Annotated in this window: 112 protein-coding genes, 1 pseudogene and 2 riboswitches (1 of these 115 running past the window's edge); of the genes and pseudogenes, 54 read left to right on the top strand and 59 right to left on the bottom strand. The window is 26.4% G+C overall.

Annotation, left to right across the window (positions count from 1 at the left end; all coding sequences use genetic code 11):
* Nucleotides 1-101 precede the first annotated feature (101 nt).
* Together D9T19_RS02665 and D9T19_RS02670 are read right to left on the bottom strand one after the other, a co-directional pair.
* On the bottom strand, nt 102-299 hold the full coding sequence (locus D9T19_RS02665; RefSeq protein ID WP_121626671.1) for a hypothetical protein: 198 nt from the start codon (nt 297-299) through the stop codon (nt 102-104).
* A gap of 1 nt (nt 300) precedes the next feature.
* The gene (locus D9T19_RS02670) at nt 301-642 is read right to left on the bottom strand and encodes a hypothetical protein (RefSeq protein ID WP_121626672.1); all 342 of its coding nucleotides are present in this window, start codon (nt 640-642) and stop codon (nt 301-303) included.
* Nucleotides 643-866: 224 nt separating this feature from the next.
* Here D9T19_RS02670 and D9T19_RS02675 point away from each other — a divergent pair, with 224 nt between their 5' ends.
* Nucleotides 867-1196, top strand: coding sequence for a hypothetical protein (locus D9T19_RS02675; RefSeq protein WP_121626673.1), 330 nt, complete (start codon nt 867-869; stop codon nt 1194-1196).
* Nucleotides 1197-1200: 4 nt separating this feature from the next.
* Here D9T19_RS02675 and D9T19_RS02680 read toward each other — a convergent pair whose 3' ends face one another.
* Nucleotides 1201-1557, bottom strand: coding sequence for a winged helix-turn-helix transcriptional regulator (locus tag D9T19_RS02680; RefSeq protein ID WP_121626674.1), 357 nt, complete (start codon nt 1555-1557; stop codon nt 1201-1203).
* A gap of 128 nt (nt 1558-1685) precedes the next feature.
* Between D9T19_RS02680 and D9T19_RS02685 the strand changes: the two genes are divergently transcribed.
* The gene (locus tag D9T19_RS02685; protein ID WP_121626675.1) at nt 1686-2660 is read left to right on the top strand and encodes a YhdH/YhfP family quinone oxidoreductase; all 975 of its coding nucleotides are present in this window, start codon (nt 1686-1688) and stop codon (nt 2658-2660) included.
* A gap of 73 nt (nt 2661-2733) precedes the next feature.
* Here the strand turns inward: D9T19_RS02685 and ribA (D9T19_RS14790) are convergent, their stop codons facing one another.
* Both ribA (D9T19_RS14790) and hisI read right to left on the bottom strand, forming a co-directional pair.
* Nucleotides 2734-3303, bottom strand: coding sequence for a GTP cyclohydrolase II (gene ribA, locus D9T19_RS14790; RefSeq protein WP_228197964.1), 570 nt, complete (start codon nt 3301-3303; stop codon nt 2734-2736).
* Between the two features lie 30 nt (nt 3304-3333).
* Nucleotides 3334-3633: pseudogene (hisI, locus tag D9T19_RS14795) on the bottom strand (phosphoribosyl-AMP cyclohydrolase); the annotation flags it as partial.
* Between the two features lie 104 nt (nt 3634-3737).
* Here hisI and pyrC point away from each other — a divergent pair.
* From pyrC to D9T19_RS02705, 3 genes are read left to right on the top strand one after another with little or no spacing between them, the layout of a single operon-like run.
* Nucleotides 3738-4754 (top strand): dihydroorotase, encoded by a 1017-nt coding sequence (gene pyrC, locus D9T19_RS02695; RefSeq protein WP_121626676.1) that lies wholly within the window; start codon nt 3738-3740, stop codon nt 4752-4754.
* A gap of 19 nt (nt 4755-4773) precedes the next feature.
* A complete protein-coding gene (locus D9T19_RS02700) occupies nt 4774-5328 on the top strand; it encodes a 6-pyruvoyl trahydropterin synthase family protein (RefSeq protein WP_121626677.1) in 555 nt (184 codons plus the stop codon).
* A gap of 30 nt (nt 5329-5358) precedes the next feature.
* Complete coding sequence (locus D9T19_RS02705) at nt 5359-5745, top strand: nuclear transport factor 2 family protein (protein ID WP_121626678.1); 387 nt, start codon at nt 5359-5361, stop codon at nt 5743-5745.
* 61 nt (nt 5746-5806) lie between these two features.
* Here the strand turns inward: D9T19_RS02705 and glyS are convergent, their stop codons facing one another.
* The 6 genes from glyS to ribA (D9T19_RS02730) all read right to left on the bottom strand — a co-directional run bounded on the left by glyS (nt 5807) and on the right by ribA (D9T19_RS02730) (nt 9799).
* Entirely contained in the window at nt 5807-7822 is a 2016-nt protein-coding gene (gene glyS, locus D9T19_RS02710) for a glycine--tRNA ligase subunit beta (RefSeq protein WP_121626679.1), read from the bottom strand.
* Nucleotides 7815-7970 carry a hypothetical protein gene (locus tag D9T19_RS14490; RefSeq protein WP_162984527.1) on the bottom strand — a complete coding sequence of 52 codons (156 nt, stop codon included), beginning with the start codon at nt 7968-7970 and terminating at the stop codon, nt 7815-7817. The genes glyS and D9T19_RS14490 overlap by 8 nt, the downstream gene beginning before the upstream one ends.
* A gap of 68 nt (nt 7971-8038) precedes the next feature.
* Nucleotides 8039-8410 carry a hypothetical protein gene (locus tag D9T19_RS02715; RefSeq protein WP_121626680.1) on the bottom strand — a complete coding sequence of 124 codons (372 nt, stop codon included), beginning with the start codon at nt 8408-8410 and terminating at the stop codon, nt 8039-8041.
* Between the two features lie 8 nt (nt 8411-8418).
* Nucleotides 8419-8637, bottom strand: coding sequence for a PP0621 family protein (locus tag D9T19_RS02720; RefSeq protein ID WP_121626681.1), 219 nt, complete (start codon nt 8635-8637; stop codon nt 8419-8421).
* Complete coding sequence (gene rsmG, locus D9T19_RS02725) at nt 8637-9224, bottom strand: 16S rRNA (guanine(527)-N(7))-methyltransferase RsmG (protein WP_121626682.1); 588 nt, start codon at nt 9222-9224, stop codon at nt 8637-8639. The genes D9T19_RS02720 and rsmG overlap by 1 nt, the downstream gene beginning before the upstream one ends.
* Nucleotides 9224-9799, bottom strand: a complete 576-nt coding sequence (gene ribA, locus D9T19_RS02730) for a GTP cyclohydrolase II (RefSeq protein ID WP_121626683.1) — start codon at nt 9797-9799, stop codon at nt 9224-9226. The genes rsmG and ribA (D9T19_RS02730) overlap by 1 nt, the downstream gene beginning before the upstream one ends.
* Nucleotides 9800-9859: 60 nt before the next feature.
* Here ribA (D9T19_RS02730) and hemB point away from each other — a divergent pair, with 60 nt between their 5' ends.
* From hemB to lgt, 5 genes are all read left to right on the top strand, one after another.
* On the top strand, nt 9860-10834 hold the full coding sequence (gene hemB / locus D9T19_RS02735) for a porphobilinogen synthase (protein WP_121626684.1): 975 nt from the start codon (nt 9860-9862) through the stop codon (nt 10832-10834).
* Between the two features lie 217 nt (nt 10835-11051).
* A complete protein-coding gene (gene argF / locus D9T19_RS02740; RefSeq protein ID WP_121626685.1) occupies nt 11052-11978 on the top strand; it encodes an ornithine carbamoyltransferase in 927 nt (308 codons plus the stop codon).
* Nucleotides 11979-11980: 2 nt separating this feature from the next.
* Nucleotides 11981-13348, top strand: coding sequence for an oxygen-independent coproporphyrinogen III oxidase (hemN, locus tag D9T19_RS02745; protein WP_121626686.1), 1368 nt, complete (start codon nt 11981-11983; stop codon nt 13346-13348).
* A gap of 132 nt (nt 13349-13480) precedes the next feature.
* Nucleotides 13481-14776, top strand: a complete 1296-nt coding sequence (locus D9T19_RS02750) for a (Fe-S)-binding protein (RefSeq protein WP_121626687.1) — start codon at nt 13481-13483, stop codon at nt 14774-14776.
* 1 nt (nt 14777) lies between these two features.
* Nucleotides 14778-15611 (top strand): prolipoprotein diacylglyceryl transferase, encoded by an 834-nt coding sequence (gene lgt, locus D9T19_RS02755; protein WP_121626688.1) that lies wholly within the window; start codon nt 14778-14780, stop codon nt 15609-15611.
* Nucleotides 15612-15619: 8 nt separating this feature from the next.
* Here the strand turns inward: lgt and D9T19_RS02760 are convergent, their stop codons facing one another.
* The 4 genes from D9T19_RS02760 to polA all read right to left on the bottom strand — a co-directional run bounded on the left by D9T19_RS02760 (nt 15620) and on the right by polA (nt 19603).
* The gene (locus D9T19_RS02760) at nt 15620-15847 is read right to left on the bottom strand and encodes a hypothetical protein (protein WP_438942773.1); all 228 of its coding nucleotides are present in this window, start codon (nt 15845-15847) and stop codon (nt 15620-15622) included.
* A 35-nt stretch (nt 15848-15882) separates the two neighbouring features.
* Entirely contained in the window at nt 15883-16077 is a 195-nt protein-coding gene (locus D9T19_RS02765; RefSeq protein WP_121626690.1) for a hypothetical protein, read from the bottom strand.
* 39 nt (nt 16078-16116) lie between these two features.
* Nucleotides 16117-16821 (bottom strand): response regulator transcription factor, encoded by a 705-nt coding sequence (locus D9T19_RS02770; protein ID WP_121626691.1) that lies wholly within the window; start codon nt 16819-16821, stop codon nt 16117-16119.
* A 103-nt stretch (nt 16822-16924) separates the two neighbouring features.
* Nucleotides 16925-19603 carry a DNA polymerase I gene (gene polA, locus D9T19_RS02775; RefSeq protein ID WP_121626692.1) on the bottom strand — a complete coding sequence of 893 codons (2679 nt, stop codon included), beginning with the start codon at nt 19601-19603 and terminating at the stop codon, nt 16925-16927.
* A gap of 88 nt (nt 19604-19691) precedes the next feature.
* On the opposite strand from polA, the gene kdsB reads away from it, so the two are divergent.
* From kdsB to D9T19_RS02790, 3 genes are all read left to right on the top strand, one after another.
* A complete protein-coding gene (gene kdsB / locus D9T19_RS02780) occupies nt 19692-20417 on the top strand; it encodes a 3-deoxy-manno-octulosonate cytidylyltransferase (RefSeq protein ID WP_121626693.1) in 726 nt (241 codons plus the stop codon).
* Nucleotides 20418-20481: 64 nt separating this feature from the next.
* On the top strand, nt 20482-22464 hold the full coding sequence (locus D9T19_RS02785; protein ID WP_121626694.1) for a bifunctional diguanylate cyclase/phosphodiesterase: 1983 nt from the start codon (nt 20482-20484) through the stop codon (nt 22462-22464).
* Nucleotides 22457-23776, top strand: a complete 1320-nt coding sequence (locus D9T19_RS02790) for a GGDEF domain-containing response regulator (RefSeq protein ID WP_162984528.1) — start codon at nt 22457-22459, stop codon at nt 23774-23776. Before D9T19_RS02785 ends, D9T19_RS02790 begins: the two co-directional genes overlap by 8 nt.
* A 24-nt stretch (nt 23777-23800) precedes the next feature.
* On the opposite strand, the gene lptB is transcribed toward D9T19_RS02790, so the two are convergent.
* Genes lptB through D9T19_RS02810 form a run of 4 tightly spaced genes read right to left on the bottom strand, consistent with a single transcriptional unit; the run spans nt 23801 to nt 26171 of the window.
* On the bottom strand, nt 23801-24523 hold the full coding sequence (gene lptB / locus D9T19_RS02795; RefSeq protein WP_121626696.1) for an LPS export ABC transporter ATP-binding protein: 723 nt from the start codon (nt 24521-24523) through the stop codon (nt 23801-23803).
* Nucleotides 24516-24932 (bottom strand): tRNA (adenosine(37)-N6)-threonylcarbamoyltransferase complex ATPase subunit type 1 TsaE, encoded by a 417-nt coding sequence (gene tsaE, locus D9T19_RS02800; RefSeq protein ID WP_121626697.1) that lies wholly within the window; start codon nt 24930-24932, stop codon nt 24516-24518. The genes lptB and tsaE overlap by 8 nt, the downstream gene beginning before the upstream one ends.
* 8 nt (nt 24933-24940) lie before the next feature.
* Nucleotides 24941-25924 (bottom strand): anthranilate phosphoribosyltransferase, encoded by a 984-nt coding sequence (gene trpD, locus D9T19_RS02805; RefSeq protein ID WP_121626698.1) that lies wholly within the window; start codon nt 25922-25924, stop codon nt 24941-24943.
* Nucleotides 25917-26171, bottom strand: coding sequence for a S4 domain-containing protein (locus D9T19_RS02810; protein ID WP_121626699.1), 255 nt, complete (start codon nt 26169-26171; stop codon nt 25917-25919). Before D9T19_RS02810 ends, trpD begins: the two co-directional genes overlap by 8 nt.
* Before the next feature lie 68 nt (nt 26172-26239).
* On the opposite strand from D9T19_RS02810, the gene D9T19_RS02815 reads away from it, so the two are divergent.
* The 6 genes from D9T19_RS02815 (at nt 26240) to D9T19_RS02840 (ending at nt 34306) form a co-directional block, all read left to right on the top strand.
* Nucleotides 26240-27481, top strand: a complete 1242-nt coding sequence (locus D9T19_RS02815) for an argininosuccinate synthase (protein WP_121626700.1) — start codon at nt 26240-26242, stop codon at nt 27479-27481.
* A gap of 166 nt (nt 27482-27647) precedes the next feature.
* Nucleotides 27648-28745, top strand: coding sequence for a M20 family metallopeptidase (locus D9T19_RS02820; protein WP_121626701.1), 1098 nt, complete (start codon nt 27648-27650; stop codon nt 28743-28745).
* Nucleotides 28746-28762: 17 nt separating this feature from the next.
* On the top strand, nt 28763-29671 hold the full coding sequence (locus D9T19_RS02825; protein ID WP_121626702.1) for an ATP-grasp domain-containing protein: 909 nt from the start codon (nt 28763-28765) through the stop codon (nt 29669-29671).
* 26 nt (nt 29672-29697) lie between these two features.
* Nucleotides 29698-31209: a helix-hairpin-helix domain-containing protein gene (locus D9T19_RS02830; RefSeq protein WP_121626703.1), complete on the top strand. Its 1512-nt coding sequence runs from the start codon at nt 29698-29700 to the stop codon at nt 31207-31209.
* Nucleotides 31210-31212: 3 nt separating this feature from the next.
* Nucleotides 31213-33798, top strand: coding sequence for a M14 family zinc carboxypeptidase (locus tag D9T19_RS02835; RefSeq protein WP_121626704.1), 2586 nt, complete (start codon nt 31213-31215; stop codon nt 33796-33798).
* A gap of 7 nt (nt 33799-33805) precedes the next feature.
* Nucleotides 33806-34306, top strand: a complete 501-nt coding sequence (locus D9T19_RS02840; protein ID WP_121626705.1) for a gamma carbonic anhydrase family protein — start codon at nt 33806-33808, stop codon at nt 34304-34306.
* 57 nt (nt 34307-34363) lie between these two features.
* Here the strand turns inward: D9T19_RS02840 and D9T19_RS02845 are convergent, their stop codons facing one another.
* Genes D9T19_RS02845 through recR form a run of 4 tightly spaced genes read right to left on the bottom strand, consistent with a single transcriptional unit; the run spans nt 34364 to nt 37543 of the window.
* On the bottom strand, nt 34364-35287 hold the full coding sequence (locus tag D9T19_RS02845; RefSeq protein WP_121626706.1) for a dUTP diphosphatase: 924 nt from the start codon (nt 35285-35287) through the stop codon (nt 34364-34366).
* Nucleotides 35288-35298: 11 nt separating this feature from the next.
* A complete protein-coding gene (locus tag D9T19_RS02850; RefSeq protein WP_121626707.1) occupies nt 35299-36786 on the bottom strand; it encodes a PAS domain-containing sensor histidine kinase in 1488 nt (495 codons plus the stop codon).
* A 9-nt stretch (nt 36787-36795) separates the two neighbouring features.
* Entirely contained in the window at nt 36796-36969 is a 174-nt protein-coding gene (locus tag D9T19_RS02855) for a uracil-DNA glycosylase (RefSeq protein ID WP_228197956.1), read from the bottom strand.
* 1 nt (nt 36970) lies between these two features.
* Nucleotides 36971-37543 (bottom strand): recombination mediator RecR, encoded by a 573-nt coding sequence (gene recR, locus D9T19_RS02860; protein ID WP_121627104.1) that lies wholly within the window; start codon nt 37541-37543, stop codon nt 36971-36973.
* A gap of 100 nt (nt 37544-37643) precedes the next feature.
* Between recR and dnaJ the strand changes: the two genes are divergently transcribed.
* Nucleotides 37644-38771 carry a molecular chaperone DnaJ gene (dnaJ, locus tag D9T19_RS02865; protein ID WP_121626708.1) on the top strand — a complete coding sequence of 376 codons (1128 nt, stop codon included), beginning with the start codon at nt 37644-37646 and terminating at the stop codon, nt 38769-38771.
* Between the two features lie 209 nt (nt 38772-38980).
* Here the strand turns inward: dnaJ and D9T19_RS02870 are convergent, their stop codons facing one another.
* A complete protein-coding gene (locus D9T19_RS02870; protein WP_121626709.1) occupies nt 38981-39799 on the bottom strand; it encodes a ferritin-like domain-containing protein in 819 nt (272 codons plus the stop codon).
* A gap of 53 nt (nt 39800-39852) precedes the next feature.
* On the opposite strand from D9T19_RS02870, the gene D9T19_RS02875 reads away from it, so the two are divergent.
* Genes D9T19_RS02875 through D9T19_RS02885 form a run of 3 tightly spaced genes read left to right on the top strand, consistent with a single transcriptional unit; the run spans nt 39853 to nt 42350 of the window.
* Entirely contained in the window at nt 39853-40446 is a 594-nt protein-coding gene (locus tag D9T19_RS02875) for an MBL fold metallo-hydrolase (protein ID WP_121626710.1), read from the top strand.
* An 11-nt stretch (nt 40447-40457) separates the two neighbouring features.
* Nucleotides 40458-41363: a GGDEF domain-containing protein gene (locus tag D9T19_RS02880; RefSeq protein WP_121626711.1), complete on the top strand. Its 906-nt coding sequence runs from the start codon at nt 40458-40460 to the stop codon at nt 41361-41363.
* 9 nt (nt 41364-41372) lie between these two features.
* The gene (locus D9T19_RS02885) at nt 41373-42350 is read left to right on the top strand and encodes a GGDEF domain-containing protein (RefSeq protein WP_121626712.1); all 978 of its coding nucleotides are present in this window, start codon (nt 41373-41375) and stop codon (nt 42348-42350) included.
* Nucleotides 42351-42352: 2 nt separating this feature from the next.
* Here the strand turns inward: D9T19_RS02885 and cmoB are convergent, their stop codons facing one another.
* Nucleotides 42353-43285 (bottom strand): tRNA 5-methoxyuridine(34)/uridine 5-oxyacetic acid(34) synthase CmoB, encoded by a 933-nt coding sequence (gene cmoB / locus D9T19_RS02890; protein WP_121626713.1) that lies wholly within the window; start codon nt 43283-43285, stop codon nt 42353-42355.
* Between the two features lie 190 nt (nt 43286-43475).
* Here cmoB and ccsA point away from each other — a divergent pair, with 190 nt between their 5' ends.
* Nucleotides 43476-46250, top strand: a complete 2775-nt coding sequence (ccsA, locus tag D9T19_RS02895; protein WP_121626714.1) for a cytochrome c biogenesis protein CcsA — start codon at nt 43476-43478, stop codon at nt 46248-46250.
* Nucleotides 46251-46329: 79 nt separating this feature from the next.
* Nucleotides 46330-47619: a zinc-binding metallopeptidase family protein gene (locus D9T19_RS02900; RefSeq protein ID WP_121626715.1), complete on the top strand. Its 1290-nt coding sequence runs from the start codon at nt 46330-46332 to the stop codon at nt 47617-47619.
* 16 nt (nt 47620-47635) lie between these two features.
* Here D9T19_RS02900 and D9T19_RS02905 read toward each other — a convergent pair whose 3' ends face one another.
* A complete protein-coding gene (locus D9T19_RS02905) occupies nt 47636-48472 on the bottom strand; it encodes a DUF1853 family protein (protein ID WP_162984529.1) in 837 nt (278 codons plus the stop codon).
* Nucleotides 48473-48589: 117 nt separating this feature from the next.
* Between D9T19_RS02905 and D9T19_RS02910 the strand changes: the two genes are divergently transcribed.
* Nucleotides 48590-49447 carry a prephenate dehydratase gene (locus D9T19_RS02910; protein WP_121626717.1) on the top strand — a complete coding sequence of 286 codons (858 nt, stop codon included), beginning with the start codon at nt 48590-48592 and terminating at the stop codon, nt 49445-49447.
* Between the two features lie 39 nt (nt 49448-49486).
* Here D9T19_RS02910 and D9T19_RS02915 read toward each other — a convergent pair whose 3' ends face one another.
* Both D9T19_RS02915 and D9T19_RS02920 read right to left on the bottom strand, forming a co-directional pair.
* The gene (locus D9T19_RS02915) at nt 49487-50128 is read right to left on the bottom strand and encodes a restriction endonuclease (RefSeq protein ID WP_121626718.1); all 642 of its coding nucleotides are present in this window, start codon (nt 50126-50128) and stop codon (nt 49487-49489) included.
* 192 nt (nt 50129-50320) lie between these two features.
* The gene (locus tag D9T19_RS02920; RefSeq protein ID WP_121626719.1) at nt 50321-50668 is read right to left on the bottom strand and encodes a hypothetical protein; all 348 of its coding nucleotides are present in this window, start codon (nt 50666-50668) and stop codon (nt 50321-50323) included.
* A gap of 80 nt (nt 50669-50748) precedes the next feature.
* Here D9T19_RS02920 and D9T19_RS02925 point away from each other — a divergent pair, with 80 nt between their 5' ends.
* The 4 genes from D9T19_RS02925 (at nt 50749) to D9T19_RS02940 (ending at nt 54761) form a co-directional block, all read left to right on the top strand.
* On the top strand, nt 50749-51441 hold the full coding sequence (locus D9T19_RS02925; RefSeq protein ID WP_121626720.1) for a TIGR02453 family protein: 693 nt from the start codon (nt 50749-50751) through the stop codon (nt 51439-51441).
* 36 nt (nt 51442-51477) lie between these two features.
* On the top strand, nt 51478-52179 hold the full coding sequence (locus D9T19_RS02930) for a class I SAM-dependent methyltransferase (protein ID WP_121626721.1): 702 nt from the start codon (nt 51478-51480) through the stop codon (nt 52177-52179).
* A 25-nt stretch (nt 52180-52204) separates the two neighbouring features.
* Nucleotides 52205-54154 (top strand): NAD-dependent DNA ligase LigA, encoded by a 1950-nt coding sequence (gene ligA, locus D9T19_RS02935; RefSeq protein ID WP_121626722.1) that lies wholly within the window; start codon nt 52205-52207, stop codon nt 54152-54154.
* Between the two features lie 127 nt (nt 54155-54281).
* Nucleotides 54282-54761 (top strand): acyl-CoA thioesterase, encoded by a 480-nt coding sequence (locus tag D9T19_RS02940; RefSeq protein WP_121626723.1) that lies wholly within the window; start codon nt 54282-54284, stop codon nt 54759-54761.
* An 80-nt stretch (nt 54762-54841) separates the two neighbouring features.
* Here D9T19_RS02940 and D9T19_RS02945 read toward each other — a convergent pair whose 3' ends face one another.
* Together D9T19_RS02945 and D9T19_RS02950 are read right to left on the bottom strand one after the other, a co-directional pair.
* Complete coding sequence (locus D9T19_RS02945) at nt 54842-56431, bottom strand: ABC-F family ATP-binding cassette domain-containing protein (protein WP_121626724.1); 1590 nt, start codon at nt 56429-56431, stop codon at nt 54842-54844.
* 73 nt (nt 56432-56504) lie between these two features.
* Nucleotides 56505-58001, bottom strand: a complete 1497-nt coding sequence (locus tag D9T19_RS02950) for a hypothetical protein (RefSeq protein ID WP_121626725.1) — start codon at nt 57999-58001, stop codon at nt 56505-56507.
* A 142-nt stretch (nt 58002-58143) separates the two neighbouring features.
* On the opposite strand from D9T19_RS02950, the gene D9T19_RS02955 reads away from it, so the two are divergent.
* The 6 genes from D9T19_RS02955 to D9T19_RS02980 are packed head-to-tail and all read left to right on the top strand — an operon-like array spanning nt 58144 to nt 61984.
* The gene (locus D9T19_RS02955) at nt 58144-58926 is read left to right on the top strand and encodes a TOBE domain-containing protein (RefSeq protein ID WP_121626726.1); all 783 of its coding nucleotides are present in this window, start codon (nt 58144-58146) and stop codon (nt 58924-58926) included.
* 17 nt (nt 58927-58943) lie between these two features.
* A complete protein-coding gene (modA, locus tag D9T19_RS02960) occupies nt 58944-59693 on the top strand; it encodes a molybdate ABC transporter substrate-binding protein (protein WP_205588684.1) in 750 nt (249 codons plus the stop codon).
* Nucleotides 59690-60085 carry a TOBE domain-containing protein gene (locus tag D9T19_RS02965; RefSeq protein ID WP_121626728.1) on the top strand — a complete coding sequence of 132 codons (396 nt, stop codon included), beginning with the start codon at nt 59690-59692 and terminating at the stop codon, nt 60083-60085. Before modA ends, D9T19_RS02965 begins: the two co-directional genes overlap by 4 nt.
* Nucleotides 60085-60771 (top strand): molybdate ABC transporter permease subunit, encoded by a 687-nt coding sequence (gene modB, locus D9T19_RS02970; RefSeq protein ID WP_205588671.1) that lies wholly within the window; start codon nt 60085-60087, stop codon nt 60769-60771. The genes D9T19_RS02965 and modB overlap by 1 nt, the downstream gene beginning before the upstream one ends.
* Before the next feature lie 9 nt (nt 60772-60780).
* Nucleotides 60781-61128 (top strand): DsrE family protein, encoded by a 348-nt coding sequence (locus D9T19_RS02975; RefSeq protein WP_121626730.1) that lies wholly within the window; start codon nt 60781-60783, stop codon nt 61126-61128.
* A 1-nt stretch (nt 61129) separates the two neighbouring features.
* Nucleotides 61130-61984 (top strand): ABC transporter ATP-binding protein, encoded by an 855-nt coding sequence (locus D9T19_RS02980; protein WP_121626731.1) that lies wholly within the window; start codon nt 61130-61132, stop codon nt 61982-61984.
* A gap of 4 nt (nt 61985-61988) precedes the next feature.
* Here the strand turns inward: D9T19_RS02980 and D9T19_RS02985 are convergent, their stop codons facing one another.
* The 4 genes from D9T19_RS02985 to D9T19_RS03000 are packed head-to-tail and all read right to left on the bottom strand — an operon-like array spanning nt 61989 to nt 64306.
* A complete protein-coding gene (locus tag D9T19_RS02985) occupies nt 61989-62618 on the bottom strand; it encodes an NAD(P)H-dependent oxidoreductase (protein ID WP_121626732.1) in 630 nt (209 codons plus the stop codon).
* Between the two features lie 12 nt (nt 62619-62630).
* The gene (locus D9T19_RS02990) at nt 62631-62927 is read right to left on the bottom strand and encodes a putative quinol monooxygenase (RefSeq protein ID WP_121626733.1); all 297 of its coding nucleotides are present in this window, start codon (nt 62925-62927) and stop codon (nt 62631-62633) included.
* Between the two features lie 33 nt (nt 62928-62960).
* Complete coding sequence (locus D9T19_RS02995) at nt 62961-63710, bottom strand: nitroreductase family protein (protein ID WP_121626734.1); 750 nt, start codon at nt 63708-63710, stop codon at nt 62961-62963.
* 8 nt (nt 63711-63718) lie between these two features.
* Entirely contained in the window at nt 63719-64306 is a 588-nt protein-coding gene (locus tag D9T19_RS03000; RefSeq protein ID WP_121626735.1) for an NAD(P)H-dependent oxidoreductase, read from the bottom strand.
* Nucleotides 64307-64441: 135 nt separating this feature from the next.
* Between D9T19_RS03000 and D9T19_RS03005 the strand changes: the two genes are divergently transcribed.
* Both D9T19_RS03005 and D9T19_RS03010 read left to right on the top strand, forming a co-directional pair.
* Nucleotides 64442-65341 carry an AEC family transporter gene (locus D9T19_RS03005; protein ID WP_121626736.1) on the top strand — a complete coding sequence of 300 codons (900 nt, stop codon included), beginning with the start codon at nt 64442-64444 and terminating at the stop codon, nt 65339-65341.
* A 72-nt stretch (nt 65342-65413) separates the two neighbouring features.
* Entirely contained in the window at nt 65414-66142 is a 729-nt protein-coding gene (locus D9T19_RS03010) for a thioredoxin fold domain-containing protein (RefSeq protein ID WP_121626737.1), read from the top strand.
* 29 nt (nt 66143-66171) lie between these two features.
* On the opposite strand, the gene D9T19_RS03015 is transcribed toward D9T19_RS03010, so the two are convergent.
* The 4 genes from D9T19_RS03015 to D9T19_RS03030 form a co-directional block, all read right to left on the bottom strand.
* Entirely contained in the window at nt 66172-66621 is a 450-nt protein-coding gene (locus D9T19_RS03015) for a GyrI-like domain-containing protein (protein WP_121626738.1), read from the bottom strand.
* Nucleotides 66621-66968, bottom strand: coding sequence for a zinc ribbon domain-containing protein YjdM (locus D9T19_RS03020; RefSeq protein WP_121626739.1), 348 nt, complete (start codon nt 66966-66968; stop codon nt 66621-66623). The genes D9T19_RS03015 and D9T19_RS03020 overlap by 1 nt, the downstream gene beginning before the upstream one ends.
* A gap of 65 nt (nt 66969-67033) precedes the next feature.
* Complete coding sequence (locus D9T19_RS03025; RefSeq protein WP_121626740.1) at nt 67034-67915, bottom strand: DMT family transporter; 882 nt, start codon at nt 67913-67915, stop codon at nt 67034-67036.
* Nucleotides 67916-68722: an aldo/keto reductase family protein gene (locus tag D9T19_RS03030; RefSeq protein ID WP_121626741.1), complete on the bottom strand. Its 807-nt coding sequence runs from the start codon at nt 68720-68722 to the stop codon at nt 67916-67918.
* A gap of 320 nt (nt 68723-69042) precedes the next feature.
* Here D9T19_RS03030 and D9T19_RS03035 point away from each other — a divergent pair, with 320 nt between their 5' ends.
* Nucleotides 69043-69393: a YnfA family protein gene (locus D9T19_RS03035; protein WP_121626742.1), complete on the top strand. Its 351-nt coding sequence runs from the start codon at nt 69043-69045 to the stop codon at nt 69391-69393.
* A 14-nt stretch (nt 69394-69407) separates the two neighbouring features.
* Here the strand turns inward: D9T19_RS03035 and D9T19_RS03040 are convergent, their stop codons facing one another.
* The 4 genes from D9T19_RS03040 to dapE all read right to left on the bottom strand — a co-directional run bounded on the left by D9T19_RS03040 (nt 69408) and on the right by dapE (nt 74382).
* Nucleotides 69408-69644, bottom strand: a complete 237-nt coding sequence (locus D9T19_RS03040) for a helix-turn-helix domain-containing protein (protein ID WP_121626743.1) — start codon at nt 69642-69644, stop codon at nt 69408-69410.
* Nucleotides 69645-69727: 83 nt separating this feature from the next.
* Entirely contained in the window at nt 69728-70786 is a 1059-nt protein-coding gene (locus D9T19_RS03045; RefSeq protein ID WP_162984530.1) for a hypothetical protein, read from the bottom strand.
* Nucleotides 70773-73277, bottom strand: coding sequence for an OLD family protein (locus D9T19_RS03050; RefSeq protein WP_121626745.1), 2505 nt, complete (start codon nt 73275-73277; stop codon nt 70773-70775). The genes D9T19_RS03045 and D9T19_RS03050 overlap by 14 nt, the downstream gene beginning before the upstream one ends.
* 4 nt (nt 73278-73281) lie before the next feature.
* The gene (gene dapE / locus D9T19_RS03055; protein ID WP_121626746.1) at nt 73282-74382 is read right to left on the bottom strand and encodes a succinyl-diaminopimelate desuccinylase; all 1101 of its coding nucleotides are present in this window, start codon (nt 74380-74382) and stop codon (nt 73282-73284) included.
* Between the two features lie 101 nt (nt 74383-74483).
* Here dapE and D9T19_RS03060 point away from each other — a divergent pair, with 101 nt between their 5' ends.
* From D9T19_RS03060 to D9T19_RS03070, 3 genes are all read left to right on the top strand, one after another.
* Complete coding sequence (locus D9T19_RS03060) at nt 74484-77693, top strand: DUF748 domain-containing protein (RefSeq protein WP_121626747.1); 3210 nt, start codon at nt 74484-74486, stop codon at nt 77691-77693.
* A 151-nt stretch (nt 77694-77844) separates the two neighbouring features.
* Nucleotides 77845-78387 carry a hypothetical protein gene (locus D9T19_RS03065; protein ID WP_205588672.1) on the top strand — a complete coding sequence of 181 codons (543 nt, stop codon included), beginning with the start codon at nt 77845-77847 and terminating at the stop codon, nt 78385-78387.
* Entirely contained in the window at nt 78388-78786 is a 399-nt protein-coding gene (locus D9T19_RS03070; RefSeq protein WP_121626748.1) for a DUF6858 family protein, read from the top strand.
* A gap of 15 nt (nt 78787-78801) precedes the next feature.
* Here D9T19_RS03070 and D9T19_RS03075 read toward each other — a convergent pair whose 3' ends face one another.
* Nucleotides 78802-81006 carry an endonuclease MutS2 gene (locus tag D9T19_RS03075; protein ID WP_121626749.1) on the bottom strand — a complete coding sequence of 735 codons (2205 nt, stop codon included), beginning with the start codon at nt 81004-81006 and terminating at the stop codon, nt 78802-78804.
* A 104-nt stretch (nt 81007-81110) separates the two neighbouring features.
* Between D9T19_RS03075 and D9T19_RS03080 the strand changes: the two genes are divergently transcribed.
* Nucleotides 81111-81764 carry a LysE family translocator gene (locus D9T19_RS03080; RefSeq protein WP_121626750.1) on the top strand — a complete coding sequence of 218 codons (654 nt, stop codon included), beginning with the start codon at nt 81111-81113 and terminating at the stop codon, nt 81762-81764.
* 36 nt (nt 81765-81800) lie between these two features.
* Here D9T19_RS03080 and D9T19_RS03085 read toward each other — a convergent pair whose 3' ends face one another.
* The 13 genes from D9T19_RS03085 to D9T19_RS03145 all read right to left on the bottom strand — a co-directional run bounded on the left by D9T19_RS03085 (nt 81801) and on the right by D9T19_RS03145 (nt 99257).
* Nucleotides 81801-83135 (bottom strand): SLC13 family permease, encoded by a 1335-nt coding sequence (locus D9T19_RS03085; RefSeq protein WP_121626751.1) that lies wholly within the window; start codon nt 83133-83135, stop codon nt 81801-81803.
* 9 nt (nt 83136-83144) lie between these two features.
* Complete coding sequence (mog, locus tag D9T19_RS03090) at nt 83145-83684, bottom strand: molybdopterin adenylyltransferase (protein ID WP_121626752.1); 540 nt, start codon at nt 83682-83684, stop codon at nt 83145-83147.
* A gap of 24 nt (nt 83685-83708) precedes the next feature.
* Entirely contained in the window at nt 83709-84230 is a 522-nt protein-coding gene (gene bioV, locus D9T19_RS03095; RefSeq protein WP_205588673.1) for a pimelyl-ACP methyl ester esterase BioV, read from the bottom strand.
* Nucleotides 84220-85686 carry an AAA family ATPase gene (locus D9T19_RS03100; protein WP_121626753.1) on the bottom strand — a complete coding sequence of 489 codons (1467 nt, stop codon included), beginning with the start codon at nt 85684-85686 and terminating at the stop codon, nt 84220-84222. Before D9T19_RS03100 ends, bioV begins: the two co-directional genes overlap by 11 nt.
* Nucleotides 85667-86935: a tRNA (N(6)-L-threonylcarbamoyladenosine(37)-C(2))-methylthiotransferase MtaB gene (mtaB, locus tag D9T19_RS03105; protein WP_121626754.1), complete on the bottom strand. Its 1269-nt coding sequence runs from the start codon at nt 86933-86935 to the stop codon at nt 85667-85669. Before mtaB ends, D9T19_RS03100 begins: the two co-directional genes overlap by 20 nt.
* Nucleotides 86936-86943: 8 nt before the next feature.
* A complete protein-coding gene (locus D9T19_RS03110; protein ID WP_121626755.1) occupies nt 86944-88674 on the bottom strand; it encodes a mechanosensitive ion channel family protein in 1731 nt (576 codons plus the stop codon).
* Entirely contained in the window at nt 88667-89710 is a 1044-nt protein-coding gene (gene aroB / locus D9T19_RS03115; protein WP_121626756.1) for a 3-dehydroquinate synthase, read from the bottom strand. The genes D9T19_RS03110 and aroB overlap by 8 nt, the downstream gene beginning before the upstream one ends.
* Before the next feature lie 164 nt (nt 89711-89874).
* A complete protein-coding gene (gene ppk2 / locus D9T19_RS03120) occupies nt 89875-90762 on the bottom strand; it encodes a polyphosphate kinase 2 (RefSeq protein WP_121626757.1) in 888 nt (295 codons plus the stop codon).
* Nucleotides 90763-90965: 203 nt separating this feature from the next.
* Entirely contained in the window at nt 90966-92414 is a 1449-nt protein-coding gene (gene dgt, locus D9T19_RS03125) for a dGTPase (RefSeq protein ID WP_121626758.1), read from the bottom strand.
* A gap of 92 nt (nt 92415-92506) precedes the next feature.
* Nucleotides 92507-93538 carry an ABC transporter substrate-binding protein gene (locus D9T19_RS03130; RefSeq protein ID WP_121626759.1) on the bottom strand — a complete coding sequence of 344 codons (1032 nt, stop codon included), beginning with the start codon at nt 93536-93538 and terminating at the stop codon, nt 92507-92509.
* Between the two features lie 45 nt (nt 93539-93583).
* Nucleotides 93584-93684: riboswitch (guanidine-I (ykkC/yxkD leader) on the bottom strand.
* A 120-nt stretch (nt 93685-93804) separates the two neighbouring features.
* Nucleotides 93805-97521 carry an ATP-binding protein gene (locus tag D9T19_RS03135; protein WP_121626760.1) on the bottom strand — a complete coding sequence of 1239 codons (3717 nt, stop codon included), beginning with the start codon at nt 97519-97521 and terminating at the stop codon, nt 93805-93807.
* Nucleotides 97511-98077, bottom strand: a complete 567-nt coding sequence (locus tag D9T19_RS03140; protein WP_121626761.1) for a condensin complex protein MksE — start codon at nt 98075-98077, stop codon at nt 97511-97513. Before D9T19_RS03140 ends, D9T19_RS03135 begins: the two co-directional genes overlap by 11 nt.
* 1 nt (nt 98078) lies before the next feature.
* Nucleotides 98079-99257: a hypothetical protein gene (locus D9T19_RS03145; protein WP_121626762.1), complete on the bottom strand. Its 1179-nt coding sequence runs from the start codon at nt 99255-99257 to the stop codon at nt 98079-98081.
* A 185-nt stretch (nt 99258-99442) separates the two neighbouring features.
* Here D9T19_RS03145 and D9T19_RS03150 point away from each other — a divergent pair, with 185 nt between their 5' ends.
* From D9T19_RS03150 to D9T19_RS03170, 5 genes are read left to right on the top strand one after another with little or no spacing between them, the layout of a single operon-like run.
* On the top strand, nt 99443-100315 hold the full coding sequence (locus D9T19_RS03150; RefSeq protein ID WP_121626763.1) for a transporter substrate-binding domain-containing protein: 873 nt from the start codon (nt 99443-99445) through the stop codon (nt 100313-100315).
* Nucleotides 100316-100323: 8 nt separating this feature from the next.
* Nucleotides 100324-101733, top strand: coding sequence for a sensor histidine kinase (locus D9T19_RS03155; RefSeq protein WP_121626764.1), 1410 nt, complete (start codon nt 100324-100326; stop codon nt 101731-101733).
* Between the two features lie 34 nt (nt 101734-101767).
* A complete protein-coding gene (locus D9T19_RS03160; protein ID WP_121626765.1) occupies nt 101768-102376 on the top strand; it encodes an arylesterase in 609 nt (202 codons plus the stop codon).
* Nucleotides 102376-103038, top strand: a complete 663-nt coding sequence (locus tag D9T19_RS03165; protein WP_205588674.1) for an ABC transporter ATP-binding protein — start codon at nt 102376-102378, stop codon at nt 103036-103038. The genes D9T19_RS03160 and D9T19_RS03165 overlap by 1 nt, the downstream gene beginning before the upstream one ends.
* Complete coding sequence (locus D9T19_RS03170) at nt 103032-105536, top strand: ABC transporter permease (RefSeq protein ID WP_121626767.1); 2505 nt, start codon at nt 103032-103034, stop codon at nt 105534-105536. The genes D9T19_RS03165 and D9T19_RS03170 overlap by 7 nt, the downstream gene beginning before the upstream one ends.
* Before the next feature lie 36 nt (nt 105537-105572).
* Here the strand turns inward: D9T19_RS03170 and D9T19_RS03175 are convergent, their stop codons facing one another.
* From D9T19_RS03175 to D9T19_RS03185, 3 genes are all read right to left on the bottom strand, one after another.
* Nucleotides 105573-106118, bottom strand: a complete 546-nt coding sequence (locus D9T19_RS03175; protein ID WP_121626768.1) for an HdeD family acid-resistance protein — start codon at nt 106116-106118, stop codon at nt 105573-105575.
* Between the two features lie 17 nt (nt 106119-106135).
* Nucleotides 106136-107356 (bottom strand): NAD(P)/FAD-dependent oxidoreductase, encoded by a 1221-nt coding sequence (locus tag D9T19_RS03180; RefSeq protein ID WP_121626769.1) that lies wholly within the window; start codon nt 107354-107356, stop codon nt 106136-106138.
* Nucleotides 107357-107550: 194 nt separating this feature from the next.
* Nucleotides 107551-109269: a protein adenylyltransferase SelO family protein gene (locus D9T19_RS03185; protein ID WP_121626770.1), complete on the bottom strand. Its 1719-nt coding sequence runs from the start codon at nt 109267-109269 to the stop codon at nt 107551-107553.
* A gap of 114 nt (nt 109270-109383) precedes the next feature.
* Between D9T19_RS03185 and D9T19_RS03190 the strand changes: the two genes are divergently transcribed.
* From D9T19_RS03190 to D9T19_RS03215, 6 genes are all read left to right on the top strand, one after another.
* Nucleotides 109384-110865, top strand: a complete 1482-nt coding sequence (locus D9T19_RS03190; protein ID WP_121626771.1) for a carboxypeptidase M32 — start codon at nt 109384-109386, stop codon at nt 110863-110865.
* Entirely contained in the window at nt 110843-111607 is a 765-nt protein-coding gene (locus tag D9T19_RS03195; RefSeq protein WP_205588675.1) for an ABC transporter ATP-binding protein, read from the top strand. The genes D9T19_RS03190 and D9T19_RS03195 overlap by 23 nt, the downstream gene beginning before the upstream one ends.
* Entirely contained in the window at nt 111604-112350 is a 747-nt protein-coding gene (locus tag D9T19_RS03200; RefSeq protein WP_121626772.1) for an ABC transporter permease, read from the top strand. Before D9T19_RS03195 ends, D9T19_RS03200 begins: the two co-directional genes overlap by 4 nt.
* 35 nt (nt 112351-112385) lie before the next feature.
* A riboswitch (TPP riboswitch) is annotated at nt 112386-112492 on the top strand.
* Nucleotides 112493-112622: 130 nt separating this feature from the next.
* Nucleotides 112623-113570 carry an ABC transporter substrate-binding protein gene (locus D9T19_RS03205; protein WP_121626773.1) on the top strand — a complete coding sequence of 316 codons (948 nt, stop codon included), beginning with the start codon at nt 112623-112625 and terminating at the stop codon, nt 113568-113570.
* A gap of 9 nt (nt 113571-113579) precedes the next feature.
* Entirely contained in the window at nt 113580-114374 is a 795-nt protein-coding gene (thiM, locus tag D9T19_RS03210; protein WP_121626774.1) for a hydroxyethylthiazole kinase, read from the top strand.
* 11 nt (nt 114375-114385) lie between these two features.
* Nucleotides 114386-115343, top strand: the 5' portion of a protein-coding gene (locus D9T19_RS03215; protein ID WP_121626775.1) for an NRAMP family divalent metal transporter. 248 nt of this gene lie beyond the right edge of the window; 958 of the gene's 1206 nt are visible here — the first part of the coding sequence; the start codon lies at nt 114386-114388; its stop codon lies off the right edge, out of view.

A 115343-nucleotide genomic window follows, 5' to 3' on the forward strand; every position in this document is an offset into this window, starting at 1 on the left:
CTGGTGTAGCTCAGCTTGGCTAGAGCAGCTGATTTGTAATCAGCAGGTCGGGGGTTCAAGTCCCTTCACCAGCTCCACTTTCTTAAAAATTAATTATGCTATTATTTAACAACTTCATCAATTTTTTCTTTTGTTCCATTATAAACTTCTGAGGAAGTATCTTTTGTTGTTTCCCAACCTTCTGAAGATAAATTAGTTATAACTTCCCATCCTGTTGACGCATCTTGTTTTATTCCTGTCCATGTTGCACAAGCTGTAAAAAAGAAAGAACATATAATTAAAAGAATATTTTTTTTCATTTTATTGTCCTGGATTTTCAAAAAATACATATGTTGAATAATCAGAAATTTCGAAATATACTTTCTTTTCATTAACATCTTTTTTAAAGTTTAAATTTTCATCTAATATACCATATCCATATCTATACGTTCTAGATAGTTTTCCTTCTGTTGAAGTAGCAGTTGAAAGTTTATCTATTTTGATAAATCTTTTTACAAGTTTTTCACCAGCATAAACTTCAAGGACACCATTAACTCCTGTCCAGTTTTGTATATATCTATTTATTTTATTTTGTTTTTCTTCACAACCACTTATAAATAACGTTGCTGTTATTAATGATATTGTTAATAAACTTTTTTTCACTCTATATTTCCTTTATATGACGTTTTACGTATAAAAGTGTACAACAAAAGTACTTTAAGGCTTATTTCGAGCTTTCCTTAATTAGTATTACATCATTATATCTTTTATTATGAATTCTATCTTAAGATATTTTTATAAAATTTCATTACATAATGTAATTTTTTTATAAAATATATCATAATTAGGGTATTATAATAAAAATAAGTTAAAAAAAGGGACCCTAAATGGATGGTAAAATAATGGTAACTTACAAAATAGTGTGTAAAAATGATTTTAATCTTGAACTTACAATCGAAAAATTACTTTCAAATGAGAAGATTTCTAAAGCTATAAAAAATGAATTTGCAAAGGGTATTAGAAATCTTGAACTTTTTACAAAAGATAATGATTGTAAAATAAAAATAGAGACAGTTAAAGAATTATATCAGTTTGAAGTAAATAAAGATGATTTTGCAGATTTAATAACATTAGCAGAAGAAGATGCTAATTCAAGAAAACTCATAAAAAAGGATTGCTCATTTATTGAACTTGTAAATATTGAAACAATTAACTAATTAATCACTCGTCATTCTTAGAATTTATTTTTATTTTTTTATGAATTTCTCCCCATAAATAAAGTTGTTTTAAAATAGGCTTCAAAGTTATACCATATTCTGTCATCGAATATTCAACTTTAGGGGGTACTACAGGATAAACTTCACGATGTACTATTCCATCTTCTTCTAATTCTCTTAGTTTTTGAATTAGCATTTTTTGTGTTGTATGAGGAAGCATTTTTTGAAGCTCATTGAATCTTTTAGTTTCACTCCTTAAATACCAAAGTATTAATATTTTCCACTTTCCTGCTAATGCATCAAGAGAAGTTTCCACTGGGCATTTTTCATATACTTCTTTTGTATTGATCTTTTTAGTCATTATAAGCCTTTATTCTAAGATAGTATACTTTTAGATAGTATATATCTTTTTAGTTAGTTCTTGTTATTAGATTGTATTTTAGCTAAAATTTCAGCATAAGTAAATAAAACAAAATCAAAAGGATTAATATGAAAGCATATATAGTAGAAAAAATAGAAGATAAAAAATTTGAATCAGGAATTCAAGATATTGAAACTCCAATAATTGAAGAAAATGAAGTATTAATAAAAGTAGAGTATTCATCATTAAATTTTAAAGATGCACTTAGTTCAGTTGGAAATCCAGGAGTTACAAGAGTTTTTCCTCATGTAACAGGAATTGATGTTGCTGGAATTATTCAAGAGTCAAATTCAGATGAGTTTACAATTGGAGAAAAAGTTTTAGTAACTGGTTATGATATGGGAATGAATACAAACGGTGGTCATGCTGAATTTGTAAAAGTTCCAGCTTCATGGGTAGTAAAGATGCCAAAGAATATCACTGAAAAAGAAATTATGACATACGGAACAGCAGGATTAACTGCAGCATTATCTGTAAATGAACTTTTAAACAATGGTGTTACAGAAGGTGAAGTATTAGTTACAGGAGCAACAGGTGGTGTTGGTTCAATTGCTGTTTCAATTTTGAGCAAGTTAGGATTTGAAGTTACTGCAATTTCTGGAAAAGAAGAAAAAATTCCATTCTTAAAAGAACTTGGAGCTAAAGAAGTAATCTTACGAAAAGATTTTGATGTAGAAAACAAAAGACCAATGGGAAAAGAAAAATACTCAGGAGTAATTGACACTGTTGGTGGAAATATATTAGCAGAAGCACTAAAAGTGATAAAATATGATGGTGTTGCAACTTGTTGTGGATTAACATCTTCTCATGAATTATCTACAAATGTATTTCCTTTTATTTTAAGAGGTGTTAGATTAATAGGTATTGATTCAGTTGAAGCTAAAAGAGAAAAGAAAATCGCTGCATGGGAAAAAGTTGCAGGTGATTTTAAAATTGATACACTTGAAAATCTTACAAATGAAATTTCTTTGGATGGAATAAAAGAAGCTTATGAAGCATTACTTGCAGGAAAAGCTGTTGGAAGATATTTAGTTAAAATTTAATAACTTTCTAAAAATATACTATAAGCTAGTAAAGATTAATTAATTTAAACTTTATTAGCTTAGAATAAGAATTTTATAAAATATGTCCCATAAAATCTTTTTTAGTTTGTAAATAATTTTTATTAAATTTATTTATTTCTGTAATCGCAGGTATTCTTTCTGCTATTTTTATACCACAATCTTCAATAAATTTTATTTTTGTAGGATTATTAGTAATTAATTTTATTTCTTTAATATTTAAATCTTTTAGTATAAACCCAACCGCACCATAATCTCTTTCATCTTCTTTAAACCCTAATTTTAGATTTGCATCTATTGTATTAAATCCTTCATCTTGAAGTTTATATGCATTTACTTTATTTACTAATCCAATATTTCGTCCTTCTTGTCTATGATAGACAACTAAACCACCTTCTTTTGAAATAAGTTCTAATGCTAAATTAAGTTGATTATTACAATCACATTTTAAACTACCCATTGTATCACCTGTTAAACACTCAGAATGTATTCTAACTATAGGTGTATTTATATCAGAAAAATTTTTACTCATAATAGCAAGATGCTCTTGTGATCCGTCTTTATATGCTTTAATATCAAAATTACCATATCTTGTAGGTAATTTTGCAACTTCTGATTTAATAATATTACTAGTATTGTCTGGGAAATAAGATCTAAAAAAGCAAGATTTTGCTCCTGTATGACAAGCAGAATTACCAATTTGTTCTACAATTACTAAAAGTGTATCTTCATCACAATCAACTCTTAAATCAATTACTTTTTGAATATGTCCACTACTCTCCCCTTTTTTCCATATTCTGTTTTTACTTCTTGAAAAATAGTGAACAATTTTAGTTTCAACAGTTAGATTTAAAGCCTCTTCATTCATATATGCTAGCATTAATATTTCATTTGTACCGTATTCTTGTGTAATAACAGGTACTAAACCATTAGATTTATCAAAATCAATTTTCATATTTTACCTTTTTAATTTCTGGTATTTTAGCAAAGAATATTTAAATGCGACTTAGTTGCATTTAAATATTCTTTAGTTAGAATGCGTAAAATAAAAGGAATAAAATGAAAAGCTTCATTATAAACTCTGCTTTAGATATGCATCTTCATTTAAGAGATGATGATATGTTAAAACTAGTAGCTCCACATATGTCAAAAAATTTTGTAGGTGCATTAGTTATGCCTAATCTTATTAGCCCAATCACAACAAAAGATACACTTCTTTCATATAAAAATAGAATCAAAAATGCATGTAAGGAAGATAAATTTACTCCATATCTTACAATATTTTTCCAAGTTGATTATTCATATGAGTTTTTAAAAGATATTAAAGATGAAATAATAGCAGTTAAACTATATCCTTTTGGTGTTACAACAAATTCACAAACAGGAGTATCTTCAATGGATATAGAAATTTTAAGACCTACTCTTGAATCAATGAGTAGATTAGATATTCCTTTATGTGTTCATGGTGAAACAAAAGGTTTTGTTATGGATAGAGAAAAAGAATTTCTCCCTATCTATGAATCTTTAGCTATTAATTTTCCAAACTTACGGATAATAATGGAACATATTAGTACAAAAGATGCTGTTGAGTTACTAGATAAATATGATAATTTATACGCAACTGTAACTATTCACCATTTACTTCTAACACTAGATGATGTAGCAGGAGGGATGTTAAATCCACATGTTTTCTGTAAACCTATTGTAAAAAGGTATGAAGATAGGGATGCTTTATTAAAAGTTGCTTTAGAAGCTCATCCTAAATTAATGTTTGGGTCTGATTCTGCTCCTCATTTAAAAAAGAATAAAGAGACTTCCACTGGTGGTGCTGCTGGTGTATATACTGCTCCAATTAGCCTTCAAGTATTAACACAACTTTTTGAAAAACATAATAAACTCGCTAATTTAAATGCTTTTATAAGTTTAAATGCACAAAAGATTTATAATTTAAAACCTGAAAACAAAGTTATTAAATTAATTAAAAAAGATTTTATAGTTCCAAAAGTTTATAATTATAAAAATGAAGATGTTGTTCCTATGTTAGCAGGTGAAACTTTACTTTGGAGTATAGAATAATTATGGTAAGGAATATATTATGATAATAAGGAAAAAATTCAAATTTGAAGGTGCACATATAGTAAGAAATTGTTCAACTATAAGATGTAAAAAGTCAATTCATGGTCATTCTTATATAGTAGAAGTATTTTTTACCTCTAATAAATTAGATAATGGATATATGATTTTAGATTTTGGATTAACAAAAAAACATATAAAAAATATTATTGATTCTTTTGATCATGCCTACACTTTATGGGAGAAAGAGTCAAAAGAATTTAAAAACTTTTTTAAAACAAATTCTCAACGATGGATACAAATACCTATATCACCAAGTGCTGAAGTTTATAGTTTAATGTTTTTAAAGTTTATTGATCATATTTTAAAACATACAGTATTTTCTAATGGTGAAGGAGAAGTTTTAGTTTCATCAGTAAGAGTTCATGAAACAAAAACAGGATATGCAGAAGCATTTAGAGAAGATATTAATCTAATTGAATTAGATATAAAAAAAGTTATCTTTTCAAATGAAGTTATCAATGAATGGAAAGATAAAAATGAATTATTAGAAATATTATCAAAAGACTTTCAATAGTGCTTATTAAATTAAACAAAGGAAAAAATAATGATTAAAACTTCAAAAGATATTCTTAATCAATGGATGAGAGCAGTTAATAATGGAGATATACAAGACCTTTTAGGATTATATGATGATAAGGCTGTAATGATTCCAACATTTTCTAATAGATTACTTGATAGAAAAGAAAAGATAAAAGATTATTTTGAAAAATTAGCGAATAAAGAAGAACTTAGTATTGCACTTCATGAAAATACTATAATAACTCAGAATTTGGGGAATAATATTTATTTATTAAGTGGTATTTATAATTGGCGTTTTGCAGTTGATGGGGAATTGCTTAATTTTGAAGCAAGGTTTAGTTACGTAATTGATTCTACAAAACCTAGTCCTATTTTACATCATCATTCATCTCAAATACCACGGACATTATGATATTTGATTATCTAAAAATCAAGAAAATTCAAAACACCTTGTACAAGGTGTTTTGATTTATTTATATTGTAATCTCTTTAATATCAGCAATTTTTCTAAATGCTTGATATACAAGAGCTATTGTATGTTTTCTATTTGTTTTGATATTAATATCTTCGTGATTTACAAAAACTTTATCAAAGAAATTGTCAAGTTCTGGTTTCATTGCAAATAAAGCGTCTAACTCTTCATCATATGTTTCATACGATTTTGAAGTAACTTCTTTATATTTATTTATAAGTTCTTTTTCTGCATCATCTTCTAATAATGATTCATCAATTGTTAAAGTTTCATCAAGATTAACATCTTTGATAATATTTGCAACTCTTTTGAATGTACTAGAGTATTCTTTGAAACTATCACTTTGTACTATTGGGTTTAATGCACAAAGTTTTTGAGAAATTTTATAAATATCAGTTTCACCACTTCCTAATACTGCTTTTAAAACAGAAGGGTTTACATCGAAGATTTTAAATAATCTTTCGTTGAAGAAATCAACCAATTGTTTTTTATCTAAACCTTTATAGTTAGAAGCTAAGGCATCAATAATTTCTGATAAATCTACTGGTAATTTATGCTCAATTGCAATTTTAACAATACCAGCTGATGCTCGTCTTAAACCAAATGGATCTTTTGAACCAGTTGGAATTTTACCTACAGAAAATAGTCCCATTAAATTATCTAATTTATAGGCTAATGCAATAGTTGATGAAAATTTATTCGATGGAAGTTCTGAATCTTCACCATCTGGTAAATACTGCTCTTTAAGTGCTGTATAAACTAGTTCATCTTCTCCTGCTAATTTTGCGTAGTAATATCCCATTAAACCTTGAAGTTCAGTAAATTCAAATACCATTTCAGACATAAGATCAGCTTTTGAAAGCATTACTGCTTTTTCTATAAGTTCTTCTTTTTCTACATCAAAAAGTTTTGCTAAGTGCTTAGCTATTTCTACTTCACGTTCACTTTTTTCATACATAGAACCTAAACCTTCTACGAAAGTTAACTTTTTAAGTCCTTCATTGCTTAAACCATTTGCAATATCATTTTTATAGAAAAACATACCATCTGCAAGTCTTGGTCTTAATACTTTTTCATTTCCTGAAATAATATATCCAAAATCATCAGTTTTAGAGTTTGAAACTACAATAAAATTATTTGTTAAAACTCCATCTTTATATACTGCAAAATATCTTTGGTGTTCTTTCATAGACGTAACAATTACTTCTTCTGGTAATTCTAAGAATTCAACATCAAATTTACCAATTAAAGCAGTAGGATATTCTGTTATTGCAACTACTTCTTCAAGTAATTCTTCATCAATATCAATTTTTACACTATGTCTTGCTTCTATATCTTTCATTTGTGAAAGTATTCTTTCACGTCTTTCATTTGGATATAAAATTACACCATTTTTATCTAATTTACAGAAATAATCACCTGCAAATGTATAAGAAAATGGCTCATAAGAAACCATTCTATGTGGATATGAAATGTTTGAAGATTGTACACCAAAAACTTCTGCTTCTACTACTTCTTCACCTAAAAGTATAGATAAAGATCTAATTGGTCTAATAAAACTATCTGTTCTACTCCCCCATCTCATTGACTTTCCAAAATTAAGAGAATTGATAAATTCATTAATCATATCATTTAATAAATCTTTTGCATGAGTTCCTTTTACTTCTTTTTTAAAATAAAGTACTTTCCCTCTTCCTTGATCAATTTTATCAAGTTCGCTAACATCAACACCACATTTTTTAGCAAAACCTAAAGCAGCACCAGTTGGTTCACCATCTTTAAAAGCAATCTTAACAGGTGCTCCAAATTGTTCAACAACTGAATCTTCTTGTGAAACTTGAAATTCTCTATGCCACAATACTAATCTTCTTGGTGTATAATAAAATTCAAAATCACTTAATAATCTATTCTTTTCTAATATATCTGCCCATTTTTTCTCAATATTTGGTAATTCTTTTAAAAATGGAATTGCTGGTAATTCTTCAACACCAATTTCAATTAGTAATGGCTTATTCATCTATAGTTCCCTTTTTCTCTATGTTTTTTTCGTTTTTATCAATTTTATCTGTATGTTTTTTTATTTGCTGTCTATTAAAATTAATAATAAACATTGCTACCATAATTACAAACATTATAAGTATGACTGTATCTAATATATCTTTCACATTTATCCTAGTATTTTCTTAATAAAGGCAGACATTTTATCTAAAAATCTCTTAATTATTAAAATATGTTAATTTATTACTTCTTTGTATATAATTCCATCTATCTCATTTTGTGCTATTTCTTCTATTTCTTCACTTGAATTTATAAGAGCTAGTATTTTAGAATCAAACATATAGTTATCTGCTATTTTTTGAATACTACAAGCTAAATCTTTATTACAAATAATATACATAGCACTTAAAGAATTTGCATAAATTGCTTCTTTTATTGAGTCAACAATTATTGCATAATTTAAATCATTTTGCGATGCATACGTTAATAACTCTTCGTTGTAACGAAATGAGATTATACAATTTGCTTTTGTACTTTTAATCTCTTCAATTGAAGAAATATTGTAAATTTTATCAAATGGTATAAGTTTATCCCCTATAAGTATCATACAAATTCCTATTTATTTTCTAAACAATCTTTTGAACAGTAATATTTACCATTGCTTAAGATTGATTCTTTTGTTGAGATATACGTTCCACAAGTGGGACATTCAACCATTTCATCTTCATATTTTATATCTTTCTTTTTTACAATATCTTTTTCTCTATTTTTTTTAAAAAAAAGTATATATACTATGAATAGAACAACTAAAATTGCTATTGTTTTTAAAATCATTATTTACCTTTAATATATAAATAGTTTCTATCATTTCTATTAACTATTTGATAATTTTGATTTACTTTTGCAATATCTAACTCTTCATTTAGCATACTACCTTTATAAAACAAATAAGAAGGATTATCATTCACAATATTTTTTGTTATTTCTAATAAAAGTGCAGTATTTGTAACTGCTCGTGAAGTAATTAAGTCTGCTTTTAAGTTCTCTACTTTTTCAACCCTATTACAAATTATAGTTAAGTTATCAAGTTTTAATGATGCTTTTACAAAATTTAAAAAAGAAACACGTTTTATTCTTGGTTCAATTAAATATGATTTAATATCTCTGTTTGCAATAGCAAGTAAAAGTCCAGGATAACCAGCCCCCGTACCAATATCAGCAAAACTATCATACTTATCTATAAATTTTAGAGGATAAATTGAGTCTAAAATATTTTCATTTATATCTTCTGTACTTAATCTTCCACTTAAATTATGTACCTTACCCCATTGTTGAAGCAATCCTATAAAAACATTACAATCTTTATAAAATTTACTATCGTAATTAAAATCATTTTTTTCTAAAAGTTCTTGTAAATTCATTAAAGCATATGTCCCATTTGATCTTTTTTTGTATTTAAATAATCTTCATTATATTTATTAGCTTTAGTAATTGCTGGAATTCTTTCAACAATATCAACTCCAATACTTTTAATATACTCTATTTTATTTGGATTATTTGTAATTAATTTTACTTTTTTAATATTTAAATCATCAAAAATATATTTTACTATTCTATAATCTCTTTCATCTTCTTTAAATCCAAGCTCAATATTAGCTTCAATTGTATTTCTACCTTGATCTTGTAAAGCATAAGCATTAATTTTATTAAGTAAGCCTATATTTCTTCCTTCTTGTCTATGGTAGATAACTAAGCCACCCATTTTCCCTATAAAGTCTAATGATAAATTTAATTGATTTTGACAATCACACTTTAAACTTCCTATTGCGTCACCTGTTAAACACTCAGAATGTACTCTAACATAAGGAATTTCAATATTTTCAAAATCCTCACTCATTATTGCTAAATGTTCTTGATTATCGTCTTTATAAGCTTTTATTCTAAATTTTCCATGTTTTGTAGGTAGGTTTGCAATATTAGATTTTATTATATTCATTGTTTTTAAACCTTATTGTTGTTATAATTCGCAAGATTATAACCAAAAGAGGTAAATAGAATGTTTAAACGATTTAGAAGATTAAGAATAAATGAGACTTTAAGAAACTTAGTTCAAGAAACTAAAATAGCACCTGATGATTTTATATATCCATTATTTGTAAGAGAAGGTAAAAGTATTAAAACTGAAGTATCTTCAATGCCAGGTGTTTATCAAATGAGTATTGATGAAATATTAAAAGAGTGTGAATATTTAATAAGTATTGATTTAAAATCAATTATTCTTTTTGCAATTCCTGATGTAAAAGATTCAGTTGGTAGTGAGTGTTTATGTGATGAAAGTATTATTTCAAGAACAATTAGAGCTATAAAAGAAAAGTTCCCTCAAATGTTTATTGTAACTGATTTATGTTTTTGTGAATACACAGACCACGGTCATTGTGGAATTATGGATCCAAAAACTCAAACTGTTGATAATGATAAAACATTAGAAATTTCAGCACAACAAGCATTAGTTCATGCAAGAGCAGGAGTTGATATGATTGCACCTTCTGGAATGATGGATGGAATTATTACAACTTTAAGAACAGCATTAGATGAAAACGGATTCAAAGACTTACCAATTATGGCATATTCTACTAAATTTGCTAGTGCTTATTATGGACCATTTAGAGATGTAGCAGAATCAACTCCATCATTTGGAGATAGAAGAACATACCAAATGAACCCTGCAAATAGACTTGAAGCTATTGAAGAATCATTAGAAGATGAAAAAGAAGGTGCAGATATTTTAATGGTTAAACCAGCACTTGCATTTTTGGATATTGTAAGAGATATTAGAAATGAAACAAGATTACCTTTATGCGTATATAATGTAAGTGGTGAATATGCAATGCTTAAAAATGCAGGAGCTGCAGGACTTATTGATTATGAAAGAGTAATGATGGAAACATTAATAGGCTTTAAGCGAGCTGGTGCAGATATTATCATTTCTTATCATGCAAAAGAAGCTTGTGAATTACTAAGAAAAAAATAAAATAAAGAATTTATTCTCAAATAACTTAGAATATTTATAGACAAATATTCTAAGTTATAAACTCCTAATCTTACAAAAGTGTGATTTTATCGCTTTTTTTAAACAATAATAACTCAATAAATTTTAAATTATTTATTTAAATAAAGTCAAATTTAAGTTAGTAATAATAGTAAATTCTATAGAATATCTGCTTTTATTAATTACAGAGGAAATAATTATGAGACATTTCTTAACATTAGCAGACTATACAAAAGAAGAAATTCTAGAAATATTAGATTTAGCTAAACAAATCAAGAAAGAAACTAAAAACAAAGAATTTAAAGAGTATTTAAAAAAACAAACTCTTGGAATGATTTTTGAAAAAAGTTCAACAAGAACAAGAGTTTCTTTTGAAACAGGTATTTACCAATTAGGTGGAATAGGATTATTCCTTTCTTCAAATGATATTCAACTTGGACGTGGTGAACCGTTAAGTGATACATCTAGAGTAATATCGAGTATGGTAGATATGGTTATGATTAGAACTTTTGGACATGAGAAAATTGAAGAATTTGCAAAATACTCAAAAGTTCCTGTAATAAATGGTTTAACAACTGAATATCATCCTGTTCAATTAATGGCTGATTATTTAACAATCCAAGAAAAAGGATTAGATAAAGATTTAGTTGTAGCATATGTAGGAGATGGTAATAATATGGCTCATTCATGGCTTAATCTAGCTGCAAAATTAGGTTTTGAACTTAGAATTGCAACACCAAAAGGCTATGAAGTAAATGCTGATATACTTGAACGTGCTTTAGAAATGGCAAAAATTTCAGGTGCAAAAATTTTCATTAGTAATGACCCTAAAGTTGCTGTAAAAGATGTAAGTGTAGTAACTACAGATACTTGGGTTTCTATGGGGCAAGAAGATGAGAAAGAACAAAGACTTAAAGACTTCAATGGTTATATAGTTGATTCTTCTATGATGAGTTTAGCTCAAAATAAAGCTATCTTCTTACATTGTTTACCCGCTTATAGAGGTTATGAAGTTAGTGAAGAAGTAATAGAAGGAAGTCAAAGTTTGATTTTTCAAGAAGCTGAAAATAGATTACATGCACAAAAAGGTGTAATGGTTTGGTTAGATAAAAAGAGAAATTCATAATTATGATAGATTTCAAGAAATTTGAAAAATATTCAAGACCAGGTCCTAGATATACATCATATCCAACTGCTCCTGAGTTTAGTACGGAATTTACTCAAGATGATTTAAAGGCATATTATAAGAATCAAAGTGATGATAGGTGCATATCTATTTATATTCATATGCCTTTTTGTAGAAGTGCTTGCTATTTTTGTGGATGTAATACAATTTTTACTTCAAAAGAAGAAAAAAAAGTTGAATACATTGAATACTTAAAAAAAGAATTAAGCATATTAAAAAATCATTTAAATACAAAAAGAGAAGTTACACAAATGCATTTTGGAGGAGGAACACCTACATTTTTTTCTCCAGAGCAACTTGATGATGTAATAAATGCAGTAAAAGAAGTATTTCCAAACTTTAGAACTGATGCTGAGGTTTCATGTGAAGTTGACCCAAGATTTTTCACAAAAGAGCATATGGATGTTTTAAAAAAAGGTGGATGTAATAGATTAAGTTTTGGAGTACAAGATTTAGATGAACAAGTACAAAAAACAATTCATAGAATTCAACCTTTCGAATTAACTCAAAATGTAATTAAAATAGCGCGTGATGCAGGAATTTATTCTGTAAATACTGATTTAATATATGGACTTCCTCATCAAACAAGAAAAAGTTTCAAGAAAACATTAGAAAAAATGATTACGTTAGATACAGATAGATTTGCTGTATTTAATTATGCTCATGTACCTTGGCTTATGAAAACTATGAGAAAATTTGATGAATCAACTTTCCCAAAACCAGAAGAAAAACTAGCAATGTTAAAAGATACAATTGATTTCTTTACATCTAATGGCTATAAAATGGTCGGAATGGATCACTTTGCTAAACCTGAAGATGAGCTTTTCAAAGCTATTGAAAAAGGCGAGTTACATAGAAATTTCCAAGGTTATACTACAAAAGGTGGAGCTGATTTAATCGGTATTGGTTTAACTTCTATTGGTAATGGAGTAGATTATTATGCTCAAAACTTTAAAGATATACCATCTTATGAAGCAGCTTTAGATAATGGCGATTTACCTGTATTTAAAGGTTATAGATTAAGTGATGATGATCAATTAAGACAGTTTGTTATTATGGAACTTATGAGTAACTTCTCTTTAAATATAACAAGAGTTGAAGAAAAATTTAATGTAAACTTTAAAGAATATTTTGCAGACGCTATTGAAGCATTACAAGAGTTCGAAAAAGCAGAACTACTAAAAATTTCTGATGAAAATATTCATGTGTCACAAACAGGAACAATGCTAATTAGAAATATTTGTATGCCTTTTGATGCATATTTAAATAAAATACCTGAAGATAAAAGAAGATTTTCTAAGACTATTTAGTCTTAGCTTCTTTTTATAAAACTCCCCTATTCTCCTTTAATATAAGCCCTTTTTATCAACTATTAACCAATTTTCTAGTATATTTCTTTTTATTATAAATATTAAAAATTTTTAAACAAAAGGTTATTTAAAGTGTCAATAAATAAATTTAATTACACAGCTGTATCTGATGCCTGTGTTAAATGTGGAAAATGTAAACCTGTATGTACAATCTTTAATATAAACCAAGATGAAACAACAAGTCCAAGAGGATTTATTGATTTATTAGGTGCTTATGAAAGAGATGAATTAGAACTAGATAAAAATGCAAAAGATATTTTTGAATCATGTTTTTTATGTACAAACTGTGTTGAAGAATGTCCTATTGATTTACCAACTGATATGGTAATAGAACAAGTAAGAGCAGATATTGCAAAAAAATATGGTATTGCTTGGTATAAAAGATTGTTTTTCTTTCTATTAAGACATAGAAAAACTATGGATATGCTTTCACGAATGGGTTGGATGTTCCAAACTTGTGCTTTAAAACTTGATAAAACTAAACAATCAGGTAAACCTAGATTTTCTCTTCCTATTGTTAAAAAAGATAGAGTCTTACCTTTTGCTGATATGAGAAGTTTTTTAAATAAATATCCTCAAAATATTCTTGCAAAAAATAAAAAAGTTAAAGAGAATAAAAAGAATAAAGTTGCAATTTTTATTGGATGTATGAGTAATTATACATATACAAATACTGGTGATTCACTTGTTAAAATTCTTAAAAAACTTGAACTTGATATTATGATTCCTAAAAAACAGCTATGTTGTGGAGCACCTGCTTATTTTACAGGAGCTTTTGATACAGTTGATTATTTAACTAAAAAAAATATTGAATATTTTGAAACATGGATTGATGATGTTGATGCTGTAATTATTCCAGAAGCTACTTGTAGTGCTATGATAAATAAAGATTGGGAACATTTCTTACATGATCAACCAGATTGGCAAGCACGAGCAGTAAAATTATCTAAAAAAATCTTTATGGCTACAAAATGGCTTGATGATAATACAAAATTAAGAGAAATGTTAGCACAAAGTAAAAAGAAAATTGATACAACAGTAACATATCATGACCCTTGTCATGCTAAAAAAATGCAAGGTATTTGGGAAGAACCAAGAAATCTATTAAAACAAAATTATGTATTAACAGAAATGAGTGATTCAAATAGATGTTGTGGTTTTGGTGGTGTAACAATGCAAACTGAAAAATATGAATTTGCAAAAGCAGCAGGTCTTCCAAAAGCTGCAATGATTAAAGAAACAAAAGCACAAGTTGTAAGTGCCGAGTGTTCAGCTTGTAGAATGCAAATTACAAACTCTTTACATTTAGCTGATGTTGATGTTCAATTTAAGAACCCAATTGAATTAATTGCAGAGGCATTAGATTAAAATGCAAGAATATTGGCAAAATATATATTCAAATTTTGACCCAGTTGCTATTACACTTGGTCCCGTACCTGTTCATTGGTATGGGATTATGTATGCGTTAGCATTAATTTCAGCAATATTTATTGCAAAATGGTTTATTAAGAATGATAAATTAAATATTTCAAATGATTTATTTGATTCGTATATTTGGTGGGCAGAAATAGGTGTTATTTTAGGTGCACGATTAGGTTATGTTCTTTTTTATGATACAAATACAATGTATTATTTAAAAAACCCTTGGCAAATATTTAACCCTTATATTGATGGTGTTTATACAGGAATTGCTGGGATGAGTTATCATGGAGCACTTATTGGTTTTATAATAGCTTCAATTTTATTTTGTAAAAAGAATAAAGTTTCATTTTGGTTTATTACAGATATATCAGTTTTAGGTATTTCAGCAGCTTATGTATTTGGTAGAATTGGTAACTTTTTCAATCAAGAACTAGTTGGTCGTACTACTGATGTTCCATGGGGAATTTATGTAGGTGAAACATTAAGACATCCATCACAACTTTATGAAGCATTTTTAGAAGGTTTAGTTGTATTTGCTATATTAGTTTATATAAGAAAGAAAAAGACATTTGATGGTCAATTAGCTCTTATGTATGGGATCTTATATTCTATTATGAGAATAGTAGCCGAATTTTTCCGACAACCGGATATACAATTAGGATTTATTTATAGTAATTGGCTTACAATGGGAATTTTACAATCGAGTATAGTCTTATTAATTTGTATGATATTTTATTTTTCTATAAAAAAGAAAACAAGTACAAGTAAACAGAATAGTTAACATTAAAGTTAACTATTCTCTTCTATAAATCCAGCTTCAATAGCTAATTCATTAATTTTATTTTTTAATAAATCTAATCTCCAACCATGTCTGCTAGCAAAATTATCAATTTCAATTTCTCTTTGTTCTGGAGTACAAAAGACAAAGATTCTTTTTAAGAATGGTTTTGGTACTTGAATTGCGATTAATTGAAAATAGTTTTCTTTACAACTTCTTGAGCAAAAAGCTTTACTCATAGCTATCTTCTTTTTACAAAAAGGACAATGGGACATTATTTATTACCTTTTAATACTAATTTGTAGAATTTAGAATTTGTTATATCTTGAAGAAATCTTGGATCTACATCATGTAAAGCTATAATATCTACTTCTTTACCGTCCATAATCCAAGCTTTTCCACTGTCTGTTAACTCTTCAGATTCAAACATTTGAATAAGTTCTTCTTTAGAAACGATCAATTCTTCCATATTATAACTTTTTTATTAATATTTTGCAAATGAGTAAGATTAAGAATTCTTAATCTTATCAATTGTGTATCCCTTATTAGAATGATTTCTAATAATTTCATAATAAGTTTTTTGTCTAATTTTATTTACAATATTTCTCATTGTATAAATTGACATATCCTTACCTTTCCATACTACCTCTTTGATTAAATCATAATCAACTATTTCTGTTCGTTTAGAAATTAACAACTTTAGGAAAGATTTTTCTAATCTTGTAAAGTCAACTAATACTCCACCTGTTTTAAAGAATTGATCTCTATACTCATCAAAATAAATTCCACCTTGGAATTCAATTTTATCACCTCTTTTTGTTTGATTAAGACACATAATAACAGATAACTTAATATCTTTTGGTCTTAAAGGTTTTGAAAGAAAAGTATATGCACTATAATTAATTGCTGTAACGATATTTTCATTATCATCAGAATCTGAAATAATAATTTTTGGTAACGTTGGAGTCAAGTGTGCTAATTCTGAACATAATTCAGAAAAACTAATTCCCTTAACATTTGTATCAATAATTACCATATCATATATATTTGAACATGCTAATTCAATAGCATTGTTAATATCACTTGCAATTTTTAGTTCTTTAAAATAATCATCAAACTCATTTTCTATTGTTTCGTGAATTGTTTCATCACTACTAATAAAAAGTAATTTTGCATTGTATAACTTTCTTATATTTCTTACTGTTTTTAACATTATTTTACTCTTTAAATATTGATTTAAGACATAATAATAACAAAATAAACTTAATATGTCAAAATAAATATGGGATATTTTACAATATATCCCACTATTAAAGCTATTTTAAATCTTGCCAAGAATTTCCAATGCAGCTAGACACCTTCAATGGGACGTTTAGAGTAAAAATGTTCTCCATTATTTCTTCAAGCTCTTTCGTTATTTTTTTTACTTCTTTTTCCTCAATTTCAAAAATTAATTCATCATGAATTTGCAATAACATGCTAATTTTGTCATTTTTCTTATATTTTTCATATATTTCTATCATTGATAACTTAATTAAATCTGCTGCACTTCCTTGAAATAATGTGTTTACTGATTCTCTTAAATAAGCAGCTTTTTGCATACCATTTGCTGAGTCAAAATCGAATAATCTTTTTCTTTTTAATAGTGTTTCAACATAACCATTTTCATAAGCAAACTCTTCAATTGATTTTAAATAATCTTTTATACTTACAAAAGCTTCAAAATATGAATCAATATATGTTTTTGCTTCTTTTGTTGTAATCCCTAAAGTATCAGCTAATTTTTTACTTCCCATTCCATATAATAATCCAAAATTAATAGATTTAGCAACACCTCTTTTTTCTTTAGCATTTTCTTCACCAAATATTTTAACAGATGTTTGATAGTGAATATCTTCACCTGATTTAAATGCATCAACTAAAGCTGGGTCTTCACTAAAATGAGCAAGAAGTCTTAATTCAATTTGTGAGTAATCAATTCCGACAAGTTTATAACCATCTTTTGGTATAAATGCAGATCTAATTAAAGCTCCAGCTTCACTTCTTACAGGAATATTTTGTAGGTTAGGGTTTTTTGAACTTAATCTTCCTGTTGCAGTTCCTGTTTGAAGAAATGATGTATATATTCTGTTTTCATCATTTGATAGTCCTAATTCTAGTAATGGTTCAATATAAGTAGATTGTAATTTAAAAGCTTCTCTATATTTAAGTAATAAAGGAATAATCTCATGAGCATCATATAATTTATTTAAAACTACCTCATTTGTACTATATCCAGTTTTCGTTTTCTTTGATGGTGGTAATTTTAATGTTTCAAATAAAATTGAACCTAATTGTTTAGGTGAATTTATATTAAACTCTGTTCCTGCTGCTTGATATATTCGTGAAATTAAATTCTGTATTGTTTTAGTATTTTTTACTTTTAAATCTTCCAATACTTTAACATCAACTTTTATACCATTTTCAAACATATTTGCTAAAACATAAGTAAATTTAAATTCTACATCCCTTGCTAGGTCTAATAAAATCTTATTATCTTCTTTTTCGAATTCTTCTAGTTGTCTGTTATAAAGTTTTAATGTCATAAGTGCATCTTCAGCTGCATATTCACAAGCTTTTGAAACTTCAACATTTGAAAAGTTTTCACCTTTTTTTACTACATCTTTAAATGCAATCATTTTATGATCAAAATACTTTTCAATCTGAAAATCAAGACCTACTCTTTGAGCTGTATTTAAAAGCCATGCCATAATCATAGTATCTGCATATAGTTTTAGTTCTATTGCTAAATTAAACTTTACAACTTCATAATCATATTTAAAATTTTGTAATACTAATTTATATTCATTTAATAAGTTTATAGCTTTTTTAGCCGTTTCAATTGATACTTGTTCAGGAGCTCCTAGATAAAAGTGAGCAATAGGTACATAATATGCTTTTGTATCTTCATAGGAAAATGAAAAACCAACTATTTGGGCATTTTTTGTATCAATATCTGTAGTTTCAGTATCAAAAGCAACTATTGAATTCTTTGGAATTGAATTAATTACTTTAAATAACTCTTTTTCATTATCTAATAAAATATATTCTGTTTTTAATTCTTCTTTAGGTTTTGGTATTTCCGTTTTATAATTTAAACCTTCTTTATTAACTCTTTCAACAACTCTATTTAAACCATATTCAATTAATGTATCTTGAATTCTTAATATTGGATTTTCAATAGGTAAATTAAATTCTTCTAAATTATCAATACAATGACAATCTTTTGATAAAGTTACTAATTGTTTTGAAATGTAAGCCAGTTCTTTACCTTCTGTTAAAAGTGTTTTCCATCTTTTCTTTTCAATATTTTCTAAATTATCATAGATATTATCTAAGTCATTAAATTGTTCAATTAATGCTTGAGCAGTTTTAGCACCAACTCCTTTAACTCCAGGAACATTATCAGCACTATCTCCTAATAAAGATTGATAATCAGTAAACTGCTTTGGATAAACACCATATTTATCAAAACAAGTCTTTTCATCGATGATACTTTTTTTGATTGGATCAAATAAATAAATATCTTCTTCAATTAATTGATATAAATCTTTATCATGAGAAACAACTCTAACTTTTAAACCTTTTGCTTTTGCATCTTTTGCAATTGATGCAACAATATCATCTGCCTCAAAACCAGTTCTAATTGCAGTTTTAAAATCCATTTTTTCAATCCAATCAATCGCAATTGGAAGTTGTCTTAATAAATCTTCAGGAACATCAGGTCTATGTGCTTTGTATGCAGTATAAATATCACTTCTAAATGTAGGTCCTTTTGCATCAAGTGCAAAAACAATATAGTCTGTTTGAAAATCTTTTCCAACATTTGAAATAAAATTCATAAATCCTGTTAATAATCCTGTGGGAAAGCCATCTTTTGATTTTAGCGGTGGTAGAGCATAAAAACTTCTAAATAAAAATCCAAATGTATCTATAACTGTAATAGTTTTCTTCATAAATTTCTTCTTTCATATTCTTCTTTAAAGATTTTATATTATAATAATATCACTAAAAATAAGGTTTTATAAAACTTAAGGAATACAAATGATTATCATACCAGCAAGATTAAATTCAAGTCGATTTACAAATAAGATATTAGTAGATATTTTAGGTTTACCAATGGTGATTAGAACAGCTAAAAGAGTTGAATCATTAGACAAAGTAGTAATTGCTACAGATTCACAAGAAGTGATTGATATTGCAAAAGAATATGGCTTTGATGCTGTAATGACTTCAAGTGAGCATCAAAGTGGAACAGATAGAATAAATGAAGCAGTAAACAAGTTAAATTTAAATGAAAATGAAATAATTGTAAATGTTCAAGCAGATGAACCTTTTATAGAACAAGAAGTTGTACAAGCTGTAATAAATAGAGTATCAAAAATAAAAGAAAATAATGAAGATATTATGATTGTTTCATGTCACAAAGAAATTTCTTCAGAATTTGCAGATGATCCAAATCTTGTAAAAGTTGTAGTTGATGAGAAATCTAATGCTATATACTTCTCACGAGCAAAAGTACCATATAATAGAGATCACTATGAAAATTCTTTATATAATGGACATTTAGGAATTTATGGTTTTACAAAGAAATCATTAAATAAATTTTGTTCACTAGAGTCATCAAAGTTAGAAAACATTGAAAAACTTGAACAATTAAGAGCTATTGATAATGGATATAAAATTGCAATGGTAAAAGTTGAATCAAAATCTTTTGGTATTGATACACAAGAAGACCTAGATAATGCACTAAGTATTTTTAAAAAATAAATTCATTATTATATATGATATAATAATGTAATAAGCATATTAAAAAAGAAAGTCAAGGGCATAAATGCGTTTTAATGTATTAATAGCAGATAAGGAGTTTACTTATCTAGATAATTTTGAAAACTATATAAAAAAAGAATTAAGAAATACAACTGTAACTCTTTCTTCTAAAAATAAAGAAATATTAAACTATATTAAACATTTTGACTTAGTCTTTTTAAGTATTGAATTAGATAATTATAAAGAATTATTTGATATATGTATTGAAAATAAAATATTTATTGTATTATTAATTAATAAGCAAATAAAATTAAATAAAGAATCTAATTATGTAGATTCTTTATTTAAACCAATTACTAATGATGATTTAATTTATAAAATTAAACAATATTTTAATGTTTTAAAGCAAGATATATTATTTAAACAAGAAGAAGAAATATCTAATTCAATAATTAATAATATAACAAATCCTATATTTTTTACTGATGGTAAAAAAGTACTTTTTGCAAATGATTATTTTTATAAATTAACAAATTGTAAGTCAATAAAAGCTATAAATAAGAAATATCTTGAAATATCTGATATATTTATTGAGTATGAAAATTATTTCACTAATTTAAATTCTAATTGGCTAGAGAAATCTTCACAAGAAACTTTAAATGTATGTATTAAAGACGCAGAAAATAAGAATAAATTCTTTACTTTACAAAAAGTTCCTCTATCTTATAATAATAGCAATCTTATTTTATTAAATGATATTAGTCATCAAATTAATCATAAAAAGGAATTATTTAAACTTTTATATACTGATAATTTGACAAATCTTCCTAATAGGTCAAAATTAATAAAAAAACTACAAGATAATCAAAATTTATTTTTAAAATCTATTTGTATACTTGACATTAATTCATTTAAAGAAATAAATGATTTCTATGGTCATTATGCTGGAGATTTTATATTAAAAGAACTAGGTAATTTAATAAAGAAAAATATTGATAAATTTCCCAATTTAAAATTATATAAGTTTCCTTCTGATACATATTGTATAACAAATAGTGAAAATAATAAAGAAAAATTTTTTAAAAAAATAAAGAAAATATTAGAATTAGCATATAAAACCGTTTTCATTTTTGATCAATATGAAATTGATATTAGATTAACAGCAGGTATATCTTTTTCTAATAAAAACAATAAACTCATTACTGCTGATATTGCACTACAATCAGCAAAAAAAGATCATAAAGATTATATGATTTTTTATGATGAGTTAGATAGATTAGAAGAGTATGAAAATAATATGTTATGGACTAAAAAATTAAAATCTGCATTTATAAAAGATAATATTGAAGTATATTTTCAACCTTTAATTAATAATTTAAACTTAAAAGTTGAAAAATATGAATGTTTAGTTAGATTAATTGAAGAAGATGGAAAAGTAATTACTCCTTTTTTCTTCTTAGATATATCAAAAAAATCTAATCAGTATACAAAATTAACTAAGATTGTTATAGAAAAATCTTTTAAAAAATTTGTTAAATTACCATTTGAATTTTCAGTAAATATTTCGTATGAAGATATTGAAAATCCAGATTTTTTAATTTTTATAAAAGAAATGCTAGGAATATATAATGTAGCAGAAAAAGTTGTTTTTGAAATACTAGAAGATGAAAATATAAAAAATTATAATCTTTTAAGTACATTTATTGATGAAGTAAAAATTTTAGGATGTAAAGTAGCAATTGATGATTTTGGTTCAGGATACTCTAATTTTGAGCACTTATTAAAAATGAATGTTGATTATTTAAAAATTGATGCATCATTAATTAAAAATATTGCTACAGATGAAAACTCATATAAAATAACGAAAACAATAATTGAATTTGCAAAAAGTTTAAATCTAAAAACTATTGCTGAATATGTAGAGAATAAAGAAATATTTGAATTAACAAAAGAGTTAGGAGTTGATTATTCTCAAGGATATTATTTTTCAGAACCAATTGCACACCCTGAAATAGTTGATTTTAACAATGGAAATTTTAGTGAATAAAGATATAGTAAAAAATATAACAGTTTTATATGTTGAAGATGAAAAAGATGTACGTGAATTTACAGCTAAACTTTTGGGTTCATTAGTTAAAAAAGTTTATTCAGCAGAAGATGGACTTGATGGATTAAAACAATTTAAAGAAAATATTAATGATATAGATTTAATTGTTTCAGATATAAATATGCCTAAAATGGATGGTCTTAAAATGTGTTCTTTAATAAAAGATATAAATAAAAATATTCCTATTGTAATAACAAGTGCACATAATGATCCTCATTTCCTTAATAAGGCTATACAAATAGGGATTAGTACATACGCTATGAAACCAATTGATTTATACCAGCTTGTTGAAAGTATGATAAAAGCAATTGAACCAATTTATTTAAAAAATCAATTAGCTCAATTAAAAATATCTTTAGAAAGCCGAGTAGATACTGAAATACAAAAAATTAAATCAATACTTGATGCTCAAGATAATATTATTATACTGTCAAATAAAGAAACTATTAATATAGTAAATAAAAGATTCCTAGAGTTCTTTAAAGTAGATTCTATAGAAGAATTTATAAATTCTTATAATAGTATTTTTGATCTTTTTATCAAAGAGTATGGATTTATTTCAAAAGATATTCTATCAAAAAATGATTCATATTATGAGTTTATAAAAAATTTAGCAGAAGTTGATAGTGTAATAAAAATTAAGAATTCACAAAATGAAGATAGAATATTTACTATAAATATAGATAATTATGATGAATCAAATGATTTTTATGTTGTATCACTAACTGATATTACAGAAATAAAAGAAAAATCAAACTTATTAGAATATCAAGCATCTCATGATACTTTAACAGGATTATTTAATAGAAACAAATTTAATTCATTATTAGGGAAAGAGATTAGAAGATCAAGTAGATACCGAAACAACTTATCTTTAATATTATTTGATATTGATTTTTTTAAAATAGTCAATGATGAATATGGTCATCAAATTGGAGATGAGGTATTAAAAGAAATTGCAAAGCTTATAACTCAAAATGTAAGAGAACATGATACTATAGTTAGATGGGGAGGAGAAGAATTTTTACTACTACTACCTGAAACAGATTTAAAAGGGGCTAGTATTGTTGCAGAAAAAATCAGAATTACTATTTATAAACAACCTTTAACAAAATTTAAATTAAACATAACAGCTAGCTTTGGAGTATCAATTTTAAAAGATGATGATACAGAAGAAAGTTTTATTTCTAGAAGTGATGAGGCATTATATGAAGCAAAAGAAACAGGACGAAATAAAGTAGTAACAAAATAACCGTTTCTACTTTAATAGACATTATTAAAAGTTAAAATCTTCTCCTAAATAATGTTCTCGTACTTTTTTATCATTCTTAATTTCATTACTTGTACCACTAGCAAGTAATGCCCCTGCTTTCATTACATAAGCTCTATCACAAATTTCTAATGTTTCTCTTACATTATGGTCTGTTATTAAAACTCCAATATTGATTTTTGTTAATTGTGCAATAATTTCTTGAATATCTTTTACTGCAATTGGATCAACACCAGCAAAAGGTTCATCAAGTAAAAGAAATTTAGGATGAGAAACTAAAGCTCTTGCTATTTCAGTTCTTCTTCGCTCACCTCCAGATAAAGAAACACCTTTTCTTTGTCTAATTGGTTCGATATTAAAAACTTCTAATAATTCTTCAACTCTTTTATGTTGTTCTTCCTTATCTTTTGTAATAATTTGTGCAGCTAACATAAGATTATCTTCAACAGATAAATCCTTAAAAATAGAAGACTCTTGTGGTAAATACCCTATTCCTTTTAAAGCTCTTTTGTGTAAAGGTAAAGAGGTAATATCTTTATCATCAAAATAGACTTCTCCACTAGTTGGTTTTACTAAGCCACAAACTGTATAAAATGTTGTTGTTTTACCTGCCCCATTAGGTCCTAATAAACCAACAATCTCTCCTGAATTTACTTCAAGAGAAATACCATGTAATATCTGTGTTTTTTTTATACTTTTTGTTATTTTATTAATATGTAATTTATGCATTTATTTTATATAACCTCTTATTCTCTAACTTATCTATTTCAAGTAAAATTACTCTATAACCATAATCTTTAAGTAAATCTTCTAATCTTTCATCGCCCCACTCAACAAAGTGAAGACCATTTTTCTCAAATTCTTCAAGCATACCTAAAGATATAAATTCATTTAATGTTTTATTATAGACATCATAATGATAAATTTTATCTGAATAAACAGCTTGCAAGCTAAACGTTGGAGATGTTACTAAATCATCTAATTCTAAATATTTCACAAAGTTTTTAACAAAAGTAGTTTTTCCACTTGCTAAATCACCTCTTAATATAATAATAGTATCTTCGTTATTTATTAAATTAGCTAAATATTTAACAGCTATATCTATTTGATTTAATTCTAGTTCAAATTTTTCTAACAAAATAATTCTTATGATAACTGATTAGATATTTTAATTAATTCATCAAGCTTTCTTTCTGCTCTTTGACTTAAGATAGCATCTTTAGCAATTTCTATACCATCTTGAAAATCTCTTGCTTTTTCATCAACAATTAAAGCTGCGGCTGTATTTAATAAGACAACATCAAGTTTTGGACCCGATATTTTATTTGTTAATATATCTCTTGTTAATTTTGCATTAAATTCCGGTCCTTGGCCTACTATATCATCCATATTTGATAAAGTAATTCCATAATGTTCGGGATTAATCTCTATATCTTTTATTTTACCACTAATTAATAATGTGGCTTGTGTTATATCAGAAACTGAAATTTCATCCATTCCGTCATTTGATGATAAAATCATAGCTCTTTTTGTATCTAACATATCAAGAGCTGCAGCTATTCTATTAATATAATTTTTATCAAAAACACCAACTACTTCTTTTTTTACACCAGCTGGATTACATAGAGGTCCTAAAATATTCATTATAGTTCTATGTGGAATTGATTTTCTAATTGGTGTGATATATTTCATTGCAGGATGATGATTTGCTGCAAACATAAATGCAAAACCAGTTTCTTCTAGCATTTTTGCATTATTCTCTAATGATAAGTTTAAATTCATTCCCAAAGCTTCAAGCATATCAGCACTTCCAGATTTACTTGTTACACTTCTATTTCCATGCTTAGCTACGATAGAACCTGTTGCTGCTAAAAGTAGCGAAACTGTTGATGAAATATTAAAACTATAACTTTTATCTCCACCTGTTCCTACTACATCTATTGCTTTATTTCTTAAGTCTTCATGAATAGGAAGAGGAATAAGATGATCTCTCATTGCACTAGCAGCTCCTGCAATTTCAGCTGCTGTTTCACCTCTTTCATAAAGTTCTAATAAATACTCTTTTACTTCTTCATGAGGTAATCTATCTTCAAATATATCATCAAACTTTAATTTGGTTGCATTAAACATTATCTATCCTTTCTACATACTCATCCATTTTTGATTTAGGTGTTGATTTAACTGTTGGTATTTGTAATACCTTAAATTTTTCACTTCTTTCAAGATATTTTATCTCTATAATATCTCCAACTTTTACTTCTTTTGCTTTTTTCACAGGTACATCATTTATAAAAACAACTTTATGTTCAAGCATATCTTCAGCTACTGCTCTTCGTTTTGTAATATTAACGGCATTTAAAAATTTATCTATTCTCATAAAGAAGATTATAGCAAAAATTAGTTAAAATAACACTCAAAAAATAATGATAATCATAGGATAAATTTATGAGCAAAAAAGATGTTAAAAAAGTAGTATTAGCTTACAGTGGTGGGCTTGATACTTCAGTTATTTTAAAATGGCTACAAGATGAGTATAATGCAGAAGTTATTACATTTACAGCAGACTTAGGTCAAGGTGAAGAAGTTGAACCAGCAAGAGAAAAAGCACTGGCAATGGGAATTAAACCTGAAAATATCTTTATATTAGATATTAGAGAAGAATTTGTAAAAGATTATGTTTTCCCAATGTTTAGAGCAAATGCTATTTATGAAGGTGAATATTTATTAGGTACTTCAATAGCTCGTCCTTTAATTTCAAAAAAACAAATTGAAATTGCACATAAAATGGGAGCAGATGCTGTTTCTCATGGAGCAACAGGAAAAGGAAATGATCAAGTTAGATTTGAACTAGGTTACTTAGGATTAGATTCTGAAATTACTGTTATTGCACCTTGGAGAGAATGGGATTTAAATTCTAGAGAAAAATTACTTGCGTATGCAGCTAAAAATGGAATTAAAATTGATAAAAAACATTTAGATGAAAATGGTAATCCAGCAGTTAGTCCATACTCTATGGATGCTAATCTTTTACATATTTCATATGAAGGTTTAAGCTTAGAAGATCCAAATGCAGAACCTGAAGAAGCAATGTGGTTATGGTCAGTTTCACCTGAAAATGCACCTGATAAAGCTGAATATATTACAATTGGATATAAAAATGGTGATCCAATTTCAATTAATGGTGAAGAAATGTCACCTGCTACAATTTTAAAAACATTAAATGAATATGGTAATAAACATGGTATTGGAAGAATTGATATTGTTGAAAATAGATATGTTGGTATGAAAGCTCGTGGTTGTTATGAAACTCCAGGTGGGACTATTATGTTAAAAGGACATAGAGCAATTGAATCTATTACATTAGATAGAGAAGCTGCACATTTAAAAGATGAATTAATGCCTAAATATGCAAAATTAATTTATCAAGGGTATTGGTATTCACCTGAGAGAGAAATGCTTCAAGCTGCAATTGATGCAACTCAAAAAGATGTTGAAGGTACTGTAAAACTTAAACTTTATAAAGGTAATGTAATTGTTGTAGGAAGAGAATCTGAAAAATCTTTATTCTCTCAAGCACACTCTACTTTTGAAGAAGATGAAGTATATAATCAAAAAGATGCAGAAGGATTTATTAGACTTAATGCATTAAGATTTATAATTGCAGGACAAATGAAAAACAAAAAATAACCACCTTTAAGAAAAATGGTTATTTTTTAACCATTCTTCACTCTCTTTATAACTTAATTTACAGTATAATTTTACGTTGAAGATATGTAATTTTATACTGTGCTTTCATAATGCTACTAATCTTATATATAATTTTGACTAAATATATTTTAATATGGAAATGTTCATGAACTACTTGAATGACTTAAAAAAGATTATTAATATCAACTCATTTACAAAGAATAAAGAAGGTGTTGATAAAGTTGGCCATATAATGTCTCAATGGCTTAAGGATATTAGTTTTGAAGAAACAATCTATAAAAGAAAAGAAATTGGAAACCATCAATTATTTACCTCCAGAAGAAAAAATCATTTAAAAAATATATTGTTATTAGGTCATAACGATACTGTATTCCCTCCAAATACATTTGAAGGTTTTACTGAAGATGAAACTTGGGTTTATGGTCCAGGTGTTTGTGATATGAAAGGTGGAAATATAGTTGCACTTGAATCATTAAGAAATATATATAAAGAAAATAAAGAAATCTCAAATATTGACTTTTTATTAGTTTCGGATGAAGAAAGTGGTAGTGATGATTCAAAATTCGTAACTTTGGATATTGCAAAGAATTATGATTATTGTTTTGTTTTTGAAGCTGCAGGTAAAAATTTAGAAGTTGTAACAGGAAGAAAAGGTGTTGGAACTTATACTATTAATATTGAAGGTATTCCAGCACATGCAGGAACATCGTATACAAAAGGTGTAGATGCGAATCTTGAAGCCTCATATAAATTACAAAAATTATCAGCTTTAACAAATTTAGAACTTGGAACGACAGTTAATGTTGGAAAGATAGAAGGTGGAATTGGAGCAAATACTATTTCTCCAAAATGTGAAATGATTGTTGAAATTAGATATACAACTAATAAAGAACGAGATAGATTATTATCATCTTTAAATGAAATTGTAAAAACTTCATATGTAAAAGGTACTAAATCTAAACTTGATGGTTTAATTCAAAGAGATGTTATGGAAGCAAATGAGAATCAGAACATTTTGATAACTCAACTTGAAAAAATAACTAATACAAAAATACCAACTGAAAAAAGAGGTGGCGTTAGTGATGCAAATCATGTATCAAGTTGTGGCGTAACTACTCTTGATGGTTTTGGTCCTTTTGGAGATGGCGATCATACAAAAAAAGAAAGAGCCTTAAAAGAAACATTTGAAAAAAGAATTAAGATGATGACAAGTATCTTAAATTTTTTCCAAAAACAAAATTAATTTTATAAGAGGATATTATGAGAAATAGAAAAATTGGGATGTGGTTATATCAAAATGGTGGTGGAGATAAAATCCAAAAGAAAATTATCAAGAAATTAAATGAAAGAAATATTGATGTTATTTCGGGTATTAATTTAAGAGATGCTGTCGCAAAAAATAGTCATATTCTTTGGAATGACATAAAACTTGATAAGTTAGACCTATTCTTTTCATATAATGCTGGTGAACAAACACAATACCAAATGTATTTAGCAAAAGCATTAAATAATGTTCTTCCTATGATTAATCCATTTGAAGCCTTTGAGTTAACAGAAGATAAATTCCAAACTTCTTTTTTATTAAGAAAACATGGTGTTGCAACTGCAGATTATAAATTATGTCATAGAGATGATAATCATCATCTACATGCTGTTATGAAAAAATGGGATAAAATGGTATACAAACCAACTGATGGTTGGGGTGGTGTTGGTCTTACAAAAATTGAAAATCAAGAAACACTTGATATGTTAATGCCATTTTTAAACCAAATGGACTTAAGATATTTTTATGTTGAGAAATTTGTAGATTACGATAATACAGATTTTAGAATTGATATTGTTGATGGTCAATATCTCTCTTGTTACGGTAGAAAGGCATCTGGAACTGATTGGAGAACAAATGTTACAAGCGGTGGTAGTGTATTTTTAAGAGAACCAGATAAAGAAGTAATCGAATTGGCACTAAATGCTACTAAAGTTTCAGGATTAGATATAGCAGGTGTTGATATAATATATGATAGAAAAAAAGAGGAGTATGTAGTTTTAGAAGTAAATGGTATTCCAGCATTTGCAACACCAGAGCAAGAGAAAATGGGGTTAAATTTTAATGACAAGAAAATTGATTTAATAGTTGATTTAATTGACAGAAAAACAAAAAAAACAAAATAATAAATCACAAATATAAAAGGAAAAACATGAGTAAATTACCAAAATTAGGATTTCTATACCTTGATTACGTTTTAAGATTCTTTGATCATTCAAACTTCAAAGGTTGGCCAGATAAAATTGAAACTGTTACTTATCACTGGGGAAAAGATAAACAAAGATTTATCAATGAAGTAAGAGCTAAAAAAATTGATGTATTAATTGGTAATATTCCTGCAACAGCATATGAAACATTTAGAGAAATTGCTAAAGAAATGCCACATATTAGATTTGTTCCTTCTTTAGAGACACAGTTTCCAAATAAATCTAAAGAGAATGTTACATTATTTTGTGAAAAACATGATATTGCAATTCCTAAAACTAAAATTTTTCATAATGAAAAGCAAAAGGCTTATGATTATTTAAAAAATGAAGCTAAATATCCTCAAATTATTAAAAAAAGTTATGGTCCTTCAAATTATGGTGGATATTATGTTCATAAAGCTGATAATTTTAAAGAAGCATACGATTTACTTGAAAAAGAAAAATATGACCCAATTTATACTCAAAATGGAATTGATTTAAAATATTCTGGTGACTTAAGAGTAATGTTAATTGGACATAAACCAGTTTGTGCATTCTGGAGATTCTCAGGTGATGGAGAATGGATTACAAATACATCTCAAGGTGGAACAATGTCTTATGAAAATGTTCCAATGAATGCACTTGAGCTTGCTGTAAAAGCTTCAAAAGCTGCAAAAGCTGAGTACTGGGCTTGTGATATTGCAATTGATAAAAATGATGATAAACCATATATTTTAGAATGTGCTACAGCCTTTGCTGCCTTCCCTTATATTAGAGATTGGATTTGTGAATACTTAATGTGGGACTTCTCTAATGGTAAATACAAAATGCCTTATGTACCTTTATATTCATGGGTTGAATTAGGTAAAATTGATCCATCATTATTAAGAACAATGAGACATATTGGATTTAGTAAATATACTCCATCTTGCGATGGAGCATATTTTATAAATGAAAAAGACAGTTCTTTTGATATGGAGAAAACAATTTTAAATGATCCTAGTGATTATCCAGAAGAGTATTCATATGAAAAACTTCCAGCTTATGTACAACTTGAAGATATCCAAACAGAAAATAGTAATGGTTTAGAACTTACTAAAATTAATTTTAATACTGCAACCTTAACAGATATTATGACTTTACATGGTATGGAAGAAGAATTAGCCTTAGATATTCAAGAATTTATTGGTGAAAATATAATTACTGATCCAAGTGATTTACTTGACTTAGAATCAATAGATGAACAGATGATTAAAACTTGGGATAACAATATTGCTGATATGAGAATTAATATAAATAATACTGATCAAGATACATTAAAGAAAATCAAAGGTATTGGTGCAAAACTTGCAAAAATAATTTTAGATTTCAAAGAAGAGATTGAACATTTTACAGATTTAGACCAATTAAAAGAGATTGAAGGTATTGGTAAAAATAAGTTAGCTCAATTGAAATCTAGACTAAAAATAGGAGAATAGTTTTTGAAACAACTTTATAGATCATATGATGAATCTACTCATATTTTCAAAGATTTAGAAAATAGATATCCTAATTATATTAAATTAGAGTCAATTGGAAAGACTTGGGAAGAAAGAGATATTAATTTAATCACAATCTCAAAAGATGTAAAAACAGCGCATACTAGACCTGCGTTGTTTTTTACAGGAACTATTCATGCAAGAGAATGGGTTGGTCATGAATTAGCAATTGATTTTACTAAATATGTATTAGAAAATTATGAAAGTGATCCCACACTACAAGCATATTTAGAATATGCTACTATTTATATGGTTCCTTGTGCAAATCCAGATGGATATGAATATTCAAGAAATCATTTTTCTTTTTGGAGAAAAAATAGAAGAGTAAATGCTGATGGTTCACATGGTGTTGATTTAAATAGAAACTTTCCTATAGGTTATGTAAAGTCTACAATGACAACTTCAAATGTTTATGGTGGTCCTGAACCTTTTTCTGAACCAGAAACTAGAGCTTTAAGAGATTTTGTAGAAGTACATCCAAATATTTCTATAGCTTTAGATTATCACTCACAAGGAAATGTATTTTTCCCTGCACATGATTTTAGACATGAAGATACTATTGATACAACTGATATGAATACTTTATGTGCAAATATGGCTGAAGAAATTAGAAAAATTTCTGGTCGTGAATATGGAATACATCAAGGTAAGCCACCTACTAAACTAATATCAGGTTCGGGTAGAGAATTTTATCACTCAAAAGGAATAATTTCAAGTGTTGTAGAAGTTGGTACAAGAAACATTTCTGATTATATGGGTGATATGGATGAACACTTAAGAGAACATATTCCAGCATTACTTGCAGCTGTTAAAGAAGTACCAAATTATGATAAAAATAATTCTACAAAAAGAGTAGATTCTTTTGAAGTAACAGAAATTGGATCGAACCATGTAAATCTTGAATGGAAATATAATATAGAAGATGACGTATTTTTCGAAATTTATAGAAGTTTAAAAGATAAATCATTTTGTAATAGTTCAAACTTAATCGCAAGAACACAAAAATTAGAGTTTAATGATATAAACCTTCAAAGCAATAGAGATTATTATTATAATATTAGAGTTGTTAATAAAAAAACTGGAATAAAATCACCATTTTATCCTCAAATTATATTAAGAACAGATCCTGAATATGATGAATTTAGTAAAACTTATTATTCAGCACCAAGTACTACAGGATATGTTGCAGAACTTTTAAATAATAATAGTAAACATTTTGGGAATAACTCTTTATTTGTAGGAATTGATGAAAATAAAGGTATTTCTTATGCAATTATTACTATAAATCTTGGCTCTTTACCTGATGATGCAATTATTAAATCAGCATCATTTAATCTATATCCAATTAATAGAGTCTCAACTACTATTGAAAAGTATGGTGAATGGAATGTAGGTATTGTTAATCAAGAAACTATGGGAGATATAACAGATTTTGATGATGTTAATAATATGGAAATCATTGAATATATTGGTCGACCAACAGCATCTCATCAACTAACACAAGGTATATGGAGAACATGGGAACTTTCAGGAATTGAGTGTGCCTGTCTTCAAGAAGTTGCTAAAAATAAACAAGTAGTATTAAGAATAGAAGGTCCTAAAGAGTTAGTAATAGGCAGAACTAGACAAATGATGCAATGGGATATTGGTTATGGTAAATATGGTTATGGACTTCCTTATAGACCAAGATTAGAACTTACTTATACTCTTAAACCTACTGTTACAACAATATATCCTAAATCTGTACATACAATAAGTGAACATGGGATAAAAAATGATGAAGTTACTTCAGGATTTGATGAAAAAGGTAAAAAAATTTATTCTACATTTGAATTTAATACTTCTTCTCTCCCTCCATATGATGAAACATTTATAACAAGTGGATTCTTTGAACTAAATTCTACAAAAAATTATATTAAAGACGATATACGATTTCATTTAGAATTTGTTGATGAAAATATTGACCAAGATTATGAAAGTATTACAAATAGAGAGATAATTCAGAATATTGGTTATGATGTAAGTGCAAATGAGCTTAAAAATAATCAAACACAATATTTTGCATTTGATACTTTTTCTGAAATTACTTTAAATGAAAAACTTAAGAATAAAGATGATTTAGCTTTTGTTTTAAAACCAACATCATCAAAAAAAGCTATAAAAGACAAAACTGTATCATGGGAAACAAAAAAACAGTCTTTAAGCCCAAAATTAATTCTTGAACATATACCAAAAAGAAGAAAAGCACTTGAACAAGTTAAAAATGCACAATTAATAATGGAAAATGGGAAAATTAAGATAACTTGGGAAAATCCTAAACACCATGATTTAAAAGGTGTAAAAGTTATTAAAAATGCATATAGAAAACCATACTCAACACATGATGGTCAAAAACTTTTTGCTGGAATGGATAATTATACATTTGATGATTTTGGTGCTACTGATATTGATAAATATTATGCAATATTTACTTATGATGAAGTTCCAAATTATTCAAAACCTATAATATTAAAATATAAAGCAAGATAGGAGAATTATGATTTTAAAGTTTAAAGAATATTATCCATCAATTGCACCTAGTGCTTGGGTTGCTCCAAGTGCAGATGTAATTGGTCAAGTTACTATTGGTGAAAATTCATCAGTATGGTTTCAATGTGTTTTAAGATCAGATGTAAATAAAACTATAATTGGTAAAAATACAAATATTCAAGATTTATCAATGATTCATACAGATGTTGATTCACAAACAATTATTGGAGACAATGTAACAATTGGTCATAAAGTTATGCTTCATGGTTGCAAGATTGAAGATAATTGTTTAATTGGAATGAGTGCAACTATTTTGGATAATGCAGTAATAGGTAAAGGCTCTATTGTTGGAGCTAATTCATTAGTAACTTCAGGAAAAGTATTCCCTCCTAATTCATTAATTATGGGAAGTCCTGCAAAAGTTGTTAAACAACTAAACGATGAAGATGAACAAAAATTAATAAAACATGCTGCTCATTATGTTGATTATAAAAATGATTATTCATAAAAACTAAATAGCTAAAATTAGCTTAGTAAAATTTTATTTCTACTAAGCTGATTTTTATTATTTACACTTATTATATGCCTTAGTTAGTTCACCATATAAAATATCAAAACTAACATTTTCCATAGTATCAATAATTTCAATCATAACAACATTATCTTCTCTACCATTCCACTCTTTTATATAAGATCCCTCTTTATACCCATTATCTTGTCTAAATTTATTTAAGCAATTTTTACCAATATAAAGTTTTTGTAACCATGTAAATGAAAGACCAGAAATCTTACATGTTCTGAAAAATTGATCAATAAATCTTTCTATTCCACTAAATATTGGCATATTTCCTGTTTCAATTGCTAATGCAATATAAGATAATTTCTCAGACTCTTTGATCATTAATTTAACATCAACATTCTCTACTGCTTCATATATGCAATGAGTATTTACTAAAGATACACCTTTAGGTACATTTGTTTCTTGTAAAATATAAGACATTAAGAAATGCCAGATATCAACTAATTCAACATGTACATTTTTCATATCAGCATCTGCTGTTATATTCTTCCAATGTTTCCAAGGTGCAGAATCAATTAATTCTGCAACTTCCATATGAATACATCTAAGCCAATTGATCTCTTTCCCAAATTTATTACTACCTAGTTCCCAGTTTTTGCCATTTGTTGAGTCATTTAACTCTTTTTGTAATAAAAACATTTCTTCTAGCTTATATGGAAAAGACGATGCTTCTTCTAAAAATGAAGCCAAAGGTAAACACTCTTCAACAACATTATCTAATGCTGTATTATTTGGAAGCTCATTTTCACCTTTTAATAAATGAACAATCAAAGATACTGTATATGGAACTTCATCTTTTTCTTCCCATTCTAAAACATCTAATGATCTAACTCCTATGTATTTCATAAAATCTTCAATTGATAAAAACCCCAATGATTTAATACTAATTTTAAAATCTTTATATAACAAACTTAACTCTCCTATTTTAATGGTAATTTTATTGTGAATTTTGCACCTATATTTGTATTCTCAACTCCAATAGTACCATTACTATGATCTTCTATTATTGTTTTACACATATATAAACCTAAACCCGTTCCATTTTTATTTGTTTTAGTTGAAAAATATGGTTCAAATATTTTTCCTATTACATTATCAGGTATACCACCTGCGTTATCTTCAATAATAATATAAATATAGTCTATTTCTTTTATTGTACTAATATTTATAATTTTATTTTCAATTCCTTTTTCATTTAAGGCATCACATGAATTTTTTATTATGTTTATAATTACTTGTACTATTTCATTTAAATATACAAAAATTTTAACTTGAATATTATTCTTAATATTTAATTTTACTGCATTAGCTTTTAATAAATATCCTAAAAAATCTGCAGACTTATTTATAATTATAGATAAATCAATAAATTCTTTCTTACGATTTGGTTTAAAAAAATCCCTAAAGTCATCAATAGTTTTTGACATATACTGAAGTTGAACTCCAACATCATGAACTACACTATTTACTAATTCATCAGTAATCTGCCCTCCTGACATTTTAGTAAGAGGTATTTTTTGAACTAAAATTGAAACTGCTTGTAAAGGTTGTCTCCATTGATGAGCAATCATAGAAATCATTTCACCCATTGCCACATGTTTTGATTGTTCAATTAATAAATTCTGTTGACTATCTATTACTTTTCGTGATGTTATATCTTGAGAAATTGCATCATAAGTGATGATTCGTCCCATATTATCAAAGTTTGGATAAATTGTTGTTTCAACCCAATAAAAATCTCCATTCTTTTTAATATTTTTTAATTCACCAGACCAAACTTTACCAGCTTTTATCGTTTCCCATAAATTATCAATTGTCTCTTTTGCTGTATCCTTATGTTTCAATAAAGCATGAGTTCTACCAACTAATTCTGAACTCGTATAACCATTAATCTTACAAAATGCTGAAGATACTTTTAATATTATACCATTTGAATCTGTTCTAGATAAAATAACTTGTTTATCAACAATACTAGCTGATTTATTTAATGCCTCTTGAATGTATTTTGCAGTTTTACTATATACTTCAAGAAAATTCTCAAGTATAATTTCTGAAAGTTTATTGATTTGTGTTGATATTTCTAAAGAATTAACATTTAATTCACTTAGATATTCAATTAATGCATTCTTAAAACCTATACATAAAATAAAAAGTTCTTCTGATTTAATATCTTGTTTGTTTAAATAGTTAAGAAAATCATTTATTGTCGATGATTGCCCTATTTCTACCTTTTGTGTTATTAAATCAATATAATAATCTAATAAACAAAAAGCATACCTTTTAATAAATAGTTCTTTATCGATTTTATGAGCATTTAATATAGATATTATTTTTTCATTATTAATCCAATATCTAATTATTACTAATTTATTCTTTTTTAAATTACTAACTAGCTCTTTTAATTGCATGTATTTTAATTACCTTTGTTTTTGTTTATAAAAATTACAATCCATTTTACTTGATCTTTTAACAACTAAAGAAGGTATTTGCTGTGATTTAAAGCCATAAGCATTACAACCATGAGGTTTATTTTTTTCCCATGTTACATAATAATAAATACACTTTTGACAAATTATTCTTTCCATACTCATATTAAACTTCTACCTTACTTTGAATTGCTTTTGATAATGATAAAATATCAACATTTTCTAAACTAACACCAGTTGGAACTCCCTGTGCTATTTTACTAAATCTTATATCTCTATTTTTTAGTTTATCTTCAATATATAAGATAAATGCATCATTTGCAATTGAAGGAGTTATAGCAAATAGAATAGTTTCTACTTCATTTTCATCAACAAACTGTGTTAATCTATCAATAGCATCTTGATCTAATTCTTCAATTACGAAATATTTTCCATCAAATTGTTTTGAATCTTCAATAATAAAAATATCCTTAGCACTTTGTACTATGCACATTTTTGTATTATCTCTTGAATCGTCTAAACAAACTTCACATATTTCATGTTCACTCATAGAACCACATTTAACACACTTAGTGATATTTTTTAACGCATTTTCAATACTATGAGCAATTTTTATTCCACAATAATTATCATTCATAACAATATGATATGCCAGTCTTAAAGCAGATTTTTTACCAATTGTTGGTAAAGATTCAAATGCTTCAACTAAATCATAAAATTTTTCTAGGCCTTTTTTCATGGCAGGATTATATCTAAAAGTATCTAAAACTAATTCATTCAATTTTTAGATACTTTTAGATAAAATCGCGACTTAAATATAACTATATAGGAGTTAATAATTGACTGAAATAGATTATTATGAATTATTAGAAGTAAGCAAAGATGCTGAACAAGGTACAATTAAAAAAGCTTATAGAAAAATGGCTATGAAGTATCATCCTGATAAAAACCCAGGGGATAATGAAGCTGAAGAGAGATTTAAAGCAGTTAACGAAGCATATCAAGTATTAAGTGATCAAGAAAAAAGAGCAATTTATGATAGACATGGAAAGGCTGGTCTTGAAGGTCATGGTCAACAAAGAGGTGGTTTCTCTGGTGGATTTGATGACTTAGGTTCAGTATTTGAAGAAATGTTTGGTTCTGCTTTTGGTGGTGGAGGAAGAAATTCTAGAAGACAAAGAAAATCATACAATTATAACTTAGATGTAGTAATTGAAGTAAAATTAGAATTTAATGAAGCTATTTTTGGTTGTAATAAAAATATAAAATATAAATATAAAACAGCTTGTAAATCTTGTAAAGGTACAGGAGCAAAAGATGGTAAATTATCAACTTGTCCAACATGTGGTGGACAAGGTCAAGTTCATGCAAGACAAGGATTTATGACATTTGCCCAAACATGTCCAACATGTCAAGGTTCAGGTCAAGCTGCTAGTTCACCTTGTAAATCTTGTAATGGAACAGGTTATGACGAAGTAAAAGATAATTTTAAAGTAGATATTCCTGAAGGTGTAAATGATGGAATGAGAATTAGAGTATCTAATAAAGGTAATATTGCACCAGATGGAACAAGAGGTGATTTATACTTAGAAGTTTCAGTAAAAGAAGATTCTCATTTTGTAAGACATGATGATGATATTTATTATGAAGCTCCTATTTTCTTTACTCAAGTTGCACTTGGTGGGAAAATTAAAATTCCTGGATTAAGAGGTGAATTAGAACTTGATATCCCTGTTGGAGTAAAAGATAAACAACAACTTACATTTAAAAATGAAGGTGTAAAATCTGTTCAAGGATATGGGAAAGGTAATCTAATAGTACAAATTAAAATTGAATATCCTAAAAAGATAAATGAAGAACAAAAAGAATTACTTGAAAAATTACAAGAAAGTTTTGGAATAGAGAGTAAACCACATGAAAAAAGTTTTGAAAATATGTTTGACAAAGTTAAAAAGTGGTTTTCATAATATAATTTTTATATATAAAAGATAGTTATATTACTGTAAAAATTATTTAACTAAAGTATTAAGATAAAAATAAACTTTTATCTTAATACTATTTTGTAATTTTTCTACTATAAATATCTATTTCTTTGTATTTATACACTAATTCTTGATACTTTAATGCATAATCATTATATAAATTGGAACTAATCATAATAAATCCTTTTTATTGATTATACACAATCTGTTTTTTTTGATAATACTTTTAAAACAGCACAAGAAAAACCTGCTTGTTTTCTAGCTTCAAAATTTAAATCCATTTTTCTTTTTGTAGAACCAGGGAAAACATCTTCAATAATTTCTAAATATGTTGAATCATAAGGTACATTTTCTAAATCACAAGCATATTTGTACCAAACATCACCTTTTGTTACATGGTCAACTTCCTCTTCTAAAATTATTTCTAAAACTTTTAATATTTTTCTATTAAAAGGATCATTATTAGATTTTAATTTTTGCATAATTTTTGGATTTTGGTCTAAACCATTTGCTTCTAAATATCTAGGAACTGCCGCCATTCTTCGTAAAAATGTTGGTGTAGCTTGTAAGGCTTCAAATAAATTTTTATGTACAGGAAAATCTCCATACTTACCATTTAATTCTTTTAATAATTCTTCTAACATTAAAAAATGTCTAATTTCATCCGAAGCAACACTTAACCAATCTTCATAATATTTTTTTGGCATATTTTTAAATCTCACAGCTGCATCAAGTGCTAAATCAATTGCAGAATATTCAATATGTAAAATAGTATGTATTAAATATCTTTTACCCTCTTCTGTATTAAAGTTTTTAATTTTTGGTAACATTGTTGGTTTAACAATTTCTAAAAAAGATACATATGACGGTTCTTTTAACTCATATGGTTCATATGAATCATTAAACTCAAAATCATTATTTAAAAACTTCTCATAAAACTTATTAAACTTTTCTATTTTATTTTTAGGTTCACTTGCTAATAAAATTTCTTCAAGTGTAAAAAAATAATCCATTCATAACCTCTTTCTTGATATAATTACCCAATTTTAGCGAACTAAGGTTTAAAATGGATATAAAAGTACAACCAATGGGTGATTATCAAACAAATTGTTATGTCGTAACAATAGATAATAAAGATTTAATAATTGATCCAGGTGTAGATGCATTAAGATGGATAAAAACACAAGTTACTAATCCAATTGCAATATTAAATACGCATGGACATTTTGATCATGTTTGGTCAAATGCAGAAGTTAAAAAAACTTATGATATAAAAATATACACACCTAAAGATGATAACTTTATGTTAGAAAAAGATCCATATGGACTAGGTATGCCACCATCATGTGCTGATGTGCTAGTAGAACACGATGAAGAGATTGAGATTCAAGGAATCAAAATAAAATTCCATTATTTTCCAGGTCATACTCCAGGATGTTCAGCAATTCAAATAGGTAAGCATTTATTTACAGGTGATTTTATATTTAAAGGCACAATTGGAAGATTTGATTTTCCTTATTCTAATGCATCTTCAATGAAAGAAAGTATTAAAAAAATTTTGACATGGAATGATGATTTCCATATCTATCCAGGACATGGAGATAAAACAACATTAAAAAGCGAAATTCATACATTAAAACAGTGGGAATCTTGCATATAAAAGGGTTTAGTTTGGATAGAACTTGTGAAAATATTATTAAAAAGAATGAAGAGTTAAAGTTATTAAATACTTTAAATCATATTTACTTATCTATATTTAATCATTTAAAAAAAGAATATAATATAAGCCAATTAGAAATATTATTAAAAACTATAGATAAAACTAATTCTCTTTTTAAATCAGAAGATATTATTACTGATAAATATTTAACTAATTTAAAATATATAGAAAATGATAGTACTCAAATATATTTTTTAATTTATTCTAAAACTTCTGAAGATAATGAACTGATTAGTAAAAATTTACCGAAATTAAAACTCTCATTAGAATTCTTTTCGTCAACTTTATATAATAAATATCTAGAAAAATCAATTCATGAATTATCCATTGTAGATTCACTAACTGGTGCATTTAATAGGTCTTATTTAGATGCTTATATTGATAATATACTTAATATATCAAATAGAGAACAAAAAAAAGTTGGTTTTCTAAAAATTGGTATTGATCAATTTAAAGCCGTAGTTGATGAATTTGATTATGCAATTGCAGATAAAGTATTAATTGAGTTAACAAATACATTAAAACAGAGTATACGAATATCAGATATTGTTATTAAAATGTCTGAAGATGAATTTTTAGTTATTTTACTAAATGTTATTAATGAGAATAATGCTACAATAGTCTCAGAGAAATTAATTAATAATTTTTCCAAAAGAAAAGTTTTAGTTAATAAAAGTTTAAAACATACACTCAAAAAAACAATTTGTATAGGTATGTCTATATATCCTGATGATGCAACAAATATTGATGATGCAATTAAAAGAGCAGATATTGCTTTATATGAAGCAAGAAATATGGGAAGAAATAGACATTATAAATATAGTGAAGAGAGTATAAATTCAATAGATTTCTTTTAGGCGGTAATTTTGAAAAATAAGATTTTAGAGTTAATTAAATCATCTGGAAATGAGAAAAAAGATTTTGATGCTTTAACTAGTATATTTAGTCTGTATGAACAATTACAATACGCTACAAATATACATCAAATTGCAGAAGATTTATATGCTTGGTTAAATAAAGAGTTTAATATTGATAATGTTGTTTTTGCATTATTTGATATTAATACAAATTCTAAAGAAGAAATCTTAGTCAAAGGTGATGATTTTTACTTAGATGATGATTTTTCTAGTTTTTTTATAATTAACACACATACAAATTTAAACGCAACAATATCTTTTAGTACAACATCAAATGTACACTATCAGGTTATACAATCAAAATATTCAATAATTGAAGCTGCTTTTTTTCTAATTTCTCCAATAATCCAAAATGGAATTACAAAAAAGAACTTTATAGAATCTTCATCTTTAGATTCTGTAACAAAAGTTTATAATAGAAATTATTTAATAAAGAACTTAACTAAACATCTTAATCTTAGTAAAAATAAAGAGAGTGAAATCTATTTTTTAATGATTGGAGTTGATCACTTTAAAGCTGTTATAGACGAGTTTGATTATGATACTGGTGATAAAATATTAATAGAGTTAGCAAAAGTAATTCACTCTAATATTAATGAATTTGATATGGTTGCAAGATTAAATGCAGATGAATTTCTTGTTACAATTTTAAGTAACTCTTCTGAATTTGAAGCTACACAAACTGCAAAAAGAATTATAAATGAGTTTTCAAAGAAAAAAATATTAGTTAATGAACAAACATGCCAAACACTATTAAAAACCGCGTGTATTGGATTTGAAACTTTAGATGTAGATGAGACTAGTGGTAGTATTACAGACTCTATAAAGAATGCCGATATTGCATTATATGAAGCAAAGAATGCTGGTAGAAGTCAGTTATTCAAGTTTCGTGATTTAAAAGATGAAGATACAATAGATTTATTTTAAATCTATTGTATCTTTCTAGCTTTCATATAAACTCTTTTAGGAGCTGGATAACCTTCAATTGTTTTTGTGTTATCATTTGGGTCCAAAAAGTCTTCTAAACTTTGATCAAAAGACCAAGGTGTTTTTCTTTGTTCTTCACTAGATGTTACAGTTGTAGCAATTACTTCAATATTTTCAAACCCTGCTCTACTTAGCCAGTTTGTTAAAGCTGAAATTGTTGGTATAAAATAGATATTTGGTATTTTTGAATATCTTTTATTTGGAGTTAAACAAATTTCATCTTCACCATCAATCATAAAAGTATCAATTAAAATTTCACCTTTAGAATTTAAACCACGTGCAAGTGATTTTAAAGTTCCAACAGGATCTGCTCTATGATATAAAACACCTAACATAAATATAAAATCAAATTTATGATTATAAAACTCTAAGTGTTCAACACCTAACATTTCATATGTAATATCAGATTTTACAAAATGATTAACAAACTCAAATTGATGTAATGTCAAAGGTGCCGGATCAAAACCAATTAATTTTTTTGGTTTATCTTCAAGCATTCTAAACATATAATATCCATTATTACAGCCAATATCTGCAACAACTTTATCTTTTAAATCAAAATGAGGACGTATTAAATTATATTTAATATTACTTTGCCACTCACTATCAATCTCTAATCCAAATAAATTAAAAGGTCCTTTTCTCCAAGGAATTAGTCTTTTTGCTGTTTCTTCTAATAATTTAAACTCTTCATCATTTAAATCTTCTCTTTTCCCAACACTAAACCAATCACCATAATCAAGACATAAATTGTCCTTATTAATTTTTTCTGAAACTTCTTGAATCTTAGTATACCAAGGTTCTACGTTTTTCCAAGCTCTACAATCGTCTTTCTTTTTTTGTAATGTTATTAAATCCATAGCGTGATTATACATACTTTTACATAAAACATTGTCTTAATTCAATTAGAAATAAACTCTTCTTTAGTTATAATCACATCTTTCAACGCTTATGTATTATATATGCTATAAACATTGAGTAATATACACAATACTTATTTCTTGTTAACCATAAGTTAATTACTTATGCATATAATTAGAAGAATATTTTTAAAAAGGATTTTTATTGAAAGTTTTTAATGTCTTATTTTCCTTCAAGACAACACTAATTTTACTTGCTATATTAGCAATTGGAGCTGGAGTAGCCACATTTATTGAAAATGATTTTGGTACATCTACAGCTAGGGTTTTAGTTTATAACAATATTTGGTATGAAACTATACTAGTACTAACTACTGTTAATTTAGCAGCAATTATATATAAATTTAAAATGTGGAAAAATACTCCAAGATTTTTATTTCATTCAGCTTTTGTAATTATACTTATCGGTGCTGGTGTTACACGATATGCAGGGTATGAAGGTATTATGCAAATTAAAGAAGGTACAACTGAAAATAGAATGACATCTTTAGACCCATATTTACAAATTACAATTAAAGATGGTGATAAAACATATTATAAAGAATACAAAAAAGAATTTACTACATTAATGAAATCAATTAATGAGTTTAAACATACCATCTCATATGGAGATAAAAAAGTTGACGTAACGTATAAAAACTATATGTTAGCTAAAAAAGGTACTGCGAAAATGGGTCTATTAACAGTTGATGTAACTGCTAATGGTGAAACAAAAGAGATTAAATTGCCAGGTCGTCGAAGTCAAAAAGGACTTAAAAGAGATTTACAATTTGGAGATACAACAGTTTCTTTAGAATATGGTTCTAAAATACTTTTATTACCTTTTGCAATTAAACTAAATGACTTCCAACTTGATAGATATCCAGGAAGTATGGCTCCATCATCATATGCTTCTGAAGTTACAGTATTAGAAAAAGATAATACTGCTTATAATTATAGGATTTTTATGAATAGAACACTACATCAAGGTAACTTTTTATTTTTCCAAAGTTCATATTTTCCTGATGAAACAGGAACAGTATTATCAGTAAATAATGACCCTGGGAAATGGCCTACATATTTCGGATATTTTCTTTTAACATTAGGTCTTTTATTAAACTTCTTTGATAAAAAGTCAAGATTTGCGAAACTAACAAAATTTTTAGCATCTAAAAATATTGCATCTCTTACTATTGCATGTTTATTAGCATTTGCAAGTACAAGTGCAAATGCAGCAGATACCAATACACAGTTTCAAGAAAAAGCTAAAAGTACTGTTGAATATTTAAAAACATTTAAAGAAAACTCAGATGTTACAGCTAAGAAATTTGCAAGATTAGTAACACAAAGTTCTACAGGAAGAATGAAACCTATTTCTTCATTAAATAGAGAAATCATATTAAAAGTAAGTGGTAAAAAATCATTATTTGGAATGAATGCTGACCAAATTGTTCTTGGTATTTTATCTCGTCCTGAAGTATGGCGTGATTTAAAAATTATTAAAATCAAAACTCCAAAACTTAAAAAATATTTAGGAATTGATCCATCAAGAAAGCTTATTGCTTTTTCAGAAGTATTTAAAGATGGTAATTATATTTTAGCAAAAGAAGCAGAAAAAGCCTCATTATCTAAAGTTGATGAAAGAGGTACGTACGAAAAAGATATTATTAAACTAGATGAAAAATTAAATATCGTTTATTCAGTATTTAATGGAAGTTTATTTAATATTTTTCCTAAAGTAGTTCCAACTTCAGATACAAAAGAAAATAATAAATGGTACACACCAATGGATGCGATGAATGGCTTTGAAGGTAAAAACAAACTTGCTGTTGAACAAATGACAAGAGGTTTTATAAATGCAGTAATTCAAAGTAACTGGACTGAAGCAGATAAATATATTTCATTAATATCAACATATCAAGAAAAAGTTGGAGCAGAAGTTACTTTAAGTCAAACACAAATTGATAATGAAATTATGTTTAACGAAATAGATATCTTCCCAAAAGTTATGATTGCTTATCTTATTTTAGGTATTTTTATATTAATAGCAGCATTTATCGTAGTATTTAATCCTACAATAAAACCTAAAAAAACAACATTCTTTTTCTTTGTAATCTTAGCTATTATTTTTGCTATACATACATTTGGAATGGGATTTAGATGGATTATTTCAGGTCATGCTCCATGGTCAGATACATATGAAACATTATTATATATTTCATGGTCAGCAGTTTTTGCAGGTGTTATGTTCTTTAGAAAACATTTATTAGCATTAAGTGCAGCTGTTATTGTTGCTGGTATATTTATGTTTACAGCTCATTTAACAGGAATTGATCCTCAAATTACAAACCTTGTTCCTGTATTAAAATCATACTGGTTAACTATTCACGTATCAATTTTAACAGCGTCTTATGGATTCTTTGCACTTGGAGCTGTTTTAGGTTATATGACATTAATTATGTTTATATTTAGAAAAAATCGACCTCATGTTGATGATACGATCAAACATATAAATGCGATTAATGAATTAGCCTTAATTATTGGACTTGCAGCTATTACTATAGGAAACTTCCTTGGTGGTATTTGGGCAAATGAATCTTGGGGTAGATACTGGGGATGGGATCCAAAAGAAACTTGGGCTTATGTATCAATTGTAATGTATGCAATAGTTGTTCACTTAAGATTTATTAAATCTTTAGCAACACCATTTGTATTTGCAGTTGCTTCATTATTAACATTCTCTTCAATTTTAATGACATACTTTGGAGTTAACTTCTATTTAGCAGGAATGCACTCATATGCAACAGGTGATCCTGTTCCAATTCCTACATGGGTTTATTACCTTGTAACATTAGTATTTGTTACAATTGCATTAGCTTATAAAAATAGAGATTTAAAACCACAAATATCACAAGAGGAAAATATGAGAAATAAGAAGTAATTCTTATTTCCACCTCTTAATACTTTACTTTATCCTTTAATCTTTTTTGATATAATCAGAAAAAATTAAAGGACACTTTTTGAGCCAAATAATAAATATATTTAAAGAAATCACTTCAATTCCTAGATGTTCAGGAACTCACACACCATTTATAAACTATATGAAAGAAATATCTTCAAAAGCTGGATTTATCTGTCTAACAGATTCACATAATAATATTTTAGTAAAAAAGCAAAACTCAAAAGCAAAACTAGCTTTTCAATCACACTATGATATTGTTTGTTTAAGTGATAATTGTGTTCCAGTTATTGTAGAAAATGGCGATATTATATCTGCACAAAACTCAACACTTGGGAGTGATAATGGAATTGGTTGTTCTTATATGATACAACTAATCTTAGATGGAGTTGATGGAGAATTCCTTTTTACATCTGATGAAGAAATAGGACTAATTGGTACAAATAATTTAGACATAGAAATCAAAGCTCCTTATATGTTAAATCTTGATAGTGAAGAAGAAGCAGGAATTTGTATTGGTTGTGCAGGTGGCGTTGATATTTTTGCTACAAATTCAAATAAAAAAATTATTGTAAATGATGAAAATCTTGATTTATATGAAATAAGTATTTCAAAACTCCAAGGTGGACACTCAGGAGTTGATATTGATAAAAATATACCAAATGCAATAAAACTAATAGCAAAAACAATAAAAGAAGCAAATGCAAAACTATTAGATATAAATGGGGGGGAGAGAATAAACTCTATTCCAGTAAAAGTAAAAGCAATAGTTGCATCAAAAACTACACCAATTGCATCTCATGAAAATATGACAATAGAAAAAATAGATACAAAAAGTGAACACTTAAATATATTTGATGATAAAATTATTGACTTTTTATATAACTTTGAAAATGGCGTTAGATCTTTAAATGTGGAGTTAGGAGTTGTTCAAAATTCTATAAATCTAGCAATTATCTCAACAAATCAAGATAATATAAAAATCGAATTATCAGCAAGATCAATGGCGAATGATGAATTAGCAAATTTAAAAGATGAAACAATAAAAATGCTAGAAGCACATAACTTTACAGTTACAACAGATGGAAAATATCCAGCATGGAAGCCAGATGTAAATGAGTTTACAAATAAAGTATTAGAAATATACAAAGAAGTAAATCCAAAAGCATCACTTGAAGCAATTCATGCAGGATTAGAGTGTGCAATTTTTAAAGATAAATATCCACATATAAAAGTAGCTTCAATTGGACCAACAATTGATTTTCCACATTCAAAGAAAGAACAAGTTTCAATAAAATCTGTTGAGCATGTTTTTGAAGTTGTTCAAAAGATAGTTAAAGAGATTTGCTAATATTTTAGCATCTCTTTTACCACCAAGTTACAAAAAATCTTTCAATAACCGTTTCGCCATTTATTATTTCTTTTGACCAAATAAGTGGTGAAGCTTTTATATTTGCAAAAAATTCTATTTCTTTTTTTGCTTCATCATAACTTTTCCAGTTTTCATTTGATTTAGGGTCACTTAACCAATCAAATCTATGAGGAACAAATAAAGACATTTGTTTAAATGAATCATCTTCCATAAACTGCTTAAAACTTAAATAATATCCACTTATACAAGAGTTATTTACAAGGGTAAGTTTTTCATCTCTTAAATGCCTAGGAAGAAAGATATTACCTTTAAAAAGAATCTTTTGCTCAATATTATCTAAATCAATATCATCTAAATACAGTTTTGTTTCTTCTTTAAAAAGCAAAGGGAATTGTTTATTTTTAAGTTTTTGTAACTTTAATAACAATGTATCACTTCTATTTGGACCTATATATCTATCAATCTCATTTTCAAAGCTATCATCATAAACATAAAACTTATACTGCATCTCAATATGAATATATTTTTCTTTTTTTTTATCAAAAAGAATAAAATCTATTTCGCCAAATGTGTGTTTATTATGAATAATTTGTTTATTTTTTATTATTCTTTCATATCTAGAAGATTGTTGAATAATCTCATCAAAAAAGAACTCTACCCTCTTCCCTAATGGAAGTTGTTGAAGTATTTGAATATTATTAATATTAAAACTATCAATATTTATATTTTCTATTTCAAATATTTCTAAATCATAAAATGTGTCTTCAAATAAAGATGGAGTTTGGCAAAAGCCTTTGAATTGGTTGTGCATTGGAGTATCTATTTTAAACACCTTTTATATTTCAATTTTAAGAATAGTATAACATAAAATATTATATAAAAACTATACAAAAAACTCTAAATTAATTAACTATGATGTAGAATATGAAAAAATTTAAATAGGTCGAAAATGAAAAACAAAGTTATTTCTTATCAAGGTATACAAGGTGCTTATTCTCATCTTGCTTATAAACATGTGTTTCCAAGCTCTCTTGCAATTGCTTGTGAAACTTTTCAAGATGCAATGGAATTAGTTGAAAATGGTAAAGCCGATTTTGCAATGATACCTATTGAAAACTCATCTGCTGGTAGAGTTGAAGAGATATATAGATTGATTCCTAAAATGAAGTTACATATTCTAGATGAACATTTTGAACCTGTAAATCATTGTCTTCTTGCTTTAAAAGGAAGTACAATAAAAGATATAAAAAATGTATCATCTCATCCTCAAGCACTTGCTCAATGTAGTAAAAAACTAAATAATTACCATTTTCATACAATCGCAAAATTTGATACAGCAGGAGCTGCGCAAGAATTAGTAGAACAAAATGATAAAACACACGCAGCAGTAGCCTCTGCTTTAGCTGCAGAACTTTATGATTTAGAAATATTAGATGATGATTTTGGAGATTTTAAAGGTAATACTACTAGATTTTTGATTCTCTCAAAAGAAACAAGTATTCCAAAAAAAGATAAAAATACTTCATATATCACATCATTAGTTTTTAACGTAAGAAATATACCATCAGCATTATACAAAGCCTTAGGTGGATTTGCTACAAATGGAATAAACTTAATTAAATTAGAAAGTTATTCAATGGCAGGAAGTATGAAAGCAAGTCAATTTCATGTAGATATAGATGCACATATAGAAGAAAAAAATCTACAACTAGCACTAGAAGAATTACACTTTTTTGCCAATGAAGTTAAAGTTTTAGGTGTTTATAAAAGAAATAGTTATCGTGATGTTATGAAAGATTTATCTTAATCTAATAAGAATATTGAAAGTATTCAATATTCTTATATTTTATTTAAAATCAAATATTTCATATTGTAAAATTTGATTTTCTTCTAAATATTTTTTTGCACTATCATCTATTACATAATTTGAAGTGATAAATTTTAATTTAATTCGTTTATCTAACAAATTATTATCATTTACATATACAGTACAATTACCTATAAATTCTTTTAAATGTGTATGTTTTATTTTGTACTTACTATTTTCTTTCCAATTTTTACATTGTATTAAGATTAACTCTTCATCTTTTGTACATACAATGTCAATTCCCTTATCCTTTTTACCTCTTTTTATTCCATTTAAAATAGTTTTATATCCATCTAATTTAAAGTGGTTTGCTACAAATTCTTCAAATTTCTTGCCTTTTTCTTTTTGTTCCTTCATTCTCAATGAATAAGCTTTCTTTTGTTCAAGAGTGTATTCTTTTTTTACTTTACCTGATGGCTTTTTTTTTATTTCTTCACTTTTTTTTACATTTTCTTTTTCTTTAGATTTCTTTATTTCAGCAGTAAAATTAAAATTTTCTTTCTTTAGATTTATTTCTCTATCTTTTAACTCAAGTTCTTTCTCTTTTAAAGCTAATTCTTTCTCTTTTAGTTCAATCTCTTTATTTTTATTACTAAATATATTTTTAATTGTTGAAAACATTTTAATCCTTTTCCCATATCTTTACATAATTTATAATATCATTTTTACTTTTACAAGAACTATAGTTCAGAGAAATAAATTAAATGTTTTATGTAATAATAAGCTTATTATTACAATATATGTAGATAAAATGTTAGCATATTTAAGAAGAAATATTTATTGATGAATTAGACTTAGTTTTAGTTAAGAACCCTACTCTCTAGAGTTCTTAACTTTATTAATCTCATTTGTATATTTATACACCATAAAATCAAACATTTTAGTATTTTGATTTTTTTGAAAGAAAAAAAACATTTCTATTAATCTAACTGACATTCTAAAAAATCCTGTAAAAGGTACCATATATGTAAGCATTGTAGAATATGTTCTATATGGATAATAGTTATCTAGCTTTTCTTTTAGTTCTTTTAAAACTAGGCTTTCTTCTTGTAGTGTGCTTCTATCTTGTGTTGATATAACTTTTATTGCTAAAAGAAAGTTTATTACAAACATTAGGGCATTTAAATTCCATCCAATTATACATATATCTAAGTAAGTCATTTATTCTCCATTTTTTAATTGATGAAATTATATCAAATTGTTTTTGATATAATTTGAAAAATATAACAAAATGGAAAATTATGAACTTTAATGGATTTAAAAAAGAAGGTATTAACTTCTTAAAAGAGCTTGAAATGAACAATACAAAAGTTTGGTTTGAAAATAATCGACATATTTGGGAAGAGCATATTTTAAGACCAAATGTTGCTTTTGTAGAAGAAATGGGTGAAACACTAGAAATGCTAGTCCCGACTATAAAAGCCAAACCTAAGGTATCGGGTTCATTATTTAAAATATATAGAGATACGAGATTTTCAAAAGATAAAACACCAATGAAAGATAAAATTGGAATTTTATTTTGGCAAGGTCAAGCACATAGAATGCAAAGTTCTAGCTATTATCTTTTTTATGATGTAAATCAATACTTTATTGCAACAGGAATTAGAACATTTAAACCACCATTATTAAAAGCTTATAGAAAATATATCCAAAATAAAACAAATGCAAGAAACTTACATAATATTCTAGAAGATATAAAGAAAAAAGGTTATCAACTTCCAGAACCTAAATACAAAAGATTGCCTCAAGGTTTTGATAAAGATAATGAATATGCTTATCTTTCAAAATATAATGCAATTTTTGGTTTTCAGACATATAAGTTAGACGAGACTTTTTATAGTGAAAAAATCATTGATAAAGCTTTTAATGTATTTCAAGATATGGATAGTTTGAGAGAATGGTTATATGAGCTTACTTTAACAGTTGAAGATTAGGAACAAATTAGTATAATAAATTTTTAAAGGAAAGCTATGAAATTAATTGAAGAAAATATTACACAAACTTTAGAAGAGATTTATTTAATTGAAACATTAAACTTAGATAATAAAACAATTTTAGAACTAGGATGTGGAAGTGCATCAATGACAAAACAATTAGCTATGAATGGTTCAAATAGAAAAATAATCGCTTGTGAAGTTGATGAAGAACAACATAAAAAGAACTTAAACCTAGATATTGAAAATATTGAATTTAAATTAAATGGTGCTCAAAATATTGAACTAGAAGATAAGAGTGTTGATATGATTTTTATGTTTAAATCATTTCATCATATTCCATACGATTTAATGAAAAAAGCATTAAGTGAAATAAAAAGAGTTTTGAAACCAAATGGTTTAGCTTATATTTCTGAACCACTTTTTAAAGGTGGACAAAATGAATTAATTGCAATGTTTCATAATGAACAACAAGTTAGAATTGATGCATTTGAACATATTAAAGAAGCAGTTGAAGAAGAGCAATTTAAACTTTTTAGAGAAATATTTTTTCAAACAGAACTCATATATGAAGACTTTGAAGATTTTAAAACTCGTCAAATGAATTTATCATACAATGACAATAATATTACAAAAGAATTAGAAGAAGAGATCAAAAACAAATTCAATAGTTTTAATGATGGAAAAAAAACTTCATTTATGAAACCTTTTAGAGTTGATATTCTACAAAATATATAAAAATACATATTAAATAAGAGATAAAATGACAAACAACGAATACATTACAAAAATAGAAAAACTTATAAAATGGGCGCATGCTTATTATGTTGAAGATAATCCAAGTGCAAGTGATGAAGAATATGATTTATTAAGTAGAGAATGTCTAGCATACGAACAAACTAATCCAAAACTTTCTCATCCAAACTCACCAAATAAAAGAGTTGGAGGATTTGTATTAGAAGGATTTAAAAAAGCAAAACACCTAAGCAGAATGTGGTCGCAAGAAGATGTATTTAACACAAAAGAATTAGAAGATTGGATTAATAGAGCAAAAAAAGTTAGTACCAATTTAGAGTTTTATTGTGAACCTAAATTTGATGGGGCTTCTTTAAATCTTATTTATGAAAATGGTTTATTAAAACAAGCTATTACAAGAGGTGATGGAAGTGTTGGTGAAGATATTACAAACAATGTAAAAACAATACACTCTATTCCACTTCAAATAAAAGAAAAATCTCTATTAGAAATTAGAGGTGAAATTGTTATTAAAAAAGCAGACTTTGAAAAAATAAATCAAGATAGACTAAAAAACAATGAACAACTATTCGCGAACCCTAGAAATGCAGCAGCTGGAAGTTTAAGACAGCTTGATCCTAGTATTACAGCAAAAAGAAAACTATTTTTTAATGTTTGGGGTGTTGGAGAAAATAGTTTAGAATTTGATAAAAATAGCGAAATGATGGAATATATCTATTCTTTAGGTTTTGCAAATCCACCAATGACAACAAAAACAAAAACAGTAGAAGGTATTGAAAAACTTTATCACGAAATTATTGCAGCTAGAAATAGTGTAGAAATGATGCTAGATGGAATGGTAATAAAAATTGATGATTTAGGAATTCAAGAAGAGTTAGGAAATACAGTTAAATTTCCTAGATATTCTTGTGCTTATAAATTTCCAGCAGTTGAAAAAACTACAAAAATAGTAAATATTATCCAACAAGTAGGACGAACAGGAGTTATAACACCAGTTGCGGTTGTAGAACCAACTTTGATAGATGGATCAACAGTTGAGCGAGCTAGTTTACATAATTATGATGAAATTGCAAGACTTGATTTAAGAATCAATGATGAGGTTATTATCATAAAAAGTGGAGATATTATTCCAAAAATTACAAAAGTCTTTACAGATAGACGTGATGGAACTCAAAAAGAAATACAAAGACCAACAAAATGTCCAAGATGTTCATCTCAACTACTTGATGAAGGAACTCTAATAAAATGCCAAAACCTTGATTGTCCAAGTATTGTAGCAAATTCTATAATCTATTTTGCAAGTAAAAATTGTATGAATATAGATGGTTTGGGTATTAAAATTGTTGAACAACTTGTTCGTGAAAAAAAGATATATGATATTTTAGATTTATATTCATTAGACTATGAAAAACTACAAGACCTCGAAGGATTTAAAGAGAAAAAAATCAATAATCTTTTAAATTCAATTGAAAATACAAAAGGAACAACACTTCATAGAGTGATAAACGCTTTAGGAATTGAACATATTGGAGAAGTTGCTTCAAAACAAATATGCTTAGAGTTTGGACTTAATGTTATAAATATTGATTTAGATTCATTAGTTGCACTTGATGGTATTGGTGAACAAATGGCAAAATCTTTTACAGAATTTATGAGAATTAATAATGAGTTAGTTCTAAAACTACTTGATATAATTAAACCAGAAGTTGAAGAAAAAATAGAAATTGAAGAAAATAATTTTAAAGATAAAACAATAGTTTTAACAGGAACTATGAGTGTAAGTCGTGGAATTATAAAAAAACAACTTGAGGCACTTGGTGCAAAAGTTGGTTCATCTGTCTCTAAAAAAACTGACTATTTAATCTATGGTGAAGATGCAGGAAGTAAGTATACGAAAGCTATTGATTTAAAAGTTACAACTCTAAATGAAGAGGAAATGAACTCAATGATTAAATAAATATGTTACTTTTTTATATAGTTCTATAAACAATAGCAAAAATTTATAAAATTGCTATGTTTTTGATACGCTTTTGTTTTATAATAGGTCAAATTTTAAATATATATAGAAATAAGGCAATTAAAAAATGAGTGAAGATATAAAAAGAGAAAAATCGTTAACTATGACAATGTTAATGACACCTGATAAAGCAAACTTTTCTGGTAAAAATGTGCATGGTGGTGAAATATTAAAAATGCTTGACCATGTTGCATATGCTTGTGCAGCAAGATATACAGGATTATACGCAGTTACATTATCAGTTGATATGGTATTATTTGAAAATCCTATTAAAATTGGTTCATTAGTTACATTTCATGCATCTGTAAACTATACAGGTAGAACTTCAATGGAAATTGGTATTAAAGTAATTTCAGAAGATATTAAAGATCATACTATCAAAAATACAAATGTATGTTATTTTACAATGATTGCTGTTGATGAAGAAGGTAAACCAACACCTGTTCCTAAATTAGCTCTTGTAACAGAAGATGATAAAAGAAGATATGAAGATGCAATTAGAAGAAGAGAATCTAGAATGATTGCAAGAAACCAAAAAAATAGTTAATTTTTTCTAATTATTTCATTAAAAAAAAGGGGGATGAATTAAATCATCCCCCTTTTTTTATATCTAAGATAAATAATATATTAAGATTTCTTTTGCTCAATATATTCTTCATAACTTCCTTTGAAATCTAAAATAGTTCCATCATTTTGAATTTCAATAATTCTATTTGCATAAACATCTAATAATTCCCTATCATGTGATACACAAATAACAGAACCAGGATATGAAAGTAAACCTTCTCCTAATGCAATAATAGCTTCTAAATCAAGATGATTCGTAGGCTCATCTAAAACCATAAAATTTGGTTGTTCTAACATAATTTTAGAAAGCATCATTCTATGTTTTTCACCACCTGAACAAGATTTAACAGATTTTTCTTGCTCAGTTCCATTAAATAGCATTCTTCCAAGACAATTTCTAATTTCAGAAATATCAGCATCTCTATCAAAACCTCTTAACCAATCATATAAAGTCATATCACCAGCAATTAAATCTGTTGCATTTTGTGGGAAATATCCATTTTGAATAGTAGCCCCCCAATGTACAATTCCTGAATCTGGTTTAATATTTTCAACAATTATTTCACACATTGTAGTTTTACCAATACCATTTGGTCCAATTAATGCAATTTTATCATCTTTTTCAACAGTAAAAGAAATATCATTTAATACTACTTTCCCATCAAATGATTTTGTAATATTCTTAAGGCTTAATAACTCTTTACCAACTTCTCTTTTTTGTTTAAAGATAATTGATGGATCACGTCTTGAAGAAACTTGAATTGAACCAACGTCTAATTTATCAAGTTGTTTTTGTCTAGAAGTTGCTTGTCTAGCTTTTGATGCATTTGCAGAGAATCTAGCAATGAATTTTTCAAGTTCTTCTTTTTCTTTAAGTTTTTTATTAACATCTGTTTCATTTTGTTTTGCAATTAATGTAGAAGCGATATACCAATCATCATAAGTTCCTGAGAACTCTCTAATTTGTTTATAATCAACATCTAAAATATTTGTACAAACAGCATTTAAAAAGTGTCTATCATGAGAAATAACAACCATAGTACCATCATGATGTTGTAATTGGTTTTCTAACCAACCAATAGTAGCAATATCAAGATTATTCGTAGGCTCATCTAAAAATAAAACATCTGGTCTTGGATATAAAACTTGAGCAAGTAAAACTTTAAATTTATCTCCACCTGTAAGAGTAGACATTAAATCACTTTGTTGAGAAGCAGGGAAACCTAAATCTTCAAGGATTTTAGTAATTTTCACATCATATTCGTAAGTTGGATCTTCTTCACAACATACCATTTCTAGTTCACCTAGTCTATCACCAATAGCATCTGTATACTCTTCTAAATAAAGTTTTTCTTTTTCTTTAATAGCATCATATAATCTTTTATTTCCTAAAAGTACAGTATCGAAAATTGAATACTCTTCATATGCAAATTGATTTTGTCCTAAAGTCCCAACTTTTTTACCATTTTGAACTTGAACTTCACCTTCTGTTGCATCTTCAACACCTGACAAGATTTTTAAAAAAGTTGTTTTACCAGCACCATTTGCACCAATAAGACCATATCTTTTCCCTGAATCTAATTTTATATTTATATCTTGAAATAAAACTCTTGAACCAAAAGCTTTTTTAAGGTTTACAGTTTGAACCATATTATATTATTCTCCCTATTTGTATTCTTTTCTAATTATGTCGCGATTATATCCAAAAAGAATTATTATAAAGTTAAAGCTCACTTTCAAATGCTAATGTTATTAAATCTTCTTCTGTTAACTCTTTTTTCACTTTTTTCTTAGGTGGATTCTTAATTCTTAACACTTTTTCTTTTAAATCATTTAAATGATATTTAGTTAGATTTAGGATTAATGTATCATTGATTTTTTCTTTTTTTAATGTACCATTTCTAATCATTTTAGTAATAGCTCTACTTAAATTAATTTTAGTATTCTCAAATTTTTGTTCTTCATCAGTCAAAGATATAAATGCCTTATCTAAATAGGCCATTACAGCACTTCCTGGATATTTATACGTAACTACAGATTTATAAATATATTTTTGAGATTTTATAGTTTTTAATTCTATACCTGTAAAAACAGCTCCAAATACTGTTTTTAAACCTTCCAAATCGTCAAGAGGATTATGTGAACATATATAGTCTTCTTTTACAATTGAAGGCGAATATTTTAAAGAAGATATATTGTTTTTTAAAACAATAAAACTACCTCCAACTTCTTTAGGAGATCCTTTTAGAGAAGATATTTCATTATTAAAACAATGAAAATTACCACTAACTTTTGAAGGTGAACCTTCTAATGATATAAGTTCATTATTACTAATATCAAAATTTCCATCTACATTATTAAATTTAAGAGGAAGTTTCAATAAATTATCTAATTTATTGGATAATCTAACATCTTCATTTACATCAACTGAATGGTCTTTTAGAATAGAAAAGTTAGTTATTCCATGTTTTCTTAACCATCTATTAATATCATCAATATTTGATAATTCAACAAGAGGTTTATAAATATGATTGACTACTTCATTACCTTTATATCTCCATACATTCTGTGCTTCATCTCGTGAACATGTTACATGATTTAATCTTATATCAGTAATTAAATCCCAACCAATTTCATCTGCAATATTTTCTAAGTCTCTTAATTTATTACCATTACAAATATAATCATGTCCTACAGTAATAGGTCCTCCTGCTAATTCTTCTAAAAGGTTAGTAGAACAGTCAAAAGAAGTTTCAACATATTTTGACCCACCTTTTAATGTACTAATTTTATTATTCGAACAATTAAAATATCCCTTTACTGTACGAGGACTTCCTTTTATTGATGTAAGTTGATTTCCATTACAATCAAAAGATCCATAAACTTCTTTTGGACAATAAGATAGAGAATTTAATCTATTATTTGAACAATCAAAATCACCTACTTTATAAGGTCCTCCTATAAGAGATTCTAAATCATTAAAAGAACAATTAAAATCTTTTAATACACTTTCAGGAGAGCCTTCTAAGGATTCTAAAGAATTATTACTTATATCAAAATATCCATCTACTTTTTTAAATTTTATAGGTAATTTCTTACTCTTTAATTTTCCATTTAAATTTACACTACCAAAAACAGTAACATACAAATCATCTGTTATTATGTAATTATTTATTGAAAACTTATTTAACCATTCCTCAATTTCGGGAACACTCTTCATATTTTACCTTTAATGAACTATTATTTTTAGCATTCTATCATCTTATTTCTTATAGCTTTTTACAAAAAGTCGATTCATTTAAATTTAAGTAAGCAGAAGATAGAATTTGACCGTTATATACTTAAGTATATAAGGAGTAAATATGGAATTTGTATCATCATTAACACTGTTAAATGCTAAAACACCTTTTTTATTAGAAAAAAGAATTTTATTATTAAAAGCAATTTTAGAATATGGATCAATAAGTAAGGCAGCAAAAAGTGTACCAATGAGTTATAAAAGTGCATGGGATGCTATTAATAGTATTAATAATCTTTGCTCACAAGTTGTTGTTACAAAAGAAACAGGTGGAATTGGTGGTGGTGGGGCAAGTGTTACAGAATATGGAAAAAACTTGATTAAAAGTTATTCTATTTTACAAAAAGAACATGAAAAGTTTTTAGAAAAACTTACAAAAATCACTGATTTTAATTCAGGTAATTTAAAATCATTACAAAGGTTTAGCATGCAAATAAGTGCAAGAAATCAATTATTAGCAAGAATTGAAGAGATTAATATTGATAAGGTAAATGCAAATATTATTTTAAGAACAAAAAGTAATAAAAGATTAGTTTCTTCAATTTCAAGAAATTCTGTTGATAACTTATTACTCGAAGTAGGAAAAGAAGTTATCGCAGTTTTCAAATCAAATAATGTAATGATTGCAACAAATGAATTAAAAGGTTTTAGTGCAAGAAATAAAATAAAAGGACATATCACTAAACTAACTTTTAGTGAAGTTAATTGTGAAGTTAATGTCTTAGTAAATGATGCAGATGTAATAACTTCTGTAATCACAAGTGAATCAGCAAAACAGTTGGATCTTAAAATAGATCAAGAAATATATGCAATTATAAAATCTTCTGATATTATGATTGGTAACTAATTAAAGGTATTTAAATGATTAACAAACTAATAATTGTTATGGTTTTACTAGGATTAAACCTTAACGCAAAAACTATTACTGTTGCAGTTGCAGCTAATGTATCTTACGCAATAGAAGAACTAATAAAAGAGTTTAATGTAAAAAATCCTGATACAAAAGTAAATGTAACTTTAGGAAGTAGCGGAAAACTAACTGCACAAATAACACATGGTGCACCATATGATTTATTTATGGCTGCAAATATGAAATATCCACAAAGTTTATATGATAATGCTTATGCAATAAATAAACCAGTAATTTATGCAAAAGGTTCATTAGCATTTTTTAGTAGTAAAAATTTAGATTATTCAAAAGATATAAAAACACTCTTAGAAGATGAAGGTATAAAACAAATTGCAATTGCAAATCCTAAAACAGCTCCTTATGGAAAAGCAAGTTTTGAAGCATTAAAAAATGCAAAAGTTTTTAATAATATTAAATCTAAGTTTGTATTTGCAGAATCAATATCTCAAACAATTTCTTATGCAGTTACAGCAACTGATATTGGAATGGTTGCAAAATCATCTTTGTATTCAAGTAAAATGACACAATACAAAGAAAATATAAATTGGAAAGAAGTAGATGCAAAACTATATACTCCAATAAATCAAGGTATAGTAATATTGAAAAAAGCAAAGAATGATAAAGAAGCCTTAGCTTTTTATGATTTTATTTTAGGTAAAAAAGCAAAAGCAATTTTTGAAAAGTATGGATATTTAGTAAAATGAATAAATTAGAAGCAATAGTAAGCAAAATAGATAGTTTAGATAATCTTACTATTGCTCAATTTGATTTCAAAGGAATAAACTTATCAATGATGAGTTTAGAACTTTCAGATATATATGTTGGGAAAAGTGTAATATTAAAAGTAAATGCATCTCATATTTCAATAGCAAAGAATTTTATAGGAGATATTAGCTTATCGAACAAACTAGATTGTATAATAGATAAACTAGATAAAGGTGTACTGTTATCTTCTCTTAAATTAGATGTAAAAGGTACTATAATCACAAGTATTATTACAACAAACTCTGTAAACAGAATGAACCTAGAAGAAAAAGACAAAGTAACTGCTTTTGTAAAAGCAAGTGATTTATCAATACAAAAGGTTATAACATAATGAACTATTTAACAAACCTAAATCTAGAACCTTTTATATTATCTCTTAAATTAGCACTTTCTACAACAATCATATTATTTATAATTGCACTTCCCCTAGCTTGGTATTTATCTCAAACAAAATCAAAGTCAAAACCATTTATTGAAGCTCTAACAGCACTTCCTATTGTATTGCCACCTTCTGTTTTAGGGTTTTATATACTTTATGTATTATCTTTAAATTCACCAATTGGAAGTTTTTTTAATGAATACTTTGGAATAAAATTAGTTTTTAATTTTACAGGTTTGGTCGTTGCTTCTTGTTTTTATAGCTTACCTTTTATGGTTCAACCAATGCAAAGTGGCTTTGAAGCTCTAAATAAAAATATGATTGAAGCTAGTTATATTAGTGGTAAAAGCCAATTTACAACACTATTTAATGTTGCCCTACCAAATATCAAACCTGCCCTTCTAACTGCAATTATCATAACATTTGCACATACAGTTGGAGAATTTGGAGTTGTTTTAATGGTTGGAGGAAGTATTCCAGAAGAAACAAAAGTTGCATCAGTAGCCATATATGAATATGTTGAAGTTTTAGATTATGCTAATGCTCATATTTACAGTGCTATTATGTTAGTTATGAGTTTTATGGTTTTATTTGCAGTATATATTTTTAATGCAAAACAAAAGAAAACATTTATTTAGGAGAAAAAGATGAAAAAAGAAAATTTATTAATAGTTATATCAACAGGAAATATTGACAGTATTTTAAAGTTCCCCCTACTTTATGGCGGAGTTTCAATACCAAGAGGATATTGGAAAAGAGTACATATTATGTTTTGGGGTGCTTCAATAAAATCAGTTATAAAAAGTAAAAAAATCAGAAAAAAAGTAAAAGAAATCCAAAAAGATGGCGTTGAATTTAGTGCATGCATCGTTTGTGCGCAAGAATATGGAGTAGTTAAAAAGCTAGAAAAAAGAGGAATTATTTGTAATCATACAGGTGATTTACTAAACCAAGCCCTACAAAATGATAAAAAATGGTCAACACTTACGGTTTAGTATGATTAAAATAAAAATAAACAAACAACTACACGGTTCAAATGGTTCAATGCCTTTGGATGTAAATTTAAAGATAAAAAAAGGTGATTTTATTGCTCTTTCAGGGCTAAGTGGAAGTGGAAAAACTACACTTCTTCGTATTCTTGCTGGATTAGAAGAGGCTAAGGGAACAATTAGTGTTGAGGATAAAATTTGGCTTGATGAAAAAACTTTTTTACCTGTTCAAATGCGAAAAATCGGTTTTGTTTTTCAAGATTATGCTTTATTTGACAATATGAGTGTTGAACAAAATCTTTTATATGTAAATAAAGATAAGGCTCTTGCAAAGAAGCTTTTGGATATTACAGAATTAACACAATTATCAAAAAGGTTTACAAATACACTAAGTGGTGGACAAAAGCAAAGAGTTTCTCTTTGTCGAGCTATGATGAATAATCCCAAAGTTTTACTAATGGATGAACCACTTTCAGCCTTAGACCCAAATATGAGAATAAAACTCCAAAATGAAATACTAACTTTACATAAAGAGTTTGAAACAACTACAATAATGGTAAGCCATGACCCTAGTGAAATTTATCATTTAGCTAATCGTGTTATAGTTTTAAATCAAGGGAAAGTTATAAATGATGGTAGTGCAACGCAAGTATTATTAAAAACATCTGGTTCTCAAAAGTTTTCTTTTGAAGGTGAAATTTTAGATATTATTAAAACTGATGTAATTTATATTGCTATTATTGCAATTGGTCAGCAATTAGTTGAAGTTGTATTATGCGAAGATGAAGCTAGTGATTATAAGGTAGGAGATAAAGTAAGAGTTGGAACAAAAGCCTTTGCCCCAACTCTTTGTAAAATATAGTTGATTATTTTATAAACTCAACTATATTTTCAAAAGGTTCACGAACTTGTGGTGATTGTTCGTTTAATCTATATCCAAAAGGAAGTACACAAGAAACTTGGAATTTAGATGTATCAAGTCCTAAAACTTTTTCTACATTTTCTTTTTCAAAACCTTCAATAGGACAAGAATCAATACCTTTTGAAGCAGCACCTGTCATCATATTTCCAATAGCAATATAAGTTTGTCTTGCAGTCCAAGAATAAATATTTTCATCACTATTTAAAACATCTTTTAAATGTGAACCATAAATTCCAACATAAAATTCTAATTTATCATCAGGGAAACCTTTTCTTCCTAATTTAGTTCTAACTAAACCTGATTCAACTTTAACACTATCAATTGCTGCTAAAACGATTACTAAATGTGAACAAGAAGTAATTTGAACTTGATCCCAACAAAATGGTCTTATTTTTGCTTTTAACTCTTCATTTGTTATAACTAAAAATTTCCAAGGTTCCATACCAAAAGATGAAGGTGATTTAATTCCTGCTTCTAAAATAAAATTCATATCCTCATCAGATATTTTTTTTGTATCATCAAATGCCTTACACGCATGTCTGAAATCCATTGCTTCCATAAATGTCTTGTTCATATTCTCATCCTTTTATATATTTTGTTTTATTAATTTATTTACTTCTAGACTTTCAATTTTGCCTTCAATATTCTTAACAAAATCTAAAAAATGCTCTTTTTTAGAGTGTTCTTCTAAATCTTCAATACTTGCCCATGTTTCAATAAAAGTGAAAACATTTTCATCTTCAATATTTTTATGTGCATCATATTGGATACAACCTTTATCATTTGCATGTGTAGCTTTATGTAATTTCTGAATTTCTAAATATACTTCATTTATAAACTCTTTTTTTACTTTAGCATTTGCAACAACTATAATTTGACTCATTTTTATCCTTTATATTAATTTTATTATTTAAATCTAATCTTTAAATTCAAAACCTTGATTTTTATAATTTGCAGCAATTTTTCTAAAATAAATATTTTTATAATAATTTGCAGTTTGTTCGCAATATGATTGAAGATAATTCATATTATTATCTTCTCTATATTGTTTCATTTGTTTTTCATACTTTAATACACCATCTTTTACTGCTTTATCATTATATGTATCTTCAAAAGCAAATCCTTCTATTGGAATTCTAGGTTTAAGTGGTGCTTCCTTCGCTTCTTTTGTACTAACACCAATTGTTGTACCAACTATTGGAAATGTTTTTGCTGGAAGATTTAATAGTTTAATCATAGCATCAGGTTCATTTCTAACAGCACCAATTGCAGTTGTTCCATAACCTAAACTTTCAGCTGATACTTGAATTGCATTTAACATAATCCCAGCATCAACAGCTCCAACTAAAACACCTTCTGCTGATTGGTCAATTAAATGTTTTTCTCCTACTTGTTCAACTGCAAAAATTGTTCTATTAAAATCTACTACAATAGTTATAAAAACATCTGCTGAGGCAACTTGCTCTTGTCCGCCACATAATTTTGCTATTTCTTTTATTTTTTCTTTATCTCTTGTATACACAAGTGATATTTGTTGACCATTTATAGAAGTAGGACATCTTTGTGCTGTTTTTATAATAAGCTCTAAATCTTCTACACTAACACTTTGTCCTGTAAATTGTCTAATAGATTTTCTATTTGCTAATTGTCTAATAACTTCATTCATAATTTTTCCTATTTTTGTAAAAAGTTTTTACTTAATACTTTTTCAAATCTATTTAACTCAAGTTCTAAATCTAAATCACCTTTAAAAATATCGTGAACCGAATAAGTTTCAAGAGCTTCTAATCCACAAAATTGAAAAGTTTTATGAGTTGCAATATGTGCTTCATCAATTGTTAAACCATCAAAAAAACCATCTTTATTATTAAACTCTGAACTTGGACAATTGTAAGTTAAAGATAACATATATTTTGAACCTTGTAATAAACCACCACTTCCATAAGCTTTAGAAGCATCACTTCTACTTCTTCCATCACTAGAATATTGTCTTCCTTGAATAAGTGATTCATCGAAGTATTTTTTTACAATCCACGGAACACTCATCCAAAAAACTGGAAATTGTAAAAGTATATAATCAGCCCATTCAAACTTTTCACACTCTTCTTCAATATTGTAACCTTTTTCAATATGAGTATATTTAATTTCAAAACCATTATTTTTAAAAAATTCACTTGCCTTATCTATATAAGTTTGAGTTAATTCACCTTTCGCAACTTCATCATAGTATTGATGTCCATTTATAATTAAAATTTTTTTCATCTGATATTACTTTCTTATATTGTTTCGAAAATTATATATATAATCAACTTAAATATCTCTTACTTTACTTTAGGTAAGTAAATGAATATTAATAATATTCTGTTATAATTGGAAAATAATTAAGGAGAAATATATATGGAGAATTTTGCTTTAATTGCGCTTGCAATTATTATTGGATATGTTTTACAAAAACTGGATATATTTCCTAAAGAAACCCCAAATATACTAAATAAATTTATTATTTATATTTCTTTACCTGCAATAATATTCTTGCAAGTCCCTAAGCTAAACTTTTCTTTAGATATTTTGATTCCAGCTGTAATTGCATGGATAGTTATGCTTTTATCTGCTCTACTTGTGCTTGGTATTTCAAAATTTTTAAATTGGAATAAAGAAATAACAGGAAGCTTGCTTTTAGTCGCTATTTTAACAAATAGTTCAATAATGGGTATTCCAATAATAAATGCATATATTGGAGAAGAAGCTCTTCCTTTTGTTCTTATTTATGATCAACTAGGTAGTTTTCTAGCACTTGCTATATATGGAGCTTTTATCACTGCTTTTTATTCATCAAATTCTAATTTAAGTTTTAAGCTTATTGTCCAAAAAATAGTTACCTTTCCATCATTTTTAGCACTTCTGATTGCTTTACTTTTCATAGGTCAAACATTTCCACCAGTTATTATAAATATACTTTCAACATTTGCTAATACTTTAGTACCTATAGCCTTAGTTGCGGTTGGTTTACAACTACAATTTAAATTACCTAAACATGATATTACACCTTTAAGTATTGCTCTTATAATAAAACTAGCAATAGCACCTTTAATTGCATATATTGCAATTAGCTTATTTGGATGGAATAATTTAGCAGGACAAGTATCAATATTTGAAGCAGGAATGGCACCAATGATTACAGCTGGGGCAATGGCTTCAATGGCTGGATTAGCACCAAGATTGAGTGTAGCAATTGTAGGTTATGGGATTTTAATTTCATTTTTATCAACAGGTATTATCTTCAAACTAATTATATAAGAGAATTTCTCTTAACTATTTGTTAACACAAAAACAGTAATATTAGCCACAAATTTAATATAGGAAAATTTAATGATCCAAATGACAAAAAAGTTATTCTTAGCTGCAGTTGTAACAACAAGTCTAAATGCAGCAACAGAATTATCAAAAAATGAAGTAAAACAAATAGAAAACCTTGAATTATTTAAACGAGCTCAAATTAGTATTACAAAAGCTTATGATATAGGAAATTTATATGCTTTAAAAATCAATGTTCAAGGTAATAATGATCAAGTTTTCTTAACAAAAGATAAAAAAAGTTTAATTACAGGTGAAGTAATTGATACAGAATCTGGCGCAAGTGTTAGTATACCTGCTGATTTAACAGGTGTTAGAGGTAAAGAATCATTTGTTTATGGAAGTGGAACAGATGAGTATTTCTTATTTACAGATCCTGAATGTCCATATTGTAAGAAATTTGAAGAATATTTTTCTCAAATTGAAAAAAATGTAAAAATTAGAGTTTTCTATTATCCATTAGAAATGCATAAAAATGCAAAAGATATGTCAATCTATATTATGAGTAAAAAAACTCAAAAAGAAAAAATTGATGCAATGTTAAATCTTGAATTAAGTGATGAGGGATATAAAAATAGAAAATATTCTAAAGATGAATTAGCAAAACTAGAAGCACAACTAGCTGAGCAAATGGAAATTGCTACAAAATTAAGTGTTCAGGGAACGCCTGCTGTATTTGATAAAGATGGGAAAAGTGTAGCTTGGCCTAATATGCTTAAAAAATATGGTGTAGACTTAAAATAATAACAAAAAATAAGTATATATAAATATACTTATTTTTCTATAGAAATATATATTTCTATTTCATCTTCTTTTGTGTAATGTTCAAAATCAATTGTATAAGCTCTTTTATATTCAGTATTATTTTCAAAATATTCCCAAATTTCAGTCCACGTATCAATTACAACTTGTGGTAATTCACCCTCTTTTTTGAAAACTAAATATTTTTCATCTTTTATTACAATTGCATTTTTTGCTTTTGTAACTTCAACACCAACAGTAACATCATAATCACCATTTAAATCTGATATATAATTTGAATAAACACCATACATTGAGCTATTATTTGCTTTATCATGAGTTGCACTATATACATTTTCTTCTGAATAATCATCCCAAAGAGTTTGTATTTTTGCTGTTTGCTCATTCATTTCATTTTTATTATTTGTAGTAATAGTTTTACCACTAATCATAAGATTTTTAACTCTTGTTGTTTTCACCATTATGATTTTTTTACAAATTTAGGAATGATTTTAATAGCACCAACACCTGTAATTCTACAGTCAATATTGTGATCATCTGCACTTTCAACTAATTTAATATTCTTGATTTTTGTACCAACTTTAATAACAGAAGAACTACCTTTGATTTTTAAATCTTTTACTATAGTAACATCATCTCCACTTCTTAATGTTGCACCATTTGCATCTTTTACTGTAAATTCTGCATCTTCTTCTTGTGCATTTGCATCAACAGTCCATTCGTAAGCACATTCAGGGCAAACTAATAATGAACCATCTTCATAAGTATATTCGCTGTTACATTTTGGGCAATTTGGTAATTGTTCCATTTTTATCCTTTTTTTTAATGTCCGTGATTATATCTAAAATCTTGTTATTGTTTGATAATATTTATTTATCTCTTTTTTAAAAGTATAAATGTCGCTATTGATGAGATTAAAATACCAATAATAATTTCAAAACTAATTATCTTTGCTTCAAATATAAAGAGCAATATAGCAACTGTTGCAGGATTTAAATATGAATAAGCCATTACTTTGCTCGGTCCTAAAACTATAGTTGTTCTTTGAAATAAATATACAGTAATAAGCGTAGCAGGAATACTTAGATATAACATATAAATAAACAATTCACCTTGTATCTTTTCCCATTCCAAAGGAATATCTAAAAACAATAAAACAAGACCCATCCAAATAATTCCACCTACTAAAGTAAGAAAAACTACAACAAGAAGTTCATCATCTTCTTTATAGAAAAGTTTGGTACTAATTAAATATAAAGCCATTGATATTATTGAGAATAAAAAGATAATATCACCTTTGTTTAAACTCATACTTAAAAATAAGCTCAAATCACCTTTGAAAACAACAATACAAGTCCCAACTATTCCAATCAAATATATTAAATATTGTTTCTTTGAGATATATTGCTTAAAAATAAATATTGAAAGTATTCCTGTTAATAACGGTGTTAAAGTAAATATAGTTCCTATATTAATTGCACTTGTGTATTCAAGAGCATTAAACATTCCAATAAAAAATACTGAATAAAAAAAGCTAATTATCATTGCTCTTTTAAATGTATTTTTTAGTTTAACTCTATACTTTTGTTTTAAAAATATCAAAGGAGCTAGACAAACAGATGCAATAACAAATCTATAAAGAGTAATTGAAATTGGATCGATAATTCCAGATAACTTTTCAGATATGATAAACGAACCTCCAACTAAAAAAGTTGCAAGTAATACATATAAATGTGCTTTAAATTCTTTTGTCATTTAGTTTAATAAACTTTTAATACAATCAACTTCATTTTCTTCTAATACAAACTCATCAATTTGTAAATCTTCTTTCATATGTTCTTTTGATCTTGTGCCATTAAGTGGTGTTATACCAATCTGATTTAAAAATTTATAAAAGATTTGCTCTTTTGTTTTTTCATATTTTTTAACTAAATCACTAATTTCTTTTGATGCTAAAATATGTGGATTTGCAGTTAATGACCAAAAACTTTGATATGTAATATCTTTTTGTTTACAAAATTCTCTTAACTCTTTGTCATACTTTGAATCAGCATAAAATCTATTTTGTAAAACTTTTGGTTTAATTTTTGCAATATCGTATAAATATATAAAAAGCTTTAAATCATAACAATTAGAAATACCTAACTGCCCTACTTCACCATTTTGTACAAACTCTTCCATAGTTCTATAAACCTTTACCATATCTTCAATTGGATTAAAAGGTGAGTGAATCAAATATGAATCTATAAAATCAAGTTTTAGGTTTTCTTTTGATTTTAAAAAAGATTTCTCAAGTTGGATAATAATATCATCATGTGTAAAATAAGGCATATTATTTACATCTTGTCCCGATATTGGTGTAAATTTTGTTTGTACAGAAATATCCTCTCTTTTAATACCTTTTTTAAAAGCATTTTCTAATCCAAGCCCTACTAAATCCTCATGATAATGTCTTGGTTGACAAGCGGTATCAATAGCTTTAAACCCTGATAAAAGAGCATCTTCTACAAGTTTTGTAGTATTTTCTTTTTTCCATGCTGTTCCATATATCATATTTGGCATTGTTTTTCCTTTTTTAAATATTAGCGAATTATTTTATAATTCATCTAAATTTGGTAATCTAAAATTATTAATAGTTTTAAATTCGATTTCAAGCCATAGATTTACTAGAACTAAATCCAAAGTTTTAACAGAGGTATTGCCAAGTTTTCCTTGCTCAATTTTTCCTAAAGTAACTCGACTTATTCTACAAAAGGAGTCTCCACTTATTTTTTATGTATCTTTTATAGATAATAAGTATAAAGTAGTTTTATCATTATTAAAAATTATGATAATAAAGGTTTATTTAATAATATTTTCTATAAAGTCAAATCCTTAATTACATGGAGAATTTAAATGATAAAAGAATTTGGAATTTTTTTTTCGCAGCTTTTTTTGAAATATTAGGATGTTACAGTTTCTGGCTTTATTTCAAACTACAAAAACCTTCTTTTTGGTTAGTTATAGGTTTTGTTTCACTTATCATTTTCGCATATACTCTTACTAAAGTAAACCTAGAGTTTGCAGGAAGAGCTTATGCAATTTATGGAGGAGTTTATATAGTTTCATCTCTTGCATGGCTATTTTTTATAGAAAAACAAATGTTTAATAAATGGGATATTATAGGCTCTTTTATTATCTTTACAGGTATTTGTGTAATACTATTTGGTAATCAAAGAGGATTAAGTAGTTGATTTACTTCACTTTTTTACAGTTCATCTAAACTTGGTAAACCAAAATTATTAATAGTTTTAAACTCAATTTCAAGTCCTAACATAGCTAATACTAAATCTAAAGTTTTAACAGAAGTATTACCAAGTTTTCCTTGTTCGATTTTTCCTAAAGTTACTCTACTAATACCACAGTTTGAAGCTAGTTCTTCTTGTGTTAGTTTTTTAGCTTCCCTTAATGTTTTGATTTGTTTTCCAATTTCGTATAGTTGCAAGAGCTAACTCCTAGATTTTTTTATTTAATGATAAAAGTACTTATCATTTGTAGGTATATTATGGCAAATGTAAAGTAACTTTATCATTTTGTTAAACTTTTTATTTGAGTATATAGGTCTTTTGTCATTTTTGATAAGGGATGTTTATTAAAATCTTTTTCATTGGGATAATTTCTAAATATCTTTTTATAATCATTTTCTGTTAAAATATCAAATGTATCTAGAAAAGTCCTATTGCTTTTAGGATATTTTAATACATCATCAAAAATATCATTTATATATTCTTTATGAACTTCATTGTATAAAGATTCCAAATGTAAAATATCTGAATTTTTACAAGTTTTATCTTTTGATATTATTTTTAATTTTTTTGATTTTTCAGCTGTTAATATAAAATCAAATTTAAAATCATCCTCTTTAATTTCATAAGGACTTAAACAATTTTCTTTAAAAGTATCTACATCGCTTTTTATTTTATTACAGAATGCACAAGATGGCAAAAGATTTGAAATACTAAGAGATAAAAAAGGATATATAGATTTTGGAAAAAAATGTTCTATATCAGGTGATTGATTTTTATTATCTCCACCTACACTATTTTCTTTATAAATTGGATTTATAAAATTTCTATTGCAATATGGACAAACATTCATATTTTCAAATAAGGTGAAAAATGGTTTTTTAAAAGATGAACTTACTTGACTTAAATTTTTTTGATATAAATTTTCGAATTTTTTTTGATATTTCTTAAAATCAGATGATTTTAACTTTTTATCTTCTTTCCAAATTAATAAAGAGTTTGAATCAATTTTAACTTTTAAATAATTTTTTATTGTATTTATATCAGCAATTAATAAAAGATATAAGTCCTTTTTCAGAACTCTTAACTCATTTTTAAAACTACTTGTTAATTTACTTCTTAATAAATTATTGATTTCTTTATCTATCAGTTTTTTAAATTTTAATACAGAAATGTTATCACTAAAATTTTCATTTTCATAAAATGATAAATCATCATAATTCTTAGTTGTTTTTTCGATTTCTTCAATTTTTTTAATTATTTTTTGCTTTAAAATTAAAACATCTTTTTTATCAGAGTTTGAAAAAACTCTTTTTTCAGCACTATTATCAACTTTTATCATTTTGATTTCCAAATAATTGTTCTAAAATCTTATTTTGTTTATCCTTACTATACTTATTTAATTCTTCTTTTATCTCTTCAAAGCTTTTATTTTTTAAAGTTTTTACAATAATTGATATATCAATATCATCTTCAAATAATGATTTGATTTCATCTTCTAATTTATTTTTTAAGAGTGGTTCACCTATATTTGATATGATTTTTTTGGCTTTAAGTATTTCTTCTGATGAGATATTTTTCTTTTCGATTTTGTACTGTTTTATTAATCCTATAACTTCTTTTATTTTTGTTTGTGCAAATTCACCCATAAAATCATCTACAAAGAAACTATCATTATAAATATCATAGATATTTGCACCAAAAGTACTTTTGATTTTTAGTTTATTTTTATCATCAAATTCTTGTTTATCTTTTGAAAATTTATCATTTTCTTCTTTTTCTAGAAAAACAACTCTATCGCTAGTTATATCTGATAAAATCATAGGTGAATGTGTCGCATATAGAATATAAAACTTATTATTTGTATATTTATTTAGGAATTGTATTAATTCAAAAACAAACTTTCTTTGCCATTCAAGATGGAGTTTTAAATCTGCTTCATCTAAAAGAATTAAAATATTTTCATTTGAATTCTTTTCCTTAATCTTTCCAATTGCATTGTTTATTCTTGCATTTATTATATCTTTTGCTTTTTGTCCTGAAGAAATTGGAGGGTCATAAGTAAAAGCAAATGGATTTACAGAATTTTCTATAAATTTATAATATTTATCCATATTTGGATTTTCTTTGTTTTCTAATGGTGATTCATTTTCACTTATATATCTATTATAAATTACTTTCAAACTAAACTCTAAATCTATACCTTTAGGTCTATTATTCTTAATAAAAAGTGTCTTATATAATTCTTTTTTTTCTTTACTATCAATATTCTTTAACTTTAAAAACTTTGTTAAATAACAATATATTGTTCTATAACGAGTAAGTATTTTATCTCTATCTTTTAGATTATCATTTTTCTTAAATTTTTCCATTCTTTTTATCACTAAAAGTTTAAATATCTTATCATCTAAATTTTCTAAATCATTAGCTAGAAGATTATAAAATAATGAATAATTAGTTTCAATAATATTTTTAATTTCTCTTATTGTTTTTTCTTTATAATCTGTATGTTTTTTCCCTTCAGAAGATAAACTAAGATGAGTCACTTTTTTATCTAAAAGTAATAAATCTTTAATCTTATTCTTTTTGATAAAATCTTTAATAATAAAATCACTTACCTTCATTTCATTTTTTAAATAAATAAGTTGATATAAATCAAAAAACATTCTTTTATCATCTACAGACTCATTCATTGATTTTAATATTTCTATACATTTATTAAATAATTTTTTTACATAAAAATATTCACTTATTCTAAGATTTTCTAATTCTCTTACATTAATAGTTTCTTGATATAAATCATTAGGAAAAAGACTCCTTAATTTTTTCAAAATATTTTCTAAATCTGGAGTTTTAATATCAAAATTTATCTCATTTAAGTTTTTAAAGAAAGTACTATTAAATATACTTTCTTTTTTATCATCTATTAATTTATCTAAAGACTTTAATGCTTCATCTTTATTTATCTTATTTTTCTTAAAAAATATATCAATATCATTTTCATATTCATTTAAATATGTATTAACTAAAGAAGAATCATTTTTAATATCATTTATAAAAACATCATTTTCTTTAAAAAAGTATTTTCTTATATCTTCAATGATAAATTCAGGAATTTCATTAAAAAAAATTTCAAAATCATCATACTTTTTATCTCTTTTACATATTTCAATTACTTTTTCAAATAAATTAATATAAGAGTTTTTTAGCATTTCTTTTGCATCTTCAAAAAATGTTTCAGATAAATCAGTTTTAATTGAGTAGCCAAACTCTTTCATCTTGTATAAATCATATATTTCTAATTGATTGATTTTATCATCTAAATTATTATCATTTATTTCATTAAGCAATTTGATTTCAGATATGTCATAATCGTCATTCAAATTAGTATTAGTCTTTTCTAATAAAGAACTATAATATATTGATTTGAACTCTCTTTTCTTATCAATCTTTTTATCATCTATTTTGACTATTAAACTATCATCTTTTTTAAATGGAATATTATTTTTTATTTCAAACAAATTACTTTCTATCATATAAAAAGTATTATTAACTTCATATACACAAATAGAATAATCATTTTCTTTATCGCGAATTGAATTTAAAAGTACACTTTTACCTGTTCCATTTTCACCAATTAATAAACCAATATCAATTGTACTAGAATAAAAATCTTCTAAAAATTCATCATTCTTTATTTTTTTAAAATAAAATTCATTTTCTTTAGATTTCTGTTCATCAAAAGAAAATTTATATTTTTTTGATAAATGAATTATTGAACCCTTTTCAAAAGTTCCAAAATCTTTATAAAAATAGATAAAAAGTAATCTCATTTATCTAAAACTTCTCAATCAAATCCATATAAACTTCACATAATCCTTCTACTTCTTTTACTGTAGTTCTCTCCCCTATACTATGAATTGTGTCGTTTATTACTCCAAATTCAATAGCTTCGATTCCAAATGCTCCGAAATATCTGGCGTCAGATGTTCCACCAGCTGTACTGTGTTTTGTTGTAACTCCTAGAACATCTTTTATTGATGTTTCCATTGCTTTTACTACTTTTGATTCTTTATTTGTTACAAAAGGGAAAGAGCCTTGTGTAGTTCGTAATGAATAATCTAAATGACCAAATACTTTTTTTATATATGCTTCGACATCTTCTTTTTTTGTATTTGTTGAGTTTCTTACATTAAACATTAAATCCAATTTATTTGGTGTTACATTTGTAACTTGCATTCCAGATCTCATATCTGTTAATACCATTTTTGATGGTGCGAAATATTCATCACCGTTATCTAGGTCGTGAGCTGCTATTTTGTTTAAAATTGGTGCTATTTGGTGTATTGGGTTTATTCCTTTTTCTGGATATGCAGCGTGTCCTTGTCTTCCTTGAATATGTAAATATCCATTGATACTTCCACGACGTCCAACTTTTATTGCATCTCCAAATACTTCTTCACAAGTTGGTTCTGCTACAACTGCAAAATTTGGAATAAAATCTATTTCTTTTAAATGTTCTAAGGCTTTAATAGTTCCATAAGTTCCCTCACCTTCTTCATCTGATGTCATCAAAATTGATAAAGTTCCATCAAAATCTTTTGCATGTTTACAAGCATACAAATAAGCAGCTACTCCACTTTTCATATCTTGCGCACCTCGTGCAGTTATTACTCCATCAATAATATCAGCAGCAAATGGATCAACATCCCAACCCTCACCTGGAGGTACTACATCTATATGACCTGCAAAACATAAGTGCTGTGGCTTGTCGTTGAATTTTTTATAATATACTCTATTTTTTGTATCTTTTACATCAACATTTATACAAGTCCATCGAGAACCTAAATACTCTTGTATAAAATCAAAAGCCCCATCATCATTGGGAGTTACTGAGTTAAATCTTAATAATTTTTGAAAAAGTTCTATTACTGTCATTTGTTTCCTTTTTAATGCGTGAATTGTATCAAAATTGATATTATATTTGTTATAATCTAATATACTATACGAAATATAAAATAAATAATAGAGGATAAATAATGGGAAAAATTGAAAAATATTTTTATTGGCTTTGCTTTTTTCTAGCTGTTTATATAGTTATAGGCTTTAAATTAATTCCTATAGTTATAAAAGATCAGTTAATAAAAAACCTAGATGAAAATTTAGTATTAAAAACTACCGTGCAAAGAGTTGAATTCAATCCATTTATAGCACAGGCGAAAGTTCATAACTTAGCTTTAGTTGATAAAGAAAATAAAGAAATAATAAGCTTTTCAGAACTTACATTAAATATTGCATTATTACGTTCAATGTTTGAAGCACATATAAGCTTAGATGAAATTTTACTAAAAGATCCCGTTGTTGATGTTGTTGAAGATCTTGATGGAAATATAAATTTATCAAAGATAGTAAAAGAAACGGAAGTTAAAGAAGAACTAAAAGAAGATGAAAGTTCATTAGATATAAAATTTTTAATATCTAAAATAAAACTTGAAAATCTAAATGTAAACTACACAAAGATTACAAAAGACAAGCCTTATCATCTTTCTATAGAAAATTCTAACTATACTTTATACGATGTAGGAACATATAAAAATATTCTAGCTTCAAATGATTTGGAATTGAATATAAATAAACATACAAAGCTGATTGTTACGGGTGCTTTTAATGTATCACCTTTTAAAATGTACGGTAAAGCTCAAATTATTGATTTACGATTAAAAGAGATTTTAGATCAACAAAAAGAGATAATTGATTTTGATATAAATGAAGAAGCTAGTTTAGATTTAGCAATAAACTATAATATTGATATACAAAAAGATTTTAATCTAAAATTTAATACAAGTAAATTAGAACTTAACAATATTAATATGAGTAAAAATAAAGAAGATATTATTAAACTTAATAAGTTATTAGTATCAAGATTAGATTTTGATTTATTAACTCAAGATGTAAAACTTAATGATATTCAAATCAAAGATTTATATACAAAACTAATCATAGATAAAAGTGGTGTAAATTTAGCAAATTTATTTAAATCTTCTACTAGTGAAAAAAAACCTACAACAAAAGATGAAACTATTTCAACACCTTCAAAACCTTGGAATATATTATTAACAAATTTAAAACAAACAAATTCAGATTTTGTTTTTACAGATAAAACAAGTAATATAGCAGTTGATACTAAAAAATTTAGTACAAATGTTTCAAGTATAAATGTTGCTGGTTCAGATATTACGGTTAGTAATTTTAAAATATCAAATCCAAATATTGAATATCTTGATAACAATAACTCAATGCTTATAAACTCAGATAATAGTAAAATTTCATTTGATAAGTTAGCAATTGCAAATGATGATATTAATATCTCAAATATCAATATTGAGAAAAATAATTTCTCTTTTAAAGATAAAAAATCTGCCCTTGATATTAATCTTAATAAACCAAACATCAATATTAATAGTCTTAAAATCAAAGGTTCAGATATTTATATCAATAAAATAAATGTAAATACTCCAAAAATTTCATTTGAAGATTCAAAAAATAAAATGAATATTCAAACGACAAATACTAACTTGATTACAAATGATTTAAATATTATAAAATCATTTGTTTCAATCACTAGTATCAAACTTGATACACCAAGTCTTAAATTTAATGATAAAGCTAATAGCTTAGAACTTGACATGAATAAAATAAATGGTAATATCAACTCTTTTTTACTTAATAAAGATGATATTTCAATAAAAACTGTAAATATTAAACAAGGTGTCTTAAAACTTAGAGATAATAAAAATAAATTAAACATTGACTCAGAACAAACAGAAGTAAATATAAATAAAATAAAACAGAACAAAGATTTATTAAGTCTTGAATCACTTAGAATTTATAATCCAAATATTTCGCTTATCAATAAAAAAGACAAAACAAATATTATTGCTAAAAATATAGATATTAGTGTTACAAATATTTCAAATAGTAAAAATGGTTTAAAAGTTTCAAAAGCAAATATATCAAAACCAAATATATCTGTAATTTTAGAAAAAAATACTTCAAAAGCGGAAATAAAAGAAGTTGTAGAGAAGAAAAAAGATGAAAAAAGTGCAAAGTTAAATATTGGTCCTATAAATATTAATGATGCGACATTATCATTTGAAGATAAGAACTTACCTCTTCCTTTTAAAACAATAATAAGTAAATTAAATGGAAAAGTTTCCAAACTTGATACAACTATAGATTCTACATCAAGATTAAAAGTAAATGGTATTGTTGATAAATATGGTACAACACAAATTACAGGTATTTTAGATCCAAAAAATATAAAAATTTTAACTGATATAAATATGATATTCAAAAATATATCTATGCAAAACTTTACACCATATACTGGTAAATTTATCGGTAAAGAATTAAAAAGTGGTAAACTAGACTTAGACTTAAAATATAATATCAAAAAATCAAATCTTGATGCAAAGAATAATATTGTAATAACAAAATTAGAACTTGGTAAGAAAGTAGAAAGTAAAGATGCTGTTTCTCTTCCTTTAGAATTAGCTATAACTTTATTAGAAGATTCAAATGGTATTATTGATTTAAATATACCTGTTTCTGGTAATATGGATGATCCAAAGTTTGCTATTGGCCCTATTGTTTGGAAAGCCTTTGTTAATTTAATTACAAAAGCTATAACAGCTCCATTTTCTTTACTTGGATCAATATTCGGTTTTGATGCAGATGAAATAAATAGTGTTAATTTTAATTATGGAGAAAAAGATATAACTCCAATTCAAAAAGAGACGCTTGATAAAATCTCCATAATATTACAAAAACGTCCAAATCTTGTTTTAGCGTTTAACCCTTCATATAATAAAGACAAAGATTTACTTGCTTTAAAAACGATGAAATTTAATAAATTTATTTATAATGAACTAGGTAATAGACAAAAAAAAGATTATAAAGAAAATTATCTTGCTTTATTAGAAGAAGTATATGAAGATTTTGATCAGAAACTTAAACCTTTACAAGAAAAATATTTAAATGATGAAAAAGCATATAAAAATACACTAGAATCATTTATTATTTCAAAACAAAAAGTAAATGAAGAAGACCTTCCAAATCTTGCTTTAAGCAGAATAAACAATATTAAGAATTATTTGTTAGAAACAAAGAAAATACCAGCTAAACAAATAAAGGTTTCTAAAAAAATTAATATTAAAACTTCAAACATAAATTTAACATTATCTAAATAATATAACAAAGATTTTTTTCTTTGTTATATTAATAAAAACAAAACTTTAAATTATAATTTCAACTTATATAAATTATTATTGACATATAAAATTTTATTTGCTATCATTCTATAAATTAGTATTTACTATAATACTTTAATAAGGTTAGCTTATGAATAAAATTCTACCAATTGTTATACTATCGGTTATAACTTTCATAATATTTGCAGTATTTGAAGAAGTTAATAAATTTGACCCAAATGAAAAAAGATTAGAGTGTCAAGAAAAAACAAAAACATTTGAAAAGATAAATTTCGAAGATCCAATATGGAAGGCTAATAATCTAATTGAAACAAATAATTTCACAATTAAATCAAATATAGAATATTCAAAATATATGGATAGTTATTTAGTTAATGTATTAGATATTAAACAAGCAGATAAGATATTAAATGATGTATTAAAAAAATACATTGTTTCAAATAAACCAAGTGATAAAAACCTGTTAATTGATTACTATATATATGAGAATGATAAAGAAGACCCAAGTAAAAAAGGTAAAAAGTCGAAACTTTTTGCTGGTTATCTTGTATTTGCTTTTAAAGTTGATGGAAAATTAGTTTACAAAATTCAATCTGATTATATGGATATAGACGGGAAAGATATAAAAGAAAGAATGGATTGTATAATTAAATCTTTCTTATCAATTAAATAAATGAATAAATTACAGAAAAAGATTTTTAAAGATAAGTACCATATTTCTGAAGTTGAATTTAAAAAAGAAGAGTTGATATTTAAAAGTGTAGATGAAATTATAAATGAACTAAAATTAAAAATTGATGCTCATCCCATTATTGCATTTATTGCGATATTTGATCATTATACACATACTTTATCTTTAAAAATGGGCAAAATAGATCCTAAAATTAAAAATGCTAAAAATATAATATTTTGTTTTGGAAAAGAGATTCCAAGTCCTGAAGTTTTAGCAGTTCGACCTAGAAGTATTGGAGTATGCGAATTAGAAGATTCTTATATTATAAACTATCTTCAAGCACCTAATAAAAATGTAAACAATACTATTGAAGATTTTATAAAATCTTTGAATAAATAAAAAGTAATAAAGCTTTTAAAGCTTTATTACTTTAGCACCAAAACCACCTTGTGATGGATGTGCGTCTGTATATCCTACAACTCTTGGATGTGTATCTAGAAACTGTTTAACAGCATATGATAATTTTCCTGTACCAATTCCATGATAAACTAAAACTTCATCAAAACCTGCTATTAGGGCATCTGATAGAAATTTATCTAGATTTCCAATAGCTTCATCGCTTCTTTGTCCATGTAAATCAAGTTTTACATGACCTGATGATGGTTTTTGAATTGTTACTGTTGCTTTTATAGGTTTTTTTTTTAGTTTTGGTGGGTTTCCTGATTTATGTAAATCATTTAATTTTACTTGAACTTTCATTCCCATATCATTTTCAATAAATGCTTTTGTACCTTTTATAGAAACTAATGTACCTTTTGTACTTCTATATTTTACTCTATCACCTATTTTAAGCTCAACTGGATCTTGAACTTTTGTAGTTTTAATTTCACTGGCTTTTTTATGTGCAATATTTAAATGCTGATGAGATTCTCCTACTAATTTTGCTTTAATAGCTTTTTTAGCTTCATCTCTAGCATCTTTATATTCTTTGTGTAGTTTCGATTTTTCTGAATAAATATGCTCATCAAGTGTTTCTTTTTGCTCTTCTAAATTTTTTGATAATTTTTCCATTTTAGAAATTTCACCATTTAATTTTTCAATTTTTAGCTTATATTCTTTTTCAAGTTCACTACTTCGCTCTATTAATTCATTTAATTTATCTTTATCATCACCATAAACTTCTTTTGCTTTTTTAACTACATTATTTGGAATTCCATATCTTGAAGCTGTTTCAAAAGCATAAGATCTTCCAATAGTTCCTTGTAAAAATTCATAAGTTGGTTTTCTATTTGCTTCATCATAAAGTGCAGCTATTAATTCTACTTCATCATTTGAAGCCATAAGTGCGGCTAATCTTTTATGGTGAGTTGTGATAATAATCTTTATATCTTTTTTTATTAATTCTTCAATTATTACTTTAAATAATGAAGCTGCTTCATCTGAATCTGTTCCTAATTCAATTTCATCAACTCCAACTATTGCATTTTTACTTGTGAAAAGTTTTGAGAACTCTTGCATTCTTCCTGCAAATGTAGAAATATCATTTTTTACACTTTGAGGATCATCTAAAACTGCATTTATTGATTTAAAATTTCCTATAGTTGTATCATGATGAGCTTTATAAGGGATTAGATATTTTGAAAGAAATACTGCTGATAAAATAGATTTTAACATCATAGTTTTACCACCCGCATTTACCCCTGTAATCATTACAACAGATTTTGTAAAATTAACACTTATAGGTTTTGGGTCATGAAGTGCAGGATGACAAAAATCAACCAATTTATTTACATTTTTTTTACTAGGAATTATAAAGTTTTTATCACTTACTTTTGCAAAGAATAATCTAGCTTGATAATGATCAAATCTATCAAACTCTTTGTTTATAAATTTTAGAAACATTAAGTTCTTTTCAAATAAAGAAGATATTTGCTTACATATTTTTAAAAGAATTTCTTCTTGTTTATTTAATAAATCATTCTGTTTTTGTTTTAATGCACTTACACTATGTGGAAGTACATAAAAAAATCCAGAGTTTGATCTATCAATTACAGAAGCTTTTAATATATGATTAAAGCCACCTCTTACAAGTAATGACTCTTCCCCATTTATATAATGAACTTGTGAATCAACAAGGTAAGATCTAACTTTTTGATTATTGATAATTTTGTATAAACTTTGTTTTATTTGCTCTTTATTAGCAGTTATTGAAGCTTTGATTGAATCAAATTCTTCATTAATTCCATTTTTTAATTTTGATCTATCATCAAAATAATCACAAATAGCCATAATTTCATCAGGAATAATAATCTTATCTATCCATTCTTGAAGTTTTCCATCAAAATTAAATCTTTTTAAATATGTAAAATATTTAATTATCTTTGTAAATTCAATAATATCATCAATTTTTAAGACACCCTGCTTTTGGATATGCATCAAAGCTGTATCCAAGTTGGCAACATCATTTGGTGCTTTTACATCAAATTTTTCTAATTCTTTTATTAACTTATGATGAAGATTAATATCACCTTCTAAGATAATAGACTTTTGTCTTGCTAAGTATTTTGAGAATGACTCTATATAGTCATGTAAATCTAGTTTTTTTAATATTTCTTGCATAGTGCGAATTATATCTAAATGCTCTTAATATATTTCAATCTATTTAAGCTATTTATTTATTTTTACTGATATTATTTATTTAACTTATAAATAAGGCCAACTCTATGACAATGGAAACAATAATTACCTTTGCTAGTATTTCAATACTTTTAGTTATATCACCAGGACCCAATGGTGTACTTTTTCTAAAAACTGTTCCTCTATATGGTAAAAAATGTGCAATGAGTAATCTTTTTGGAATTTTTATAGCAACCTATGTTCACGGTGCTTTATCATTTTTTGGTTTATCTGCAATTGTACTTTCTTCTTCAAATTTATTTATGCTTGTAAAAGTTACAGGAGCATTGTATTTATTATATTTAGGTCTTAAATCTTTATATTCACTATTTAAAAAAGAAAATAAATTAGAGAATAAATTAAATAAACCTATAAAAAAAGATAAAAAGAAAACTTATAAAATATTTTTTCTTGAAGGCTTTTTAACTCAGATTCTAAATCCAAAAGTATCTATGTTTTATTTAGCTGCACTTCCTCAACTTATTAATTTTAAAACAGCCAATACAATAGATATTTTTACTTTGGTATCTATACATACTTTTACTATACTTATATGGTTTACTGCTTTTATATTTTTATTAGGGAAAGGATCAAAAGCTTTTCAATCAGTATTTATAAAAAAGAGTATTCAAGGTTTAACAGGAGTTGCTTTTGTATATTTAAGCTATAAGATTTTATCTATTGAATCAAGTACAAAATAAGAAGATTCCTTATAATAAAGAGTCTTCCTTTAGTTTTTATATAAAATATTGCCAGTAAACTAAGGCAATAGCAGTAATAGCAATAATACCAATAATATTAAATACTACACCAAATTTTGCCATTTGTTTTACTTTTATAGCACCACTACTCATTGCAATTGCATTTGGTGGTGTTGCAATTGGCAGCATAAATGCATAAGAAGCACAAATCGTTGCAATCATCAATAATAAAGTCATATCCATATGTGTAGCTTCACCTAATGAATAAATAATAGGAAGCGCAATTGAAATAAGAGCTGTATTTGATGTAATCTCTGTTGTAAATGTAATAATTGCAGCAACCATTAAAATCAATACAACAACAGGTAAATCAGTTAAAGAAAGCATATAATTTGCTACTTCATTTGCTAAACCTGTATTTGAAAATGCTTTTGCAATTGTAAAACCAGCACCAAATAAGAAGATAATTTCATAAGGAATATTTTTTGCATCTTCCCATGTAATAAATCCTATTTTTGGAACAAACATTAAAAGTCCAAAACCTAATAATATTGCAGTCTCATTAAGACCTAATCCTGAATAATAAGGCTCGATTTTTGAGTTTACTAATAAAAGTGTAATTAATCCTAATAAGATATATACTAATCTTTTTTGATCAGGTAATAACTTTTCTTTTAAGTCAAGTTTATTATCAAGTTTTATATCACTTAATCCTAAAGATAAAACCCATGGAATTAAAATCAGCATAACAATAGCTAATGGTCCTGTTAATAAAATCCATTGAATAAATGCAATTGGTTCAATGGAATGTTGTTCCATAAATCCCATAAGAATCAAGTTAGGAGGTGTTCCAATTGGTGTAATAATCCCACCAATACTACATCCATAAGCAATAGCTAAAGCTAATCTTGCTTTGAATTTTATATTATCAGTTAAAAATATAGCAATTGGAATTAAAAGCAATGCCGATGTAGAGTTTGATAATATCGAACTTAACAATGCAGCTGTAATTGCTAATGAAAAAATCATTCCTCGAGGAGTTGAAGGGAAAATCATTAATAATTTATTTGAAATATATTTATGTAAATTGATTTTTTGTGTTGCAATAGCAATCATAAAACCACCCATAAAAAGAAAAATTGTCGTATTTGAATAATTTGCAGTTGTAGTTTTAATATCCAAAATCCCAAATGCAGGGAAAAGTACAATAGGAAGTAACGAAACAACACCAATTGGTAAAGCTTCGTTTGTCCACATTACAACAAGTAGAGCAATTAATGCAATCAAAATAGAATGTTGTGTATTAAAAAACATACTTGCAAGGAAAAAAAATCCTGCAGATATAACTAATGAAATAAATATATTTTTCATAGTCAATCCTTACTTTTTCTTTGGTCTAAAAGGCTTGATTACTTCTTCATTACAAACTAAGAAAGGACCCTCCATTAAATCAATACAATAAGGAATAGCAGGAAAAACTGCATCCAAACATTCTCTAATAGATTTTGGTTTTCCAGGAAGATTTACAATAAGTGAACTTCCTCTTAATCCTGCTGTTTGTCTTGAAAGAATTGCAGTTGGTACAAATTTTAAAGACTCAGCACGCATTAACTCACCAAAACCTGGCATCATTCTATCGCATACTGCCTCAGTAGCTTCTGGAGTTACATCACGTGCAGAAGGACCTGTCCCTCCTGTTGTTACAACTAAACAACAACCTTCATTGTCAACTAAATCTTTCATTGTTTCCTCAAGAGTTTGTTGGTCATCTTCAACACATCTATAAACTTCTTCCCAAGGAGATGTTAAATAATCATTCATTGTATCAATAATTGCACGACCAGATAAATCTTCATAAATACCTTTACTAGCCCTATCACTAGCTGTAATTATTCCAATTCTCGCTTTTTTTTCATTCACTGTAATTCCTTAATATATTAAATTTTATTTATTTAAAATATGTCCAACGTCTTTTATATAATAAACTGTTGCATATTTAGTAAAAAATTCTTTTGCTTTTAACGATTCGATAATTTTATCTTTTGAACCTAAAAAGACTTCAATCTTAGTCCCCTTAAGCAGCAAAGCATTAAGCTTTTCTTCACTCCATTCATAATTTAGTAATTCATCTAGTTCTTCGTATTTTCCTAATTTAAAATATTTAGTACAATCAATATTACTAGGATAAGTAATATTATTTAAGAAATTATTGCAATAAGCCATTTCATCTTTTTTGAAAAACATTAATTGCATTCTTTTAAATTTTTTATCTTTAGTTTGGAAAAAAGCAGGAGAGAAGAGTTGAAGTTTATCAACTCTTTGATTTGAATTTAGTACTTCTTCAAAAGCTTTTATAGCTCCATGTGAAAAACCTGATATTGTAAAATCATTTTTTATAATATATTCAGAAAAAAGTTCTTCTTCATTTTCTAAAGAAAAACCTGAAAAATAATTTTTAGATATCATCAGATGTAATAACCTCATTTTTAAGCATTATCTCTTTTAATCTAGTTATCTCATCAGCATTGTGTGATAATTCAGCTCTCAAATCATTTTTAATATTATTTAATAATTCATCAACAGAATTTGACATTTTATATTTATTTACTATTTCATTTGCAATTTTATCTGCACTCTCTAAATCTTTATGATTTATTGCATATTTTTCTTTTTTCATCACTTCTACACCAATAAAACCAGCTAAATCTCTTCTAATATTTTCACATAATTCATGATAAGAAGGATATGTAGCATTAATTTTTTCAACACTTTCATCAAATAAAGCTACTTTATTCTTTGAAACAAATGCTTTTGATGCTTGATAAATAGATAAAATCTCTTTTTGTTTTTCATCTAATATCTTAATTTGTTTTTTCCCAAACTGAAGTTTATTCTTTGCTATTTCAATATCGTCACTATCTAATATTTTTGAGTTTCTTTTTATCATATTTAATAAAGCTTCATTAATTAATGTAGCTAAGGCAGCAGAACTAAAACCTGAAGTATCAATTGATAGTTGCTCGATATTTATTTCATGATTTTTTTCATTTAGATATAATTCTAAAATCTTTTTTCTATCTTCAATATTAGGAAGTCCAACATGAACTCGTCTATCAAATCTTCCTGCTCTTAAAAGTGCTTCGTCTAATACTTCAACTTTATTAGTTGCAGCAATTACAATAACACCACTATCACCTTCAAAACCATCCATTTGAGTTAGTAATTCATTTAAAGTAGATTCTCTCTCATCATTGGAAGTTCCACTTCTTTTTTTACCAACTGCATCAATTTCATCTATAAAAACAATAGCAGGAGCACTTTGTTTTGCTTTTGCAAATAGTTCTCTAACTTTCTTTGCACCCATTCCTACGTATATTTGTACAAATGATGCACCACTTTGATAGAAAAAAGGAACATCAGCTTCACCTGCAACTGCACGTGCAATTAATGTTTTTCCAACTCCTGGAGGTCCAATTAAAAGAACACCTTTTGGTAATTTTACACCATATTTTAAGTACTTTTTGGGTTCATTTAAAAAATCTACTACTTCTTCAAGTTCTTCTTTGATTTCTTTTATTCCAGCAACATCTTTAAAAGTTACATTCGAAGTTACTGCTTGAATATTTGTGTTTAAATCTTCATTTGAAGCATTTGCTTTTGATTCTTCTAATTGAGAACTAAATGATTTAATTTTTTTATTTTTATTAAAATACTCTTTTAATTTATCTTGTTTTAACTTTATTACTAAAGCTACAAAAAGTAAAATAAATAAAAATCCTATTCCTAAATAATATGAACTTCCCTCTATATGAGAGCCGCCTTTATAAAGTGTATATAAAAAAAGAATTAATAAAACCATGGCAGAAATTGCCATTAGTTTAAAATTCTTATCTAATATTTTATTATCTGAATTTTGCGACATTATTTTTAGCCTTTACATCATAATCATCAATAAATATCCAATCGCCTACTAAATCAACAGTAGAATCAATTTCAATATGATTAAAATGTTGATCTAAACCTATGTATTTCCCATTTTTTTCTTGTTCTATTAATATTTCTAAAGTTTTATTATTGTTTTTTCTAAAATTATAATTTTTTTCTTCAATAATTTTAGTTAATTCGTTATAACGTAATTTTGCAATATTACCACGAACTTCAGGTTTCATAGTTGCACTTGGTGTTCCATCTCTTTTTGAATATGTAAATGCATGTACATGTGTAAGAGGGAATTTATGAAGATTTTCCATAGCTTCTTTCCATAATTCTTCAGTTTCACCTGGGTGTCCTACAATAAAGTCAGTTCCTAAAGCATAGCCATTTTCACTTAAAAATTCAAAAAGCTCTAAATCTGATAAAACTTTATTTCTTCTATTCATAATTTTTAGCATATCTTTTGAAGTATGTTGAAGTGCAATATGTAGATGCTTTGCCATAAATGGTTCATTTACCAATTCTTTAAATTCATCATCAATTTGAATAGGCTCAATACTTCCCATTCTAATTCTTCTAACACCTTTGATTTGTGACATTTTCTTTAAAAGTTTTGCTAATGAAGTATGCTGTTTTTTTCCATAAGAACCTACATTTGTTCCTGTTAAAATAAATTCACCAAATCCATTTGATGCTAAAGTTTCAACTTGTTCTAATATTTTTTCTTCACTATAAGATCTTGCATCTCCACGTACGTGAGGAATAATACAATATGAACATCTAAAATCACAACCTTCTTGAATTTTGATAAAAGCTCTACTTTTACCTATAAATTCTTCTACGATTGTATTATCAAGATGTTCTAAATCACCAGCTTGGAAAAATCTATCTTCTTGTTGTAAAAGTTCATTTATTTTTTCTTTTTCTGAATGTCCAAATAAAGCATCAACTTTTTCTTCTTTAAATAAACTCTCACCTTTTGTCCATACTCCACACCCTGTAAATACAACTCTTGGATCTTTTGGAAGTTTCTTTAAAGAATTTATATAACCACGAGCTGTACTATCAGCACCATTTGTAACAGTACATGAGTTAATAACTACAACATCTGCATCTTTTTCATTTTGTGTAACATCAAAATCTTTTAAGTTACTCATCATAACTTGTGTATCAAAAACATTTGTTCTACATCCAAATGTTTTAAAATATACTTTTTGTTTATCTTTAGTAAAATTCATGTATTTTCTTAACCCTCTATATCTTCTAAGTCTTCTGGTTTTGGTCTATTTGAACGTGATGGACCATAATGATTTTCCGTATTATTCATATTAATTTGTTGAGTAGGATATGCAATATGAATATCATCTTCTTTCATAAATGCTTCTAATATCTCTGGACTCATAGTACTTCTTAATTGTAAAGCTGCATAAGAATTTGTAAGATACCATCCTGAAATTACAATTCCATACGATTCAACAAAAGTGAATACACGTGGTTCAACTCCTGTTGCTCTAAGTTGATATTTACTTCTCATTTTGCTTAACTGTTTTCTTGTAATATCTGTATAACCTTTTGAATAATGCTTTAAAATATCTCTTGAAATTTTTTGTGCTTTTTTATAATTTGAATCAAAAGTAATAGTAATATCAATACCATCCCAAACAGTTCTAAGTCCTGAATGTGTATAGTTTGCAATCATTTCAGAGAATATATAATTATTTGGAATAAAGAAAATACGACCTGTTCTTCTATTTACTGTATATGAAGTATAAGTAATATCTTCTCTAATTGTGATTTTAAATAGTGAAATATCTAAAACATCACCAACAGCTTGAACACCACTTCTACTTACTTTAATTCTATCACCAACTTGTATAGAACCAGATGTAACCATTACCATCCATCCAAATATAGACATAAACCAATCTTTTAAAGCAATAGCAATACCAGCTGATGCAAACCCTAAAATTGTTACAAGATATGAAACATTATCAATATACGAAAACATTAAAATCATCACAATTAAAAATACAACTGTAAAGTTAATAATTTTATTTGTCATATAGTAACTCTCATTTTGTGAGAAGTATTTTTTAAGTGCAAGTTTTACTAAAAATGAAACGAATGCTAAAACTAAAAGTATTATAAATATAAAAAGAACTTTTTCAACTTGTTGTGATATTTGATTTTTAATCTCTAAAATTACTTGTTCGATTTTTCTTGTATAAACTTCTTCTGTAGTTGATACAATTTCTAAAACCATATTAAAATCTTTTTTCTGCTTATCTAGAAAAGTAATCTTTTCTTTATAATCACTTCTTTGTTCTAAATTAAATAGTTCTAAATATAAAAAGAGTTCTTCGTCTAACTTAATTGTTAAATCACTAATATCTTCTTCTCTATTTTTAAATTGGTTTTTACTATCTTCTAACTTTTTAATTTGAGAAAGTGCATTTATAATACCAAAAGGATTTGATATATGATCATAAGCTTCAATTTCTGGAGGATTAATAAAGCCACCAATTGGTGATCCCTTATACTCTTCTATTAATTCAAGTTCATTTTCTTTTACTCTTATTTTATTATGAAGTTGGTATACCTGCTCTTCTTCTGCATTTTTCTTATTTGTTAAACTTCTCTTTAAAATAGCTAGTTCTGTAGATATTTTTCTATATGAAAGATAATTAGAATATCTTTTTAAAAGAATATTATTTTTTAATCCTAATTCAATTTTTTTAATCTTTTCAAGTAAACTTTCAATTTTTGCAAGATTTTGAATATTAATCTCTTTTTTTTTCTTTTCTTCTAACTCTTTTTTTTCTTTTTCTTTTAATTCAATTTGTGCTTCATTGAATTTTTCTTTTATTATATTTTGTTCGATTTTTTTAACTTCTGCTTTATCTTTTTTATCAACAACTTCACTTTCGGCAAAAACTGTAATTGTAAAAATAAATATTAATAATAAATTTTTAAGCACAAGTAAAACCCTCTAAAACTTCAATCATATCTTTTTTATCCACTTCATTTGTGATTAAACAATCACCAATACCACGTGCTAATATAAATTTGATTTTATTATCCAAAGATTTCTTATCTAAAAAGAAATGCTCATAAAAGTCTTCAACATTTTTAATATTATAACTTGTTGGAATATTATACTTTTCAAGTAATTTTTTAACCCTTAAAGCATCATCTTCGCTCATTAAGCCTAACTTAACAGATGCAGCATTTGCCATCATCATACCAATTGCCACAGCTTCACCGTGTAAATAAGTATTATAATTTGTTTCATTTTCAACAACATGCCCAAAAGTATGTCCATAATTTAACGCAGCTCTAATACCGTGTTCTTTTTCATCTTGTGAAACTACATAAGCTTTTGTTTCTACAGATTTTTGAATCGCTATTTTTAAATTAGCTTCATCTGTAATATCATTTTGTTCTAACCATTCAAAGAAGTCTTTATTAAAAGTAACAGCCATTTTAACGATTTCAGCTACTCCTGCTCCAAATTCTCTTTTTGGAAGAGTTTTTAACATTGAAGGATCAATATAAACTGCAATTGGTTGGTGAAAAGCACCAATTAAGTTTTTTCCAAACTTATTGTTAATACCAGTTTTTCCACCAACACTTGCATCAACTTGTGATAAAAGTGTAGTTGGAATTTGAATAAAATCAATACCTCTTTGGTAAATAGAAGCAGCGAATCCAGTCATATCACCAATAACACCACCACCAAAAGCAACAAGTAATGATTTTCTATCTAGTCTTTTAGTAAAACAGTGTTCTAAAATAGATTCTATTGTTTCCATATGCTTATATTGTTCACCATCAGGAATAGTACAAACACTAAGTTCTTTTGCATTAAGCTTAGTTTTTAAGTACTCTAAGTGGAAACCACTAACAGTTGGGTTAGTAACAATTACGACTTTTGTATCGAAATAAAGTTCGTTCAGTTTATCTATAAAAATATCATAAGAATTATCGTGGGGTAAATTAATTTTAACAGTCATTTTAAATATATCCATATTGTTTAGTATAAGTGTAGTTATATTATCTAAAATTTAATAAAAAAGCTTTGAAGAATATTATATTTAATACTCTATTTAAACTTAGTAGAAAATTTTGTCTTTTTCTACTATTATTTTACTAATAATAGAAAAAAACAAATCAAAAATTATCCGATGAATTTTCCATTTTTTAATCTTTGAGCATCCATTATTTCAATCTCTCTTGCACCTGAGATTACAATTTTAGGATCTACACTATAATCAATATCTGCATCCCTATCTTTATAATCAACAGAATTTAATATAACTTTTAAAGCTTCTAATCTAGCTTTTTGTTTATCATTTGAACGAATTACTGTCCATGGAGCATTGTGTGAATGAGTTTGTTTTAACATATTATATTTTGTTAAAGTAAAATCATCCCATCTTTCTTGAGCTTGCATATCAATTTCACTTAATTTCCATTGTCTTAAAGGATCTGTTTTTCTTCTCTCAAATCTATTAGCTTGTTCATCTTTTGTAACTGAGAAATATAACTTAACAATTATTGTACCTTGTGTTGTTAAATCATTTTCAAAAAAAGTAACACTATTCATAAAATCTGAATACTCTTTTTCTGTACAAAAATCAAAAACGTGTTCAACCATAGCTCTGTTATACCAAGATCTATCAAAAAGAACTACTTCTCCACCTCTTGGAAAATGCTCAATATACTTTTGATAATACCATTGAGTTTTTTGCTCTTGTGTTGGTTTACCAAGTGCTACAACTCTATAATGTTTTTCATTCATATATCTTGTTATTCTTCTGATTGTTCCACCTTTTCCAGCAGCATCTCTACCTTCAAAAAGAATAATCATCTTTTGTTGAGTATCTTCTAAATGTTTTTGAAGTTTAATTAATTCAGCTTGATAAGGCTTAAGTGCTTTTTCAGCCTCTCTTTTACTTGATATCTTTAAACTTTTTTCTTCTAAGTTCTTATAGTTTTTATAGATACTAACTAATTCATCTAAAGATACTTCATCTTCATCAATTTTTACAATTTTATCAACCATTTTATCTCCAATATAAAAAATATACTATACTTTACTCCATAGAATAAATATAATTTTAACATAACTGTACCTATTATTAAATTAGAAAGATTTTATATAAAAATAATTACTATTTAGTTACAGATAATCTTAATTAAAAATAAATAATTAATCCAATGATTTATATAGTTTTCCAAGTTTCTCTGAAATTCTACAAAGAAGTTTTATTTCAAGGCACGTAAAACTTTATATTCTTCTAAAGCATAATCATCGGTCATACCGCTAATATAATCAATAATAAGTCTAACACGATGATACCACTCTAAAATTTCATATGATTTTACATCTTCATTATTTAGTTCTTTTATGTTATTTTTATATGCGACAATTTGCTTTGGAGAAATTCTTCTTAATAATCTCATAGAAATAAAACAATCAATTTCTTCATCTCTTAATAATTTTTCAAAATCTTTTATATCCAAATCTAAAAGTGGTTTATAATTTGTAAATAATCCATTTATTATTGCATAACATTTAAGTTCCAATGTTTGAATGTGTTTGTTTTGATAAATATATTTCATTGATATATTTTGTAAAATTTTTATTGCTTTGTAATATTTACTTTCTTTATCAAATTCAAGCAAAGCATAGTTAAATTCTCCATTAAATATTTTTTCATGATTATCTATAAAAATGTCCACAACATGATAAACTAAAGAAGATACAATCTTTGCTCGAACTAGCGTAAAGAACATATTAAACTGATATGGTTCTTCATCTTCTTTTGCTTTTTCATACCTATCTTGAATAACTTCTAAAAGATAATGTTCATCCTCTTTCTCACACTCTTGTTTTATAAGATTATAAACATCATCTAATGATAAAATTCCTTTTTCAACTGAATCTTCTAAATCAGCAGTAAGATATGAAATATCATCAGCAGCTTCCATAATATAAGTTATTGGAAATCTACATCCTTCTTTTACTTCTAAAGTTTCTTGAATTTTTTCTATGAAATTCTTTTCACTATAGTAATAACCTGGCTTTTTCTTTAGATAATCAAACTTTTCGCCTTGTTTAGGTTTATCCTCAAAAGCGCCTCTTGTATATTTTAAAACAGATAATATTTGAGTATACGATAGATTTAGTCTTTGTAATTTTGAGATAACTCTTATAGCTTGTGCGTTTCCATCATAATTACAAATATCTTTTTTGATTAATTCTTTTAAATTTATATGTTCTTTTGTAATTGTTTCAAAACTATCTAATTTTGCAATCAAGTTTTTTGAAATCCAATCATTTATAGTTTGCTCAGCAAAATGTCCAAAAGGTGGGTTTCCTATATCATGAAGTAAGCTTGTCATTTCAGCAGTTGAAACAAAAGCGTTTTCTAAACCTTCTAATTTATAAAAATCTAAACCTTTTTTCTCCTTTAATTTAGAAAGAATAGTTTTAGATATAAAACGGGCATTTTGAGAAACTTCTAAAGAATGAGTTAAACGAGTACGAATAGAAGCATTTAATTCTAATGCAAAAACTTGAGTACGCTTTTGCAATCTTCTAAAAGCAGGAGAAGACAAAATTCTTCCCCTATCACTTTCAACTGAGGCATCAATATTTTTTGAAGGATAAAACTCTCTATCTACTGTAATTTTTTTATTATAATCTATCATTTGATTATGTTCCTTTAATATACATTCTATTAGAGTCTTTATTTTATCTTTTTCGAATTTATATGTAAAGATATAAAATTATTATTCTTAAGCTATTTTTTTAATAACCATGCATTAAATTGTTCATTTAATTCAGTACCATAATCAGACCAAAAAGCACTGTTAACTTTAAAACCTTCATCTAAATGGGCCGTTGGAAGATTTTGCTGTGCTTCTTTATCTACTAAATTAGTTGAAGATTTTCTTGTTGGTCCATAATTAATATCTTTTACTCCAGATAATGGTACTGTTGAAGTAGCATAAGCTATAAATTTCTTTGATAATTCTAATTTTTTTGTTCCTTTAACTATGGCCCAACCATCTAAATCAAATCCTTGTGCATCCCAAACAACATTAAATTTCGTAAATCTACCATTAGGTGCTTGAGACATAATTACTGATCCATCATTTAATAATTGAGGTGATTGCGACCATGAATCAAACCAAATAACTGAGTCTTTAATTGTATCAAGTTTTGCAAATGCTCTTTTAACACCTTCTTGTGTTTCTAGAACATCATAAACATCTTTAGCCGCTACGCCATCAGCTATTAATGCCCATTCCATATTTATTTGTGCTCTCTTGTTCAAACCTCTTTTACCTGGTATCTTTTTTGTATCAAATAAATCATTTATTGTTTTAGGTTTAATATCACCTATAAATTTGTCGTTATAAGCAAATACAGCAGACCAAAAAGTAATTCCCACAGCACACTCACTTGATAATGCTAAAGGATAAAAATCATTTTTTGCACTAACTCCATCATCCCCTTTTGGTAAAAACTCTGGATCAATTATTTCTAAAAGATTTTCATTACAAGCTTTTTCTAAATCAATATAATCAATATCGATAACATCCCATTTAACATTACCTGAATCTACTTGTGCTTTTATCTCAGCTGTTCCACCTTTATAGTCATCAGTTAAAATATTTATACCTGTTTTTTTCATAAAAGGTTCAATCATATGTTCTTTCTGGATTTTACTATAATCCCCACCAAACCCCATAACTGTTAAACTCTCTGATGCAAAGCTTGATATGTTTAAAGATGCTATTAAAGATGCTATTAATACTGTTTTCTTCATTTTAGTTTCTCCTAAATAAAATTTGAAACACGTTAAGAGGTATTAACCTCCCGGGCTTTTATCCCTCCGTGTAACTCTATTTAAGAGTCGATTGCTCTTGGACCAGACAACTTATAAATAAGTTCGGAACCCTAGCTACCATTTGTAGTTATTTTAAATGAGGTAAATACCTCTGATATGTTTCGTTAAATTAATACTATATAATATAACTAATAATAAATAACTAAAGTGTATATAAAATAAACAATATCTATTTTTCTAAATTATTACCAATCATCCATCGCATCTTTTGTATCAATTAATGTAAGTTCTACATCATTTGAGCTTTCTCTTGTTCCCATATATATTCTAGGATATGCTTCAATTATATCATCATCATTTGCAGCTGTTCCATTTATAAAGACGAATTCTAGGTGTTTTGCATACTTCATTAATTCTGTAAAGTAATCTGCTGATATTTGTCCTATTTCATCTATAATACAATGATATCTTGTGTGTTCATTATTTGCAAATTTATTTGTTACCATTCTAAGTAATGTAATATATATAATAGCTTTTATCATAATAGATGTTCCATTACTTCCTACACTATCGAGTGTTGCTATTCCTTTTGTAACTTGTGCATTTTCACTTACATCAAATGTTAAAGTACTTATATCCGAAACTGTTATATTTTTCTTAAAAGTTTTATCTAATATGATTTGTAAATCTTGTGCTATATTAATAAGTTCATCTTTTACTTGTTCTGATCTATCAGAATTTTCATAACCAATTAGCATATTAGCACTTAACATATCTCCAATACTTTCGATTTTACTTACTATTTCATCTTTTCCTGTATCTTTAAAACTAAGTCTTATATAATCTATTACAGAAATTTTATCAATACCATCACTAATTGTTCTATTTATTTTATTTACATCTTTTACAATACTTTGGAAAGTCCCTTTGATATGTGATATTTTACTTACTGCATCATTTATAGCTTCTATTAGTCTATGAAGTTGTAAACTTGTTCCTTCAATATCAAATTTTGTTTTTATAAAATCTATATATGATTTTGCTATTAAAATATACTGTTCTATATTCTCTTCAAAAATATTTAAATCTGATTTTGTTTTTAATTTCATCATATTTTCAGAAGGAATACCATCAATTATTTTTCCTGTTTCAAGGATTATAATCTTTTCTTTTTCATTTTGTTGAACTTTTAGTGTTTCGTATCTTTCAAATACTCTTATATATTTTTTACTATCAAGTAAAGATACTATTTCTTTTTCATCATATTCTTCATAATTATTATTTGCATTTATTTCAACTTGCAATATTTGTTCTTTAAAAGTCTCAAAAGAATCTGAATGATTTTTAAAAATAATTATATTTTTTTCTATTTCAATTAATTTATCTTCAATTAAATGAATTGATTCATCAAAATAATCTTTATCACTATTTCTTTGTTTTTTAATTGTTAGAGCTTGTTCTTTTAGTGAATTAATAGCATTATAGTTCGGTAATACTTCATCTTTATATCTTAAAACTAATGATTTATTATCTTTAATACTTTTTAATGTTTTATTCAATTGATTAATAGCTTTTTGTAATGATTCAAGTTCTGTTATATCAATATTTTCACTTTGCTTAATTGTATTGTATGTATTGTGGATTCTTGAATCTGAGTCTTCTATAAGTTTTTTATATTTTTTATTTATTCCAATAATTTCTTGTTTACAAGTATTTAATTGTGCATTTAAATTACTTTCTTTATCATTATATTCTTTGTCAATTTTAGCAATAAAATCAGCTTTGTTTTTTCTTATGATAGAAATATAATCTTTAACTTGTATTAATTGTATTTTATATTTTTCAAGATTACTCTTTTTTTCTTGTATATTTTTTTCTAATTCTTCTTTTAAAAGTTTAGTTTCATCTTCTAATCTTTTTGTTTCATTGATTATTTTTATCTCATTATCTTTGATTTTTGGAGATAAGATATATAATTCTCTTGATTTTTCTTTTATTAATCTTTGATATTTATTTGATGATGATTTTAAATTGTCCTCAAGATTTTTGAATTTGATATTGTGTTTTATTATTATTTCATCGAGATCTTTTTGTAAATTTGCTTTAGAATTTTCAAGTGTACTAATATCATATTTACTAGCCAAAGAATCAATATCACCATTAATTCTTAAACCATAAAAAGAATCATCTTTGTTTTCAAAACTATTTTCAAGTGAAAAATCAAGATGTTTTTCTTCAAATAATATCTCATCACTTGCAATAGCAAGTATTTTTGTTTTATTTGGAACATTATTTTTATTTAAGAAACCAAATAAATTATTCTTCCCAATATCTAGTTTTTGATTTATGCTATCAATTTTTGATTTAATTACATCTTTTTTCTTTGTATATTCATCTACTTCATTTTGTATTTTTTTATTATAATCATCAAAATTAATATCTCTTTGTTTTTCAAGTTCATTTTTTTCATTTGTTAAGCTTTTGAGCTCTTGACTTATAGTATTTTGTAAGTTTTTTAATCTTTGTAATTCTTCTTTAATTCTATTTGTTGAAGTACTTTGTAAAGCTTGTTGTGGTAATAAAGCAAGCGTTATTTCTTCTTTAGATACTTTTTTATCTAAATCATTATATTCTGCTGTTTTACTTTCAAGAGTATCATCCAATGATAATAAAGCAGTTTTAATCTCAATATCTTTATCTTTTGATAATTGTAAAAGCTTAGAATTTATAAGGTCTTTTTTGTTTTCTAATTCTCTTTTTTCATCTTCTTTTTTATCATTTATACTAACTCTTGCTTTTTGCTTTTCATACTCTTCTTTTGTTTCTAACTCTTTTATACTACTTGATATAGAGTCTACTTTTATATTTAATTCATTTAAATTTATTTCGTAAGTATTCTCTTTATCTTGCTCACTTATTAGATGCTCAATTCTGTATTTTTGAGTAAAATCATTATATGTTTTTTCATTTACTTTGATAATATTGTTTAACTCAGCTATTTGTGTATTGTAATTAGTTGATTTATTCTTCCATTCACTTTGTAAAATATTTTTTTGTTCATTTTGTATTTTTTGTTGAGCTATAAAATCAACTTGTTTATCATCTATTACTTTTTTGATTTTATTCGTATTATATGCGATTGTTTCTAATTGAGTTTTAGTATTATTTATCTCATCGCATAAAGCTTTATATGTAATAATTGTTTCATCAAGGTTTAAAATTCTATCTCTTCTGTCTTTTATTAACTCAAAATGAGATACGTTTAGAAGCGCATCTGAAAGTTTAAATTTAAACTCTGAAATATCTAAAGAATACTCTTTCTCACCAATTAGTGAAATAAGCATATCTTTTATACCTCTATCTCTAACTGATGAGTTTGAATAAATATTAAATAAATATTTACCAAATATACTTGCAGATTCTTCACTATCATAAAAAGAAAAATCTAAATCAGGTTTATCTTTGTTTGGTAATAATCTATAACTTTTTTTACACATCATTTTTCTAAATGTTGCTACAGTTTCACTCTTGTAAAATGTCAAAAAGTTTTTTGAACAATTTGCAAGAATTTCTTTTAGATTTAAACTTCTATTATCTTCATCAAGATATAAAGTGCTTATATCTTCTTCAAAATTTTGAATATTTACAAAAACATGCTTTACTTTTCCCTCATCTTTACTTAAGATAATAAGATTTCTACCAATAACATTTTCATATACATAAATAAGATGTGAATAGCTACCTTCTAAATGCCAATCATAAAAACTAAGCTCTTTACTAAGAGGTCTAGTTTTATCTTTATCCATAGTATAAAAATAACATATTGCACTCATTACAGTTGTTTTTCCAACTCCAGAACTACCAAGTAAAAGAGTAAAATCATCTATAATAACTTTTTCATTAGGAAAATGTCCACTATTTATAAATCTTATTTCTTTTAATCCAAATGTACTACAGCTCATATTCAATTTCCTCAATGATATCTTCAATAAATTTAAATGACCGAAGAATCAAGAATTCCCCTGATCTATTACCTACACTTTGGGCAAAACCGTCATTTTTCAATCTAGTAATAATCGAATCAATTGCTTCACGGTTTGTTGAACGTTTTTTTAAAAAGCTCATTTTATCAGTCATTGTTTTTAATTCTATATCTTCGTTTAATCTACTTTCCATATTACTAGCACTATATGGACCACCATCTGCTGAGCTTATATTTGTATTTAAAAGTTTTAAAAATCTATATATTTCTATGTAATCAATATAAGCATTAACATAAGATTTAGGAATAGTTTCATAGCCTTCAATTATAAAAAAGAAAAAACCTTTATCACTTACAAGTGTATACCCTATAATAGAATAGTAAGTTCTTACATCTTGTGTATATTGTAGTATGAAATTATATGCTTCTTTGATTTTAAAATCACTGCTATTTTCATTAATAAATTTACCATTTACTCTACACTCTTCAATTACTTGAAAAATATCTTTATAATCTTCTAATTGTGCTAAATCCACTCTATCCCTTTTTTATAATATATGGCAATTTTATGCCTTTATGTTCAACAATTTCATCTCTTGAAATATATAAAAACTTGTTGTATTGCAGTGTTACTCTAATAAATATTGATAAAAATTGTTTTTTATCTAAATCTTTTTGTATTAAAAATGAAGCTAAATCTCTATCTTGTTTTATAAAACTATTATAAACTTTTTTTGTTCCAAGAATTTTTTTCATTTTTAGAACTTTTTTTTCACTAGGTTTAATAGATGCAGGTCTTGGTTCTTCTTTTTTTATCTCTTCATTTACAGGGATATTGTTTTCTTTTGCAATTAAAACAATAGCATCAACTAGCTCATTATTATTCATATAATGTGATTTTATTTTTATACTTTTTGCAATATTCTGTACTTTCCCTAATACTGATTCTATATTACTTTTTTCGAATAATTCACCATTTACTTTTAATTTATATAATTGATTTAGCTTCTTAATCTTTTTAGCTTCTTTTTCAATATGCATTAAATATTTTGAAAGTTCATTAAGTGTTTTACTTATATTTTCTCTTACATCGTGAATATGATGAGCTAATTGATTAATATGAAATGATATAGATTCATTTACAAGTTCATCAACAAGAAATGATTTATTTTTTATTAAAAACTTATCAGTATTTTTCACCGCTTCAGATAATGAAGTCAAATCAGCTCTACAATCATAAAGATTTGCTTTTTTAACCTCAAAATTTATTTCAGCTTTAAACTTCATTTCTTTTTCATTTAAAGATTCTATTGCTCGATATATAATTTTTTTGATGCTTCTAAAAGAAGAGTTTATTCTTTTAATTTCTGTAGAATAATCGTTTAAAGCTTTTCTTTTTATATTAATATCTCTAATTAACTTTTTAATATTCTTTTGCTTATCTTCAATATCTAAAATATTAACATCTGTATATGTTTGAAGATGAGCATTATAATCATCACTTAATAATAAAGAATATGAATATTCATCATAATCAAATACATTGAAATCAATAAGTTTTTCAATAGTTCCTGATAAATCTTTATTTTTATTAGAAGCATAATAAGGAAGTTCTTCTATGTATTCAATACTTCCTTTGAAATGTGCATCTATAATTGCTTCTTTTCCTTCATTTTGTGCTTTTATAAACTCTTTGGGGTTGATATTACTTATCATATATTATTTTTCTCTTTTCTATCTTACTCAATTATTTCTTTTGGAATAATATCATTTAATCTTTCATCTTTTCTTTATTTATAGAAGTTTTCTATAAATTATAAATTTTTTACTTAAAAATAAACAAGCTTAGTAATTTTAGATAAAAATTGATTTTATGTTACAATATAAAAGGAGATAATATTATGAAAAGAATAAATATTCTTACTTTTTATATTTTTACAATGTTAATACCTATATCTATTATAGCTTCTCCTCTTACACTAACTTATCATTCTGCAGATAACAATAAAGATGTTAGAAAACATTATGAAATAGAAATACTAACTCTTGCATTAGAAAAAACAAAAAATAAATATGGTGATTATAAATTAATTCCTTCAAAAAAAATGACAATAAAACGTGCTGCATATAATTTAAGAAAAAATAAAATAAAGAATTTTATCTTAAAAGATTCTGTTAAGAATAAATACCTAGATGAGTTTTCATTTGCTAATTTTCCAGTAGATAGAGGAATTGTAGGCTATCGAGTAAGTTTTATTTCTCCAAAAATGAAAGAAAAAATTAATGATATTAAATCATTAGAACAACTAAAAACATTAAAAATTGCACAAGGTGTAGGTTGGTTAGATACTGATATTTTAAAAGTAAATGGATTTAATGTAAGTATAATTGCTAACTATAGTAGTTTTTTTCGTATGTTAACATTAAATAGAATTGATCTTTTTCCAAGAGGAATCAATGAAGTTTTAGAAGAATACAATTCATATAAATATTTAGATAAACTAGATTATGATAAAACATTCGCCATATATTACCCTCTTCCTCGTTTTTTCTTTATGAATAAAAAAAATAAAGAAATTACAAAAAGAATAGAAAAAGGGCTAAAAATTGCATATTATGATGGTTCATTAAATAAGTTATTTAAGAAATATTACCAACCTAGTATTGATTTTGTAAATATTAAACAAAGAAAAATTTATAAAATAAATAATCCTTTTCTCATAAATATTGATAAATCTTATGAAAAATACAATTATCATTTTTTAATAAAGTAGGTCTAACTATGAGCTTAACTTATAAACTATTTATCTCTGTACTTATTTCAGTAATTATTTCTTTTATTTTATTTGCTAGTGTAGTAATTAAAATTGAAAAAGACAAAGTTAATGAAGTATTTTATTCAAAAATTGAGCACAATAAAGAAATTTATAGTACTTCAATATCAACCTTACTTTACACATTAAATGAAGATGTAATAAAATCAATAATTAATTCGATATATAAAGATAACGAAATTATGAAATTAGAATTAATTGATAATTCTAATTTCATAAATATAAAAATAGATAGTAATAATTACAAAAATGAAAACTTAGTAAAAAGCGTTATTTCTTTAAAATATAATGATGAAGATTTAGGAAAACTAATAATTTATTATTCAAAATATTTAATAATTGAACATTTAGAAAAATATAAATTAATAATATTTTCATTTGCTTTACTATTAACTTTATTATTAAGTTTAATTGTTTATTTTTTTATTAATAAGGTTTCATCTTCTTTAAAATTATTAACAAATGCAAGTATAAAAATTTCACAAGGAGATTTAAGCCAAGAACTTACTATTGATAGAAAAGATGAAATAGGTATGCTATCTGAACAATTTGAGTTTATGAGAAAAGCATTAATACAAAGAAGAGATATAAATAAAAAACAATTAATTGAAATAAAAGAAAAAGATTCAATATTAATTCAACAAACAAAAATGGCAGCTATGGGTGAAATGTTAGAAAATATTTCGCATCAATGGCGACAACCATTATCAGTTATCTCAACTGCAGCAACGGGTGCAAAACTTCAAAAAGAAATGGATACTTTATCAGATAGTCAATTAATTTTTATATTAACTAGTATTAATAATTCTGCACAATATCTTTCTCAAACAATTGAAGACTTTAGTGCTTTCTTTGATCCAAGAAATAATAAAGAAAAGAGTTTTTTGATTTCTGATACAATTAAAAAAACTTTAAGTATTGTAAATTTACAATTTACATCTAAAAATATTAATATTATCGAAAATATAGAAGACTGCACTATTCTTGCAATTGAAAATGAATTAATACAAGTTTTTGTTAATATATTAAATAATGCAAGAGACGCACTATTAAAATTTGTAGATAAACAAAGATTTATCTTTATTGATACATATATAAAAAATAATTATTTATATATTGATATAAAAGATAATGCAAAGGGTATTGATGAGAAGATAATTGATAAGATTTTTGAACCATACTTTACTACAAAACATCAAAGTCAAGGCACAGGAGTAGGATTATACATGTGTGATAATATTGTTAGAACTCATTTAAAAGGAAATATTATAGTTAAGAATGAGTCATTTAAATATAAAGATATTCTTTATACAGGAACAAAATTCACTATTAGTATCAGAATAAAAAAAGAAATTTAGTAGACATGTTTTTTGATTTTAGATAAAATCACCTATGAAAAAAATTATACTAATATTGTTATTAATAACACTACAAATCGTAAATGCGAAGACTTCAAACAATACTATTCTCTTCTTAGGAGATTCTCTAACAGAAGGTTTAGGGGTTAATAAAGAAGATGCATTTCCAAAATTAGTCGAATCAATGATTCAAAATGAACTTAAAAAAGATATTACTATTATAAATGGTGGAGTAAGTGGATCTACAACTTCTGATGGACTTGCTCGTTTAAGATGGTACTTAAAAAAGAAACCATATATAGTTTTTTTAGCTCTTGGTGCAAATGATGGATTAAGAGGTTTAAACCTAACTCAAAGTAAAAGAAATTTAGAAGAAATTATAAACTACGCACAAAAAGCTAATGCAAAAGTAATACTAGCAGGAATGCTAGTTCCACCAAATTATGGACCTGATTATTCACAACGTTTTAAAGAGATGTATGAAGAATTAAAAATAAAATACAATTTAAAAACTATGCCATTTTTATTAGATGGAGTTGCAGGAAAAAAAGACCTAAATCAAAGAGATGGAATTCATCCAAATGAGCAAGGTCATAAAATAATCGCAAAAAAAGTTTTTATGCTTTTAAAGGAAGAATTATAATGTTAGAAATAAAATCACTAAAAAAATCATACCATCAAGGTTCACAAAGTATTGATATATTTGAAAACTTAAATTTTCATGTAGAAAAAGGACAAAGAGTTGCTATTATGGGAAAATCAGGAAGTGGGAAATCAACACTACTTTCACTTATCTCTGGAATAATAAAAGCAGATTCTGGTGATATTATTTTGAACTCTGTTTCATACAAAGATTTAAAAGAAAGTGAACTAAATGATTTTAGAGCTACAAATATTGGTTTTGTATTTCAAAATTTTCATTTAGTATCTTATTTAAATGCCTTAGAAAATGTAATGCTTCCTGCAAAGGTTTGTAATATTCCAAATCCTAAAGAAAAAGCAATTGAACTTTTAGAAAGTGTTGGACTCTCTCATAGATTGGATCATTTACCCTCACAATTAAGTGGTGGAGAAAAACAAAGAGTTGCAATAGCACGTGCTTTGATACATAATCCTAAAATTATATTGGCAGATGAACCAAGTGGAAACTTGGATGAAGAAACAGGAATTGCAGTTATGGATATACTTTTTGAACTAATAAAAAAGAATAATATGACTTTGATTTTAGTAACACACTCAAAAGATGTTGCAACTCGTTGTGAAAAGACTTATGAGCTTAATATGGGAAAATTAACTATATGTTAGTAATAGAACTTGTTTTAAAAGCACTTGCACGTTCAAAATCTTTTTCTTTGGTATTTATTTTAAACTTTTGTTTAGCTATTGCAGCACTTTCATATCTTCAATTTTTTAAAGGAAGTATAGATACATCTTTAGAAACAAAAGCAAAGGGTTTACTTGGTGCAGATTTAGTTATATCTTCTAGATTTCCAATAACTAGTGATCAAATAGAAGATATAAAAAATAAACTCCCACAAATCAAGAAGTTTAATGAAGGAATTTCAACTGTTAGTATGATAGCTTCCAAAAAAAGAGCTAGACTAATGGAACTTGTAAAAATAAACGAAGGTTTTCCATATTATGGAGGATTAGTTTTCAAAGATAAATCTATTTATCCAAAAGGTGCTATTTTACCTAAAGAAAACGAAGTTTGGGTTTATCAAGAAGTTTTAGATTTACTTGATTTAAAACTAGGAGAATCACTAAAAATCGGAAAAGAAAACTTTATTATAAGAAAAGTTATAGAAGATGATTCATTAAAAGCTGTAAGTTTTAGTGGTTTTATGCCAAAAGTTTATATAAGTGAAGAAGGATTAAAAAGAAGTGAACTTCTACAGTTTGGCTCAACTGCTAGATATAAATTAAACTATCAATTCAAAGAAAATTTTGATAATGATAAATTAGAAGAAATTGAAAATAATCTAGAAAAGAATATTGACCAAAGCTTACGTGCTTTATCTCCAAATGATGGTAGAGATAGATTATTGCGTGTGTTAAACTTTGTTACAAATTTCTTATCATTGGTTTCACTTGTTTCTTTCTTTTTAGGACTTGTTGGTCTTATATATTTATACTCAGGATATTTACAAAAACATCAAAAAGATATTACAGTATTAAGTGATTTAGGCTTTAGTAAAAGGAATCTAATCCTTACTTATCTTTTACATTTATTTGTATTAATCTCTATTTCAAGTATTATAGTCTTTTCACTTATTACTTTGTCCGCACAATTTATAGGTCCTATTGTTCAAAAACTTATAGATTTTAATTTTGATTTTTCACTTGATTATTATTTCTTCTTAAAATCTTCAGTAATATTATTTTTCTTAAGTTTAAGTATCGGTCTTCCTTTAATTTTGCCTTTAATTCAAAGAGAAAAACAAAACTTTTTTAAGATGGTTTTAGGATTTATACCTTTTTTAATTCTTCTTTTGCTTTTATCTCATGGGGTAACTCCTGCAAAAAATGTAGGTTTTTACTTTGCAAGTGCTGTTTTAGTATTAATCATTTTCTTTTTTGCTCTTGGCTCATTCGTTTTAAAAAGATTTGATTTTTCTGGACATTTACAAAACCTATCTTTATCATTAGCTTTAAAGAATATTACAAGAGGAAAGAAAACATCCTTAACACTGTTTACAGCTATTGTGTTATGTACAACATTCTTTAGTCTTATTCCTCAAGTTGGTTCATCTTTATCAAATGCATTAACTCTAAGTGTTGATGAAAGACCTCGTTTCTTTGTCATTGATGCAAAAGAAGAGCAAATAGAAGATATAAAAACTCAAGTTAATAAAATGGGTGCAAAACTAGAAAATATTGCACCAATGATTCGAGGACGAATAATAAAAATAAATAATCTTGATTTTACAAGTCATTCTATTAAAAATGCAGATGAAAAAATAAAAGAAGAAAAAAGTGAAGTTAAAAATGCAGCTGTAAATCTCTCATATAGAACAAATCTAAAAAATAGTGAAGAGATTATTGAAGGAAGAAAGTTTTCTGGTGTTTATGATTCTGAAGATTTTTCTAAACCAATAGAAGTAAGTGTTGAAAAAGGTTATGCAAATAGACGAGGAATAAACTTAGGTGATAGCCTAGTTTTTGATGTTTTAGGTTTAGAATTACAAGGTGTAGTAGTAAATATTAGAACAGTTAAATGGACTGAATTTGTTCCAAATTTCTTTTTAATCTTGCAAGAAGGTGCTATTAATGATGCTCCTAAAACAGTTTTAGCAACAATTTCTTCAGGTGATTATAATGCTCAAGAAATGCTAATAAGCTTATCTGATTTATTTCCATCTTTAACTGTTATTGATGTTAAAAATTTATTTGAATCATTTGCAAGTCTTGTAAAAAATGTAACAAATATAACAGACAAAATGAGTCTTTACTCAATCATAATTGGACTTCTTATGAGTTTTATAATCATACAATATCAAATGAATTTACAAAAAAACAATATCTTAAGACTAAAAATGATTGGTGTAAAAAACAAAACTATTAGAAACTCTTTTTTACTAGAATTTGGTTTAATCTCTTTTACTGCTAGTACTTTTGGAATAATCTTAGGAAGTCTTGGCTCTTACTTTATAAGTTCTTTACTTTTTGATTCTTATTGGGATTTTAGACCTGATGTTTTATTATTATACTTTTTCTTTATACCAATTTTAACAATCTTGATTGTTAGCTTTTTTACTTCAAAAATGATTCATCAAAAAGAGAATATTCTTTTTGGTGAATAAAGGGTCAATTTTTGACCCTTTTAAATTCTAATATATTTATTTTGACATCTTTTTAAAAATAGAGCCAGTTACTAGTAAAGCAATACCATCAAAGAAAAGACTAAATCCAATTACTAATCCAATAAGATATTCTGAACTAAAAGGCCAGCCTACTATAAAAAATATACCAATAAAAAATGAGAAGAATGCATTTATTAACCACCATATCCAACCATTTACAGGACGCATAGAAAGTGCAAGAGAAAGATTTGCAAATGAATCCATAAAAAAATAAATAGCTATTAGTAACCCAACTGTTCCAATTGCTGAAATTGGATAATAAAGAATAAAAAAACCAATAAAGATTAAGATAAAACTCTTAAGCCATCCTAAATAATCACTTTTATCACTTAAATAAGTGAAATAACCTGCTATAACACCACCTGAAAGCATAAGCCATGCAACAAAAGAAACTGTTACATGCGTCAAAAACACAGGATAAAGTATTCCTATCAAACCTAATATAATAAAGATAAATCCTGAAATTTTTGAATATTTACTAAAATTATCAAAAAGACTCTCACTTATAGGATATTTCCACATTTAAAATTCCTTTTATTTTATAAAATTTTTATTAATTTATCACTTGCTTCAAGTGCAAAATCTGGTGGCATATGACCTTTATTATAGTAAAGATAATTATCAAATCCCCATTTCATCATTTTTGATAATGGCGAATAAAAGACAATATCAGTTGAACCTCCATATAAAGCATCTGAAGATATAAGTGCAGCATCATAACCACCCATATTCATAATACAAAAAACCTCTAATTTATGTGGTGGTATTACTATATCTTCACCTAATTCTTTCATCAAAGCAGCCGCTGCAATACCTGCTTGAATAACTGCAATATGTCCTAGTTTTGGTTGAGATAAAGCTGTAATATCTCCTGCTGCAAATATATTATTAAAATCTAAATGTCTCATATGCATATCAGTAGGAATAAAACCTTTTTCATCACCTAAGTTAGAATCTAGTAAAAATTTTGGAGCACTATATGGAGGAATAACAATTGCTAAATCACAATCCATTTTTGTTCCATCTTCAAAAGCTACAAAATCTTTTCCTATCTCAACTAAAACTTTATTTTTATGAAGAGGTATATTTTTTTCTGCCATTATTTTACCAATAGCCGCTCTTGGTATATCGCCAACATCTTCAAAAAAGACTTCACCAGGTGTAAAAGTATCTATTGAATAATCAACATTTCGTGTAAGCTCCTTATCTTCTCTAAGATAATAATCAAGCATAAACATAATTTCACCAATAGGACCCTCACAAGGTGCTTTTAAATTAGGAGCATCAACTCTTGAACCCCAAGTACTTTTTGCAGAACCTGTAACTATTTTACCGCCTTCGAACTTCTTAACCCTTTTGTAAAGTTTTTGAGCTTGAGTATCATCACAAACTGAATATCCAAATTTTCTAAAACCTTTAATTGCATCATAATCTTTTACAACACCAGGTGCTAAGAAAATATAATCATAAGTAAGCTTTTTATCATTTTTAAGAGTAAGTTCATTATTTTTAGCATCAATGTTTATAACTTTTTCTTGTATAAATGTAGCACCACGATTTTCAATAGTTTCTCTTAATTCAACAAGAGAATGAGATAAGGCAGCACCTTCAAAAGCAATTTCAGGAAGAGAAGGTTTTAAGAGAGAATGACTTCTAGAGTCGATAACTGTAATATCTATTTTTTTACCAATTAGATGTCGAATTTTATAAAATATATGTAATCCAGCAAAACCAGCACCCAATATAATAATTTTTTTCATAATTAATCCTTTAGTTAAAATATTAATTTCTAACTTTTTAAACTCCCTACTTTTAGCGTTTTAAATGTGGGAAAAGAGGAATATTTATATGAAATTATAACGATATATAAATTAAAAATAACTTCAAAATACTTAAATAGGTATTTTAAGAAATTATTAATTTATTTTATATTTATTAGCTAGTTTAAAAAGAATTACGAAGAACAACTAACGTGAGATATACCACCTACATCAAAGAATTCTATTGGTTTTAATCTATAAAATTTCTCTTCAATTTCTTTTGATTGCTCACTATATGGTTCGTTCATAACTTCTTGAAGCTCTTGAACTAAAGTATAATCACCCTCTTTTGCACTCTCATAAGCAGGAACTAAAAACCACTCACGTAAAGTGTATTTTGGATTAATAAGTTTCATTTTACTTGAAATATCTTCTTTTGAATTTTCTTTTGATATATCTAATAATAATTCCCATTTTTCAAGCCATTTTGACCAAGAATCTTGTAATTGCTCATCATTTGAAATATCCTTATAAAAGCTTTTTTTAAGAGAACTAATATCATCAGGAATATTTGAAAGTTCACGAAAGAAAATAATATAATCAACAGAAGTTTTTATCATAAGTTCTTCAAGTTCGTTAAATAACTCTTTATTAAAAGTTTTAAGACCAAGTTTAGAAGACCACATTTTTTGCATTTGTTCTTGCATTACATCTGTAAAACCATTTGCTATATTTTCTAATTGCTTTAAATAGTTTTCATCTTCTGTTAATAAAATTTGTAAAGCATTACAAAAACTAAAAAAATTACGTTGTGCTGCTATTGTTTGGTTGAAAAATGCAAAATGATTTCCTCCACCTGTCCAAGACTGATAATCAGGGTCAAATAAATCACAAAAACCAAATGGACCATAATCAAGAGTAAAACCACCAGCTGCACAATTATCACTATTAAAATTACCTTGACAATATCCAACACGAATCCAGTTTGCTACAAGAGAAGTCAAACGAGTACGGAATTCTTTTGCAAGTAATATTACTTTTTCATAAAGTGTTAAACTTTCATCAATTACATCACCATATTCACGTTTTATCAAATGTAACACAATCTTTTCAAGCTCTTCATAAGCTTTTTCATGTTCATTTTTTCTAGCACGTCTAGCAAATAGTTCAATTTGACCAACTCTGATAAATGACGGAGCAACACGAGTTGAAATCGCAACTGCTTCTGAAATCATCATATCAGGGTCAAAAGATTGTGAGCCTTTTTCATACCATGGACGACTTACTTTTTGTGTTTTTGAAGTATATAAACTCAATGATCTTGATGTTGGAATTCCTAGAGCATTCATATGTTCTTGTGCTAAAAACTCACGAACACTTGAACGTAAAACTGCTCTACCATCAGCACCTCTACAATATGCAGTTTTCCCACCACCTTTTAACTGCATTTCCCAACGCTTACCATTTAAAACAGCTTCAAGAACTGAAACCGCTCTTCCATCACCGTAACCATTTCCAGTTTGGAAAGGACATTGTTGATAATATTCTGTACCAAAAATAGAAAGAGCATAACCACAAGCCCAACCTACTTTGCTCATTGGCTCTGGAACATTTGATATATCACCTGAAAACATACTAATAAAATCAGGAGAAGTTGCTAAACTATCATCAAAACCTAATTCATTAAATAATGTTTTACTATGTGCAATATACTGAGGATTTTTAATCGGCGTTGGATTTACAGGTACAAAATGACCTGAAAAAACCTGTCTTGGGTTATGGTCAACACCATTTAGGGTAGCTTCTGGGTCACGGTTTAGTGTATTCATTAGTGAATAATCTACTGTTTTTGCTAAATCATTAAGTGTTTTTATAATTTGTTTATTTTCTTTTGATACATTTGTTTCATTCATATATATATTCCTTGAGATTTTTGAGAAAAAGTTTATTTTATTTTTTAATTTTTTAGTTTAGCATAAAAAGCTTTTTATGCTAAAATCTTTTTAATTTAATTCTTAAGGATATTTATGAAAGCATATAAAAAACTTGTCGAGAAATATGAAAGAATACATCACTTATCTCATATGCAATCAATTGTTTATTGGGATCAACAAAGTATGATGCCAAGTGGTTCAAGTAATGCAAGAGCAAAAGCAATGGCTGAATTTGGAATGATAATTCATGAAGCTTCAGTAGATAAAGAAATATCAATTTTAATAAATGATGCAATGGCTGAAAACTTAAATCCACTAGAAAAAGCATCTTTATATGAAATGGAAAAAACATATTCAAACAACACTATTTTACCAAGCACACTTGTAAAAGCACAAAGTCTAGCTCACTCAAAATGTAATCATATATGGAGTGAGCAAAGAGAAAATAACAACTGGAAAGATTTTGAACCAAGTTTAAAAGAAGTAGTGAAATTATCAAAAGAAGAATCACTTATCAGATCAGAAAAAAGTGGATTAAGTGCTTATGATTCTCTTTTAAACTTATTTGAACCTGGAATGAAGAGTGAAACATTAGATGGTATTTTTGCAGACGTAAAAACTTGGTTACCAGAATTGATTGAAAATATAGTAGAAAAACAAAAATCACAAAGTTTTAAAAAACCTCAAGGAATATTTGAAATTCAAGCTCAAAAAGACTTAGGTATAAAAATAATGAACCATTTAGGTTTTGATTTTAATAAAGGTCGAATAGATATTTCAGCACATCCATTTTGTGGAGGAGTTCCTGAAGATGTTAGACTTACTACAAGATATGATGAAAAAGATTTTTTACAATCACTTATGGGAACAATCCATGAAACAGGTCATGCTTGCTATGAGCAAGGATTACCACAAGATTTATTAGCCCTACCAGTTGGACAAGCAAGATCAATGGGAATACATGAAAGTCAAAGTCTATTCTTTGAAATGCAAATGGGAAGAAGCAAAGAATTTTTAAAATCAATTCATCCATATATCATAGAATCTTTTGGTAAAAAAGAAGAACTAGAGCTTGATAACTTAATGAAAATTTACTCAAAAGTACAACCCTCTTTGATTCGTGTAGATGCAGATGAAGTAACTTATGCTTCGCATGTTATTTTAAGATATGAAATAGAAAAAGCTTTGATAAATGGACAAATAGAAACTTCAGATATTCCAGATATGTGGAATAATAAAATGCAAGAAGCTTTAGCCTTAGATACAAAAGGAAATTATAAAGATGGATGTATGCAAGATGTGCATTGGAGTGAAGGATTATTTGGATATTTCCCATCATATACTCTTGGAGCTATGAATGCAGCACAACAATTTAATACTGTAAAAAAAGTCTATGCAAATATAAATGACTCAATAGAAAAAGGCGACTTAACACAAATCAAATCTTGGCTAAAAGAAAATATTTGGGAAAATGCAAGTATTTACTCAACAGATGAGTTGATGAAAAGAGCAACAGGTGAGACTTTGAATCCAAAGTATTTTAAAGCACATCTTGAAAATAGATATTTATCATAGTAGTGCATTTATGAATAATAATTTTATAGCTAAAATACAAAACTTAACTCTTGACTTTAAAGGTAAAACACTCTTTAAAGATTTAAACTTCGATATATTAGAAAATACAAGTAGTGCCTTGCTTGGAAGTTCAGGAGTTGGAAAATCAACCTTACTTAGATGTATAGCTGATTTAGAAAAAGAAAATATTACAAATGGGGAAATAGTATTAAAAAAAGATACAAACATAGCTTGGCTTAGTCAAGAAAACTCCCTATATCCTTGGCTTAGTATTTTAGATAATGTTCAACTCTATCATCATCTAAAAGGTACTAAAACAAATAAAACCTTACAAAAAGCAAAAGAACTTTTGAGCCAAGTAAATATGTCTGAACACTATGATAAAAAAACTTATGAGCTTTCAGGAGGACAAAAACAAAGAGTTGCACTTGCAAGGACACTTATGCAAGATGCGAATCTTATTTTGATGGATGAGCCTTTCTCAGCATTAGATGCAATTACTAAAATACAATTACAAGATTTAACTTGTAATTTATTAAAAAATAAAACTGTAGTTCTTGTAACACACGATCCACAAGAGGCCATAAAACTAGCAAATCATATTTATATTTTAAAAAATCAACCAGTAACTATAGAAGAAGTAGCCTTTTTAGAAGGAACAATTCCTCATAAATTATCAAATGAAAAACTATGGAATTTACAAGAAGAACTAATATCTGAATTAAAAGGAAATGATATATGAAAAATATTCTAAAAGCATTACTTCCAATTATATTTTTATTTATTTTGTGGCAAGGTATTGTTGTAGTTTTTGATTTGCCTCATTATATATTACCAAAACCAAAAGATGTTTTTCTTCAACTAATAAACCAATATAGTTTACTTTGGGAACATACACAAACTACTCTTTTAGAAATTGTTGCAGGAATAATTCTTGGTTGTTTTTTTGGTCTTAGTTCAGCTTTTGCATTGCTTTATTTTAAAAAACTTGAGAAATATTTACTTCCAATACTTGTAATTTCACAAGCTATACCTGTATTTGCAATAGCACCTTTATTAGTTTTATGGTTTGGTTATGGAATGGCTTCAAAAATTGTAATGACAGTAATCATCATATATTTTCCTATAACAACAGCTTGTTATGATGGTCTTAAGAATACACCAAAACAATGGCTACAACTAGCACATACATATAAACTAACACCTTTGCAAATTTTATTTAAAGTACGATTTAAAGCTAGTTTACCATCCCTTGCTTCTGGACTAAAAATAGCAGTTTGTATTGCACCTATTGGAGCAGTTATTGGTGAATGGGTTGGTTCTTCAAAAGGACTTGGATATTTAATGTTACATGCAAATGCAAGAATGCAAATTGATTTGATGTTTGCATCACTTTTTATATTAGTTGTATTAACTTTGAGTATTTATTTCTTAACTGATTATTTAACAAAGAAGTTTATACCTTGGGCTTCTCATTTACATTAAATTGACTTAAATTCTTTATTCTGATAGAATCTTTTTTTTTATACATAGGGAGCTTATTTTATAGGCTGAGAGGAAGTTTTGAGCTTCGACCTTTGAACCTGATCTAGGTAATTCTAGCGTAGGGATTTGTTTTTTGCAAATGTATTTTATACTTCAAATTTAGTCTATCTTTATTTCAAAATAAACTCTTCTTTTCACGCAAATTTAATACATTACGATTTTCTGTGTAAAAGCTTTAAGCCTATTATAAAAACATACAATAAAGGAAAATTATGAAAAAAGCAATATCAAAAATAACACTAAGCTTATTACTTTTAAGTTCAACTGCTTTTGCAGATAAAGAAAAGTTAAGTCTACTTTTAGACTGGTTTGTAAATCCAGACCATGCAGCAATTATAATTGCTCAACAAAAAGGTTTTTTTGAAAAAAATAATCTTGAAGTAAAGATTATGGAACCAGCTGATCCTTCAATTCCACCAAAATTAGTAGCTGCAAAAAAAGCTGATTTGGCAGTTGATTATCAGCCACAACTCCAAATGCAAGTAGCCCAAGGTTTACCATTGGTTAGAATAGCAACTCTTATAAACTCACCTCTTAATAGCTTAGTAGTATTAAAAACAAGTGGTATAGAAAAAATTGAAGATTTAAAAGGTAAAAAAATAGGATATTCAGTAAGTGGCTTTGAAACAGCACTATTAGATTCTATGCTTAAATCTGCAAATTTATCTTCAAAAGATGTAGAACTTATAAATGTTAATTGGTCTTTATCTCCATCACTGATGAGTAAACAAGTTGATGCTGTAATTGGAGCATATAGAAACTTTGAATTAAATCAATTAAAATTAGAAAATCAAGAAGGAAAGGCATTTTTCCTTGAAGACTATGGAATTCCAAAATATGATGAACTTGTAGTTATAGCAAATAAAGAGACTATATCTGAAGAAAAATATAAAAAATTTGTAAAATCCTTACAAGAAGCTACTGTATATATAAAAGAGAATCCAAAAAAATCTTGGGAAGCGTTTGTAAGTTATAAACCAAAAGAATTAAACAATGAATTAAATCGTCTTGCTTGGAGTGATACTTTACCTTATCTAGCACAAAATCCTGCTACTTTTGACAAAGCTGTATATAATCAAATGGCTAATTTTATGAAAGAAAATAATCTTATCAAAACAATACCAAACCTAGATGAATATGCACAAGAACTAGTAAAATAAAGGGAATAGATGCAATCAAACAATCTACAAAAGCTACGAGAAAAAAGTCCATTAATCCATAATATAACAAATATAGTTGTAGCTAATTATACAGCAAATGGATTATTAAGTCTTGGATGCTCACCTATTATGTCAAATGCAATTGAAGAGATGGACGAAATACCAGCTATGTGTCAAGCTTTAGTTATAAATATAGGAACTCTCACAAGCCAAACAGTAAAATCTATGCTAAAAGCTGGTAAAAGTGCAAATAAAAATAATGTTCCAGTTGTCTTAGATCCTGTTGGTGTTGGAGCTACAACATTCCGACAAGAAACTGTAAAAACTCTTTTAAATGAAATAAAATTTGATTTAATTAGAGGAAATACAGGAGAACTTGCTCATCTTGCCCAAGCAAATTGGAAATCAAAAGGTGTAGATGCTGGAAGTGGAGAAGCAGATTTATCACAAATAGTTAAAGATGTGGCTTTAAAATATGATTGTATCGTTTCTATGAGTGGTGAGATTGATTATATAAGTGATGGTACAAAAGTAGCAAAAATATACAATGGAACTGCACTTTTTCCAAAGATCACAGGTTCAGGTTGTCTTTTAAGTGCAGTTTGTGGTGCATTTTTGACTTTAGAAGGAAATAATTTTGATCTTACTTTAAGTGCTTGTACATCTTATGCAATCGCAGGAGAAATTGTACAAAAAAATTTAAGCAATACACAAACGGGACAATTTTATATTGGATTACTTGATAGTTTAGCAAAACTAGATGATAAAACTGTAGAAGAATATGCCAAAATAAGTTTTGAATAAAGGTAAATAAAATGAAAGAGTTTTTGAAGAATTTTGGACCAGGTATTATCATGGCTTCATCAGCTATTGGTGGTTCACATATCATTGCTTCTACACAAGCTGGAGCATACTATGGTTATCAATTAGCACTATTTATTATCTTAGTAAATCTATTAAAATATCCATTTTATAGAATCGCTTTTGATTATAGTACACTTCATAATAAAACTCTACTTCAAGGTTATAGTCAAAAAGGTAAAGGCTATTTATGGGTATTTTTAGTTTTTAATGCATTTGCAACAGTTGTAAATGTAGCAGGTGGAACGCTTCTAGGAGCAGTTTTACTTAAAATGCTAATACCTTATTATTTATCATTGCAGTTTTATAGTATTTTTATACTTCTTTCTTATCTATTTATACTTTATTATAAACAATACAAAGCCTTAGATACTGTATCTAAAATCATTATGCTATTTTTAACTATCATTACTCTAATAGCTTTGATTTTAGCCTTTTCTCAAACAAATGAAAAAGCAATTGATTTTATAGAACCAAATCCATTTCAATTAGCAGCAATTCCATTTTTAATAGCACTTATGGGTTGGATGCCTTCACCTATGGAGCTTAGTGTTTCTGCTTCTATTTGGGTAGTTGAGAAAAATAAACTAAACCCTGAATACAAAAAAAGAAGAATGATAGACTTTAATAGTAGTTATCTCATCACTATAATTTTGGCTTTGATGTTTATGTCTTTGGGTGCTTTAGTGCAATATGGAGAAGACATCACGCCACTAAGCGGTGGGAAATTTATCAATCAATTTATTGATATGTATGCACGTAGTATTGGAGAGTGGACAAGATGGTTTATCACTTTTGTAGCATTTATTTGTATATACGGGACAACTATAGTCGCAGTTGATGGATATTCACGATGTAATCAACAAAGTGTAGCCTTGCTAAAAGATAAAACAACAACAATATTCTCACATA

Origin of the sequence: Poseidonibacter antarcticus (assembly GCF_003667345.1) — a bacterium.
Lineage (GTDB): Bacteria > Campylobacterota > Campylobacteria > Campylobacterales > Arcobacteraceae > Poseidonibacter > Poseidonibacter antarcticus.

Bases quoted from the DNA above. Each gene is read 5' to 3' on its own strand.
- D9T19_RS03065 (WP_205588672.1), top strand. From the start codon at position 77,845: ATGAATAAAATTCTACCAATTGTTATACTATCGGTTATAACTTTCATA.
- D9T19_RS02840 (WP_121626705.1), top strand. From the start codon at position 33,806: ATGATTTTAAAGTTTAAAGAATATTATCCATCAATTGCACCTAGTGCT.
- polA (WP_121626692.1), bottom strand. From the start codon at position 19,603: ATGAAGAAAACTATTACAGTTATAGATACATTTGGATTTTTATTTAGA.
- D9T19_RS03045 (WP_162984530.1), bottom strand. From the start codon at position 70,786: ATGATAAAAGTTGATAATAGTGCTGAAAAAAGAGTTTTTTCAAACTCT.
- D9T19_RS02950 (WP_121626725.1), bottom strand. From the start codon at position 58,001: ATGAAGAGTGTTCCCGAAATTGAGGAATGGTTAAATAAGTTTTCAATA.
- D9T19_RS03035 (WP_121626742.1), top strand. From the start codon at position 69,043: ATGGAGAATTTAAATGATAAAAGAATTTGGAATTTTTTTTTCGCAGCT.
- D9T19_RS03145 (WP_121626762.1), bottom strand. From the start codon at position 99,257: ATGATAAGTAATATCAACCCCAAAGAGTTTATAAAAGCACAAAATGAA.
- D9T19_RS02945 (WP_121626724.1), bottom strand. From the start codon at position 56,431: ATGGTTCAAACTGTAAACCTTAAAAAAGCTTTTGGTTCAAGAGTTTTA.
- D9T19_RS03170 (WP_121626767.1), top strand. From the start codon at position 103,032: ATGTTAGTAATAGAACTTGTTTTAAAAGCACTTGCACGTTCAAAATCT.
- D9T19_RS03180 (WP_121626769.1), bottom strand. From the start codon at position 107,356: ATGAAAAAAATTATTATATTGGGTGCTGGTTTTGCTGGATTACATATA.
- rsmG (WP_121626682.1), bottom strand. From the start codon at position 9,224: ATGAATTTACAAGAACTTTTAGAAAAAAATGATTTTAATTACGATAGT.
- D9T19_RS03020 (WP_121626739.1), bottom strand. From the start codon at position 66,968: ATGGAACAATTACCAAATTGCCCAAAATGTAACAGCGAATATACTTAT.
- D9T19_RS02700 (WP_121626677.1), top strand. From the start codon at position 4,774: ATGATAATAAGGAAAAAATTCAAATTTGAAGGTGCACATATAGTAAGA.
- hemN (WP_121626686.1), top strand. From the start codon at position 11,981: ATGATAGATTTCAAGAAATTTGAAAAATATTCAAGACCAGGTCCTAGA.
- D9T19_RS03155 (WP_121626764.1), top strand. From the start codon at position 100,324: ATGAGCTTAACTTATAAACTATTTATCTCTGTACTTATTTCAGTAATT.
- argF (WP_121626685.1), top strand. From the start codon at position 11,052: ATGAGACATTTCTTAACATTAGCAGACTATACAAAAGAAGAAATTCTA.
- mtaB (WP_121626754.1), bottom strand. From the start codon at position 86,935: ATGAATTTTACTAAAGATAAACAAAAAGTATATTTTAAAACATTTGGA.
- D9T19_RS02910 (WP_121626717.1), top strand. From the start codon at position 48,590: ATGAAAAACAAAGTTATTTCTTATCAAGGTATACAAGGTGCTTATTCT.
- glyS (WP_121626679.1), bottom strand. From the start codon at position 7,822: ATGAATAAGCCATTACTAATTGAAATTGGTGTTGAAGAATTACCAGCA.
- kdsB (WP_121626693.1), top strand. From the start codon at position 19,692: ATGATTATCATACCAGCAAGATTAAATTCAAGTCGATTTACAAATAAG.
- D9T19_RS03150 (WP_121626763.1), top strand. From the start codon at position 99,443: ATGAAAAGAATAAATATTCTTACTTTTTATATTTTTACAATGTTAATA.
- ribA (WP_121626683.1), bottom strand. From the start codon at position 9,799: ATGAATATAATAAAATCTAATATTGCAAACCTACCTACAAAACATGGA.
- D9T19_RS02955 (WP_121626726.1), top strand. From the start codon at position 58,144: ATGGAATTTGTATCATCATTAACACTGTTAAATGCTAAAACACCTTTT.
- D9T19_RS02685 (WP_121626675.1), top strand. From the start codon at position 1,686: ATGAAAGCATATATAGTAGAAAAAATAGAAGATAAAAAATTTGAATCA.
- ppk2 (WP_121626757.1), bottom strand. From the start codon at position 90,762: ATGGTTGATAAAATTGTAAAAATTGATGAAGATGAAGTATCTTTAGAT.
- D9T19_RS03160 (WP_121626765.1), top strand. From the start codon at position 101,768: ATGAAAAAAATTATACTAATATTGTTATTAATAACACTACAAATCGTA.
- D9T19_RS03130 (WP_121626759.1), bottom strand. From the start codon at position 93,538: ATGAAGAAAACAGTATTAATAGCATCTTTAATAGCATCTTTAAACATA.
- D9T19_RS02680 (WP_121626674.1), bottom strand. From the start codon at position 1,557: ATGACTAAAAAGATCAATACAAAAGAAGTATATGAAAAATGCCCAGTG.
- thiM (WP_121626774.1), top strand. From the start codon at position 113,580: ATGCAATCAAACAATCTACAAAAGCTACGAGAAAAAAGTCCATTAATC.
- trpD (WP_121626698.1), bottom strand. From the start codon at position 25,924: ATGTTTAATGCAACCAAATTAAAGTTTGATGATATATTTGAAGATAGA.
- D9T19_RS02930 (WP_121626721.1), top strand. From the start codon at position 51,478: ATGAAATTAATTGAAGAAAATATTACACAAACTTTAGAAGAGATTTAT.
- D9T19_RS03165 (WP_205588674.1), top strand. From the start codon at position 102,376: ATGTTAGAAATAAAATCACTAAAAAAATCATACCATCAAGGTTCACAA.
- D9T19_RS02785 (WP_121626694.1), top strand. From the start codon at position 20,482: ATGCGTTTTAATGTATTAATAGCAGATAAGGAGTTTACTTATCTAGAT.
- ligA (WP_121626722.1), top strand. From the start codon at position 52,205: ATGACAAACAACGAATACATTACAAAAATAGAAAAACTTATAAAATGG.
- D9T19_RS02940 (WP_121626723.1), top strand. From the start codon at position 54,282: ATGAGTGAAGATATAAAAAGAGAAAAATCGTTAACTATGACAATGTTA.
- D9T19_RS03010 (WP_121626737.1), top strand. From the start codon at position 65,414: ATGATCCAAATGACAAAAAAGTTATTCTTAGCTGCAGTTGTAACAACA.
- D9T19_RS02815 (WP_121626700.1), top strand. From the start codon at position 26,240: ATGAGCAAAAAAGATGTTAAAAAAGTAGTATTAGCTTACAGTGGTGGG.
- D9T19_RS03070 (WP_121626748.1), top strand. From the start codon at position 78,388: ATGAATAAATTACAGAAAAAGATTTTTAAAGATAAGTACCATATTTCT.
- D9T19_RS03030 (WP_121626741.1), bottom strand. From the start codon at position 68,722: ATGCCAAATATGATATATGGAACAGCATGGAAAAAAGAAAATACTACA.
- cmoB (WP_121626713.1), bottom strand. From the start codon at position 43,285: ATGTATAATCACGCTATGGATTTAATAACATTACAAAAAAAGAAAGAC.
- D9T19_RS02830 (WP_121626703.1), top strand. From the start codon at position 29,698: ATGAGTAAATTACCAAAATTAGGATTTCTATACCTTGATTACGTTTTA.
- D9T19_RS03025 (WP_121626740.1), bottom strand. From the start codon at position 67,915: ATGACAAAAGAATTTAAAGCACATTTATATGTATTACTTGCAACTTTT.
- recR (WP_121627104.1), bottom strand. From the start codon at position 37,543: ATGAAAAAAGGCCTAGAAAAATTTTATGATTTAGTTGAAGCATTTGAA.
- D9T19_RS02915 (WP_121626718.1), bottom strand. From the start codon at position 50,128: ATGTTTTCAACAATTAAAAATATATTTAGTAATAAAAATAAAGAGATT.
- lptB (WP_121626696.1), bottom strand. From the start codon at position 24,523: ATGCATAAATTACATATTAATAAAATAACAAAAAGTATAAAAAAAACA.
- D9T19_RS03060 (WP_121626747.1), top strand. From the start codon at position 74,484: ATGGGAAAAATTGAAAAATATTTTTATTGGCTTTGCTTTTTTCTAGCT.
- D9T19_RS02720 (WP_121626681.1), bottom strand. From the start codon at position 8,637: ATGATTTTAAAAACAATAGCAATTTTAGTTGTTCTATTCATAGTATAT.
- D9T19_RS02995 (WP_121626734.1), bottom strand. From the start codon at position 63,710: ATGAATGAAGTTATTAGACAATTAGCAAATAGAAAATCTATTAGACAA.
- D9T19_RS03005 (WP_121626736.1), top strand. From the start codon at position 64,442: ATGGAGAATTTTGCTTTAATTGCGCTTGCAATTATTATTGGATATGTT.
- D9T19_RS02770 (WP_121626691.1), bottom strand. From the start codon at position 16,821: ATGTTAAAAACAGTAAGAAATATAAGAAAGTTATACAATGCAAAATTA.
- D9T19_RS02920 (WP_121626719.1), bottom strand. From the start codon at position 50,668: ATGACTTACTTAGATATATGTATAATTGGATGGAATTTAAATGCCCTA.
- bioV (WP_205588673.1), bottom strand. From the start codon at position 84,230: ATGATATCTAAAAATTATTTTTCAGGTTTTTCTTTAGAAAATGAAGAA.
- D9T19_RS03185 (WP_121626770.1), bottom strand. From the start codon at position 109,269: ATGAATGAAACAAATGTATCAAAAGAAAATAAACAAATTATAAAAACA.
- D9T19_RS02965 (WP_121626728.1), top strand. From the start codon at position 59,690: ATGAATAAATTAGAAGCAATAGTAAGCAAAATAGATAGTTTAGATAAT.
- D9T19_RS03175 (WP_121626768.1), bottom strand. From the start codon at position 106,118: ATGTGGAAATATCCTATAAGTGAGAGTCTTTTTGATAATTTTAGTAAA.
- D9T19_RS03015 (WP_121626738.1), bottom strand. From the start codon at position 66,621: ATGGTGAAAACAACAAGAGTTAAAAATCTTATGATTAGTGGTAAAACT.
- D9T19_RS02975 (WP_121626730.1), top strand. From the start codon at position 60,781: ATGAAAAAAGAAAATTTATTAATAGTTATATCAACAGGAAATATTGAC.
- D9T19_RS02675 (WP_121626673.1), top strand. From the start codon at position 867: ATGGATGGTAAAATAATGGTAACTTACAAAATAGTGTGTAAAAATGAT.
- D9T19_RS02760 (WP_438942773.1), bottom strand. From the start codon at position 15,847: ATGAGTAAAGCTTTTTGCTCAAGAAGTTGTAAAGAAAACTATTTTCAA.
- D9T19_RS02820 (WP_121626701.1), top strand. From the start codon at position 27,648: ATGAACTACTTGAATGACTTAAAAAAGATTATTAATATCAACTCATTT.
- D9T19_RS02985 (WP_121626732.1), bottom strand. From the start codon at position 62,618: ATGAACAAGACATTTATGGAAGCAATGGATTTCAGACATGCGTGTAAG.
- D9T19_RS02665 (WP_121626671.1), bottom strand. From the start codon at position 299: ATGAAAAAAAATATTCTTTTAATTATATGTTCTTTCTTTTTTACAGCT.
- D9T19_RS03135 (WP_121626760.1), bottom strand. From the start codon at position 97,521: ATGAGCTGTAGTACATTTGGATTAAAAGAAATAAGATTTATAAATAGT.
- dgt (WP_121626758.1), bottom strand. From the start codon at position 92,414: ATGATAGATTATAATAAAAAAATTACAGTAGATAGAGAGTTTTATCCT.
- D9T19_RS03200 (WP_121626772.1), top strand. From the start codon at position 111,604: ATGAAAAATATTCTAAAAGCATTACTTCCAATTATATTTTTATTTATT.
- aroB (WP_121626756.1), bottom strand. From the start codon at position 89,710: ATGACTGTTAAAATTAATTTACCCCACGATAATTCTTATGATATTTTT.
- pyrC (WP_121626676.1), top strand. From the start codon at position 3,738: ATGAAAAGCTTCATTATAAACTCTGCTTTAGATATGCATCTTCATTTA.
- D9T19_RS02765 (WP_121626690.1), bottom strand. From the start codon at position 16,077: ATGGAAGAATTGATCGTTTCTAAAGAAGAACTTATTCAAATGTTTGAA.
- D9T19_RS02990 (WP_121626733.1), bottom strand. From the start codon at position 62,927: ATGAGTCAAATTATAGTTGTTGCAAATGCTAAAGTAAAAAAAGAGTTT.
- D9T19_RS03000 (WP_121626735.1), bottom strand. From the start codon at position 64,306: ATGAAAAAAATTTTAATTATAAATGGACATCAATACTATGATGAAGTT.
- D9T19_RS02855 (WP_228197956.1), bottom strand. From the start codon at position 36,969: ATGAGTATGGAAAGAATAATTTGTCAAAAGTGTATTTATTATTATGTA.
- D9T19_RS02870 (WP_121626709.1), bottom strand. From the start codon at position 39,799: ATGGATTATTTTTTTACACTTGAAGAAATTTTATTAGCAAGTGAACCT.
- D9T19_RS02850 (WP_121626707.1), bottom strand. From the start codon at position 36,786: ATGCAATTAAAAGAGCTAGTTAGTAATTTAAAAAAGAATAAATTAGTA.
- D9T19_RS03075 (WP_121626749.1), bottom strand. From the start codon at position 81,006: ATGCAAGAAATATTAAAAAAACTAGATTTACATGACTATATAGAGTCA.
- D9T19_RS02875 (WP_121626710.1), top strand. From the start codon at position 39,853: ATGGATATAAAAGTACAACCAATGGGTGATTATCAAACAAATTGTTAT.
- D9T19_RS03190 (WP_121626771.1), top strand. From the start codon at position 109,384: ATGAAAGCATATAAAAAACTTGTCGAGAAATATGAAAGAATACATCAC.
- D9T19_RS02715 (WP_121626680.1), bottom strand. From the start codon at position 8,410: ATGATACTTATAGGGGATAAACTTATACCATTTGATAAAATTTACAAT.
- D9T19_RS02825 (WP_121626702.1), top strand. From the start codon at position 28,763: ATGAGAAATAGAAAAATTGGGATGTGGTTATATCAAAATGGTGGTGGA.
- modB (WP_205588671.1), top strand. From the start codon at position 60,085: ATGAACTATTTAACAAACCTAAATCTAGAACCTTTTATATTATCTCTT.
- D9T19_RS02925 (WP_121626720.1), top strand. From the start codon at position 50,749: ATGAACTTTAATGGATTTAAAAAAGAAGGTATTAACTTCTTAAAAGAG.
- dapE (WP_121626746.1), bottom strand. From the start codon at position 74,382: ATGACAGTAATAGAACTTTTTCAAAAATTATTAAGATTTAACTCAGTA.
- D9T19_RS03080 (WP_121626750.1), top strand. From the start codon at position 81,111: ATGACAATGGAAACAATAATTACCTTTGCTAGTATTTCAATACTTTTA.
- D9T19_RS02705 (WP_121626678.1), top strand. From the start codon at position 5,359: ATGATTAAAACTTCAAAAGATATTCTTAATCAATGGATGAGAGCAGTT.
- D9T19_RS03085 (WP_121626751.1), bottom strand. From the start codon at position 83,135: ATGAAAAATATATTTATTTCATTAGTTATATCTGCAGGATTTTTTTTC.
- D9T19_RS02810 (WP_121626699.1), bottom strand. From the start codon at position 26,171: ATGAGAATAGATAAATTTTTAAATGCCGTTAATATTACAAAACGAAGA.
- hemB (WP_121626684.1), top strand. From the start codon at position 9,860: ATGTTTAAACGATTTAGAAGATTAAGAATAAATGAGACTTTAAGAAAC.
- lgt (WP_121626688.1), top strand. From the start codon at position 14,778: ATGCAAGAATATTGGCAAAATATATATTCAAATTTTGACCCAGTTGCT.
- D9T19_RS03205 (WP_121626773.1), top strand. From the start codon at position 112,623: ATGAAAAAAGCAATATCAAAAATAACACTAAGCTTATTACTTTTAAGT.
- D9T19_RS02980 (WP_121626731.1), top strand. From the start codon at position 61,130: ATGATTAAAATAAAAATAAACAAACAACTACACGGTTCAAATGGTTCA.
- D9T19_RS03050 (WP_121626745.1), bottom strand. From the start codon at position 73,277: ATGAGATTACTTTTTATCTATTTTTATAAAGATTTTGGAACTTTTGAA.
- D9T19_RS03100 (WP_121626753.1), bottom strand. From the start codon at position 85,686: ATGTCGCAAAATTCAGATAATAAAATATTAGATAAGAATTTTAAACTA.